The sequence below is a fragment of the Dermacoccus nishinomiyaensis genome (assembly GCF_900447535.1).
GTDB classification, from domain to species: domain Bacteria; phylum Actinomycetota; class Actinomycetes; order Actinomycetales; family Dermatophilaceae; genus Dermacoccus; species Dermacoccus nishinomiyaensis.
Map to the genome: position 1 here is coordinate 2,331,364 of NZ_UFXX01000001.1, position 114,464 is coordinate 2,445,827.

107 protein-coding genes, 4 tRNA genes and 1 pseudogene (2 of these 112 only partly in view) are annotated in these 114,464 nt (G+C 69.6%); 74 read left to right on the top strand and 38 right to left on the bottom strand.

What is annotated here, in order from left to right:
* The 4 genes from hemB to DYE07_RS10880 form a co-directional block, all read left to right on the top strand.
* Window positions 1-885, top strand: the 3' portion of a protein-coding gene (gene hemB / locus DYE07_RS10870; protein WP_006943473.1) for a porphobilinogen synthase. It extends 81 nt beyond the left edge of the window; the window shows 885 of its 966 coding nt (coding positions 82-966); its start codon lies beyond the left edge, outside the window; it ends in the stop codon at window positions 883-885.
* Between the two features lie 482 nt (window positions 886-1,367).
* Window positions 1,368-1,988, top strand: coding sequence for a superoxide dismutase (locus DYE07_RS10875; RefSeq protein ID WP_074040222.1), 621 nt, complete (start codon window positions 1,368-1,370; stop codon window positions 1,986-1,988).
* Window positions 1,989-2,200: 212 nt separating this feature from the next.
* Complete coding sequence (locus DYE07_RS14530; RefSeq protein ID WP_172462993.1) at window positions 2,201-2,365, top strand: hypothetical protein; 165 nt, start codon at window positions 2,201-2,203, stop codon at window positions 2,363-2,365.
* Window positions 2,362-2,946 carry a putative endonuclease domain-containing protein gene (locus tag DYE07_RS10880; protein WP_006943691.1) on the top strand — a complete coding sequence of 195 codons (585 nt, stop codon included), beginning with the start codon at window positions 2,362-2,364 and terminating at the stop codon, window positions 2,944-2,946. Before DYE07_RS14530 ends, DYE07_RS10880 begins: the two co-directional genes overlap by 4 nt.
* Window positions 2,947-3,294: 348 nt before the next feature.
* Here the strand turns inward: DYE07_RS10880 and DYE07_RS10885 are convergent, their stop codons facing one another.
* Window positions 3,295-3,825, bottom strand: a complete 531-nt coding sequence (locus tag DYE07_RS10885) for a YceI family protein (protein WP_006943676.1) — start codon at window positions 3,823-3,825, stop codon at window positions 3,295-3,297.
* Between the two features lie 191 nt (window positions 3,826-4,016).
* Here DYE07_RS10885 and DYE07_RS10890 point away from each other — a divergent pair, with 191 nt between their 5' ends.
* The 8 genes from DYE07_RS10890 (at window position 4,017) to DYE07_RS10925 (ending at window position 11,176) form a co-directional block, all read left to right on the top strand.
* Window positions 4,017-4,487, top strand: a complete 471-nt coding sequence (locus DYE07_RS10890; protein WP_006943685.1) for a MarR family winged helix-turn-helix transcriptional regulator — start codon at window positions 4,017-4,019, stop codon at window positions 4,485-4,487.
* A 213-nt stretch (window positions 4,488-4,700) separates the two neighbouring features.
* On the top strand, window positions 4,701-6,026 hold the full coding sequence (gene hemL, locus DYE07_RS10895; protein ID WP_115297144.1) for a glutamate-1-semialdehyde 2,1-aminomutase: 1,326 nt from the start codon (window positions 4,701-4,703) through the stop codon (window positions 6,024-6,026).
* Entirely contained in the window at window positions 6,023-6,742 is a 720-nt protein-coding gene (locus DYE07_RS10900) for a histidine phosphatase family protein (RefSeq protein ID WP_115296973.1), read from the top strand. Before hemL ends, DYE07_RS10900 begins: the two co-directional genes overlap by 4 nt.
* Window positions 6,739-7,341 carry a TlpA family protein disulfide reductase gene (locus DYE07_RS10905; protein WP_006943681.1) on the top strand — a complete coding sequence of 201 codons (603 nt, stop codon included), beginning with the start codon at window positions 6,739-6,741 and terminating at the stop codon, window positions 7,339-7,341. Before DYE07_RS10900 ends, DYE07_RS10905 begins: the two co-directional genes overlap by 4 nt.
* Window positions 7,338-8,096: a cytochrome c biogenesis CcdA family protein gene (locus DYE07_RS10910; protein WP_006943620.1), complete on the top strand. Its 759-nt coding sequence runs from the start codon at window positions 7,338-7,340 to the stop codon at window positions 8,094-8,096. Before DYE07_RS10905 ends, DYE07_RS10910 begins: the two co-directional genes overlap by 4 nt.
* On the top strand, window positions 8,096-9,841 hold the full coding sequence (gene resB / locus DYE07_RS10915) for a cytochrome c biogenesis protein ResB (RefSeq protein ID WP_115296974.1): 1,746 nt from the start codon (window positions 8,096-8,098) through the stop codon (window positions 9,839-9,841). Before DYE07_RS10910 ends, resB begins: the two co-directional genes overlap by 1 nt.
* The gene (gene ccsB / locus DYE07_RS10920) at window positions 9,838-10,920 is read left to right on the top strand and encodes a c-type cytochrome biogenesis protein CcsB (protein WP_337905404.1); all 1,083 of its coding nucleotides are present in this window, start codon (window positions 9,838-9,840) and stop codon (window positions 10,918-10,920) included. Before resB ends, ccsB begins: the two co-directional genes overlap by 4 nt.
* A 7-nt stretch (window positions 10,921-10,927) precedes the next feature.
* A complete protein-coding gene (locus tag DYE07_RS10925) occupies window positions 10,928-11,176 on the top strand; it encodes a DUF4229 domain-containing protein (RefSeq protein WP_006943689.1) in 249 nt (82 codons plus the stop codon).
* A 191-nt stretch (window positions 11,177-11,367) separates the two neighbouring features.
* Here DYE07_RS10925 and DYE07_RS10930 read toward each other — a convergent pair whose 3' ends face one another.
* A complete protein-coding gene (locus DYE07_RS10930; protein ID WP_115296975.1) occupies window positions 11,368-12,252 on the bottom strand; it encodes a 1,4-dihydroxy-2-naphthoate polyprenyltransferase in 885 nt (294 codons plus the stop codon).
* Between the two features lie 44 nt (window positions 12,253-12,296).
* Window positions 12,297-13,631 carry an AMP-binding protein gene (locus tag DYE07_RS10935; RefSeq protein ID WP_074045749.1) on the bottom strand — a complete coding sequence of 445 codons (1,335 nt, stop codon included), beginning with the start codon at window positions 13,629-13,631 and terminating at the stop codon, window positions 12,297-12,299.
* 98 nt (window positions 13,632-13,729) lie between these two features.
* On the opposite strand from DYE07_RS10935, the gene DYE07_RS10940 reads away from it, so the two are divergent.
* From DYE07_RS10940 to DYE07_RS10965, 6 genes are all read left to right on the top strand, one after another.
* A complete protein-coding gene (locus DYE07_RS10940; protein WP_115296976.1) occupies window positions 13,730-14,473 on the top strand; it encodes an SDR family NAD(P)-dependent oxidoreductase in 744 nt (247 codons plus the stop codon).
* 301 nt (window positions 14,474-14,774) lie between these two features.
* On the top strand, window positions 14,775-15,686 hold the full coding sequence (locus DYE07_RS10945) for an EamA family transporter (protein WP_237723774.1): 912 nt from the start codon (window positions 14,775-14,777) through the stop codon (window positions 15,684-15,686).
* 212 nt (window positions 15,687-15,898) lie between these two features.
* On the top strand, window positions 15,899-16,870 hold the full coding sequence (locus DYE07_RS10950) for a 1,4-dihydroxy-2-naphthoyl-CoA synthase (protein WP_006943640.1): 972 nt from the start codon (window positions 15,899-15,901) through the stop codon (window positions 16,868-16,870).
* A gap of 279 nt (window positions 16,871-17,149) precedes the next feature.
* Entirely contained in the window at window positions 17,150-17,773 is a 624-nt protein-coding gene (locus DYE07_RS10955) for a TetR/AcrR family transcriptional regulator (RefSeq protein ID WP_006943684.1), read from the top strand.
* A gap of 78 nt (window positions 17,774-17,851) precedes the next feature.
* The gene (locus DYE07_RS10960; RefSeq protein WP_006943680.1) at window positions 17,852-18,223 is read left to right on the top strand and encodes a DMT family transporter; all 372 of its coding nucleotides are present in this window, start codon (window positions 17,852-17,854) and stop codon (window positions 18,221-18,223) included.
* The gene (locus DYE07_RS10965) at window positions 18,220-18,540 is read left to right on the top strand and encodes a DMT family transporter (protein ID WP_006943678.1); all 321 of its coding nucleotides are present in this window, start codon (window positions 18,220-18,222) and stop codon (window positions 18,538-18,540) included. The genes DYE07_RS10960 and DYE07_RS10965 overlap by 4 nt, the downstream gene beginning before the upstream one ends.
* Before the next feature lie 96 nt (window positions 18,541-18,636).
* On the opposite strand, the gene DYE07_RS10970 is transcribed toward DYE07_RS10965, so the two are convergent.
* Window positions 18,637-19,458 (bottom strand): SDR family NAD(P)-dependent oxidoreductase, encoded by an 822-nt coding sequence (locus tag DYE07_RS10970; protein ID WP_006943695.1) that lies wholly within the window; start codon window positions 19,456-19,458, stop codon window positions 18,637-18,639.
* Window positions 19,459-19,712: 254 nt separating this feature from the next.
* On the opposite strand from DYE07_RS10970, the gene DYE07_RS10975 reads away from it, so the two are divergent.
* Window positions 19,713-20,741 carry an o-succinylbenzoate synthase gene (locus DYE07_RS10975; protein WP_006943687.1) on the top strand — a complete coding sequence of 343 codons (1,029 nt, stop codon included), beginning with the start codon at window positions 19,713-19,715 and terminating at the stop codon, window positions 20,739-20,741.
* Between the two features lie 267 nt (window positions 20,742-21,008).
* Here the strand turns inward: DYE07_RS10975 and DYE07_RS10980 are convergent, their stop codons facing one another.
* Entirely contained in the window at window positions 21,009-21,776 is a 768-nt protein-coding gene (locus DYE07_RS10980; RefSeq protein ID WP_115296978.1) for an inositol monophosphatase family protein, read from the bottom strand.
* Between the two features lie 137 nt (window positions 21,777-21,913).
* Complete coding sequence (locus DYE07_RS10985) at window positions 21,914-22,594, bottom strand: DedA family protein (RefSeq protein ID WP_038571631.1); 681 nt, start codon at window positions 22,592-22,594, stop codon at window positions 21,914-21,916.
* A 112-nt stretch (window positions 22,595-22,706) separates the two neighbouring features.
* Here DYE07_RS10985 and DYE07_RS10990 point away from each other — a divergent pair, with 112 nt between their 5' ends.
* Both DYE07_RS10990 and fbaA read left to right on the top strand, forming a co-directional pair.
* Entirely contained in the window at window positions 22,707-23,507 is an 801-nt protein-coding gene (locus tag DYE07_RS10990; RefSeq protein WP_243754930.1) for a TrmH family RNA methyltransferase, read from the top strand.
* 142 nt (window positions 23,508-23,649) lie between these two features.
* Window positions 23,650-24,690, top strand: coding sequence for a class II fructose-bisphosphate aldolase (gene fbaA / locus DYE07_RS10995; protein ID WP_062257354.1), 1,041 nt, complete (start codon window positions 23,650-23,652; stop codon window positions 24,688-24,690).
* 68 nt (window positions 24,691-24,758) lie between these two features.
* Here the strand turns inward: fbaA and DYE07_RS11000 are convergent, their stop codons facing one another.
* Window positions 24,759-27,251 carry a phosphoketolase family protein gene (locus DYE07_RS11000; protein ID WP_115296979.1) on the bottom strand — a complete coding sequence of 831 codons (2,493 nt, stop codon included), beginning with the start codon at window positions 27,249-27,251 and terminating at the stop codon, window positions 24,759-24,761.
* A gap of 153 nt (window positions 27,252-27,404) precedes the next feature.
* Between DYE07_RS11000 and DYE07_RS11005 the strand changes: the two genes are divergently transcribed.
* The 7 genes from DYE07_RS11005 (at window position 27,405) to DYE07_RS11035 (ending at window position 35,301) form a co-directional block, all read left to right on the top strand.
* A complete protein-coding gene (locus DYE07_RS11005; protein WP_006943618.1) occupies window positions 27,405-27,806 on the top strand; it encodes a DUF3151 domain-containing protein in 402 nt (133 codons plus the stop codon).
* Window positions 27,807-28,100: 294 nt separating this feature from the next.
* The gene (locus tag DYE07_RS11010) at window positions 28,101-29,063 is read left to right on the top strand and encodes a helix-turn-helix domain-containing protein (RefSeq protein ID WP_074045691.1); all 963 of its coding nucleotides are present in this window, start codon (window positions 28,101-28,103) and stop codon (window positions 29,061-29,063) included.
* A 212-nt stretch (window positions 29,064-29,275) separates the two neighbouring features.
* Window positions 29,276-30,565 carry an adenylosuccinate synthase gene (locus DYE07_RS11015; protein WP_074040239.1) on the top strand — a complete coding sequence of 430 codons (1,290 nt, stop codon included), beginning with the start codon at window positions 29,276-29,278 and terminating at the stop codon, window positions 30,563-30,565.
* Window positions 30,566-30,685: 120 nt separating this feature from the next.
* A complete protein-coding gene (locus DYE07_RS11020) occupies window positions 30,686-31,195 on the top strand; it encodes a DUF402 domain-containing protein (RefSeq protein ID WP_115296980.1) in 510 nt (169 codons plus the stop codon).
* Between the two features lie 117 nt (window positions 31,196-31,312).
* Window positions 31,313-33,127, top strand: a complete 1,815-nt coding sequence (gene lysS / locus DYE07_RS11025) for a lysine--tRNA ligase (protein WP_115296981.1) — start codon at window positions 31,313-31,315, stop codon at window positions 33,125-33,127.
* A 148-nt stretch (window positions 33,128-33,275) separates the two neighbouring features.
* Complete coding sequence (locus tag DYE07_RS11030) at window positions 33,276-34,283, top strand: thermonuclease family protein (RefSeq protein WP_235006302.1); 1,008 nt, start codon at window positions 33,276-33,278, stop codon at window positions 34,281-34,283.
* A gap of 166 nt (window positions 34,284-34,449) precedes the next feature.
* Window positions 34,450-35,301 carry a thioesterase family protein gene (locus tag DYE07_RS11035; RefSeq protein ID WP_074040247.1) on the top strand — a complete coding sequence of 284 codons (852 nt, stop codon included), beginning with the start codon at window positions 34,450-34,452 and terminating at the stop codon, window positions 35,299-35,301.
* 21 nt (window positions 35,302-35,322) lie between these two features.
* Here the strand turns inward: DYE07_RS11035 and DYE07_RS11040 are convergent, their stop codons facing one another.
* The 3 genes from DYE07_RS11040 to DYE07_RS11050 form a co-directional block, all read right to left on the bottom strand.
* A complete protein-coding gene (locus DYE07_RS11040; RefSeq protein WP_115296982.1) occupies window positions 35,323-35,712 on the bottom strand; it encodes a chorismate mutase in 390 nt (129 codons plus the stop codon).
* Between the two features lie 34 nt (window positions 35,713-35,746).
* Window positions 35,747-38,035: a HelD family protein gene (locus tag DYE07_RS11045; RefSeq protein WP_115297147.1), complete on the bottom strand. Its 2,289-nt coding sequence runs from the start codon at window positions 38,033-38,035 to the stop codon at window positions 35,747-35,749.
* Window positions 38,036-38,145: 110 nt separating this feature from the next.
* Window positions 38,146-39,324, bottom strand: coding sequence for a response regulator transcription factor (locus DYE07_RS11050; protein ID WP_172462994.1), 1,179 nt, complete (start codon window positions 39,322-39,324; stop codon window positions 38,146-38,148).
* Between the two features lie 270 nt (window positions 39,325-39,594).
* Between DYE07_RS11050 and purD the strand changes: the two genes are divergently transcribed.
* The 6 genes from purD to purL all read left to right on the top strand — a co-directional run bounded on the left by purD (window position 39,595) and on the right by purL (window position 45,672).
* A complete protein-coding gene (purD, locus tag DYE07_RS11055; protein WP_115296984.1) occupies window positions 39,595-40,896 on the top strand; it encodes a phosphoribosylamine--glycine ligase in 1,302 nt (433 codons plus the stop codon).
* The gene (locus DYE07_RS11060; RefSeq protein ID WP_074045687.1) at window positions 40,893-41,786 is read left to right on the top strand and encodes a phosphoribosylaminoimidazolesuccinocarboxamide synthase; all 894 of its coding nucleotides are present in this window, start codon (window positions 40,893-40,895) and stop codon (window positions 41,784-41,786) included. The genes purD and DYE07_RS11060 overlap by 4 nt, the downstream gene beginning before the upstream one ends.
* Window positions 41,783-42,262, top strand: coding sequence for a DUF429 domain-containing protein (locus DYE07_RS11065; protein WP_115296985.1), 480 nt, complete (start codon window positions 41,783-41,785; stop codon window positions 42,260-42,262). The genes DYE07_RS11060 and DYE07_RS11065 overlap by 4 nt, the downstream gene beginning before the upstream one ends.
* Before the next feature lie 125 nt (window positions 42,263-42,387).
* Window positions 42,388-42,645 (top strand): phosphoribosylformylglycinamidine synthase subunit PurS, encoded by a 258-nt coding sequence (gene purS / locus DYE07_RS11070; protein WP_006945329.1) that lies wholly within the window; start codon window positions 42,388-42,390, stop codon window positions 42,643-42,645.
* Window positions 42,642-43,313 (top strand): phosphoribosylformylglycinamidine synthase subunit PurQ, encoded by a 672-nt coding sequence (purQ, locus tag DYE07_RS11075; protein WP_006945326.1) that lies wholly within the window; start codon window positions 42,642-42,644, stop codon window positions 43,311-43,313. Before purS ends, purQ begins: the two co-directional genes overlap by 4 nt.
* 13 nt (window positions 43,314-43,326) lie before the next feature.
* Window positions 43,327-45,672, top strand: a complete 2,346-nt coding sequence (gene purL, locus DYE07_RS11080) for a phosphoribosylformylglycinamidine synthase subunit PurL (protein ID WP_115296986.1) — start codon at window positions 43,327-43,329, stop codon at window positions 45,670-45,672.
* Between the two features lie 217 nt (window positions 45,673-45,889).
* Here the strand turns inward: purL and DYE07_RS11085 are convergent, their stop codons facing one another.
* Window positions 45,890-46,759, bottom strand: coding sequence for an Fpg/Nei family DNA glycosylase (locus DYE07_RS11085; RefSeq protein ID WP_115296987.1), 870 nt, complete (start codon window positions 46,757-46,759; stop codon window positions 45,890-45,892).
* 49 nt (window positions 46,760-46,808) lie between these two features.
* Window positions 46,809-47,669, bottom strand: coding sequence for a spermidine synthase (locus DYE07_RS11090; protein ID WP_115296988.1), 861 nt, complete (start codon window positions 47,667-47,669; stop codon window positions 46,809-46,811).
* 146 nt (window positions 47,670-47,815) lie between these two features.
* Between DYE07_RS11090 and DYE07_RS11095 the strand changes: the two genes are divergently transcribed.
* Window positions 47,816-48,184: a sterol carrier family protein gene (locus tag DYE07_RS11095; RefSeq protein ID WP_115297148.1), complete on the top strand. Its 369-nt coding sequence runs from the start codon at window positions 47,816-47,818 to the stop codon at window positions 48,182-48,184.
* A gap of 265 nt (window positions 48,185-48,449) precedes the next feature.
* On the opposite strand, the gene DYE07_RS11100 is transcribed toward DYE07_RS11095, so the two are convergent.
* Complete coding sequence (locus tag DYE07_RS11100; protein WP_115296989.1) at window positions 48,450-50,717, bottom strand: sunset domain-containing protein; 2,268 nt, start codon at window positions 50,715-50,717, stop codon at window positions 48,450-48,452.
* Between the two features lie 121 nt (window positions 50,718-50,838).
* On the opposite strand from DYE07_RS11100, the gene DYE07_RS11105 reads away from it, so the two are divergent.
* The 3 genes from DYE07_RS11105 to purM all read left to right on the top strand — a co-directional run bounded on the left by DYE07_RS11105 (window position 50,839) and on the right by purM (window position 54,113).
* Window positions 50,839-51,207, top strand: coding sequence for a hypothetical protein (locus DYE07_RS11105; protein WP_115296990.1), 369 nt, complete (start codon window positions 50,839-50,841; stop codon window positions 51,205-51,207).
* An 81-nt stretch (window positions 51,208-51,288) separates the two neighbouring features.
* Complete coding sequence (purF, locus tag DYE07_RS11110; protein WP_115297149.1) at window positions 51,289-52,911, top strand: amidophosphoribosyltransferase; 1,623 nt, start codon at window positions 51,289-51,291, stop codon at window positions 52,909-52,911.
* An 86-nt stretch (window positions 52,912-52,997) separates the two neighbouring features.
* A complete protein-coding gene (gene purM, locus DYE07_RS11115; RefSeq protein ID WP_115296991.1) occupies window positions 52,998-54,113 on the top strand; it encodes a phosphoribosylformylglycinamidine cyclo-ligase in 1,116 nt (371 codons plus the stop codon).
* A gap of 141 nt (window positions 54,114-54,254) precedes the next feature.
* Here the strand turns inward: purM and DYE07_RS11120 are convergent, their stop codons facing one another.
* Entirely contained in the window at window positions 54,255-54,452 is a 198-nt protein-coding gene (locus tag DYE07_RS11120) for a DUF3073 domain-containing protein (RefSeq protein ID WP_006943260.1), read from the bottom strand.
* 187 nt (window positions 54,453-54,639) lie between these two features.
* A complete protein-coding gene (locus DYE07_RS11125) occupies window positions 54,640-55,002 on the bottom strand; it encodes a hypothetical protein (protein WP_115296992.1) in 363 nt (120 codons plus the stop codon).
* 84 nt (window positions 55,003-55,086) lie between these two features.
* On the opposite strand from DYE07_RS11125, the gene DYE07_RS11130 reads away from it, so the two are divergent.
* Complete coding sequence (locus tag DYE07_RS11130) at window positions 55,087-55,764, top strand: IMPACT family protein (RefSeq protein WP_115296993.1); 678 nt, start codon at window positions 55,087-55,089, stop codon at window positions 55,762-55,764.
* 159 nt (window positions 55,765-55,923) lie between these two features.
* Window positions 55,924-57,231: an aspartate aminotransferase family protein gene (locus DYE07_RS11135; RefSeq protein ID WP_040015021.1), complete on the top strand. Its 1,308-nt coding sequence runs from the start codon at window positions 55,924-55,926 to the stop codon at window positions 57,229-57,231.
* A gap of 189 nt (window positions 57,232-57,420) precedes the next feature.
* On the opposite strand, the gene DYE07_RS11140 is transcribed toward DYE07_RS11135, so the two are convergent.
* The 4 genes from DYE07_RS11140 to DYE07_RS11155 all read right to left on the bottom strand — a co-directional run bounded on the left by DYE07_RS11140 (window position 57,421) and on the right by DYE07_RS11155 (window position 58,895).
* Window positions 57,421-57,493 (bottom strand) — tRNA-Phe (locus DYE07_RS11140).
* A 13-nt stretch (window positions 57,494-57,506) separates the two neighbouring features.
* Window positions 57,507-57,583, bottom strand: a tRNA-Asp gene (locus DYE07_RS11145).
* A 22-nt stretch (window positions 57,584-57,605) separates the two neighbouring features.
* Window positions 57,606-57,681: transfer RNA gene (locus tag DYE07_RS11150), tRNA-Glu, on the bottom strand.
* 167 nt (window positions 57,682-57,848) lie between these two features.
* Window positions 57,849-58,895, bottom strand: a complete 1,047-nt coding sequence (locus DYE07_RS11155) for a PHP domain-containing protein (protein WP_062258224.1) — start codon at window positions 58,893-58,895, stop codon at window positions 57,849-57,851.
* 265 nt (window positions 58,896-59,160) lie between these two features.
* Between DYE07_RS11155 and DYE07_RS11160 the strand changes: the two genes are divergently transcribed.
* Both DYE07_RS11160 and DYE07_RS11165 read left to right on the top strand, forming a co-directional pair.
* A complete protein-coding gene (locus DYE07_RS11160; protein ID WP_074045678.1) occupies window positions 59,161-59,982 on the top strand; it encodes a siderophore-interacting protein in 822 nt (273 codons plus the stop codon).
* Window positions 59,983-60,164: 182 nt separating this feature from the next.
* Window positions 60,165-60,623, top strand: coding sequence for a hypothetical protein (locus DYE07_RS11165; RefSeq protein WP_115296994.1), 459 nt, complete (start codon window positions 60,165-60,167; stop codon window positions 60,621-60,623).
* Here the strand turns inward: DYE07_RS11165 and DYE07_RS11170 are convergent.
* Both DYE07_RS11170 and DYE07_RS11175 read right to left on the bottom strand, forming a co-directional pair.
* Window positions 60,561-61,187 carry a hypothetical protein gene (locus DYE07_RS11170; protein ID WP_074041014.1) on the bottom strand — a complete coding sequence of 209 codons (627 nt, stop codon included), beginning with the start codon at window positions 61,185-61,187 and terminating at the stop codon, window positions 60,561-60,563. The two genes, DYE07_RS11165 and DYE07_RS11170, sit on opposite strands and share 63 nt — an antisense overlap.
* Window positions 61,188-61,245: 58 nt before the next feature.
* Window positions 61,246-62,457, bottom strand: a complete 1,212-nt coding sequence (locus tag DYE07_RS11175) for an MFS transporter (protein ID WP_062256347.1) — start codon at window positions 62,455-62,457, stop codon at window positions 61,246-61,248.
* A 92-nt stretch (window positions 62,458-62,549) separates the two neighbouring features.
* On the opposite strand from DYE07_RS11175, the gene DYE07_RS11180 reads away from it, so the two are divergent.
* Both DYE07_RS11180 and DYE07_RS11185 read left to right on the top strand, forming a co-directional pair.
* Entirely contained in the window at window positions 62,550-64,289 is a 1,740-nt protein-coding gene (locus DYE07_RS11180; protein ID WP_115296995.1) for an ABC transporter ATP-binding protein, read from the top strand.
* 110 nt (window positions 64,290-64,399) lie between these two features.
* Window positions 64,400-66,343 carry an ABC transporter ATP-binding protein gene (locus DYE07_RS11185; protein WP_172463016.1) on the top strand — a complete coding sequence of 648 codons (1,944 nt, stop codon included), beginning with the start codon at window positions 64,400-64,402 and terminating at the stop codon, window positions 66,341-66,343.
* A 92-nt stretch (window positions 66,344-66,435) separates the two neighbouring features.
* Here the strand turns inward: DYE07_RS11185 and DYE07_RS11190 are convergent, their stop codons facing one another.
* Window positions 66,436-67,530 carry an NADH:flavin oxidoreductase/NADH oxidase gene (locus tag DYE07_RS11190; protein ID WP_115296997.1) on the bottom strand — a complete coding sequence of 365 codons (1,095 nt, stop codon included), beginning with the start codon at window positions 67,528-67,530 and terminating at the stop codon, window positions 66,436-66,438.
* A gap of 121 nt (window positions 67,531-67,651) precedes the next feature.
* Window positions 67,652-68,566: a hypothetical protein gene (locus DYE07_RS11195; RefSeq protein WP_115296998.1), complete on the bottom strand. Its 915-nt coding sequence runs from the start codon at window positions 68,564-68,566 to the stop codon at window positions 67,652-67,654.
* Between the two features lie 122 nt (window positions 68,567-68,688).
* Here DYE07_RS11195 and DYE07_RS11200 point away from each other — a divergent pair, with 122 nt between their 5' ends.
* From DYE07_RS11200 to DYE07_RS11235, 4 genes are all read left to right on the top strand, one after another.
* Entirely contained in the window at window positions 68,689-69,468 is a 780-nt protein-coding gene (locus DYE07_RS11200) for a CoA transferase subunit A (protein WP_074045673.1), read from the top strand.
* 411 nt (window positions 69,469-69,879) lie between these two features.
* A complete protein-coding gene (locus tag DYE07_RS11225) occupies window positions 69,880-70,524 on the top strand; it encodes a 3-oxoacid CoA-transferase subunit B (protein ID WP_115296999.1) in 645 nt (214 codons plus the stop codon).
* A 223-nt stretch (window positions 70,525-70,747) separates the two neighbouring features.
* Window positions 70,748-71,107, top strand: a complete 360-nt coding sequence (locus DYE07_RS11230) for a hypothetical protein (protein ID WP_074041007.1) — start codon at window positions 70,748-70,750, stop codon at window positions 71,105-71,107.
* A 203-nt stretch (window positions 71,108-71,310) separates the two neighbouring features.
* Window positions 71,311-71,386, top strand: a tRNA-Lys gene (locus tag DYE07_RS11235).
* Window positions 71,387-71,491: 105 nt separating this feature from the next.
* Here the strand turns inward: DYE07_RS11235 and DYE07_RS11240 are convergent.
* Window positions 71,492-72,154: a lytic transglycosylase domain-containing protein gene (locus DYE07_RS11240; RefSeq protein ID WP_115297000.1), complete on the bottom strand. Its 663-nt coding sequence runs from the start codon at window positions 72,152-72,154 to the stop codon at window positions 71,492-71,494.
* A 490-nt stretch (window positions 72,155-72,644) separates the two neighbouring features.
* Between DYE07_RS11240 and DYE07_RS11245 the strand changes: the two are divergent.
* The 7 genes and pseudogenes from DYE07_RS11245 to DYE07_RS11275 form a co-directional block, all read left to right on the top strand.
* Window positions 72,645-72,731 (top strand): annotated as a pseudogene (locus DYE07_RS11245) (short-chain dehydrogenase); the annotation flags it as partial.
* A 107-nt stretch (window positions 72,732-72,838) separates the two neighbouring features.
* The gene (locus DYE07_RS11250) at window positions 72,839-73,390 is read left to right on the top strand and encodes a hypothetical protein (RefSeq protein ID WP_074041005.1); all 552 of its coding nucleotides are present in this window, start codon (window positions 72,839-72,841) and stop codon (window positions 73,388-73,390) included.
* A gap of 87 nt (window positions 73,391-73,477) precedes the next feature.
* Window positions 73,478-76,225 (top strand): DEAD/DEAH box helicase, encoded by a 2,748-nt coding sequence (locus tag DYE07_RS11255; RefSeq protein WP_202775009.1) that lies wholly within the window; start codon window positions 73,478-73,480, stop codon window positions 76,223-76,225.
* 238 nt (window positions 76,226-76,463) lie between these two features.
* Window positions 76,464-77,894: an amino acid permease gene (locus DYE07_RS11260; RefSeq protein ID WP_115297151.1), complete on the top strand. Its 1,431-nt coding sequence runs from the start codon at window positions 76,464-76,466 to the stop codon at window positions 77,892-77,894.
* A 77-nt stretch (window positions 77,895-77,971) separates the two neighbouring features.
* Entirely contained in the window at window positions 77,972-80,671 is a 2,700-nt protein-coding gene (gene treY / locus DYE07_RS11265; RefSeq protein ID WP_115297001.1) for a malto-oligosyltrehalose synthase, read from the top strand.
* On the top strand, window positions 80,668-82,521 hold the full coding sequence (gene treZ, locus DYE07_RS11270; RefSeq protein WP_006946412.1) for a malto-oligosyltrehalose trehalohydrolase: 1,854 nt from the start codon (window positions 80,668-80,670) through the stop codon (window positions 82,519-82,521). Before treY ends, treZ begins: the two co-directional genes overlap by 4 nt.
* 164 nt (window positions 82,522-82,685) lie before the next feature.
* Window positions 82,686-83,312 carry a hypothetical protein gene (locus DYE07_RS11275; protein WP_006946442.1) on the top strand — a complete coding sequence of 209 codons (627 nt, stop codon included), beginning with the start codon at window positions 82,686-82,688 and terminating at the stop codon, window positions 83,310-83,312.
* A 396-nt stretch (window positions 83,313-83,708) separates the two neighbouring features.
* Here DYE07_RS11275 and DYE07_RS11280 read toward each other — a convergent pair whose 3' ends face one another.
* The 9 genes from DYE07_RS11280 to DYE07_RS11320 form a co-directional block, all read right to left on the bottom strand.
* Window positions 83,709-83,975 carry a hypothetical protein gene (locus DYE07_RS11280; protein WP_062258103.1) on the bottom strand — a complete coding sequence of 89 codons (267 nt, stop codon included), beginning with the start codon at window positions 83,973-83,975 and terminating at the stop codon, window positions 83,709-83,711.
* 448 nt (window positions 83,976-84,423) lie between these two features.
* Window positions 84,424-85,200 carry a phosphate ABC transporter ATP-binding protein PstB gene (pstB, locus tag DYE07_RS11285; protein WP_006946474.1) on the bottom strand — a complete coding sequence of 259 codons (777 nt, stop codon included), beginning with the start codon at window positions 85,198-85,200 and terminating at the stop codon, window positions 84,424-84,426.
* Between the two features lie 43 nt (window positions 85,201-85,243).
* On the bottom strand, window positions 85,244-86,176 hold the full coding sequence (gene pstA / locus DYE07_RS11290) for a phosphate ABC transporter permease PstA (RefSeq protein WP_006946437.1): 933 nt from the start codon (window positions 86,174-86,176) through the stop codon (window positions 85,244-85,246).
* Window positions 86,173-87,207 (bottom strand): phosphate ABC transporter permease subunit PstC, encoded by a 1,035-nt coding sequence (gene pstC / locus DYE07_RS11295; protein ID WP_038569351.1) that lies wholly within the window; start codon window positions 87,205-87,207, stop codon window positions 86,173-86,175. Before pstC ends, pstA begins: the two co-directional genes overlap by 4 nt.
* A 120-nt stretch (window positions 87,208-87,327) precedes the next feature.
* On the bottom strand, window positions 87,328-88,479 hold the full coding sequence (gene pstS, locus DYE07_RS11300) for a phosphate ABC transporter substrate-binding protein PstS (RefSeq protein ID WP_074041001.1): 1,152 nt from the start codon (window positions 88,477-88,479) through the stop codon (window positions 87,328-87,330).
* Between the two features lie 168 nt (window positions 88,480-88,647).
* Window positions 88,648-89,580 carry an NUDIX hydrolase gene (locus DYE07_RS11305; protein WP_337905403.1) on the bottom strand — a complete coding sequence of 311 codons (933 nt, stop codon included), beginning with the start codon at window positions 89,578-89,580 and terminating at the stop codon, window positions 88,648-88,650.
* 23 nt (window positions 89,581-89,603) lie between these two features.
* Window positions 89,604-91,916, bottom strand: a complete 2,313-nt coding sequence (locus DYE07_RS11310) for an RNA degradosome polyphosphate kinase (RefSeq protein ID WP_115297003.1) — start codon at window positions 91,914-91,916, stop codon at window positions 89,604-89,606.
* A gap of 10 nt (window positions 91,917-91,926) precedes the next feature.
* On the bottom strand, window positions 91,927-92,847 hold the full coding sequence (mshD, locus tag DYE07_RS11315; RefSeq protein WP_074045667.1) for a mycothiol synthase: 921 nt from the start codon (window positions 92,845-92,847) through the stop codon (window positions 91,927-91,929).
* Between the two features lie 103 nt (window positions 92,848-92,950).
* A complete protein-coding gene (locus tag DYE07_RS11320; RefSeq protein ID WP_006946497.1) occupies window positions 92,951-93,634 on the bottom strand; it encodes a response regulator transcription factor in 684 nt (227 codons plus the stop codon).
* Window positions 93,635-93,696: 62 nt separating this feature from the next.
* Here DYE07_RS11320 and DYE07_RS11325 point away from each other — a divergent pair, with 62 nt between their 5' ends.
* Together DYE07_RS11325 and DYE07_RS11330 are read left to right on the top strand one after the other, a co-directional pair.
* Window positions 93,697-93,987 (top strand): ubiquitin family protein, encoded by a 291-nt coding sequence (locus tag DYE07_RS11325; RefSeq protein WP_006946448.1) that lies wholly within the window; start codon window positions 93,697-93,699, stop codon window positions 93,985-93,987.
* A gap of 46 nt (window positions 93,988-94,033) precedes the next feature.
* Window positions 94,034-94,792 carry a hypothetical protein gene (locus DYE07_RS11330; RefSeq protein ID WP_006946477.1) on the top strand — a complete coding sequence of 253 codons (759 nt, stop codon included), beginning with the start codon at window positions 94,034-94,036 and terminating at the stop codon, window positions 94,790-94,792.
* Between the two features lie 132 nt (window positions 94,793-94,924).
* On the opposite strand, the gene DYE07_RS11335 is transcribed toward DYE07_RS11330, so the two are convergent.
* Window positions 94,925-95,422 carry a heme-binding beta-barrel domain-containing protein gene (locus DYE07_RS11335; RefSeq protein ID WP_062258494.1) on the bottom strand — a complete coding sequence of 166 codons (498 nt, stop codon included), beginning with the start codon at window positions 95,420-95,422 and terminating at the stop codon, window positions 94,925-94,927.
* Between the two features lie 68 nt (window positions 95,423-95,490).
* Entirely contained in the window at window positions 95,491-96,594 is a 1,104-nt protein-coding gene (locus DYE07_RS14535) for an LCP family protein (RefSeq protein ID WP_050786567.1), read from the bottom strand.
* Window positions 96,595-96,672: 78 nt separating this feature from the next.
* Between DYE07_RS14535 and ygfZ the strand changes: the two genes are divergently transcribed.
* The 7 genes from ygfZ (at window position 96,673) to manA (ending at window position 103,199) form a co-directional block, all read left to right on the top strand.
* On the top strand, window positions 96,673-97,830 hold the full coding sequence (ygfZ, locus tag DYE07_RS11345; RefSeq protein ID WP_115297152.1) for a CAF17-like 4Fe-4S cluster assembly/insertion protein YgfZ: 1,158 nt from the start codon (window positions 96,673-96,675) through the stop codon (window positions 97,828-97,830).
* Window positions 97,831-98,225: 395 nt separating this feature from the next.
* On the top strand, window positions 98,226-99,224 hold the full coding sequence (locus DYE07_RS11350; protein ID WP_115297004.1) for a DUF2382 domain-containing protein: 999 nt from the start codon (window positions 98,226-98,228) through the stop codon (window positions 99,222-99,224).
* Between the two features lie 103 nt (window positions 99,225-99,327).
* A complete protein-coding gene (locus tag DYE07_RS11355; protein ID WP_115297005.1) occupies window positions 99,328-100,347 on the top strand; it encodes an asparaginase in 1,020 nt (339 codons plus the stop codon).
* A complete protein-coding gene (gene dtd, locus DYE07_RS11360; RefSeq protein ID WP_115297006.1) occupies window positions 100,344-100,799 on the top strand; it encodes a D-aminoacyl-tRNA deacylase in 456 nt (151 codons plus the stop codon). The genes DYE07_RS11355 and dtd overlap by 4 nt, the downstream gene beginning before the upstream one ends.
* A 77-nt stretch (window positions 100,800-100,876) precedes the next feature.
* Window positions 100,877-101,191 (top strand): DUF2516 family protein, encoded by a 315-nt coding sequence (locus tag DYE07_RS11365; protein ID WP_115297007.1) that lies wholly within the window; start codon window positions 100,877-100,879, stop codon window positions 101,189-101,191.
* 6 nt (window positions 101,192-101,197) lie between these two features.
* Window positions 101,198-102,001, top strand: a complete 804-nt coding sequence (locus DYE07_RS14810) for an alpha/beta fold hydrolase (RefSeq protein ID WP_172462995.1) — start codon at window positions 101,198-101,200, stop codon at window positions 101,999-102,001.
* 34 nt (window positions 102,002-102,035) lie between these two features.
* The gene (gene manA, locus DYE07_RS11370) at window positions 102,036-103,199 is read left to right on the top strand and encodes a mannose-6-phosphate isomerase, class I (RefSeq protein WP_172462996.1); all 1,164 of its coding nucleotides are present in this window, start codon (window positions 102,036-102,038) and stop codon (window positions 103,197-103,199) included.
* Here the strand turns inward: manA and DYE07_RS11375 are convergent.
* The gene (locus tag DYE07_RS11375; RefSeq protein WP_074040779.1) at window positions 103,186-104,016 is read right to left on the bottom strand and encodes a class I SAM-dependent methyltransferase; all 831 of its coding nucleotides are present in this window, start codon (window positions 104,014-104,016) and stop codon (window positions 103,186-103,188) included. The genes manA and DYE07_RS11375 overlap by 14 nt on opposite strands.
* Before the next feature lie 26 nt (window positions 104,017-104,042).
* On the opposite strand from DYE07_RS11375, the gene mshA reads away from it, so the two are divergent.
* The 3 genes from mshA to DYE07_RS11390 all read left to right on the top strand — a co-directional run bounded on the left by mshA (window position 104,043) and on the right by DYE07_RS11390 (window position 106,929).
* Window positions 104,043-105,476, top strand: coding sequence for a D-inositol-3-phosphate glycosyltransferase (mshA, locus tag DYE07_RS11380; RefSeq protein WP_083603955.1), 1,434 nt, complete (start codon window positions 104,043-104,045; stop codon window positions 105,474-105,476).
* 99 nt (window positions 105,477-105,575) lie between these two features.
* The gene (locus DYE07_RS11385) at window positions 105,576-106,142 is read left to right on the top strand and encodes a YbjN domain-containing protein (protein ID WP_115297009.1); all 567 of its coding nucleotides are present in this window, start codon (window positions 105,576-105,578) and stop codon (window positions 106,140-106,142) included.
* 40 nt (window positions 106,143-106,182) lie between these two features.
* Window positions 106,183-106,929 carry a phosphoglyceromutase gene (locus DYE07_RS11390; protein WP_115297010.1) on the top strand — a complete coding sequence of 249 codons (747 nt, stop codon included), beginning with the start codon at window positions 106,183-106,185 and terminating at the stop codon, window positions 106,927-106,929.
* A 374-nt stretch (window positions 106,930-107,303) separates the two neighbouring features.
* Here the strand turns inward: DYE07_RS11390 and phoU are convergent, their stop codons facing one another.
* Window positions 107,304-107,975: a phosphate signaling complex protein PhoU gene (gene phoU, locus DYE07_RS11395; protein WP_115297011.1), complete on the bottom strand. Its 672-nt coding sequence runs from the start codon at window positions 107,973-107,975 to the stop codon at window positions 107,304-107,306.
* A 191-nt stretch (window positions 107,976-108,166) separates the two neighbouring features.
* Between phoU and DYE07_RS11400 the strand changes: the two genes are divergently transcribed.
* A complete protein-coding gene (locus DYE07_RS11400; protein ID WP_235006217.1) occupies window positions 108,167-109,456 on the top strand; it encodes a sensor histidine kinase in 1,290 nt (429 codons plus the stop codon).
* A complete protein-coding gene (locus tag DYE07_RS11405) occupies window positions 109,453-110,133 on the top strand; it encodes a winged helix-turn-helix domain-containing protein (protein WP_115297013.1) in 681 nt (226 codons plus the stop codon). The genes DYE07_RS11400 and DYE07_RS11405 overlap by 4 nt, the downstream gene beginning before the upstream one ends.
* A gap of 97 nt (window positions 110,134-110,230) precedes the next feature.
* On the opposite strand, the gene DYE07_RS11410 is transcribed toward DYE07_RS11405, so the two are convergent.
* Window positions 110,231-110,842, bottom strand: coding sequence for a hypothetical protein (locus tag DYE07_RS11410; protein ID WP_147286927.1), 612 nt, complete (start codon window positions 110,840-110,842; stop codon window positions 110,231-110,233).
* Window positions 110,843-111,073: 231 nt separating this feature from the next.
* Between DYE07_RS11410 and DYE07_RS11415 the strand changes: the two genes are divergently transcribed.
* From DYE07_RS11415 to DYE07_RS11435, 5 genes are all read left to right on the top strand, one after another.
* Window positions 111,074-111,556, top strand: coding sequence for a CarD family transcriptional regulator (locus DYE07_RS11415; RefSeq protein ID WP_006946459.1), 483 nt, complete (start codon window positions 111,074-111,076; stop codon window positions 111,554-111,556).
* A complete protein-coding gene (gene ispD, locus DYE07_RS11420; RefSeq protein WP_115297153.1) occupies window positions 111,553-112,281 on the top strand; it encodes a 2-C-methyl-D-erythritol 4-phosphate cytidylyltransferase in 729 nt (242 codons plus the stop codon). The genes DYE07_RS11415 and ispD overlap by 4 nt, the downstream gene beginning before the upstream one ends.
* Entirely contained in the window at window positions 112,278-112,808 is a 531-nt protein-coding gene (gene ispF, locus DYE07_RS11425; protein WP_006946445.1) for a 2-C-methyl-D-erythritol 2,4-cyclodiphosphate synthase, read from the top strand. Before ispD ends, ispF begins: the two co-directional genes overlap by 4 nt.
* Before the next feature lie 199 nt (window positions 112,809-113,007).
* Window positions 113,008-114,093 carry an S-(hydroxymethyl)mycothiol dehydrogenase gene (locus DYE07_RS11430; RefSeq protein ID WP_006946443.1) on the top strand — a complete coding sequence of 362 codons (1,086 nt, stop codon included), beginning with the start codon at window positions 113,008-113,010 and terminating at the stop codon, window positions 114,091-114,093.
* Window positions 114,090-114,464 carry the 5' portion of an MBL fold metallo-hydrolase gene (locus tag DYE07_RS11435; protein ID WP_115297015.1) on the top strand. It continues 285 nt past the right edge of the window, so the window shows 375 of its 660 coding nt (coding positions 1-375); its start codon is at window positions 114,090-114,092; its stop codon lies beyond the right edge, outside the window. Before DYE07_RS11430 ends, DYE07_RS11435 begins: the two co-directional genes overlap by 4 nt.

Consider the following 114,464-nt stretch of genomic DNA (forward strand, 5'->3'; position numbering starts at 1 on the left):
GTCTCGCCGTCCGACCTCATCCTGCCGGTGTTCGTGCGCGAGAACGCTTCGGAGAACACGCCGATCGCGTCGATGCCGGGCGTCGTGCAGCACACGCTCGACTCGCTCGTCGCGGAGGCGAAGCGCGCGCGTGACGCCGGCATCGCAGGCGTCATGCTGTTCGGCGTGCCGGAGTCGAAGGACGCCGTGGGTTCGGGTGCGCTCGATCCTGACGGCATCCTCAACGTCGGGCTGCGTGCCGTGCGTGACGCCGTGGGTGACGACCTGCTCGTCATGGGTGATCTGTGCCTCGACGAGTTCACCGACCATGGTCACTGCGGGGTTCTCGACGACGCGGGTCGGGTCGACAACGACGCGACGCTCGACGTGTACGCGCAGATGGCGGTGGCGCAGGCGCAGGCCGGTGCGCATGTGCTCGCGCCGAGCGGCATGATGGACGGCCAGATCGGTGTCATCCGTGCGGCGCTCGATCTGTCGGGGCACGACGACGTCGCCGTCATGGCGTACTCGGCGAAGTACGCGTCGGCGGCGTACGGCCCGTTCCGTGAGGCCGTGCAGAGTTCGTTGCAGGGTGATCGCGCGACGTATCAGCAGGATCCGCGCAACCGCACCGAGTCGTTGCGTGAGGCGATGCTCGACGAGGAGCAGGGCGCCGACATTCTCATGGTGAAGCCCGCGCTGCCGTACCTGGACGTGTTGTCGGACGTCGCGGCTGCCGCGACGGTGCCGGTCGCGGCGTATCAGGTGTCGGGTGAGATGGCGATGATCGAGGCGGCTGCAGCGAACGGTTGGATCGATCGTGAGCGCATGATCCGCGAGTCGTTGACGTGCATCAAGCGTGCCGGCGCGTCGATCATCTTGACGTACTACGCGCTGACGATCTAGCTCGGTGGGGCCTGAGCTTGCGAAGGTTCCAGCGAGCGTTGAGGAAGCGCGTCAAAAAAATCGTGCGATGGCGATCTGGCTCGGTGGGGCCTGAGCTTGCGAAGGTTCCAGCGAGCGTTGAGGAAGCGCGTCAAAAAAATCGTGCGATGGCGATCTGGCTCGGTGGGGCCTGAGCTTGCGAAGGTTCCAGCGAGCGTTGAGGAAGCGCGTCAAAAAAATCGTGCGCTGGCGATCTGGCTCGGTGGGGCCTGAGCTTGCGAAGGTTTTAACGAGCGTTGAGTAAGCGCGTCAAAAGATCGTGCGCTGGCGATCTGACGCGTGCTGACGACCGATCGGGCGCCCAGCCCATCGCGTCACGCATGACGAGAGGCCACGAGTTGTTGCTCGTGGCCTCTCGCGCTTCCCGTCCCAGGTGCGACTGTATCGCATCTGACGAGGTATGCCTTAGTTGCGACTTCGTCGCAGGTGGATAGCGTGGGGTCATGGCTGACTACTCGCTCCCGGAACTTCCCTACGACTACGCAGCTCTCGAGCCCTACATCTCGGGCGAGATCATGGAGTTGCACCACGACAAGCACCACGCGACGTACGTCAAGGGCATCAACACGGCCGTCGACCAGCTGTCGGAGATGCGTGACAAGGAGGAGTTCACGTTCCTCGGCACGCTGGAGAAGAACCTGGCGTTCCACCTCGGTGGCCACGTCAATCACTCGGTGTTCTGGACGAACATGTCGCCTGACGGTGGTGACAAGCCCGTTGGTGATCTCGCGGCTCGTATCGACGCCGACTTCGGTTCGCTCGACAAGTTCCGCGCGCAGTTCGAGGCCAACGCCCTCGGTGTGCAGGGTGCCGGCTGGTCGGTGCTGACGTGGGACATGGTCGCGCAGAAGCTGTACATCGTTCAGCACTTCGACCACCAGGGCAACGTGCCGATCTGCATGGTTCCGCTGCTCATGCTCGACATGTGGGAGCACTCCTACTACCTGCAGTACAAGAACGACAAGGCGACGTTCGTCAAGCAGTGGTGGAACATCGTCAACTGGGCTGACGTGCAGGCGCGTTTCGAGAAGGCGTCGAAGCAGACGCCCGGTCTCATCGTCTGACCGCTGCATCAGTCATCGACGCAAGGGTTGAGGAGGTTCGCGCTCCAGGGGGGGCGCGAACCTCCTCAACCCTTGTCGGCGTCTGCGGCTGTCATTCCCGGCGGTGACGATCGTGGGCGTCATCGTGAGGTGGGGGAGGCCCCAGGGTGGGCCGGCGTCGATGGCGCCGGGCGCGGCGCGCGCGTCAGGCTGGATCCATGACTGTGGAGCGAGTGAGTGCAACGCAGGTGGCGGCTGACCTGGCCGTGGCCTCGTGCGGCGTCGTCGGCCGCGTTCAGTTGCGCGAGCGAGGCGTCGAGCGTCACTACGTGCGTACGCTCGTGCGCCGGGATGCTGCGGGCCCGCGAAAGGCGCGGTTCGGCCTGGCGACGGCGTGAGTGAGCATCGTGTTCGCCACGTGCCGCCGCTGCACGCCCCTCCCGTTCCGCGAGCGCGCGAGGACGTCGCAGCCATTCGTGCCGCCTCTTTCGCCGCCACGGATCACGCGGCCGGGGCGCTGCTCGCGATGACGGTGCAACAGCGCCTCACCACACCTGAGTGGCTCTCTACGGCGTCGCAGATGCACCCCACGCTGCGGCGACGACGTGCCATCGCCGGGTTCATCCGCGACATCGGCGGTGGGTCGCAATCCATCGACGAACTCGCCTTCGTCGCGCACCCGCGTCGACGCCGGTCTCCACTGCCGGATCGTCAGGTCGTGCGCCAGGGCCCCGACGGGGGCTGGTACCTCGATGCACGCTGGAACGCCGACGGCCGCGTCGCCGAGATCGACGGCGCACACCACCAGGGCGGCGCCAACCCGATCACCGACGCACTGCGGCAGAACGCCGTCGCCCTCCACGGCGATCGCGTCCTGCGCGTTCCCGACATCGGCCTGCGCAGCGACCCTGATGCGTTCCTCGACCAGATCGAAGCCGCACTCATCGACGCAGGGGTTGTGGAGGTTCGTGCTCCATGAAGCACGAACCTCCACAACCCCTGTGGTTGCTTGATCGTCGTCAGGCCTTTTTCCGGGCCTGACTCCTCAACGCTCGCTTCGGCAGGATCCTCGCATGACATGCGCGTTCGTCCGCGCCGCGCTCGACGAATACGACGCTGCGGTCCTACCTACGCTCGCTTGATCGTCGTCAGGCCTTTTTCCGGGCCTGACTCCTCAACGCTCGCTTCGGCAGGATCCTCGCTTGACATGCGCGGTCGTCCGCGCCCGGCGCGGGTGAAGCCATCCTCGCTTCGCTGCCGTGACTCCACCCGCGCCGTGCTCGACGAACACGACGCTGCGGTCCTACCTACGCTCGCTTGATCGTCGTCAGGCCTTCGTGAACTCGAGGTCGAGGTTGATCTTGATCTTCTCGCTGATCAGGACGCCGCCACCGTCGAGGGGAGCGTTGAACGTCATGCCGAAGTCGTTGCGGTTGATCTCACCCGACGCCTCGAAACCGGCGCGCGTGGCGCCCCACGGGTCGGTCGCGACACCGTTGAAGTCGTACGAGAACGTGACGGGCTTCGTCACATCCTTGATCGTCAGGTCACCCGTGATCTCGTCGTCCGTGATCTGCGTGGCCTTGAACGTCATCGTCGGGTAGGTCTCGACGTCGAAGAAGTCGCCCGACTTGACGTGCGCATCACGGTCGGCGTTGCCCGTGTCGACCGACGCGGTCTGCACCGTGAACTCGACGCTCGAATCCGAGATCGGGTCGGCGGCGACGACCGTTGCCGAGTAGTCGGTGAACTTGCCGCGCACCTTCGTCACCATGAGGTGACGGGCGACGAACGAGATCTCCGTGTGCGCCGGGTCGATGTTCCAGGTGCCGGCGGGGAGGGTGTTGAGGGAGGCCATGACGAGCCCCTTTCCTTCAGATCGTTGATGGGCGATGCACTCACCGTAGCGGAGTGTTGTTGAATTTTAAACTACATGCCCGGGGGTGCGTATTCCATTCCACACCCCAACAGGGGGTTCGTGTGGAACTGACGCTGAACACCGGGAATACTGGCTCTGTTGAGGAATCGGTTGCAGGAGAGGCGAGTAGCGTGACGCGAGGTGGCGAGACGGCGTGGTTGAGCGAGTCCGAGCAGGCTGCGTGGCGCCACTACCTGCGCGGCGCGCGGGCGCTCGAGACGGCGCTCGATCGTGAACTGCTCGCCCACGGCATGTCGCTGGCCGAGTACGAGATCCTCTCGATGCTCTCCGAATCGGAGGGTCGGCGCCTGCGCATGAGTGCGCTCGCGACCATCGTCGTGCAGTCACGCAGTCGGCTGACGCACACCGCCAACCGCCTCGAACGGCGCGGCTGGGTCGAGCGTCAGCCCTGCCTCGACGACTCGCGCGGCGTCGAACTCGTCCTCACCGAGGACGGGCTGCAGGCCCTGCACGAGGCAGCCAAGGTGCACGTCGCGAGTGTGCGCGCCTTCATGGTCGACGTGATGCCCGCGCGTCAGTTCGCGAGCCTCGGGGATGCCATGCGCCGCGTCGGCGAGGCCGTCGAGGCCAGCGAGCGCTGACGACCGGAGCACGCCACCACCCCGCGCACGGTGTGTCGAGGCACCACCTGCCACGCCCGGAGCGAGGAGTATGACGGGACGTTCCCTGCGACGGCGCGCACCGGCCGTCCCCGTCGCGGGTGCGACGACGCGACGCTGCTGTGGTAAGCCTCACGGGCCGTGAGGGGGCCGGCGTGGAGGGGGTTGTCAGTGCGCGATGGAACAATGATGCGCATGAGCCAGAACACCTCGACGTCTCAGGCATTGCTCGATCACGCCCGCTCGGTCACCCCAGGCGGCGTCAACTCCCCGGTGCGGGCGTTCCGCGCCGTCGGCGGCACGCCGCGCTTCATCCGTGAGGCGAAGGGGCCGTGGCTGACGGACGTCGACGGCAACCGTTACGTCGACCTCATCTGCTCGTGGGGGCCGATGATCCTCGGCCACGCCGACCCGCGCGTCATGGACGCGGTGCAGCAGGCCGCGTCGCACGGGTTCAGCTTCGGCACGCCGAGCGAGAACGAGGTGGCGCTCGCCACCGAGATCGTCAGCCGCGTCGAGCCGGTCGAGCAGGTACGCCTCGTCTCCTCCGGCACCGAGGCCACGATGTCGGCCATCCGTCTCGCCCGCGGCGCGACGCAGCGCAGCAAGATCATCAAGTTCGCAGGGTGCTACCACGGCCACGTCGACGCGCTGCTCGCCGCCGCCGGCTCCGGCCTCGCGACGTTCGCCCTGCCCGACTCGGCCGGCGTCCCCGCCTCGAGTGCGGGAGAGACGATCGTGCTGCCGTACAACGACGTCGACGCGCTCGACGCGGCCTTCGCCGAGCACGGTGACGAGGTCGCCGCCGTCATCACCGAGGCCTCGCCGGGCAACATGGGCGTCGTGCCGCCGGCGCCCGGTTTTACGAAGGCGCTGCGCGACATCACCACGAAGCACGGCGCTCTGCTCATCTCCGACGAGGTGATGACGGGCTTCCGCTGCTCCGCGGCCGGCTGGTTCGGTCACGAGGGTCAGCAGGGTGAGACGGCGCCCGATCTGTTCACGTTCGGCAAGGTCATGGGCGGCGGCTTCCCGGCTGCCGCGTTCGGTGGGCGTCGCGACCTCATGGAGCTGCTCGCACCCGACGGCCCCGTCTACCAGGCGGGCACCCTCGCCGGTAACCCGATCGCGACGGCCGCCGGCCTCGCGACGCTGCAGGCCTGCACGCCGGAGGTCTACGCGCACCTCGACCTCGTCGCACACACGATCGCCGATGCGGCCTCGAGCGAGCTGACGAAGGCCGGCGTCCCGCACCAGGTGCAGTGGGCGAGTTCGATGTTCTCGATCTTCTTCACCGACGAGGCCGTGACGAACTACGACGGCGCCAAGAAACAGGACATCCATGCCTTCGCCCGCTTCTTCGACGCGATGCTCGCCCAGGGCGTGCACCTGCCGCCGTCGTCGTTCGAGGCCTGGTTCGTCTCCGCGAGTCACGACGACGAGGCCGTCGCGCACATCGTCGAAGCGCTGCCGACCGCGGCGCGCGCCGCGGCGTCCACAGACTCGGCTGCGACACTGTGAGCATGTCCGAGCACGCCACCTCCGATCCGTCGCGGACGCCGCAGCCGTCGCTCGCTGCCGTCAGCGAGCCGCGGGTGCCCGTCACGACGCTCGTGCACCTCGTGCGCCACGGCGAGGTCCACAACCCCGAGAAGGTGTTGTACGGGCGCCTCGATGGATACCACCTCTCTGAGCTCGGGCACGAGATGGCCGAGTTGACGAGCCAGTGGTTGGCGCCACGCGACGTCACGCACCTCGTCAGCTCGCCGCTCGAGCGAGCGCAGGAGACGATGGCGCCGATCGCCGACAAGCTCGGTCTGCCCGTCACGCTCGACGAGCGTGTCATCGAGGCAGGCAACGACTTCGAGGGCATGACGGTGGGCTCGAACCCCAAGCAGCTCATGCAGCCGCGCTTCTGGCCGAAGCTCACCAACCCGTTCCGCCCCAGCTGGGGCGAGCCGTACGACGAGATCGCCGCGCGCATGGATGCGGCGATCCGTGATGCTCGTGATGCGGCATCCGGGCACGAGGCCGTCATCGTCAGCCACCAGCTGCCGGTGTGGACGGCGCGTCGTTTCGCCGAGGGCAAGCGCCTGTGGCACGACCCGCGCTCGCGCGAGTGCACGCTCGCGTCGGTGACGACGATCGAGTTCATCGACGATGAGATCACCGACGTGCGCTACACCGAACCCGCCGGCCGGTTGCTCGCCGCCTCGACGAATGCGGTGGGAGCATGAGCAGCAGCATCACCCGGCGCGCCGCCGCCGTCATCGCTGCCGGTGCTCTGACGTTCGGTGCGACGGCGTGCGGTGACGGCAAGAACGACGAGATCAGCAAGCAGGCGCAGGACCAGAAGGGCTACGTCGGCGGCGACGGAACCGTCGAGGAGCTTCCCGCAGCCAAGCGAGACAAGCCCGTCACGTTGAGTGGCAAGCTGCTCGACGGTACCGACTGGAACGTGGAGCAGGCTCGCGGCAAGGTTGTCGTGCTCAACGTCTGGGGCGCCTGGTGCGGCCCGTGCGGGGCCGAGATGCCGCACCTGCAGAAGGCGTGGCAGTCGTACGAGAAGGCGGGCAAGAACGTCGTGTTCATGGGCATCGACCAGCGTGACTCGAACGCCGTCGCCAGTTCGACCCTGAAGAAGTGGGGCGTCACGTACCCGTCCCTGGCCAATGACGACGGCGCCAACCTGCAGGGCCTTCAGCGCAAGGTCTCCGCGACCCCGACGACGCTCGTGCTCGACGCGCAGGGCCGCATCGCCGCGCGCGTCAGTGGGGCGACGACGGAGACGACGGTGCGCAACATGGTCGACAAGGTGCTGGCGGAGAAGGCTTGATCGCGTTGCTCGCGGCGAGCGACTCGCCGAGACAGATCGTCGCGGACGGCGCGTTGCCGCTCGCGATGTTCTTCGCTGCCCTCGCGGGGCTCGTCTCGTTCGCCTCGCCGTGCGTGCTGCCACTCGTACCAGGCTTCCTCGCCTACGTGACGGGCCTGACCGACGAGAAGCGTCGCACCCGCATCATCCTCGGCGCGTGCCTGTTCGTCCTCGGCTTCTCCGTCGTGTTCGTCGGCCTGCAGGCCGCGCTGTCGTTCTTCGTCGACACCGTCGGCGCCCACGACACGCTGCTGCTGCGCGTCGGCGGGGTGTTCGTCATCGTCATGGGCCTGCTGTTCCTCGGCGTGCTCGGCCAGCGCGGATTCACCGTGCGCTGGCGCCCGGCCGCGGGGCTGCTCGGCGCTCCGCTGCTCGGCGCCGTGTTCGCGCTCGGCATGTCGCCGTGCGTCGGGCCGGTCTACGGCGCGATCCTCGCGGCCAACACCGCACTCGGATCGAGCGGTGTCAACGGGCGCGGGTTGCTGCTCACCGCCTGCTACAGCCTGGGCATCGGCATCCCCTTCATTCTCATCGCGGCCGGCTGGAGCCGCGCCGAGCGCGCCTCGAAGTGGTTGCGCGCGCGGCATCGTCCGATCCAGCTCGTCGGCGGCGGCCTCATGATCGCCATCGGCGTGCTCATGGTGACGGGTCTGTGGAACTCGCTCATCGCCGACATCCAGACCCATCTCGTCAATCAGTTCGAACCGGTGATCTAGTGGCCAAGACGTCAGACAACCCCGAACCCGGCGCGTTCCGCGTCGACGACGCTGCTCACGGCGAGGCATCCATGGGCGGTGCGGCGCGCGACGACGTGCCCCGTGACGATGCGGCCGAGGCAGACTCGACGAAGACGTCCTCGCGGGACGATCGGGCGACGGTGACGCAGCCGCGTCTCGGGTTCCTCGGCGGCCTGCGCTGGTTCTGGCGGCAGTTGACGAGCATGCGCACGGCGCTGTTCCTGTTGCTGCTCGTCGCGGTCGGGGCCGTGCCGGGCTCGATCTTCCCGCAGCACTCGATCGACGAGCAGCGTGTCACGCAGTACCGCCTCGATCATCCGGATCTGGCGCCGTGGCTCGACCGGCTCGGCATGTTCAACGTCTACAGCTCGCCGTGGTTCGCCGCCATCTACCTTCTGCTGACTGTGTCGCTCGTCGGCTGCATCATCCCGCGCGTCCGGGTGCACTACAAGGCGATGCGGCAGGGCCCGCCCGCGATGCCCCGCCGCCTCTCACGCCTTCCCGCGCACCGCGAGGTGACGCTCGAGGCGACCCCCGAGCAGGTCATCGCCGCGACGCGTACCGTCCTGCGGCGCAAGCGGTTCGCGCTGCGCAAGGGCACGGGCGAGTTCGAGGTCGCCTCCGAGGGCGGCATGCTGCGCGAGACGGGCAACCTGCTGTTCCACCTCAGCCTCATCGGCATCATCGTCTCGGTCGCGGCCGGGCACGTCTGGGGCTGGCGCGGTGACGTCATCGTCCCCGAGGGCAGCGGTTTCGCCTCGACGCCGTCGCGCTACGACACCCTGAAGCTCGGGCCGTGGGTCGATGCGGAGCAGGACATCCCCGACTGGGCGCTCAAGATGAACACGCTCAAGGTGACGTTCGAGAGCAACGTCGACCCGACGAGCAGCCAGTGGGGTCAACCGCGCGACTTCACCGCCGACGTCGACTACCGGGAGTCGGCGAACAGCGCGTGGAAGAAGGACACGATCAAGGTCAACCACCCGCTGAAGGTGGGAGGCGGCGAGGTGTACCTGCTCGGCAACGGCTACGCCCCGAAGATCACGTTCAAGGACGCGAAGGGCAACGTCCTGTATGACGAATCCACGCCGTTCCTGTCGATCGACAACAAGTACAAGTCGACCGGCGCATTCAAGATCTCGGGCGCCTCACCGAAGCAGATCGGCCTCACCGGCTTCTTCCTGCCGACGGCCTACCTCGACCCGAACCTGGGCCCGAGCTCGGCCTTCCCCGACGCCAAGGCGCCGGCGCTGTACCTCACGGCGTTCACGGGCGACCTGTACCCGAACGGTCGCCCGCAGTCGGTGTTCAGCCTCGACACCGGCACGATGACGCAGCTCAAGGACGAGAAGGGCCAGCCGGTGCGTCTGCAGCTCGCCCTCGGCCAGACGGTGCAGCTGCCGAACAACCTCGGCTCCGTGACGTTCGACGCGGCGCCACGGTGGGCGGGGCTGTCGATCCGTCACGACCCCGGCAAGGGGCCGGCCCTACTGTTCAGCGTCCTCGCACTCGCCGGCCTCGTGCTTTCCCTGACGATCCGTCGTCGGCGCGTGTTCGTCCGCGTCCGTTCCGCTACGGATGGCGACACCGACGCGCGTACAGTGGTTGAGATCGGTGGGCTCGCCAAGGGTGAGGATCCTCGTCTCGCGCTGGCGGTCGACGACATCCTCGAACGCATCAGCCGCGCGGCGGCCCCCACCACGAAGACGACAGGTAAGGCATGATGTCCGCTTTCGCATTCATCGACGAGGCGCACAGCACCCTCGCGCAGAACTCCACGCGCGCCGTGTATGCGGCCGCGCTCGTCCTCACCCTCGCGATGCTCTCGTTCTGCGTCGACCTCGCCCAGGCCCCTGGCCGTCAGGCGCGGGCCGGACGTCGAGGCGCGGCCGATGAGGCTGCTGTCGAGGCCGACGCCATGAGCGCCGAGGCCACGAGCGCCGGCGCGGCAGCGTCGTCGACGGCCAGCGTCGGTGGTGCGACGGCGGTGCTCGAACGCACCCGCGAACGTCGTGACCTCGACGGCGAGGGCACCCCCGACGTCCCGGCCGACGGTCACAAGCGTCAGTGGGCCGGCACCGGCATGGCGCTGACGTGGCTGGGTGCCGCGTTCCTCATCGCGGGCATCGTCATGCGATCGCTCGCCGTGCACCGCCCGCCGCTGGGCAACATGTACGAGTTCGACCTCGCCGGTACCGCGTTCCTGCTCGTGTGCTTCCTGCTGTGGAGCCTGCGAAAGGACGTGCGCTGGCTTGGCGCGTTCGTCACGCTGCCCGCGACGCTGTTCCTCATCCTCGCGGCGAAGGTGTACTACACCGAGGCGAGCAAGCTCATGCCGTCGCTGCAGTCGTACTGGTTGTCGATCCACGTGACGGTCGCGACGCTGTCCGTCGGCCTGTTCACGATCGGCTTCGTCATCACAGCGCTGTACCTCGCCCAGAAGACGCGCGAGGAGAGGGGCAAGAGCGGCGGTTTCCTGCGCTCGCTGCCCGATTCGGAGACCCTCGACCGCCTCGCCTACGGCGTGCACATCATCGCGTTCCCGCTGTGGATGTTCACCGTCCTGTGCGGCGCCATCTGGGCGCAGGAGGCCTGGGGTCACTACTGGAACTGGGACCCGAAGGAAGTGTGGTCGCTCGTCATCTTCATCGTCTACGCGGCCTACCTGCACAGCCGCGTGACGGTCGGGTGGAGCGGACGCAAGGCCGCCGCCGTCGTCCTCGTCGGCTTCGCGTGCATCCTCATCAACTACGGCGTCGTCAACGTGTTCTTCGTCGGCCAGCACTCCTACTCGGGGCTGTGATCGGCTGATGGCACCTGTCGCTCGTTACACCGTTCTGCGCATCCTCGTCTTCTTCGGCTGCGTGTGCCTGGGCTACCTGTGCGGGCTGCGCAGTTTCCTGCTGCTCATCGTCGCGGCGCTCGCGTCGACGGCGATCAGCTTCTTCGCGCTCAACCGCTTCCGTCAGGAGACGGTCGACGTCGTCGAAGATCGCGTCGAGAAGCGTCGTGCCCGTGCGCAGCAGATGCGTGAGGCCGAGGACGTCGAAGAGGACTGATCGACGCTCGATCCGCACCGGGCCCCTGACGGGCCGGGCGTGCTGGTCGCAGACGAATGATGACGAAGGCCGGCCGTCCCCGAGGGGCGGCCGGCCTTCGCGTGTGTTTGAAGTCTTTGTCGTCGTTGCTGCTGTCGTCGTCGGATTGGCAGCGGATGACGGCGTGGTGGGCGCTGCAGCCGTCAGGGCCGTCAGTGCATGAGGTGCGCGGCGTAGAGGCCGCCGCCGAGGAGCAGGCCGTAGAGCAGCTGGTAACGGCCGGTGCCGGCGAGGGCCGGCACGAGGTCGCGGCCCGTGGCGCCGCGCATGACGCGCAGCACCGGCGGGATCGCGGCGATGAGGGCGACGAAGCCCGCCGCAGCGGCGACGTGGAACAGCGTGCACACCGCGACGGCGGCGACGGACACGGCGATGAGCAGGACGTAGAACGTGCGGGTGGCCTTGTCGCCGAGCCGCACGGCGAGGGTGTGCTTGCCGGCTTCGACGTCCGTCGGGATGTCGCGCAGGTTGTTCGTCACGAGGATCGCGCAGGCGATCGCGCCCACGCCGATGCTGCTCGCCCACGCGGACGGCGACAGCGTGTGGGCCTGCGTGTACGCCGTGCCGAGTACCGCGACGAGGCCGAAGAAGACGAAGACGAAGACCTCACCGAGCCCCATGTAGCCGTACGGGCGCTTGCCGCCGGTGTAGAACCAGGCCGCGAGGATGGCGGCGACGCCGACGAGCAGCAGCCACGGCGTGTTCGACAGCGTGACGAGCGCGAGGCCGACGAACGCGGCGACGAAGAAGCATCCGAACGCGGCGAGCTTGACGTTGCCCGGGTTCGCAAGGCCTTGACCGACCAGGCGCACCGGGCCGACGCGGTCCTCGTCGGTGCCGCGGATGCCGTCGGAGTAGTCGTTGGCGTAGTTGACGCCGATCTGGAGGAACAGCGCGACGATGAGCGCGAGCAGCGCATAGCCGGGGTTGGCCTTCTCCATCGCGTAGGCCGCGCCCGTTCCGACGAGGACGGGGGCGATGGCGGCGGGCAGCGTGCGGGGGCGCGCGCCCTCGACCCATTGGTTCAGGGTGGCCATGTGCGGGATGTTCTCCAGGTCGTGTGGGCCGGTGCTCCGGCGATCTAGCGGGGGTCTCGTAGATTGTGCCACTCGGGCGAGCGGGCGATGAGCGCGCGATCGGGCTTGCCGACGCCCGTCAGCGGGATCGTCTCGAGCACGCGGGCCATGGCCGGGACGGCGTACGGCGGCAACGCCTTTCGGCACTCACCCATGAGACGCGCGAGCGCGTCGGCGGTTGCCTCGCTACGTTCGGTCGTGACGACAGCCACAGCGACGCACTGCCCCCAGCGCTCGTGCGGGAGGGCGACGACGACGGCGTCACGGATGCCGTCGACACCGCGGACGACCTCCTCGACGACGCGCGGACTCACCTTGTACCCGCCGGTGTTGATGACGTCGTCGATGCGCCCTTCGATGTGCAACGCGCCGTCGAAGCGTCCGAGGTCGTCGGTGAGGAACAGCGTCGCCTCGCCGGGTGTCGCCTCGCTGCGTCGGCGCTCTGACAGCCCCGTGGGGGCAGATTCGCGGGACGCGTCGCCGTCGGGAGCGGAGTCGACGGGCGATGAGTCGATCGTGGGCCTGGCGAGAGTGCGTGCGGCGACGAACGTCGCGGCCGATCGTTCGGCGTCGCCGAGGTAGCCACTCGCCAGCGTCGGGCCGGACAGGGCGATGCGACCGAGGCCTTCGTCGTCAGCGTCGAGGACGTGGACGCCGACGCCCGCGAGGGGGACGCCGTCGTAGACGCAGCCGCCGGCCGTCTCGCTCGAGCCGTACGTCGTCACGATGGAGAGCCCGGCGTCGCTGGCGCGCGACTGCAGGTCGGGGGGCGTCGCGGCGCCCCCGACGAGGATGCTGCGGTAGCGCCGAGCCGCCTCGAGAGCGCGCACGCCGACGGGGTCGTCGCGCTCGGCGGCGTCGAGGACGTCACGCAGCTGCGTCGGGACGAGGCTCGTGTGGATGGGGGAGAAGGGCGGCGCGTTGCGGGCGACGAGCGTCGTGGCCCTGGTGAACTGCTCGAGCGACCAGGCGTCCATGACGATCGGTGTCGTGCCCGCGATGAGTGAGCGCACGATGACCTGCGTGCCCGCGATGTGATGCGGCGGCAGCGGAAGCAACCACGTACCCGCGCCGATGCGCTCGTGGGTCGCGGTGGCGCTCGCGATGAGCGCGTCCTTCGTCAGCATCGCGCGCTTCGGGGTGCCGGTGGATCCGCTCGTCGAGACGACGAGCGCGAGGCGTTGGGGCGCGTCGGTGGGGTGACGCGGGACGTCGGGGGCCGGAGTGCCCGCCTCGTAGGGCGCGAGGGCCGGGCCGGTTCCGGCGAGCGCGGCATCGAGGGCCTCGTAGTAGGGCGTGATGTCGGCGCGGTCGACGGCGAACGGCACGAGCTCAGGCATGACGTTCACTGTACGACGCGCCCGGCAGAGCCAGGTGAGGTGCCTCGCGCCGGCGGACGTCAGGTGCGGGGTGCGGCCAGGACGGGCAGGATGGGGTCATGACTGAGCGCAAGGTGGCAGTGGTGACGGGTGCGAGCAGCGGGATCGGGCGGGCATCGGCTCGCGCTCTCGCGGCGAGGGGGTACGACGTGGTGTGCGCGGCGCGCCGACTCGACCGGGTGGAGGAACTCGCCCGGGAGATCGACGGGCGCGCCGTCCAGTGCAACGTGACGAACGTCGACGACGTGAAGAACCTCGCCGCTCAGGCCGGCTCGCGCGTCGACGTGCTCGTCGCGAACGCCGGTGGCGCGTTCGGTGCCGAGCCCGTCGCGACCGCGAACCTCGACGACTGGCGCCGCATGTACGACGTCAACGTCATCGGAACCGCGGCGACGATCCAGGCGTTCCTGCCGGCGCTCGAGGCGGCACACGGCGTCATCATCACGATCGGGTCGACGGCCGGCATCGTCAGCTACGAGGGCGGCGCCGGGTACTGCGGTTCGAAGCACGCCGTGCGCGCTCTCATGGGGGCGTTGCGCCTGGAGCTGTTCGACAAGCCGGTGCGCGTCTGCGAGATCGACCCCGGCATGGTGAAGAGTGACGAGTTCGCCCTCGTCCGCTTCGGCGGTGACGCCGACAAGGCCGCGGCCGTGTACCAGGGCGTCGAGGCGCCGCTGACGCAGGACGACATCGCCGACGCCGTCGCCTACATCGCCGAACTGCCGGAGCACGTCAACATCGACCAGATGGTCGTGCGTCCGCGCGCCCAGGCCGCGCAGCACAAGGTGCACCGCACCTCCTGACGCTCTCGCCCGCCGGTCCCCAGATGGGGCACGGTGGGTCGAGCGCGGCGCGTGAGGACGAGCGGTCGGGGCTGGGGATGAGCGATCGGGGCTGGGTGACGACGCTGCCAGGGCCCCGTCTGCATGCCACCGGTTCACGGGCTGAGCCCGTCTGGCGACGCGTTGCGGCGCGGCCGTATCGTGGCGCCCGTCAGCAGTGGTGACCGCGGCGCGGTCACTGTCGTGAGAACCCGGGTTTGCGGCGGCCCACAGATGTTCAGGAGCTTCGGTGGCCCCGTCACGGTTTTCCTCGTCCAGCGTCATGTCCTCCTCGACGGCCCCGGCCGTTCTCATGGTCATCGGCTCGTGCACATCCCTGCAGTTCGGGGCGAGCCTCGCGACGCAGCTGTTCGGCCCGCTCGGAGCGGCGGGCGTGACGACGCTGCGGCTCGGTCTCGCCGCCGTCATGCTGGCGCTGGTGACGCGCCCGAGGGTGCGCACCTGGACGCGTTCGCAGTGGACGGCTGTCGCCGCGTTCGGCCTCGCTCTCGCAGGTATGAACGGGATGTTCTACGAGGCGATCGCGCGCATTCCTCTCGGCCCGGCGGTCGCCATCGAGTTCCTCGGCCCGCTCGGACTGGCCGCGATCCTGTCGCGCAAGCTCAAGGACTTCGCCTGGATCGTGCTGGCGCTCGTCGGGGTCATGATCCTCGGTTTTGATGACGCAGGTGGTTCGCTCGACCTCGTCGGCGTCGCGTTCGTCCTCGGCGCGGGGTTCTTCTGGGCGCTGTACATCCTCGCGAGTGAACGCGTCGGGGGAGCGGTCGACGGCGCGGGTGGCCTCGCGATGGCGCTCGTCGTCGGCACCGTCGCACTCGTCCCGTTCGGAGCGCAGGGCGCCTGGACGGGGCTGACGGACGTCCATTACCTCGCGCTCGCCATCAGCACCGCGTTCCTCGCCTCCGTCGTCCCGTATGCGCTCGAGCTGTCGGCGCTGCGGCGGCTGCCGAAGGCCGTGTTCGGGGTGCTGCTCGCCCTCGAACCCGTCATCGCGGCGCTCGCGGGTTGGCTGCTGCTCGATCAGGGCTTCGGTGCGACGCGCACGCTTGCAGTGCTCCTCGTCGTCGTCGCCGGCGCGGGGTCGGCCATCACGGCGTCACGGCGTGACGCGACGGTCGGCGTCGCCGCCGAACATGCTCCTGACGAGCTCGCCGCGTCCATCCACGGAGGGTGACGACGCCCGCGACGGTCGGTGCCGGCGGGCATGCTCCTGCCGAGTTCGCCGCCGTCCATGACGACCGGCACTCTGCCACGGCCAGTGGCGAATGTGGACGAAATTCACGGAGGGGGACGAAAATCGCAGGGGTGCACGGGGCTGCGGGGCCGCCACCGTCGCCCTTCGAGTGGCGCGATGGGGTCGTCACCGCCGCGTCCTAGACTGACGGCATGAGTGAGACCACCCCTGACGAAGCCGTCCGGCAGCCAGAGAACCCCTTCGACCCGAGCGCGTGGACCGCCGTCGAGGGGTTCGAGGATCTCACCGACATCACGTACCACCGCAGTCGCGAACTCGGTTGTGTGCGTGTGGCGTTCGATCGTCCCGAGGTGCTCAACGCCTTTCGTCCGCACACCGTCGACGAGTTGTATCGCGTGCTCGATCACGCGCGCCGCACGCCGGACGTCGGCGTCGTCCTGCTCACCGGCAACGGCCCCGGGCCCGAGGGCACCGGCAGCGCCGGCAAGTGGGCGTTCTGCTCGGGCGGCGACCAGCGCATCCGTGGCCGCTCCGGCTACCAGTACGCGGCCGATCCAACGGGTGACGACTCCGCGAGCGGCGTCGACGAACTGCGTGTCAAGGCCGAAGGTGGGCGTCTGCACATCCTCGAGGTGCAACGGCTCATCCGTACGATGCCGAAGATCGTCATCTGCCTCGTGCCCGGCTGGGCCGCCGGTGGCGGGCACAGCCTGCACGTCGTGTGCGACATGACGATGGCCTCCCGCGAGCACGCGCGGTTCAAGCAGACCGACGCCGACGTCGGCTCGTTCGATGCAGGCTACGGCTCGGCGTACCTCGCGAAGATGGTCGGGCAGAAGTTCGCGCGGGAGATCTTCTTCCTCGGCCGCACCTACACCGCCGACGACATGCACCGGATGGGTGCGGTCAACTTCGTCTGCCCGCACGCCGAGCTCGAGAGCGAGGCCCTGCAGGTGGCGCGGGAGATCATGGCGAAGTCGCCGCAGGCACAGCGCATGCTGAAGTTCGCGTTCAACCTCACCGACGACGGCCTCATGGGCCAGCAGGTGTTCGCCGGTGAGGCCACGCGCCTCGCGTACATGACGGACGAGGCCGTCGAGGGCCGCGATCAGTTCCTCGAGAAGCGCGACCCCGACTGGTCGGGTTTCCCCTGGTACTTCTGAGAACCCCCAGGGCCGCCCGCGCCGTCTCCTGCTGAGGCCGGGGGCCGCCCTCTGCGCGCAAATGCACCCAGGTGCATTTGCGGGCAAGGTGAGGGCGCGGTCTTCGCGCATGGCGGGCCGGGCGTTCCACACGTGATCTGCGATGAGCGCGCACCCGCGGGGGTGCGCGCTCATCGCTTTGGTCCATCGTCCCCCGAGGCAGAGGCAGAGGCAGAGGCCGGCGCCCAGCCCCCGTTCGCGGCATTCGAACTTTACCAACCGAAAGGTAAAGTAAAGGCCATGAGGCAGAGTTCACGTGAGGTCATCCTCGACGCGGCGCTCGCGCTGATGCGGCGTCAGGAGCCGGTGTCGCTCGACACGGTCGCGCACGCGGCCGGGCTGACGAAGCCGGGGCTGATGTACCACTTCAAGACCAAGGAAGCGCTCATGCTCGCGGTCGTCGATCGGGTGGCTGACGACCAGAAGCGCCAACTGGAGAAGCTCCTGGCGGACGTCGACCCCGTGTCGCCGTGGCCGCGGCTGACGGCGTACGTCCGATGGATGCTCGCGGGCGAGGTCGACGAAGCAGACCTCGCGATGATGGCAGATCCGCGCCTGCGCGAGGTCCTCACGCGCCGCTGGGAAGAGCACTTCGAGCCCTGGGTGGCGCTGCCCGAAGGTCTCGACCCGCAGACGCGGGCACGCCTCGAGGGCGCCCGCTTCATGGCCGACGGCGTGTGGTTCGCCGACGCCAGCGGCGCCCTGCCCCTCGACGACGACGGCCGCTCGGGCGTGCAGGCACTCGCCGAACAGCTCCTCGCCCCTCAGACGCAGGGCGAGCGACACGCAGCGTCTTCGCACCAGGGGCATGCTGACGACGTCCTGCATGGGCGCCACATCGGAGATCGGCGCCGTCGACGATGACGCCCCTCACCACACGTCGCCACACGAACCCGACACGAAGCCCGGCAAGAAGATCAAGAACGTGAAGGAGGAGGAGGCGTGAAGAACTACCTGATGCTCGGATGCGCGGTCGTGTGCGAGGTCATCGGCTCGTCAGCGCTGAAGCGCGCGGAGCAGGACGCCGCGTGGTTTCTGCTCACGCTCATCGCCGACCTCGTCGCCTTCGTCCTGTTGGCGTTGCTGTTGCGCCGGGGCATGGCACTCAGCGTCGTCTACGGCATCTGGGGCGCGCTCGGCGTGGCGCTCACGGCATTCGTCGGGACGGTGGTGTTCGGCGAGCCCTTCACGCTGATGATGGGTTGCGGCGTCGCACTCGTCATCGGGGGCGTGATCATGGTCGAGGTCGGCTCCGACTCCCAAGCACCGGCCGAGGACGGTTCGAGCGCGACGATGAACGAGGTGCGCGCGTGAGCTACATCTTCCTCGTCAGTGCGGTCATCAGCGAGGTGATCGGCACGGCCTTCATGCGCGTCGCAGCGCAGGGGCGGGCCCGGTACTACGCCGTGGTCGGGGTCGCTTACACCCTGGCGCTGTACCTGCTCGTGCGCACTCTGAGTGAAGGCATGGGCATCGGTGTCGCGTACGGCATCTGGGCCGCCGCAGGCGTCGCGCTGACGGCACTCGTCAGCCGGTTCGTGTTCAAGGAGCCCATCACTCGCATGATGTGGTGCGGCATGGCCCTCATCGCCGTCGGCGTCGTGCTCATCGAGGGTGGCGCACACGCCTGAGGCCCTCGACGTCGCCGCTCTGGAACCGGCCTTGCCGACGACGAACGCACCGGACGATCCGTGATCGTCCGGTGCGTTCGTCTTGTCTGCGCTGCGTCAGCCCTGCGTCCAGCTCCGCGTGGCCTCGAACACCTTCGAGCCGTCGAGGTCCGCGAGCGACATCCCCGCGAACGTCGTCGCCGCGTCGCTCGTCTGCCAGCGGAAGCGGTACTCGTCCGACAGGGCCGCCCCGGCGATGGCCTCGCCCGCGCTCTCGGCGCTCTGGGCGTTGGCGAAGGCACCTTCGGTGCGCTTCATGTACGCGGCGAGCAGGTCGGCGTACGGCCCCGCGTCGTCGCGCTGGACGTTCTCGACGAAGTTCGTCGCCACGGCGGCCGGTTCGATGACGCTGACCTTGATGCCGAACGCCGCGGCGACCGTCGACAGCGACTGCATGAAACCCTCGACGGCGAACTTGGCGCCGCAGTAGGCGTCGGCGAACGGCTGGCCGACGGCGCCGCCGACCGACGTCACCGTCAGGATCATGCCGGACGTGGCCTTGCGCATGTGCGGCAGTGCGGCTTGCGTCAGCGCGACGGCCGAGAAGTAGTTCGTCTCCATCTGCTCCTTGATCGTCAGCATGTCGAGCGTCTCCGCGGTAGCGACGCACCCGCGCCCCGCGTTGTTGACGAGCACGTCGAGTCGCCCGTACTGCTCGACGACCGCATTGACGAGCTTCTCGCCCGCGCCATGATCGGTGACGTCGAGTTCACGGACGTCGAGCGTGACGCCCGCCTTGGCCGCCGCCTCGTTGAGCTCGCCCGCCTTGTCGAACGAACGAACCGTCGCGACGACCGTGGCGCCCGCCTTGGCGAGAGCGATGGCGGCGTGCAGCCCCATGCCGCTGGAGGTTCCGGTGATGAGCGCGATCTTCGTCATGACGCCATTGTGTGCCCGCCTCCTGAACACGAGCGAATCGGTCGAGTAGGAGCGGCAGGATGCGCCGATTCGACCCTGCCGCTCGTATTCGCGGGGGCGCTGCGCGCGAGTCTGGGAAGCGCCGCCCGCGCATGGCCGTCAGATGGCATGAAGGCAGTTCATGTCCCGGGCTGGACGCGCGGGCCTGCACGTGGCGTAAGGGCGGTTCGTGTCCCGGGGCCTGCATCGCGGAAGCTGCTGCGACGATAGGGGGCATGAACGCGCGGCCTCTTGAACTGCCCCTCTCGTCGCTCGATGAGCTGCTCGATGGGTTCGAGGTCGTCTCGATTCCGCTCAACACGCGCTTTCGTGGTGTGGAGCATCGCGAGTGTGCCTATCTTCAGGGGCCTTGTGGTGCAGGAGAATTCGCGCCGTTCCTCGAGTACGGGCCGGCCGAGGCGTCGCGCTGGCTCGCGGCTGCGATCGAGGCGGCGTACCTCGGGTGGCCCGAGCCGGTGCGCGCGACGGTGCCCGTCAACGCGACCGTCCCGGCCGTTCCCGCCGGCGCCGTCGCCGGGGTGCTCGCCCGGTTCGACGGGTGCCGCACCGCGAAGGTCAAGGTGGCCGAGAGGGGCCAGAACCTCGACGACGACGTCGCCCGCGTCGCCGCCGTCCGTGACGGCCTCGGCGCCGACGCGAAGGTGCGTCTCGACGCGAACGGCGGATGGGATGTCGACCAGGCCGTCGCCGCGATCACACGACTGGCTGCGTTCGACCTCGAATACGTCGAGCAGCCCGTCATGCCCGTCGAAGATCTGGCGCGCGTTCGGAAGACGCTCGCGCGCAACGGAATCGACGTTCTCATCGCCGCCGACGAGTCGATCCGCAAGGCCGACGACCCGATGCGCGTCGTCGAGCTCGAGGCCGCTGATCTAGCGATCGTCAAGGTCGCGCCGCTCGGGGGAGTGCGCGCGGCGCTGCGCATCGCAGACGAGACAGGCCTCCCGATGGTCGTCAGTTCGGCGCTCGATTCGAGCCCCGGGATGGCGGCAGGCGTGGCGCTCGCGGCTGCTCTGACCGAGCTCGATCACGCGTGCGGCCTCGGCACGATCAACCTGCTCGACGGCGACGTCATCGCCGACCCCCTCGTCCCTCGTGACGGGACGATCGACGTAGCTCGCGCCGCCGCCGCGCGCCACCTCGACCCGACGTGCGTCGAGCGTCACCGCGCGAGCCCCGAGCGCCGGCAGTGGTGGCGCGAGCGACTGATCGCGAGCTACCAGCACCTGAAGCGCGACGCCTGACCGACGCTCACCACCTGACCGACGCAGACTGCCTGACCAACGCTCGGCGCGGGTTCGTCATGCCCCGGTCAGAGCTGCGAGCCGACATGGCGGGGTTTCGGCCCTCAGGGGCGCCGCTGGGAGCTGTAATTCCGCATGGTGGGGTTGCAGCTCCCAACCGACAGCCGGCCGGCTCACACGGCCACGCCCCCACGCAGCCAGCGCCACCCACTCAATCGGCGCCACTCACTCAATCGGCGCCACTCACGCAGACAGCGCAGCGCGTCATCAGACGAACAGCCGCAACCGCTCGTGCAGCGCGGCGTCGGCCGTCACGAGCAGCGGCTTGGGTGTCAGTTCGTAGCGCGGGTCGTACGGCGAGCCGTCGGCGTAGGCGGAGACGCCGCCCGCCTCGCGGATGAAGAGCGCGCCGGGCGCGTGGTCCCACGGCTTCGTCGTGACGTACAGGATGTAATCCGCGCCGCCCGAGGCGATCTGGGGGTAGTCGACCGCGCAGCACACCCACGACAGCCCGAGCGGCGGCAGCCCGTCGAGTGATTCGCCGACGCGCGTCTGACGTGACGTCACGCCCTTCGGGGCATCACCGACGACGTGCGGCTCGATGCGCACCCCGTCGAGGAAGGCGCCATTGCCCTTCTCCGCGACGTACGCGTGCCCGAGCTGCGGCTGCCACATCCAGCTGCGGACGATGTCGCCGCCGCGCATCTCGGCGACCATGACGCCGTGGTTCGGTGAGCCGTGGACGAAGTTCTTCGTGCCGTCGACGGGGTCGACCGTGAACCAGTGGTCGGCGGATTCGATGCGGTCGAGGATGCTCGGGTCGGCTGCGACGGCTTCTTCGCCGACGATCAGCGCGTCAGGGTAGGCCTTCTGCAGTTCGGCGGTGATGAACACCTCCGCCTCGCGGTCGGCGACGGTGACGAGGTCGCCCGGGTTCTTCTCGGTCACCTCGTGCGAGGCGAGCGCCTCGAAACGGGGGTTGATGTAGGTCTCGGCGGCTTGCTGGAGCAGGGTCAGAACAGCCTGGGTATCCACGCCCTCATCCTAGGGAGTGACGCGACGTCCGACGAACCGCACGCACGAACGGCGCCGCGGCCTGGGCCGGGCGCCGTTCGTCAGCGTTTCTCGATGCGGCAGCGTTGCTCGCTTCGTCAGCGTGGTCGCGACGAGTTTCAGTTGTCAGGGTTGTGATCGACGATGTCGCCGGCTTCCTTGACGAGCGCCTTGGCGCGCTTGCGGTGCTTGACCCACTCGAAGATCATCGGCAGCACGCTGACGAGGACGACGACCATGATGGCGGCGTCGATGTTCTTGCCGAGGCTCGGGAAGGCACGGCCGAGGAAGAACCCGGCGAACGTCACGACGAGCACCCACAGCACGGCACCGATGGCCGACCAGGTGAAGAAGCGTTTGCGGTCCATGTGGCTCGCGCCCGCGACGACGGTGATGAACGTGCGGACGATGGGCACGAAGCGTCCGATGACGAGGGCCTTGCTGCCGTGCTTGTCGAAGAACGCGTTCGTCTGGTCGAAGTACTTCTTCTTCAGCACCCTGCCGTCGCGTTCGTACAGGGGGGTGCCGACGATCCGCCCGATCTCGTAGCCGACGACGTTGCCCGCGAACGCGGCGACGCACAGAGCCGGCAGCGAGACGTAGAGGGGGATGTCGAAGCCGCTCGTGGCAGACGTCGCGGTGAACATGCCGATCGCGAACAGCAGCGAGTCGCCGGGCAGGATCGGGAACAGGAGCCCGCATTCGATGAAGACGATCGCGAGCGAGATCCAGAAGAACGCGCCGCCGAAGTGGGCGAGCAGGTAGTTCGGATCCATGAACTGAGGGCCGAGGGCATGCATCACGAGGCCGAGCCTACCGGCGGGCGATAAGAAACCGCTGAGACGCGCGGGTGAGGTACGGCGCGTCACCCGGACGATGGTGAACTCGTCGCGCCCGCCTACGCTGACGGCCATGGCAGACGTGGACGGGGCGAAACAGATCGACGACGGCGACGCACAACACCGCCGTGCTGATGCTGGGGGCACGGACGAGGTCGGCGTCGGACCGTGGCAGGGCGCCTGGCCGAGCACACCCGACGGCTCGCTCGACCCGCGCTACGACCCCGAGCTGCTCGAGCACGGCGACCGCCGCAACGTCGAGGATCGTTTCCGCTACTGGCGGCACGACGCCATCGTCGAAGAGCTCGACACGGCGCGTCATGCGTTTCACGTCGCCGTCGAGAACTGGGAGCACGACTTCAACATCGGCTCCGTCATCCGCACGGCGAACGCGTTCAACGCCAAGGCTTTTCACATCGTCGGACGGCGGCGCTGGAACCGTCGCGGCGCGATGGTGACCGACCGCTACCAGCACGAGTTCCACCACCCCACGGTCGACGACCTGCTCGCCTGGGCCGCCACGGCCGGGCCCGTCGACGCCGCCGGCCACCCCACGCGCCTGCCCGTCATCGCCATCGACAACGTGGCGGGCAGCGTCCCGCTCGAGGCGTTCGACCTGCCCGAGCACTGCGTCCTGCTCTTCGGCCAGGAGGGCCCGGGTGTGAGCGCCGACGCGCTCGAACGCGCCGACGCCGTCCTCGACATCGCCCAGTTCGGTTCGACGCGCTCGATCAACGCGGGCGCCGCGGCCGCCGTCACGATGCACGCGTGGATCCGACGGCACGTGTTCGGCCAGCGTGTCGACGGCGACGCCCATGGGAGCGCAATCGGAAGCAACCACGCGGACGCCGGCGACGCCCACCCCCGCGCCTGACGCGGCCGGAACTCGGGCGAAGCAAACTCCCGCCGCCCGCCCCGTTGCGCGACGCCCCGTGCGAGGATGGAGGCAGCGGGCCAGCCGCTCACGAAGTGCGCCCGAAACGCGTCATTGTTGTGCCAACACGAGAGGTGATGACATGCCCATCGCAACCCCCGAGATCTACCGCGAGATGCTCGATCGCGCGAAGAAGGAGGGCTTCGCGTACCCGGCCATCAACGTGTCGTCGTCGCAGACGCTGAACGCCGCCATCCGTGGCTTCGCCGAGGCCGGTTCGGACGGCATCATCCAGGTCTCCACCGGTGGCGCCGAGTACTTCTCGGGCCCGACGCAGAAGAACATGGTCGCGGGCGCGCTCGCCATGGCCGCGTTCGCTCGTGAGGTCGCCAAGCAGTACGACGTCAACATCGCCCTGCACACCGACCACTGCCCGAAGGACAAGCTCGACGGTTTCGTCCGTCCGTTGCTCGAGGCGTCGATCGAGAACGTCAAGAACGGTGGCGAGCCGTTCTTCCAGTCGCACATGTGGGACGGTTCGGCCGTGCCGCTCGAAGAGAACCTCGAGATCGCCCAGGAGCTTCTCGCCAAGTGCAAAGAGGCGAACATCATCCTCGAGATCGAGGTCGGTGTCGTCGGCGGTGAAGAGGACGGCGTCGCCAACGAGATCAACGAGCAGTTGTACTCGACGCCGGAGGACGCCATCGCGACCGCCCAGGCGCTCGGCGCGGGCACTGACGTGTACTACATGACGGCCCTGACGTTCGGCAACGTGCACGGCGTCTACAAGCCGGGCAACGTCAAGCTGCGCCCGTCCGTCCTCAAGGACGCGCAGGACGCTGTCAAGGCGAAGTTCTCCGAGGCGGAGGACAAGCCGTTCCACCTCGTCTTCCACGGCGGTTCGGGCAGCTCGCCCGAGGAGATCGCCGAGGCCGTCTCGTACGGCGTCGTCAAGATGAACGTCGACACCGACACGCAGTACGCATTCACGCGTCCCGTCGCCGGTTGGATGCTCGGCAACTACGAGGGCGTCCTCAAGATCGACGGTGAGGTCGGCAACAAGAAGCTGTACGACCCGCGTGCCTGGGGCAAGGCCGCCGAGGAGGGCATGGCGAAGCGTGTCGTCCAGGCCTGCAACGAGCTCGGTTCGGCCGGCAAGAGCAAGGCCGCCAAGAAGGCCTGATCGCCTGACCCGCCGCTGAGGAACGGCCCGCCCCGAATGATCGGGGTGGGCCGTTCGCGTGTCAGGTATCAGACGTTGTCGCCGCCCGTGTCCTGCTGCGGGCCACCGGTTTCGGTGCCGGTGTCGCCGGCGTCGGACCACACCCACGACGCGACGGCGGGGAGGTCCTCACCGTTCTCGTAGGCGTAGGCGCGTGCCTCGAGGCGCAGATCCTGCATCTCCTGACGCAGCCCCGCGCAGCGTGCACCGAGGCCGGGTACACGGTCGAGGACGTCGATGACGAGGTGGAAGCGGTCGAGGTCGTTGCGCATCACCATGTCGAACGGCGTCGTCGTCGTGCCCTCCTCGATGAACCCGCGCACGTGCAGGTTGCTGTGGCCGCTCCGGCCGTAGGTGAGGCGGTGGATGAGCCACGGGTAGCCGTGGTAGGCGAACACGATGGGCTTGTCGGGTGTGAAGATCGTGTCGAACTCGCGGTCGCTCAGGCCGTGCGGGTGCTCCTTCTCGGCCTGCAGGCGCATGAGGTCGACGACGTTGACGACGCGCACCTTCAGCCCCGGCACGCGTTCGCGCAGGATCTTCGCCGCGGCGAGCACCTCGATCGTCGGGATGTCGCCCGCGCAGGCGAGCACGACGTCGGGCTCCTCGCCGGCGACCTCGGTGCCGGCCCATTCCCAGATGCCCAGGCCGCGCGCGCAGTGCCGGACGGCCTCGTCCATCGTGAGCCAGACGGGGTTGGGCTGCTTGCCTGCGACGACGACGTTGACGTATTGCTCGGTGCGCAGGACGTGGTCGAACGTCGACAGCAGCGTGTTCGCGTCGGCCGGCAGGTAGACGCGGATGACGTCGCTCTTCTTGTTGACGACGTGGTCGATGAAACCGGGGTCCTGGTGGCTGAATCCGTTGTGATCCTGACGCCACACGTGCGAGCTCAGCAGGTAGTTGAGCGACGAGATGGGTCGACGCCAGCCGATCTCGTTCGTCACCTTGAGCCACTTGGCGTGCTGGTTGAACATCGAGTCGACGATGTGGATGAACGCCTCGTAGCTCGACATGAGCCCGTGGCGGCCGGTGAGCAGGTATCCCTCGAGCCAGCCCTGGCACTGGTGTTCCGACAGCATCTCCATGACCTGCCCGACGCGGCCCATCGGGTCTTCGGCGTCGTTGGGCTCGTACGCGCCCATCCACTGCTTGTTCGTCGTCTCGTAGACGGCCTGCAGCCGGTTCGACGCGGTCTCGTCCGGACCGAAGATGCGGAAGTTCTCAGGGTTCGCGGCTGCGACGGCGCGCAACCACTCGCCGAGCACCCGCGTCGACTCGGCGACCGAGGTGCCGCGCTCGTCGTCGCGGCCCGCGTCGACGGCGAAGTCGCGGAAGTCGGGCAGTTCGAGGGCGATGCGCAGTTCGCCACCGTTGGCGTAGGGCGTCGCGCCCATGCGCAGCTCGCCGTCGGGGGCGAGGGCCATGATGTCGTCGGCTGGGCGGCCGGCCTCGTCGAACAGCTCGTCGGGGCGGTAGCTGCGCAGCCACGCGTCGAGGTCGTGGAGGTGTTCGTCGGTGTCGCGGGCGTTGGCGAGCGGCACCTGGTGGCTGCGCCAGTGACCCTCGGCGACCTTGCCGTCGATCGTCTTCGGGCCCGTCCAACCCTTCGGCGTGCGGAAGACGATCATCGGCCAGTGCGGACGCTCGGCGTTCTCGGCACCCGCTTCGGCGGCCTCGGCCTTGATGCGGGCGATGTGGTCGAACACCTCGTCGAGCAGCGTCGCGAAACGGCGGTGGATCGAGATCGGATCCTCGTCGTCGAAGCCCGCCTCGAACACGTACGGCGTGTGGCCATAGCCGCGCATGAGGGCATCGAGCTCCTCGTCGCTGATGCGGGCGAGCACCGTCGGATTCGCGATCTTGTAGCCGTTGAGGTGCAGCACGGGCAGGACGACGCCGTCGGTGACAGGGTTGACGAACTTGTTCGAGTGCCACGACGTCGCGAGCGGCCCCGTCTCCGCCTCGCCGTCACCGATGACGGTGAACGCGAGCAGTTCGGGGTTGTCGAAGACGGCCCCGTAGGCGTGGCTGAGGGCGTAACCCAGCTCTCCGCCCTCGTGGATCGAGCCGGGCGTCTCGGGTGCCGCGTGCGACGGGATGCCGCCGGGGAAGCTGAACTGCTTCACGAGCCGGCGCAGGCCCGCCTCGTCGAGCCCGACGTTCGGGTAGATCTGCGAGTACGTGCCCTCGAGGTAGGTGTTGGCGACCATGCCGGGGCCGCCGTGGCCGGGGCCGGTGACGTAGATCGTCGGCTGAGAGCGCTCGGCGATGACGCGGTTGAGGTGGGCGTAGAGGAAGTTGAGCCCGGGCGTGGTACCCCAGTGCCCGAGCAGGCGATGCTTGACGTTGTCGCGCGTCAGCGGCTCGCGCAGCAGGGGGTTGTCGAGCAGGTAGATCTGCCCGACCGACAGGTAGTTGGCGGCGCGCCACCAGCGGTGGATCGTCTCGAGAGTCGCGTCGGTGAGCTCGGTTCCGGGGGAGGGCTGCCAGAGGGTCGCGGTGCTGACGTGGAAGGTCATGCCTCCATTCTCGTCGTGCGGCACGAGCGATGAAAGGGGCTGGGACGTTGGTCCTGACGCTCGGTGGAGTCGGTCGGCGGCGTGAGGGGTGTGACGTGGGTGTTGCCGGCCCGCCGCGGCGGGGTTGTCGGGTGTCGATGCTTGAATGGCGGCATGGACAACCTTCTTGCCATTCCGGAGACCAAGCTCGACGTCGACCCCGCAGCCGAGAAGCTCGACCTCGGCGTCCACGCCCGCGACGTGGCCCGCATGTACCCGGCGAGTTCGCTCGTGTGGGCGACGCTCGCCGAGGACGCGCTGGGTGACGGCGAGGCTGTCGAGGCGTACGCCTACGCGCGCACCGGCTACCACCGCGGCCTCGATTCCCTGCGCCGCGCCGGGTGGAAGGGCCAGGGGCCCGTTCCGTGGGAGCACGAGCCGAACCGCGGTTTCCTGCGAGCACTCGCCGCGCTGAGCAAGGCCGCCGGCGAGATCGGTGAGGTCGACGAGCAGCGACGCTGCGCCGACTTCCTGCGCGACTCCTCGGCCACCGCGGCGCGTGAGTTGGGCGTCTGAGACGCGCTCGAGCGCCGCGTCCGAAAATGATGTCGGCGTGAGGGAACCGATCTCCTGATCGCGGCGTCTCAGATGTGACGATGCCCGGTCAGGGAGCGCTCGCACTCGGTGCGTCGAATCGTCGTACCTCTCGGGGCGCGGCTGTCGGCGCCCGGTATCTCTGGGGGGATGAGCGAACGGGAGTCGGGCGTCGTCCGCCGCCTGCAACAGGGCGGGCGCGACGGGGGTGTGGCCGGGAGGGGCCACACCCCCGTCGCATGTCATCTGGCGGCCACGGCGCGCTAGCCTGACGGCGTGAATCCTCTCGCCGTCCTCGGCATCGACGACCTCGCCGAACAGCTCTACCGCCAGGTGCTGCGTGACCAGGCGCGACCGTTCGGTGTGTACGCCTCGCGGCTCAACACGCCCGTCGGTGACGTCGAGGCAGCGGCTGAACAGTTGCGCGCGCTGCGTCTCGTGCGCATCACCGAGGACGGTCGTCCCTCCGCCGATCATCCGCGCGCCGGGCTCGAACGCGTCCTGTCGGCCGAGGAGGCGCGTCTCGCCGAGCGACGCCGCGACCTCGCCCGCCTGCGCGACGCCATCGATGGTTTCGCAGGCGACCACCGTGCGGGCCAGGAGCAGGCCGACCCCGCCGAGGCGGGTCGCGAGTACGTCGAGATCGACGGGCTCGGTGACGTCATGGAGCACCTGGCGGCATCGACCTCGGGCCCGATCCGGTTCACGCACACCGACGCGCTCGCCGTCAGCGCCGGGGAGCAGCCGGTGCTCGCGCGCCTCGTCGCCGACGGGCGCCTGCTGCGTGGCCTGCACGAGTTCGACGCCGCGAGCACGCGCAGCCTCGACGTCGTCGAGTGGGCGAACCTGGGCGAGGAGCAGCGCCTCGCGACGCACATCCCGAACGAGTTCGTCTGCTATGGAACGGATGCCGTCATCGCCAACACCGATTGGGGCGGCGAGGGTGGGCGGTACGTCGTGCTGCGTGACGCCGTCGTCGTGCGTGCGTTCGTCGAATTGTTCGACCGGATGTGGGCGGCCGCCTCCGGCGTCGACGACGGCGCGGAACCGACGTCGGAGCGTCTCGTCGAACTCATGCAGGCCGGGTTGAAGGACGAGGCGATCGCGCGGGCGCTCGGTGTCAGCCTGCGGACGGTGCGACGCCGCGTCGCGGCGCTCATGGAGGAGTGCGGTGTCGAGACGCGCTTCCAGCTCGCGGTGAAGCTCACCGAACGTGGCCTCACCGGCTTCGAGGGCTGACCAGGCACTCGATGAGGGGCGTCCGGTGGTGCTCGGCGGGCGGCGCGTCGGCTCGCCTGCTGACGACGACCGCGACGGATGCGTGCCAGCGGGTAACCTTGGGCGGTAAGAGTTGACGCCCGGTTCGTCGCTCGAGGCCACCGCGCGCCGGGGGTCGAGCGTGGCGGGGGAGCGGCGTCAGCCCACCAGCTACGCAAAGGCAGTTGATACCGATGCCGGCAATCGTTCTCGTCGGCGCCCAGTGGGGCGACGAAGGCAAGGGCAAGGCCACCGACCTTCTCGGAAGCCGAATCGACTACGTCGTGAAGTTCAACGGCGGCAACAACGCCGGGCACACGGTCGTGATCGACGGTGAGAAGTACGCGCTGCACCTGCTGCCGTCGGGCATCCTGACCCCGGGTGTCACGCCCGTCATCGCGAACGGTGTCGTCGTGGACCTCGGCGTGCTGTTCGAGGAGATCGATGCCCTCGAGGCGCGTGGTCTCGACACGAGCAAGCTCGTCATCTCCTCGAACGCGCACCTCATCCCGCGCTACAACAAGGTGATCGACCAGGTCTCCGAGCGCTTCCTCGGCAATCGCAAGATCGGCACGACCGGGCGCGGCATCGGCCCGACGTACGCCGACAAGATGAACCGCATCGGCATCCGCGTGCAGGACCTCTTCGACGAGTCGATCCTGCGGCAGAAGGTCGAGGCGGCGCTCGAGACGAAGAACCAGCTGCTCGTGAAGACGTACAACCGTCGCGCGATCGAGGTCGACGAGGTCGTCGAGGATCTGCTGCAGTACGTCGAGCGGCTGCGCCCGATGGTGAAGGACACGTCGCTGCTGCTGAGCAAGGCGCTCGACGCCGACGAGGTCGTGCTGTGCGAGGCCGGCCAGGCGACGCTGCTCGACGTCGACCACGGCACCTACCCGTACGTGACGAGTTCGAACGCGATCTCGGCGGGCGCCTGCACCGGTGCGGGCATCCCGCCGACGCGCATCGACCGCGTCATCGCCATCCTCAAGGCGTTCACGACGCGTGTCGGTGAGGGCCCGTTCCCGACGGAGTTGCACGACGAGGTCGGCGACCGCCTGCGCGAGATCGGCGGCGAGTTCGGCACCACGACGGGGCGCCCTCGCCGCATCGGTTGGCTCGACACCGTCATCGGGCGTTATGCGACGCGCGTCAACGGCGTCACCGACTTCGTCGTCACCAAGCTCGACAACCTCGACACCTTCGACGAGATCCCCGTCTGCGTCGCGTACGACATCGACGGCGAGCGCGTCGAGGAGATGCCGGAGAACCAGACCGACTTCCACCACGCGAAGCCGATCTACGAGATGCTGCCGGGTTGGAACGCCGACATCACCGGTTGCCGCACGTTCGAGGACCTGCCCGAGAACGCGCAGCGCTACATCGAGTTCGTCGAGAAGCAGATCGGCGCGCGTGTCTCCGTCATCGGCGTCGGCCCGGGTCGTGACGAAGTCATCGTGCGTCACGATCTCCTGAACGACTGACGCTCTCATCCCTCGCCGCAGGGGTCGACTCGCTGACGAGTCGGCCCCTGCGGCCCCTGCGGCCCCTGCGGCGCGTTCGTGTGCGTCCTGGCGTCGGCGGGCCGCCGGTAGGCTGAGTGTGTGGCGAGGGAAGCGATCCGACTGCAGTTCGGCAAGTACAACGGTGACGAGCACTGGGGGTTCGACGCCGTCGTGCTGGGTCGTGATGCGCAGGGGCTGTGGCTCGGGGTGACGGGTGGCACTCGTGTGGCACGACCCGGGCTCGAGTTCGCAGCGCACGGCGACTTCGTCGTCCTCGTTCCCGACGACGCCTGGTGGGTGGCCACCTTCAACACCGCTCCGGGCGGCAAGGACCATGACATCGACGTCTACGTCGACATCACGACGCCGACGACCGTCAACCAGGGTGAGGCGTTCACGCTCGACCTCGACCTCGACGTCGTCAAGCGCACGAACGGCGACCTCGACCTCGACGACGAGGACGAGTTCGAGCGGCACGCCCGCGAGATGAGCTACCCGCCGCGGCTCGTGACGGCGGCGCGTGACGCTGCCGACACTGTCATGGCGATGGTGCGTGACGGCGCCGCACCGTTCGACGGTTCGCACGAGACGTGGCTCGCGAAGCTCTGACGAGGCGCCGTCTGTTTCGGTTCACGGCCAGCTCGTCCGCCATCCTGCCGATGTCAGCGCGAAGAGCCCCCTGCGGGCGCGTCAGAACCACCCTGACCGGGCGCCTAAAATGAACCCATGACGACTGTGTTGCCTCCTGACGCCGACTGGGTTTCGCGACTTGCCGACGAGACGATCGCCGAAGCCGAGAAGCGTGGCACGAAGGTCGTCGTCGCCTCCGGCATCAGCCCCTCGGGCCCGGTGCACCTGGGCAACCTGCGCGAGGTCATGACGCCGCACCTCGTCGCCGACGAGATCCGTCGCCGCGGCATCGAGTGCGAGCACATCATCAGCTGGGACGACTTCGACCGCTACCGCAAGGTGCCGAACGTCGAGGGCGTCGACGCTTCGTACGAGCAGTACATCGGCATGCCGCTGACGCGCGTGCCCGCGCCGAAGGGCAGCTCGGCGAGCAGCTGGGCCGAGCACTTCCGCGCCCAGTTCGAGGAGGGCCTCGCGGCGCTCGGCGTCGTCTACCGAGGCATCAGCCAGAGCGAACAGTACGGCGCGGGCGCCTACACGGATCAGATCCTCTTCGCGATGAGCAAGCGCGACGAGCTCGACGCCATCCTCGCGCGCTACCGCACCCTGCCGAAGCCTGACGGCGACGCCGCCGGCAGCGGCAAGCCCGTCAAGGGCGGCAAGAAGGCGCCCGTGTTGTCCGAGGAGGAGCAGGCGGCAGCCGCCGAGGCGGAGGCCGGTTCCGGGGCGGCAGCCGAGGACGACGGCGGCAGCGCGTCCGGTTACTACCCGTACAAGCCGTACTGCTCGGCGTGCGGCACCGACTTCACCACCGTCACCGCCTATGACGACGCCACGCACGACCTCACGTACACGTGCCGCTGCGGGCACACCGAGACCGTCGACCTGCGTGAGCACCGCAACGGCAAGCTCGTGTGGAAGATCGACTGGCCGATGCGCTGGTCGGTCGAGAAGGTCGTCTTCGAGCCGTCGGGCGTCGATCACCAGAGCCCCGGTTCGAGCTTCGTCGTCGGCAAGGACGTCGCTCCGATCTTCGGGTGGGAGCGCCCGCTCGGCCCGATGTATGCGTTCGTCGGCATCAAGGGCATGGCGAAGATGAGCTCGAGCAAGGGTGGCGTGCCGACCCCGAAGGACGCGCTCGGCATCATGGAACCGGCCCTGCTGCGCTGGCTTTACGCGCGCAAGAAGCCTAACCAGAGCTTCACCGTCGCGTTCGACTCCGACGTGCAGCGCATGTACGACGAGTGGGACGCGCTCGTCGTGAAGGTCGCCGCCCACAAGGGCCAGCCCGGTGACGTCGCCGCCTACGTGCGCGCGTCGACGACGGCTGAGAAGGTGCTGCCCGCGACCGAGTACCCGGTCGCCTACCGCACCCTTGCGAGCATCATCGACATCACGACGGGTGACGAGACGCAGACGCTGCGCATCGTCGGCACGCTCGACCCGGCGAACCCCCCGTCGAGCCTCGACGCGCTGCGCCCGCGCCTGACGAACGTCGAGAACTGGGTCGCGCGCTACATGCCCGACGACGAACGCACGGTCGTGCGGGAGACGAAGAACACCGACGCCCTCGCGGCCGCCAGCGATGAGCAGAAGGCCGCCCTACGCATCCTGCTCGACGGCCTCGACGTGCCGGGCGAGCAGGGGCTGCCGCGCATCGAGGACGCGTGGTCGCTCGACGGGCTGACGACGCAGGTCTACGGCGTGCCGAAGGTGCAGATCGGCAAGGGTGCCGACTTCCGACCCGACCGCAAGGCCGACCCCGAGACGGCCGCCGCCCTCGGCGCGAGCCAGCGCGAGTTCTTCAAGCTGCTCTACATGCTGCTCATCGACAAGGAGACCGGCCCGCGTCTTCCGACGCTGCTGCTCGCCGTCGGCCCGCAGCGTCTGCGCGAACTCGTCACCCCCTGACGGTCGGCTCCGTACCCATCGGCGATTTTCGTCCACATTCGTCGTGCCGGGCGGGGCCGGTGATCGGGTCAGCCAACGCCGGAGTGACGGGCTTCTGCGCCCCGATCGGGCCGCGTTGTCGGTGTCGACGTCTACGCTGACGCGCGTGATGACGATGACGACGATCCGCGGAGCCGTGACGAGCCTGGGCGCGGCTGCGCTCCTCGCGGGCACCGCGGCCTGCGGCACCTCGTCGGACGCATCGCACTCGGCGACGAGCGCGTCGCCCACGGCGTCCTCGTCGAACGGCACGCAGCCGGCGCCCTCGGCGTCGGGCTCGTCGCGCGCGTCAGCGTCAGGGCCCACGCCTGCCGACAGTGGCTCGACATCGACGAAGCCGGCGTCCGACGCCACGTCGAGCTCCGCGAAGGGCGGCGACACGCACGGGCAGGGCGCCGGGACGGGTCCGGGAGCGGCGTACGACGTCGTCAGCGTCATCGACGGCGACACCATCGCCGTCCGTATCGACGGAAAGCGCGAGAAGATCCGCATCATCGGCCTCGACACCCCCGAGACGCGCAAGCCGAACACGCCCGTGCAGTGCTTCGGCAAGGAGGCGAGCAGTCACATGCAGTCGCTCGTGCAGAGCAAGCAGGTGCAGCTCGCGGCGGACTCGTCGCAGGGCGATCGCGACAAGTACGGCCGCCTGCTGCGTCACGTCTTCGTCGGCGGGACGACGAACGTCGCGCTCGCGCAGATCGAGGGTGGCTATGGGCGCGAGTACACGTACGACGGGCCGTACCAGCACCGCCTCGAATATCTCGCGGCGCAGAACCAGGCGAAGAACGCCCACCGCGGAACGTGGGGCCCGCCGTGCAACGGTTTTCACCAGGATGACGCAGGCTCGAGCGCTGCTGCGTCGACGTCAGCTGCGCCGGCACCCTCGACGCCCGTCGCGTCGGCGGTGCCAGCCGCTCCATCGTCGCCGGCCGGTGCCGGCTCGAGCGGCGGAGCGTGCGCGATCAAGGGCAACATCAACTCGAAGGGCGCCAAGATCGCGCACGCGCCCGGTTCGGCGACGTACGACAAGACCGTCATCACGCCGAGCAAGGGGGAGCGCATGTTCTGCTCCGCGGCCGAGGCCATCGCCGCAGGGTGGCGCATGGCGAACGACTGACCTGACCGCAGCGCACCACGTCGGCCTGGTGGCCGCCCTGCTCGACGCCGGCCGATGCAGGCGCGCGCCATGGGTGGGAAGGGCCCGGCCACGCCCCGCCACCCCCTGGATTACTCGCCGGTATGACTCAGCCCACACAAGGCCGATCGACTCCTACGATGGCGTCATGAGCGACACCACCACCTCGAACACGCCGGGCGAACAGAACCAGCACGACATCGACGTCTTACTCACCGCCGCCGCGCGGCAGGGCGCCGTCACGATTCCGGCGGGCTGGGGGCAGGGTCGGGCGACGTTCGGTGGCGTCGTCGCAGGCGCCCTCGTCGCCCGCGTGCTCGGTGAGCTGGCCGCGGATCCGACGTCGCTGCGTTCGCTCACCGTCAACTTCGTCGCACCGGCCTCCGCCGGCACGGCCGAGGTGCGCGTCGAGGTGCTGCGTCAGGGCAAGTCGGCGACGCAGGTCGAGGCGCGCCTCGTGCAGCCGGACGATTCCGGCGAGAGCACCGTCCGCGCCATCGCCCTGCTGACGTTCGGTGCGCAACGCGACTCGAAGGTGGCGCTCGATCCGACCTTCGACGCAGTCACGCGCCCGGCGTTCGAGATGCTCGAGGCCATTCCGTACATCGAGCCGTTCACGCCCGAGTTCATCGCACGCGTCGACCTGCGCCCGGCCAGCGGGGTGCTGCCGTTCTCCGCAGCGACTGACGGTGACCTCACCGGCTACATGCGATTCCGCGAGCTGACGGACGACTTCAGCGTCGCGCACCTCGTCACGCTCATCGACGCGTGGCCGCCGGCAGCGGGGCAGATGCTGCACTCGCCGGCCCCGATGTCGACGATGACGTGGACACTCGAGTTCACCGCGCCCGTCTCGTCCGACCCGGTGACGACGTGGTGGTACGACGTCACGACGGACGCCGCCCACGACGGCTACGCCCACTCGGGGGCGCGCATCTACGACCCCGCGAGCGGCGCCCTCGTCGCCATCAGTCGTCAGACGGTGGCGTTGTTCGGCTGACGTACACGCGAACCAACGACGTCAGGACGCGTCGGACGCCGCCTGCAGGTGGTGGTGGATGACCTCGTCGATGACGAATCGGAGGAACTTCTCGCTGAACTCGGGGTCGAGGCCCGATTCGGCGGCGAGGCCGCGCAAGCGGGCGACCTGACGCTCCTCGCGCGACGGGTCGGCGGGCGGCAGCTCGTGCGTCGCCTTGTACTCGCCGACGGCCTGCGTGATGCGGAAGCGTTCGGCGAGCATGTGGATGATCGCCGCGTCGATGTTGTCGATGCTGCGTCGGTACGCGCCCAGCACCGCGTCGGACGTGCCCGCGACCGAGCCGTGCAGACCGCCGTCGCCCGCGGTCGCGCTCGCGCCGCCGTCGGGGCCGTCGCTCGCCGGCAGCGCGGCGTCAGGGGTGTGGGTCATGTCGTCCTCGCTCCGTCGTCACTCGTGTCTCGCGTCAGCGCACGTCGAGCACAGTCATGCGGTGCGCCGCACGAGTCAGCACAACATAGAGAACGCGCGCGCCGCCAGGTGACTCGGCGGTGATCTCATCGGGGTCGACGACGAGCGTCGCGTCGTACTCGAGGCCCTTCGTCGACATCGGGTCGATGACGACGACGCGGCCCGCTGCGCCGTCGAGCTCAGCCAGCGCCTGCCGCCACGCCGCGGGCGCGATGACGGCGACGCTGCCGTCGACCTGCTCGAGCAGGTCGCTGACGGCTTCGCGGGCGCGGGCGATGACGTCGTCTCGGCTCACGTCGATCGAGACGGGGTGAATGCCGGTCTCGCGCACGGCTTCGGGGATGTCGGCGTCGGGCACGTAGCGTCGGATGAGGTCGGCCGCGAAGTCGAAGATCTCGCGCGCGTTGCGGTAGTTCGTCGTCATGTGGAAGCTCTGACGCTTCTTCGTCCCGAAGGCCTCCTCGCGTGCCTCGGCGGCTTCGTCGAGGTCGGGCCACGACGCCTGCGCGAGGTCGCCGACGACGGTCCACGACGCGAACTTTCCGCGCCGACCGACGGCGCGCCACTGCATCGGCGACAGGTCCTGCGCCTCGTCGACGAGGACGTGACTGTATTCCTCGGCGCGCGTGAGGCGCCCGGCGAGCAGGCGCTCGCGGGCGTCGGCGGGCGTCACCTCGAAGCCGACCTCGCCGCCCTGACGGCGCGATCCGGTCACCTCGACCTCGTGGACGCCGTACTCGGTGAGGTTGTCGAACTCCTCGATCTCGTAGAAACCACGCTCCTCGCGGGCGGCCTCGGGCACCTCGGCGAGGCGGGCGAGCAGGTCGTCGACGAGCGCAACGTCGGCCACGGACCACTCGCCGCGCTCGACCGCGACGGCGATCGACGCGACGAGTTCCGCCTGCTCACCAATGCTCAGCACGCCGCGTGCATAGCGCGCGAGCCGGTCGGCGTCACCGAGCCACAGCAGCACGTGACGCGGGTCGATCGGGCGCCACCAGTCGGCGACGAACGCCTCGACGTCGCGCGAATCCTCGAAGCGGTCGACGAACTCGGGGCGCTCCAGGTTCGTGTGCTCGCGCACCTGCAGCCACGCCGCGGCCGCGAGGGCCTCGACGACGTCGGCGGGGTTGCCGGCGAGCTTGTTGTGCTGGTGGTGGCTGAGCAGGCTCGCGCGGATGCGGCGCAGCTCGCGCTCATCGAGGTGGACGGCGAGGCCCGCGACCATCGTGCGCAGGCTCGTCGCCGCGTCGGGCGCGACGTCCTTCGCGGCGCGCGAGAGCACCTTTCGGATGCGCAGCCCACCCTTGACGGCGGCCGCGGCCGGCGCGTCGAGGCGCGTCGCCGTCAGCCCGCCGACGAGGTCGCCGAGCGCGCGCAGCGCCACCGAATCCTCGCCGAGCGACGGCAGGACGCGCTCGATGTACGCGGTGTAGGCGGCCGACGGGCCGACGACGAGGATGCCGCCCGACTCGAATCGGCGCCGATCCGAGTAGAGCAGGTAGGCCGCGCGGTGCAGCGCGACGACGGTCTTGCCCGTGCCCGGCCCACCCGTGATGAGGGTGACGCCGCGCGCGTCGGCGCGGATCGCCTCGTCCTGGTGGCGCTGGATCGTCGCCACGATGTCGCGCATCCGCGCCCCGCGCGAGCGCGTCAGGGCGGCCATGAGCGCGCCGTCACCGACGACCGTCATGCCCTCCGGCGCCTCCACCGTCATGAGGTCGTCCTCGACGCCGAGGACGCGAGCGTCACGGCAGCGCAGCACGCGGCGGCGCACGACCTTCTCCGGGGCGACGGGCGTCGCGCGGTAGAACGGTGACGCCGCCGGCGCGCGCCAGTCGATGACGAGCGGTTCGTACTCGTCGTCACGCACGCCGAGGCGGCCGATGTAACGCACCTCTAGGTCGTCACCCGAGCCGGTGGAGACGAACCCGCCGGGGGCGTCGTTCGCGTCCGCACCCGCCGTCATCGCGTGGTCGAGGTCGAGGCGCCCGAAGACGAGGCCCTCGAACTGCTGCTCGAGTGTCGCGCGTCGCTTGCCGGCGGAGAACATGAGCGCGTCGCGCTCGAACAGGCCGGCCTTCTCCTCGTCGCGCATGTCGCCGGAGCGGCTCGCGCGCCCGCGCGCGAGGCCTTCGGATTCGACGATGCCGACGCGCTCGCCGGCCTTCGCCAGTTCGGCGTAGACGCGCTCGACGTGCGCCTGTTCGATCGCGATCTCGCGGGTGACCTCGTCGGGTAGTTCGTCGACCTGGCCGGCCGGACGTCCCTCAACCGTGCTCACGCAGTGCTTCCCCTCGCCGTGCTGGCTCACCGCGCCGCCCGCGGATGACCCTCTACCTTAGAGCGTTCGTCGGCCCGCACGGCGCGTCGGGGTTCATGTCGCGACAGGGCTCACAACCAGCCGCGTCGGGCGGCCAGCACCCCGGCCTGAAACCGTGTCTGGGCGTTGAGGCGATCCATGACGCTGCGGACGCGCCGATCGAACGTGCGCTGGCTGACGCCGACGCGACGCGCCACGGTGGCGTCGGGCACTCCTGCGGCGAGCAGCGTCAGGATGAGGCGCTCCTGGTCGCTCAACGCATCCGACGTGGCAGCCTGCACACCGTCCGTGCGCTGGCGCGCCATGGACTGCGTCGACGCACGCGGATGGGTCGCGGCGAGGGGAGCGGCGAGGCGCAGCATGAGGTCGATCGTCGACGACACCGCCGCGACGAGTCCGGCGTCGTGCACGACGAGCCCCGCCACACCGCCACCGCTGACGGTCTCGATGACGGCCATCCCGTCGTCGTTGACGGCGGCGGTGAACGGAACGCCCGTCGCAAGGGTGACGCGGACGTTCGGCGTGGGTTGCAGAGAGGCGAAGTCGTCGGCGTCGAAGTCGGCGACCAGGCTCGAGTCGATGACGGTGTCGACCGTCACGAGACGTTGCGAGGCGCCGACGCGCCCGTCGCGTGAACCGGGCAGCGCGTCGAGGATGGGCGAGCGCGTCGCGATGGATCGCGTGCGCATGGCTCGCACCTCATGACGAGCGTTCGCGACGCACTGGGCGAACGCGAACGCGACCTCGCGCTCGCCGTCGAGCGCGTCGGTGCCTTCTAAAAGTCGGTTCGCGCCCGTGGCCTTCGCGGCGTTGCGGTGGGCGGCGACGAGGCCCGGCAACGCGGCGCGGATACTCGTCGCGCGTGACTCGAGCTGCCCCGCGAGGGTGGGCAGCGCTTGCTCCGGGGGCGTGACCCGCCACCCCGACGAATCCCGCTCGACCATGGCACGCGCGGTGAGGATGCGCAGGGCGACGGCGGTAGCCTCAACGGCGAATCCGGCTGCGGCGAGATCGGCCTCGTCGCACGCGCCGTGCATGAGCAGGTGGAGGTAGAGCTCGGTCGGACGGTGCTCGCCGATGAGGTCGGCGAGCGCGTTCGTCGTCGCAGCGCCCTCGGGCATCATCGCGGCGAGGTCGGCGATCGCGTCGGCGGGCGTGCCGCTGCCGGGGGCGTCGGAAGGCGCGCCGAGAGCGTCGGCGGGTGTGCCGGGCGCCCCGGAAGGTACATCGGTGGATGACTCATGGGGCATGACGGCCGCCTGTCGACGAGGGAGAAAGAAGTGGCGCTCTTGGCGAATGTTCGCCAATGACGTCATTCTGCCAAACCGTGAGCGAGCGGGTGCCCGTGGTCGTGCCATAGTGGGTCGTGCCGGCCCGTCCGGTGCGCGAAGGAGCGTGTCACCACCTCCCCCCGATGGTTCGACCCACTTCGCGCCAGGTGCGCGCCGCCCCGGGAGCATTTCCTCCCCCTGGGTTCCCGGGGCCGCGCGCGCCGCCTCTTCGCCGGTAGGGTTGCAGCCATGAAGGCTTTGGTCGTCGGAACGGGCGCGCGCGAGCACGCCATCGTCAAGGGGCTCGCAGCGGATCCGCAGGTCGACAGCATCGTCGCCGCCCCCGGAAATCCAGGCATGGCCGCCGACGCCCAGGTGCGTGACGTCGACATCCTCGACGGTGACGCCGTCGCCGAACTGGCGCAGGAGATCAGGGCCGACCTCGTCGTCATCGGGCCCGAGGCGCCGCTCGTCGCCGGGGTGGCGGACGCGGTGCGCGCAGCCGGAATCGACACGTTCGGCCCGTCCGCCGAAGCCGCCCGACTCGAGGGGTCGAAAGCGTTCGCGAAGGACGTCATGGCGGCCGCCGGCGTCCCGACCGCCGGCGCGCACGCGTGCACGAACATGACGCAGGTCGCCGCGGCCCTCGATGCGACCGGCGCCCCGTACGTCGTCAAGGACGACGGGCTCGCGGCCGGCAAGGGTGTCGTCGTGACGAACGACCGCCACGAGGCGCTCGCGCACGCCCGGGCCTGTCTCGACGCCGGGTCGAGCCTCGTCATCGAAGAATTTCTCGACGGCCCCGAGGTGTCGCTGTTCTGCATCAGCGACGGTGCGACGGTCGTTCCGCTCGAGCCGGCGCAGGATTTCAAGCGCGCGCATGATGACGATGCGGGTCCGAACACCGGTGGCATGGGCGCGTACTCGCCGCTCGACTGGGCGCCGGCGGGGCTCGTCGACGATGTCGTGAAGCGAGTCGCGCAGCCGACGATCGACGAGATGGCGCGCCGCGGCACGCCGTTCGCGGGCGTGCTGTACGTCGGGCTGGCGCTGACGTCGGAGGGCCCGAAGGTCGTCGAGTTCAACGCGCGCTTCGGCGACCCGGAGACGCAGGTCGTCCTCGCGCGTCTGCGCACGCCGCTCGGCGGTCTGCTGCGCGCTGCCGCACGGGGTGAGCTCGCTGACTTCGGGCCGCTCGAATGGAGCGATGACGCAGCCGTCACCGTCGTCGTCGCGAGCGAGGGTTACCCCGCAAAGCCGGTGACGGGTGCGCGCATCGACGGCCTCGACGAGGTGAACGGCGACGGCACCGCGGCGGGTGACGGTGCGTACGTCCTGCATGCGGGGACGAAGCTGGGCAGCGGCGGCGGAATCGTCTCGTCCGGTGGGCGTGTGCTGTCGGTCGTCGGGCGGGGTGCGGATCTCGCCGCCGCCCGTGAGGTGGCGTACGCGGGCGTCGAGCGCATCACGTTGCCCGGCAGTCATCACCGCACCGACATCGCGCTCAAGGCACTCGAGGGTGAGATCACCGTCGAAGGAGAGCAGGCATGAGCGAGACACTCGACCTTCCTGGGTACGCGCACGTCTACTCCGGCAAGGTGCGCGACCTGTACGCGCCGCTCGACGCGGACGGCAAGGCTCGCGACGACCAGGTGCTGCTCGTCGCGAGCGACCGCATCTCGGCGTTCGACTTCATCCTCTCGACACCCATCCCCGACAAGGGCAAGGTGCTGACGCAGCTGTCGCTGTGGTGGTTCGAGCAGATGGCAGACCTCGTGCCCAACCACGTCGTCTCGACGGACGTGCCCGACGCCGTCGCGGGCCGTGCGGTGCTCGTCGAACGGCTCGACATGGTGCCGCTCGAAGCCATCGCCCGCGCATACCTGACTGGCGGCGGGCTCGCCGAGTACCGTGCCACCGGTGCGGTGTGTGGGGTGGCCCTGCCGGACGGCTTGGTCGATGCCTCGAAGCTCGAGACGCCGATCTTCACGCCGACGTCGAAGGCGGAGATCGGGGATCACGACGAGTCGATGACGTTCGACGAGGCCGTCGTGCTCGTCGGGCGGGAGCGCGCGGATGAGATCCGTGACCTCACCGTGCGAATCCTCGCGCGTGGCAACGAGATCGCCGCCGAGCGGGGCATCCTCATCGCCGACACGAAGGTCGAGTTCGGCGTGCGCGCCGACGGCACGCTCGTGCTCGCCGACGAGCTGCTGACGCCCGACTCGTCGCGTTTCTGGCCGGCCGCGTCGTGGCAGCCGGGGCGCGCACAGGATTCGTACGACAAGCAGTTCGTGCGCGACTGGCTGACGTCCCCGGCCTCTGGTTGGGACAAGTCGTCGGGCGAGCAGCCGCCGGCATTGCCCGACGACATCGTCGCCGCCACGCGCGCCAAGTACATCGAGGCCTACGAAGCACTGACGGGCCGCACGTTCGCGTGACGGGTCGCAGGGCGGCAGGCGAGCCCGAGGTTCAGCGACCGGCCCACGGCATCAGTATCGGTGTCGATCTGGCTGCCGCCCCGGTCAACACCGCTGCGGTGGAGTTGGGTTGGGAGGGGGACCGCGCGACGATCGTCGACGTCTGGGGCGAGGGTCGTGAGTGCGTCAGCGACGCGGTGCTCGTCAGCCTCCTCGATCGCAGTGACGCCGAGATCGGCGTCGACTGCCCGTTCGGCTGGCCTCAGGAGTTCGTCGAACTCGTGGGTGATCAGGGTGGTGGGGAACCGGGCGGGTCCGAGGTGCGGGAAGCGTCCTACGCGACGCCGGACGAGCGCCAGCGCTTGGTCTATCGGGCGACGGATCTCGACGTCATCGAGGTGACGAAGCGCCACGGCTCGAGCGCTGATCCGGCGCGGCCGGCCGTCAGGCCGCTCAGTGTCTCGGCCGATCGCATCGCCCACGTGTGCGCACCGTGACGCGGCCCGTCCAGAGGGCTGGATCCACCTGCCGCTGCGCACGACGTGAGCGGGAATGGGGCGTTGTCGGTGGCGCCCGCCTAGACTCAGGGTGCTGGACACACCGCCTCTCACAGGGAGAACCCATGGGCCACGTCGTCGTCGACGTCATGCTGAAGTCCGAGATCCTCGACCCGCAGGGTCAGGCCGTCGCCGGTGCGCTGCCGCGCCTCGGTTTCGAGCAGTTCACCGACGTGCGTCAGGGCAAGCGTTTCGTCCTCACCGTCGACGGTGATGTGACGGACGCGCACCTCGCTGCGGCGCGTGAGGCGGCCGACAAGCTGCTGAGCAACCCCGTGATCGAGGACGTCGTCAGCGTGCACGACCTGAAGGACGAGCAGTGAAGATCGGCGTCATCACCTTCCCCGGTTCGCTCGACGATCACGACGCGAAGCGCGCCGTCCGCCTCGCCGGGGGAGACCCCGTCGACCTGTGGCACGGTGACGCCGACCTCAAGGGCGTCGACGCCGTCGTCGTGCCGGGCGGTTTCAGCTACGGCGACTACCTGCGCTGCGGCGCCATCGCGCGGTTCGCGCCTGTCATGGACGAGCTGATCCCTGCGGCGCAGGGCGGCATGCCCGTGCTCGGCATCTGCAACGGCTTCCAGATCCTGTGCGAATCGCATCTGTTGCCCGGCGCGCTCATTCGCAACGACCACCAGAAGTTCCTGTGCAAGGACCAGGTGCTGCGTGTCGAGAACACCTCCACCGCGTGGACGAACGCTTTCACGGCCGATCAGGAGATCACCATCGCGCTGAAGAACGGGGAGGGCTGCTTCGTCGCAGATGACGCGACGCTCGACCGCCTCGAGGGCGAGGGCCAGGTCGTCTTCCGCTACCTGCAGGGCAACCCGAACGGCTCGTACCGCGACATCGCCGGCGTCACGAACGAACGCGGCAACGTCGTCGGCCTCATGCCGCACCCCGAGCACTGCGTCGAGGAGGGCTTCGGCCCCTCGACCGACGGGCTCGCCTTCTTCACGTCCGCCATCACGGCGCTCGCGAGCGTCTGAGGAGACAGCACTGATGACTGAGATGAACACGAGCCCGGAGCCGGGCCAGCTCGCCGCTGCCGAAGAGGGCTTCAGCGCCGAAAGCCAGATCATCGCCGCGCCGAAGACGGACGGTCTCGACACGGTGAGCAAGGCCGAGGCGACGCCCGACGTCGAGCAGCCGTGGGCCGAACTCGGCCTCAAGGACGACGAGTACGCGCGCATCCGCGAGATCCTCGGGCGCCGCCCGACGAGCGCCGAACTCGCGATGTACTCCGTCATGTGGAGCGAGCACTGCTCGTACAAGTCGTCGAAGACGCACCTGCGCCGCTTCGGCGACCTGCCGAGCGAGACGCCGCGCGGCAAGCAGCTCGCCGGCATCGGCGAGAACGCCGGCGTCATCGACATCGGTCAGGGCTGGGCCGTCACCTTCAAGGTCGAGAGCCACAACCACCCGAGCTACATCGAGCCCTACCAGGGCGCCGCGACCGGCGTCGGCGGCATCGTCCGCGACATCATGGCGATGGGTGCGCGCCCGATCGCCGTCATGGATCCGCTGCGCTTCGGCGCGCTCGACCACCCCGACACCGCGCGTGTCCTGCCCGGCGTCGTCGCCGGCATCGGCGGCTACGGCAACTGCCTCGGCCTGCCGAACATCGGTGGCGAGGTCGTGTTCGACGACTGCTACCAGGGCAACCCGCTCGTCAACGCGCTGTGCGTCGGCAAGCTGCGCCACGAGGATCTGCACCTCGCCAAGGCCGCAGGCCAGGGCAACAAGGTCGTGCTGTTCGGCGCCAAGACGGGTGGCGACGGCATCGGCGGTGTCTCCGTGCTCGCCTCCGAGACGTTCGACTCCGAAGGGCCGACGAAGCGACCGGCCGTCCAGGTCGGCGACCCCTTCGCCGAGAAGGTCCTCATCGAGTGCTGCCTCGACCTGTACGCCGCGGGCGTCGTCGAGGGCATCCAGGATCTCGGGGGCGCCGGATTGTCCTGCGCGACATCCGAACTCGCCTCCGCCGGTGACGGCGGCATGCACATCGAACTCGACCGCGTGCCGCTGCGCGACAGCTCGCTGCGCGCCGAGGAGATCCTCATGTCCGAGTCGCAGGAGCGCATGATGGCCGTCGTCACGCCCGACAAGCTCGACGCGTTCATGGCGATCGCCGAGAAGTGGGACGTCGAGGCCGTCGTCCTCGGCGAGGTCACCGACGGTGAGAACCTCGTCATCACCTGGCATGGCGACGTCGTCGTCGACGTGCCGCCGCGCTCCGTCGCGCACGACGGGCCGGTCTACGAGCGCCCGCTCGCGCGACCCGAGTACCTCGACGCGATGCAGGACGACGTGTCGTCGCTGCTGCGCCGACCGGCGTCGGGCCACGAGCTGCGCGCGCAGCTGCTGCAGGTGCTGGGTTCGCCGAACATCGCCGACAAGTCGTGGATCACCGACCAGTACGACCGCTACGTCATGGGCAACACGGCGCTCGCCATGCCTGACGACGCGGGCGTCGTGCGCGTCGACGAGGGCACCGGGCTCGGCGTCGCGCTCTCGACGGACTGCAACGGCCGTTTCGCGAAGCTCGACCCGTTCATCGGCGCGCAGCACGCCGTCGCGGAGGCGTACCGCAACGTCGCGGCCGCCGGCGCGACGCCGCTCGCCGTCTCCGACTGCCTCAACTTCGGCTCGCCCGAGGACGCGGGCGTCATGTGGCAGTTCAGCCAGGCCGTCGACGGCATCATCGAGGCGTGCCGCGCGTTCGGCACTCCCGTGACGGGCGGCAACGTGTCGTTCTACAACCAGACGGGTGACGTCGCGATCCACCCGACGCCCGTCGTCGCCGTCCTCGGCGTGCTCGACGACGTCAGCAAGCGCACGCCGTCGGCGTGGAAGGATGCGGGCCTCGCGCTCTACGTGCTCGGCGAGACGCGGGACGAGCTCGACGGCTCCGAATGGGCCGGCGTCGTGCACAGCCACCTCGGGGGCCTGCCGCCGATGGTGCACCTCGAGAACGAGAAGGCGCTCGCGTCGGTGCTCATCGACGGTGCCCGTGACGGCCTGCTCGCCGCGGCTCACGACCTGTCGTCCGGCGGTCTCGCGGTCGCGTTGGCTGAAGGCGTCATGCGTCATGGTGTCGGTGCGTCGGTGTCGTTCACCGACAACGCGTTCGTGTCGCTGTTCTCCGAGTCGGCCGGTCGCGCCCTCGTCGCGGTGGCACCGGAGCACGTCGAGGCGTTCGAGGCGCTCGCGTCGAAGGCCGGTGTAGCCGCAGCGAAGATCGGCGAGACGGGTGGCGGCGCGCTCGCCGTCGGCGACCTGTTCTCGATCCCGGTCGCCGAGCTCTCCGAGACGCACCAGGTGCCGCTGCGAAAGATCTTCGGCTGACGGCCTGCGCATCGCTGACGGTTGGTGCGCGCTCGTTCGAGAGGCCCATTCCTGGAACCAGGAATGGGCCTCTCGACGTGTTCACGAGGTGCGGGTCCAGGCGTGTGCCCCATCTCGGCTCGGCTGCTCGGATTGGGGCTGAAACTCTGCCATGCCAGATTGCGGCTCTCAACCGGCGAGTCGGGGTCCGAAACTCTGCCATGCGGGATTGCGGCCCTCACGGGTTGGGCGTGCGACGGCGGTGACGCGGCTGGCAGCGCGGGCACCAGAACAGGTTGCGGCCCGCGAACTCCTCGTGTGCCACGGGCGTGCCGCAGACGAGGCACGGTTGCCCCGCGCGTCGATAGACGTAGACCTCGCCGCCGTGCTTGTCGACGCGCGGATCACGCCCCATGGTCTCGGGCGAGTGTTCGTCGCGGACGGTGTCGATGCGGCCGTCGCGTACCCCGAGCGGCATGAGCGCGACGAGGTCCGCCCAGATCGCGTCGAACTCGGTGCGGCGCAAGAACTTCCCCGGCATCTTCGGGTCGAGGCCGTGGCGGAAGAGCACCTCGGCTCGGTAGATGTTGCCGACGCCGTTGAACACCTTCTGGTCCATGAGCAGCGCAGCGATCGGCGTCGACGTGTGGCGGATCCGCACCCACGCGACGTCAGGGTCGGCGTCCACGCGCAACGGGTCGGGCCCGAGCTTGCCGACGATCGCCGCCACCTCGTCCGGCGTCTTGAGCGCGCAGACGTTGGGGCCACGCAGATCCATGACCACACTGCCGCGCGCATCACCGTCGTCGGACGATGCTCCGAGACGCCACCGGATGGCGCCGGTGATCGGCGCCTCGCCGGGCTCGACACCGTACGTCCAGAAGAACTTTCCGAGCAGACCGAGGTGGATGTTGACGCGCTCGTCGAGCCCTTCGAACGCGACGAGCATGTGCTTGCCGTAGGCCTCGGCGTGATCGAAGGCACGGCCGTCGATGCGCGCTGAGCTTTCGGCGAATCGGCCCTGGGGAGAGGACGATTTGATGATTCGCCCAGCGAAGTTGTCGTTCATCATCCCCGCGATGCGGTGCGTGACGTGGCCCTCGGGCATCGTTCTCCTTCGTCGTGGCGGTGCAGCCGATCGTGTCACGCTCGCAGCGTCAGCGCACTCGCCACGCACCGAGCTGCGGCGGGACGGGGGAGCGTGCCGCGTCGTTGTCGGTGAAAGGGGCGGCCGCCCGCAACATCCGTGCCAGCTCGGCGCCGCGCCGGACGCCCGTCGGCAGGGGCGCACGAGCGGCGGCGCGGGTGACGGCGTCGAGGTCGAGGGCGCTGGAGTCGGCCGACGCGGCCAGCACGACGTTGCCGAAGCGCTTGCCCTTGAGCACCTCGTGCGCCCCGACGATGACGGCGTGTGGCAGCACGGCGGTGAACGTCGCGGCGGCGCGTGAGTTCCACGCGAACCCTGGCTCGTCGGCGAGATTGGCGATGAACACGCCACCCGGCTTGAGCACACGCGCGACGTCGGCCGCGAACGTCGGGCTGACGAGCTCGGCCGGCACGCGTCCGTCGGCGAATGCGTCGAGGACGATGACGTCGGCCGAGTCGTCCTTGAGAGCTACGACGCCCGAGGCGCCGTCAGCCGGCCGTACCCGGATGCGATGCGCGCGGGGCAGCGGCAGTTCGCGACGGACGGCGTCGGTGAGGCGGACGTCGGGCTCGAGGACGATCTGCGGCGAACCGGGGCGGGTCGCCTCGACGTAGCGTGCCAGCGTCAGCCCTGCGCCGCCGACGTGCGTGACGCCGAGCAGGGACGGCGCGGGCGGCGTCAGCGCGTCGAGCACGAGCGCGAAGTGCTGGACGTACTCGAACTCCAGCAGCGTCGGATCGTCCGGGTGGACGTGCGACTGTGGGTGCCCGTCGCGCATGACGGTGACGCCGCCGCGCTCGTCGGTGATGAACTCGAATGGGTCGCCGGCGGCGGTCTCAGGGGCAGTCGTGGGGATGCGTCGGCGAGCCATGCGACCAATGTAGGCGGTGCGAATGTGGACGAAGATCGCCGATGGGGACAGGAATCGCGAAGGTGGACAGGAATCGCCGATGTGTCCGTGGTTCGCCGATGGGAACGAGAATCGCGGAAGGAGAAGGCGCCCCTAGGATGGGGCGCATGCCACCTCGTCGCCGCATCGCGCCAGAAGCGGGTCGCGCCGCCGTCCTCGACTGGGCCGCGAACCCCGCTGACACGGCACGACCCACCACCGCCCTCGCCGTGCGCTACACGCTCGAAGAGCTCGGTATCCAGGTGCCCGGCCGCACCGTCGAGGTGCGCGTGCCGCCGTTCGGCGCCGTCCAGTGCATCGAGGGCCCGGTCCACACGCGCGGCACGCCCCCGAACGTCATCGAGACCGACGCCGTCACCTGGCTCGAACTCGCCACCGGCCGCCTGACGTGGGACGCCGCCCGCGCCGAGGGGCGCCTGCGCACGTCGGGGCAGCGCGCCGACGTCTCGGCCCAACTGCCGCTCGTCCCAGCCTGACGGGACTCGCAACGTTGCCGGGCCGGCCAGCAGCGCCGGCCGCGGAGGTGGCCGGGGCCCCGCCCCGCCCGGGAGACAAAACGGAGCCTGGAGGATGGCGGGTAACTCACAGGTCGGCGGGCAGTTACCTGCCGACGTGTGAGCTACTCGCCATCGGGAGCGTGTGCGGACGCGCGGAGGGTGCCGAAGGGCTCGGTCAGGCGGCCGAGGACGGCGATGGCCGCCCACCTTCGAGGTGAGCGGCCATCGTCAGGAGCTGAGTCGATCAGCGCTGGGCGGGGTCCCAGTGGCGGAACATCGCGGCCTTGGCGGCGTCCACGCTCGTGAACCACACCTCGGCCTCGGTCTGCTCGTAGCTCGGGCTGTCGGGCGTGTGGAACAGCATCGTGTCCGCGTTGCCCTTGATCGTGTACGCCGGCGACGGCGCCGAACCATCCTCGTTCGGCTCGGCCGAGCCAGGACCGAACGGACCGTCAGCCACCTCGGCAGCCGAGACCTCAGCCGCCGTGGGAGCAGCCTGCAACGGCGAACCGGCGCCCTGCGGCGACTGCCCCGACTCGCTCGATGAAGCCGTGTCGTGAGCCAGCTCGTCGGACGTGAAGTCCTGCAGTGGCTGAGCGGCGTCGTCGGTGCGGACGTCGGCCTCGACCGCCGTCTGCGAGGCGCTCGCGGCATCTTCGGACGCCGGCGGCTGCGCCAGCGTCGTCGTGGCGGCGTTCGACGCAGCGCCCGTCGTCGACGTGGACGGGTCGGCGACGGGCTCGCTCACACCGACACCGGCCGACTCCGCAGGCGCTGCGGCCGCGTCGGTCGTCGACGTGGACGGGTCGGCGACGGGCTCGCTCACACCGACACCGGCCGACTCCGCAGGCGCTGCGGCCGCGCCGGTCGTCGCCGGAGCGAACTGGTCAAGCTGGTCCAGCGGAAGCGGCTCGGTGCCCCAGTCGTCGCCGCCCGAGGGCTTCGGCGCAGCAGGGGTCGTGGCGGGTGCCGACGCGGCGGCGTCCTGCGCTCCCGAGCCCGCGTGCTTGGACTGCGTCTGCGTCGCGGTCGAGTCGGCTTCCGCGGAACGGTCCGACGCGTCGGTCGCCGTGTCGTCCGACGAGCGGCCCGACGCCATCGCGGCAGCGGCGGCCGCCCCTCCCGCGACACCGGCCGCAACCGCAGCACCGGACGTGCCGTGGTCGGTGGTGTCAGCGGCCTGTTCGGACGGGCGTGTGGCGGCGTCAGTCGTCGTGTCGTTCGTGCTCGTCGACGCGGCCTGAGTCGACGTCGAGTCCGCCGCCGGGGTGGATGCTGCTTCGGCAGCGGCCTTCTCGCCGTCAGCTTCGGGAGCAGCCGGGGTGCTCGGGGTCGAGTCAGCAGCGGTGGACGCGGCCGCAGGGGCAGCCTTCTCGTCCGTCGCTGCGGGCGCTGCCGGGGCGAGCGAGTCGAGCTGGTCGAGCGGCAGCGGCTCCGTTCCCCAGTCATCGCCACCCGACGACGCCGGTGCGGGTGTCGGGGCCGCGGCAGGTTGGCTCGTCGCCGTGTCCTGGGCCGGCGCGGGGGTCTCGGCCTGGGCCGGATCGCTTGCCGGGGCAGCTGCCTGCGGCTGCGCAGCGGGGGCGGGAGCGGAGTCGTCGAGAGCCGGGGGAGCAGCGTCCCAGTCGTCGCCACCGGAGGCGGCGGGTGCGGCTTGCGGTGCCTGGGTGGCTTCGGGTGTCTGTTGCGGCTGCGCGGCCGGAGCCGAGTCGTCGAGTGCGGGCGGCGGGGCGTCCCAGTCGTCGCCGCCGGAGGTGGCGGGTGCGGCTTGCGGTGCCTGTGTGGCTTCGGGGGTCTGCTGCGGCTGGGCGGCCGGAGCCGAGTCGTCGAGTGCGGGCGGCGGGGCGTCCCAGTCGTCACCACCGGACGCGGCAGGCGCAGCGGCGGCAGGGGCGGAGTCGTCCAGAGCGGGGGCGGGGGCGTCCCAGTCGTCGCTGCCGGATGCGGCGGGCGCGGCGGGCGCAGCCTGAGCCGGCGCGGCCGGGGCAGCGGTCGCGTCGAGAGCCGGAGCGGGGGCATCCCAGTCGTCGCCACTCGATGCGGCGGGCGCGGCGGGCGTCTCAGGAGCAGGAGCCGGGGCGGCATCCCAGTCGTCGGCCGCTGCCGCCGCAGCGCCACCGGCAGACGCCGCAGCACCGGCCGCGGCAGCCTTCTGGCCGTTGGACGGCGCGTTCTTCGGCGCGGGAGCCTCCGCCTTCGCGGGCGCGTCCTGGGCGGCCGGCTGCTGCTTGGCCGTCTCGTTCTTCGGTGCGCCGGTCTTCACCTCGTCGGCCGTCTTCGCGGCACCCTTCGCAGGCTTCTCCTCGAGTTCGGAGGTGGCCGCGGCCTTCGCGTCAGGCGTCTCGACGCTCTCGTCGACGGAGTCGTCACGGCCGATCTTGTTCTTGCCGTTCACTCCGTGGATGCCGACCGAACCCGGGCGCTTCGGCGCGCCCTTCTTCGGGTCGCGCATGAGCAGGTAGGCGATCAGAGCCAACAGCAGGATGACGTTTTCGAGGATGAACCACTTCACGGTCGCGTCCCATCAGTCGTACGAGCACACATTTCTGTGGCCACCCTACCGCCGAGTCACTTGCGCCGGGCCGGGATTTACCGCGTCGTGATGCGCCCGCGGGCGTTGCTACCGTGGTGGGGTGAGCACGCCTGAACCCCGCACCGAAACCGCCGAGCGCGACGAGAGCCGCCACGACACCCGTGACGACGCCCGCCCGGCGTCCGAGGCCCCACGCCCGGCACATGACGAGGCGCGCGCCGACGAACGTCCGGCCATGAACCGCGACGGCGTGCCCCTCGCTCGCGTGCGTCGTGCCCCCCGCGTCATGCCGTTCCTGCTGACGGGCGCCGTCATCGGAGCCCTCGCGGGCCTCTTCGTCTCCCTCGACGGCGGTGACGGCGGCAACTACACGGCGTCGTCGTCGACCGGTTATCTCGTCGTCCTGTTCGGTGCCCTCGGCACGCTGCTCGGCGGCCTCGCGTTCGTCGTCGCCGACCGTCGTTCCTGACGCCCGTACGTGTCCTGCGCCCCGGCGCCCGGCTGCTCGCACGATGCACGCTGCGGCTCAGGTCGTGAAAGACTGATGTCTGTGGCACGCGGCGACGGTAAACTCTCACACGACATCCTTCCCGGCGAGAAGGGCCCCCAGGACGCATGTGGCGTCTTCGGGGTCTGGGCGCCGGGTGAAGAGGTCGCGAAACTCACCTACTACGGCCTGTACGCGCTGCAGCACCGCGGCCAGGAGTCGGCAGGTATCGCGACGAGCGACGGCAAGAGCCTGCTCGTCTACAAGGACATGGGCCTCGTCTCCCAGGTGTTCGACGAGACAAGCCTCGCCTCCCTGCGCGGCCACCTCGCGATCGGCCACTGCCGGTACTCGACGACGGGTGGTTCCACCTGGGAGAACGCGCAACCGACGCTCGGTGACACCGAGGCGGGCACGGTGGCGCTCGCGCACAACGGCAACCTCATCAACTCCGCCGAGCTGCGCGAGAAGCTCGAGGAGATCCACGGCGAGCTCGGCAACACGCTCGGCGAGCTGCGTCGCGGCAACACCACCGACACCGCGCTCGTGACGGCGCTGCTCGGCGCTCAGTTCGACACGAGCCTCGAGAAGACGGCCCTCGCCCTGCTGCCTCACCTGCGGGGCGCGTTCTGCTTCGTCTTCATGGACGAGAACACGCTCTACGCCGCGCGTGACCCGCAGGGCATCCGCCCGCTCGTCATCGGCCGCCTGGAGCGCGGTTGGGTCGTGGCGAGCGAGACGGCGGCGCTCGACATCGTCGGCGCCAGCTACGTGCGCGAGGTCGCGCCGGGCGAGATGATCGCCATCGACGCGGACGGTCTGCGCTCGACGACGTTCGCCGAGCCCGAGCCGAAGGGCTGCGTCTTTGAGTACGTCTACCTCGCCCGTCCCGACACGACGATCGCCGGCCGCGAGGTCTACGAGAGCCGCGTCGAGATGGGCCGTCAGCTCGCGCGTGAGTTCCCCGTCGACGCTGACATGGTCATGCCGACGCCGGAATCCGGGACGCCCGCCGCGATCGGGTACGCCGAGGAGTCCGGGATTCCGTACGGCATGGGCCTGGTGAAAAACGCCTACGTCGGGCGGACGTTCATCGCGCCGAGCCAGACGATCCGCCAGCTCGGCATCCGCCTCAAGCTCAATCCGCTCAAGCCCGTCATCAAGGGCAAGCGCCTCGTCGTCATCGACGACTCGATCGTGCGCGGCAACACCCAGCGCGCCCTCGTGCGGATGCTGCGCGAGGCCGGCGCGGCCGAGGTGCACGTGCGCATCTCGAGCCCGCCCGTGCGCTGGCCGTGCTTCTACGGCATCGACTTCGCGACGCGCGCCGAACTCATCGCCAACGGCCTTGTCGTCGACGAGATCGCAACGTCTCTCGGTGCCGACTCGCTCGGTTACATCAGCGAGGACGGCATGATCGCCGCCACCGGGCAGCCGCGCGAGAACGTGTGCACCGCATGCTTCACGGGCCGTTACCCCGTCGAGCTGCCCGCTGAGGATCGCCTCGGCAAGGGCCTGCTCGAGCTGCAGCTGCCTGTCGAGTTCGGCGGCGTCGATCCGACGACGGTCGGCACGGCCGACCTCGGCCAGGACGAGTCGATCGACCTCGCCCGCACCAACCCCGACGGCGTCTCGCCCGCCGGGGGCGCCGCCGTCAGCCCGGCCCGTCGCCACACGTCGAACTGACCGACGCCTCTCGATCCTCCCGCGCCGCCGCAGCCCTGACGGCGGCGCCGCGCCCGCACCGTGACCTCGCACCTCGAAGGACGACGATGACCCAGCACAACGAACCCATCACCTACGCAGGCGCCGGCGTCGACGTCGAGGCCGGCGACAAGGCCGTCGAACTGATGAAGGCCTCCGTCAAACAGGCCCAGCGCCCCGAGGTGCTCGGCGGCCTCGGCGGGTTCGCGGGGCTGTTCGACGCCTCCGTCCTCGCGCGCATGGAGCACCCGATCCTCGCGACGTCGACGGACGGCGTCGGCACGAAGGTCGCGATCGCGCAGGCGCTCGACACGCACGACACGATCGGATTCGACCTCGTCGGCATGGTCGTCGACGACATCGTCGTGTGCGGCGCGGAGCCGCTCTACATGACCGACTACATCGCGACCGGCAAGGTCGTGCCCGAGCGCATCGCGGCCATCGTCAAGGGCATCGCCGCCGCGTGCGGTCAGGCGAACGTCGCCCTCATCGGTGGGGAGACGGCCGAGCACCCGGGCCTGCTCGCCGCGGACGAGTACGACGTCGCGGGCGCCGCGACGGGCGTCGTCGACAAGGCCGATCTCATCCTTCCCGAGTCGGTGCGCGAAGGTGACGTCGTCCTCGGCCTCGCCGCGAGCGGCCTGCACAGCAACGGCTACTCGCTCGTGCGCAAGGTCTACGCGAGCGCCGGGTGGGGCTACGACAAGCACGTCGAGGAGTTCGGCCGCACGCTGGGGGAGGAGCTGCTCGAACCGACGCGGGTCTACGCTGCTGACCTGCTGCGCCTCATCCGCACCGACGGCGTCGACATCCACGCGCTGTCCCACGTCACCGGCGGGGGCCTGGCGGCGAACGTCGCCCGCGTCCTGCCCAAGGGCATGGGCGCGCGCATCGAGCGTTCGACGTGGACGCCGCCGGCCGTCTTCGACGTCACCCAGCGCGTCGGCAACGTGCCCCAGGACGACATCGAACGCACCCTCAACATGGGCGTCGGCTTCGTCGCCGTGCTGCCCGCCGAGCAGGCCGCGACGGCCATCGAGGTGTGCGCCGAACTCGACCTGCCCGCATGGCGCATGGGCGATATCGCACGCACCGAGAATCTCGACGCCGCGGAGGCAGAGATCATCTCCGGCGCCAAGGGCGTCGACGCCGGCGCCTGCCAGATCGTGGGCAGCTACGCCTGACGCGTGAGCACGGGCGCTCGAGCCCCTCGAGCTCGGCGGCGGCCCACGCAGAAGTCAGCACGACGAGAGCCTCCGTCCCGATGGGATGGAGGCTCTCGTTCACGTCAACTCAAGAAAAAGCGGGTTGCGCGCTCGTCGTGGTCAGTCGTCGTCCGAGGCCCACTTGGAGTAGCGGTCATACTCGTCGCCCTCGTCGTCGGCTTGCGCCTGACGCGTTTCGTTCGCGCTGCGCGAGGCACGGAGCTCTCGCTCCAACGCGCTGAGGTCGGTGTCCGGCGAGAAGTACTTGAGCTCGCGTGCAACCTTGGTCTGCTTGGCTTTGGCCCGGCCGCGCCCCATGGCGAGACCCCCTCTGTCGTGTTGCCAGGGCGGCCATCATCACCCCGCACGCGGGCGTGCGGACGTCAGGCGGAGGGCCCTGGGGATCCTAAGTTTCTGTCGTGGGGGTAACGCTACCTCAGGTGCGTTGATTTCCGCCCATCGACGCGGATCACCGGGCACCTCGCGCGGCCATGAGTGACCGGTCTCACTCCGTGTGGGTGGTGGCCAAGCCTGGATCGTCGACGACACGCCGTCGGGCGACGACGAACGCCCCCGCGAGGGCGAGCGCGCCGAGGCCGAAACCACCCAGGACGAGGGCAGGTTCGTTGTCGCCGGGCTCGTCGACCGTCGGCGTCGTCGGCCCCTTGACGGTGCTCGGGGAGGCCGTGGCGGTCTGCACGGTCAACTCCTGAGCTCCCTCGGACGCCCCGGCGGTGCTGCTCGAGCTCACACCCGGGCTGCGCGTGATGGCGGCGGCGGGTGAGGACGACCCCGCGGCGACGGCGAGCACGCAGGCACCACCGACGACGAGGGTGCGAGCGGATGCGGGCAGATGGCGCGACGTCATGCCCCCATTCTGACGCCCGCGCGACGGGGGCGCCACGTTCCGCGTCGTCGTTTCGCATCATCGCGCCCGGTATCGTCGCCGGACATGACGACGTCTCGGTTCACCACCCTCGCAGGCCCGGCCATCGCCGAGATCGAGGTGAAGCGCTCGCGGTTCCTGTGTGAACTGACGCCGGTGGGCGCGGGTGACGACGAAGCGTCGGAGGTGGCCGCACGGGCCGTCGTCGAGGTCGCTCGTAAGCAGCACTGGGACGCGCGTCATCACTGCAGCGCGTTCGTGCTCGGCCCCCAGCGTCAGGTGCGGCGCAGCAACGACGACGGCGAGCCGTCGGGCACGGCGGGCGCGCCGATGCTGGAGGCGCTCGTCGCCTCGGGTCTGAGCGACGTCGTCGCCGTCGTGACGCGCTGGTTCGGCGGCACGCTGCTCGGCGCCGGAGGGCTCGTGCGGGCCTACGGCGACGTCGTGCGCGCCGCGCTGGCCGAGGCCCGCGTCGTCACGTACGAGTGTCGCCTCGTCATGGCGGCCGACGTCGGCATCGCCGACGTCGGCCGCGTCGAGAACGCCCTGCGAGCCGCCGGGCGGCACGTCGAGGGCGTCGACTACGCCCAAGGCGCGGCCTCAGGAACGGCGCGCCTGGTGCTCGCCGTCACGGAGGCCGACCGCGCAGCGCTCGAGAGCGAGCTCGCGAGCCTGACGGGCGGTTCGGCCGACCTCGACGAGTGTGGGCAGCGCTGGGTCTCACTCGCCGACCAGCCTGGGTGAGGCGTCAGCCGGCCGGACCTTCGCGCGTCTTCGGGGCGCACCGGCCGCCACCCATCAGCGACACCACACCTGCCCCGGTACTTCTGCCGCGCCACGGCGCGTCTCCCGCGCCCTGAGACGGGGTTGGCGCGTGGGCGTGCGAACCCCCAGAGTGGCTCCATGAGTGAACCGAAGACCTTGACCCCCGACGAAACATACGCACTCGACCGGGCCCACGTCTTCCATTCGTGGTCGGCGCAGGCCGCGCTGAAGCCGATGGTCGTGACGAAGACGTCCGGCTCCCGCCTGTGGGACGGCGACGGCAACGAGTACCTCGACTTCACCGGCCAGCTCGTCTACACGAACGTCGGCCACCAGCACCCGCGCGTCGTCGAGGCGATCAAGACGCAGGCCGAGACGCTGTGCACGATCGGGCCGAGCAACGCCAACGACCAGCGTTCGCAGCTGGCGAAGATGATCAGCGACCTGCTGCCCGACACGCTCAACAAGGTGTTCTTCACCAACGGTGGTACCGAGGCGAACGAGCACGCCGTCCGCATGGCGCGCGAGGTGACGGGCCGTCGCAAGCTGCTCGCCGCCTACCGCAGCTACCACGGCGCGACGGCGCAGTCGATCCACCTCACCGGTGAGGCGCGCCGCTTCGCCAACGACAAGGGCGCGAGCGAGGTCGTCCACTTCTTCGGTCCGTTCCTCTACCGCAGCGAGTTCTGGGCGACGAGCGAGGACGAGGAGTGCGAGCGTGCGCTGACGCACCTCGAGCACACCATCACCTCCGAGGGCGCCGACGCGTTCGCCGCTCTCATCCTCGAGCCCGTCATCGGTTCGGCCGGCATCATCCCGCCGCCGCCGGGCTACCTCGAGGGCGTCCGCGAGATCTGCACGAAGTACGGCATCATCTTCATCGCCGACGAGGTCATGGCCGGCTTCGGCCGCACCGGTGCCTGGTTCGCGCACCAGCACGCGAATGTCGTGCCCGACCTCATCACGTTCGCCAAGGGCGTCAACTCGGGGTACGTGCCGCTCGGCGGTGTCGTGCTGAGCGACGAGATCGCTCACCACTTCGACGAGCGCGCCTACCCCGGCGGCCTCACCTACTCCGGCCACCCGCTCGCGTGCGCGGCGGGCGTCGCGACGATCGCCGCGATGCAGGACGAGGGCATCGTCGAGAACGCCGCCCGCATCGGTTCCGACGTGCTCGGCCCCGGCCTGCAGGCGCTCGCCGAGAAGCACGACGCGGTCGGCCAGGCGCGTGGCGTCGGGGTGTTCTGGGCGCTCGAACTCGTCGAGGACGCCGCGCGCACGCCCGACGTCGAGCGCGCCGCCGCCGTCGCGGCCGCGTGCAAGAAGACCGGCCTGCTCGTCATCGCCGCCGCGAACCGGCTGCACGTCGTGCCGCCGTGCAACGTCAGCGACGACGACGTCCGTGCGGCCCTGACGATCCTCGACGAGGCGCTCTCCGCGAGCTGACGACGACGCGCCGTCGGTGGGTGGTCGGCCGTTGCGACGCTGCCGAACGAGGCAGCGTCGCACCCGGTGCAACGTCGGGGGTGCCGCGGCGTGGAACGCGCCTCGAACCGGGAGGCATATCGAACCGGGAGGCATGCAGAACACGAGAAAGCCCCCGAGACGAATCTCGGGGGCTTTCTCGGTGGAGCGTGGCCAGAGACGGGGTCGAACCGCCGACCTAGCGATTTTCAGTCGCTCGCTCTACCAACTGAGCTATCTGGCCCTTGGGAAAGGGATGGCGACCCCGACGGGACTCGAACCCGCGACCTCCGCCGTGACAAGGCGGCGCGCTAACCAACTGCGCTACGGGGCCTCGTGAAAGGCCGATCTGTGCGTGGTATCCCCAACGGGATTCGAACCCGTGCCGCTGCCGTGAAAGGGCAGTGTCCTAGGCCGCTAGACGATGGGGACTACACAAATCATTCCCGCGAGCCGCTCACCTTCCGGTGTTTGCCCCGCTGGAACTTGCGTAACTTTAGTACACGTTCGCCGGGCAACGCAAAACGCCCGGAATGACGGGGATTCCGGCGGCATGGCGTGCGGTGCGCTGCCCGGCCCGGACGGCGTCGAGGCGCTTCTCAGGCGATCTCCTTGCGCGCGAACGTACGCACCCGCTCGACGTCCCACGTCGTGATGACGCGCTCGAGCGGCACGCCGAGCTCCTCGATGCGCGCGGCGCCGTACTGGAGGAAGTCGAGCTGGCCGGGCGCGTGCGCGTCGGAGTCGAGGGAGAAGTAGCAGCCGGCGTCGATCGCCTCGCGGATGAGATCGTCGGGCGGGTCGCAGCGTTCGGGGCGCGCGTTGATCTCGACGGCGACGCGGTGCTCGGCGCATGCAGCGAACACGGCCTTGGAATCGAACGTCGACGGTGGGCGGACGCCGCGTTCGCCGTCGACGAGGCGGCCGGTGCAGTGCCCGAGGATCGTCGTGTGGGGGTTCTCGATGGCGCCGAGCATGCGTTTCGTCATGGCAGCCGGGCCCGAACGCAGCTTGGAGTGAACCGACGCGACCCGCACGTCGAGGCGGTCGAGCATGTCGGCGCGCTGGTCGAGGGAGCCGTCCTCCTTGATGTCTACCTCGATACCCTTGAGCAGGACGAACGGGGTGCCCGTCGCCCCGAGGGCCGAGTTCATCGCGTCGATGACGCCGAGCTGCTTCGTCAGCCGCTCGGCACTCAGCCCGTTGGCGACGCGCAGCGAGGGGGAGTGGTCGGTCTGCACGATGTACTCGCGCCCGAGGGAGATCGCTGCCATGACCATCTCGTCGATCGGTGAGCCGCCGTCGCTCCAGTCCGAGTGGGTGTGGCAGTCGCCCTTGACGGCGGCCATGACGCGCTGCGCGCCCTCGACGAGGTGCTCGGGGCTCGATTCCTCCAGCTGGTCGAGGTAGCTCGGGACGCGGCCGTCGAGTGCCTCGGTGATGACGGCGAGCGTCGTCTTGCCGATGCCGGAGACGTCCGCGAGGGAGCCGTCGGCGGCCTTCGCGCGCAACGTCTCCTCGTCGAGCGCGGCAATCGCGCGCGAGGCGCCACGGAACGCCTTGACGCGGTATGTACCCGCACGGCGACGTTCGAGCAGGAAGGCGATGCGGTCGAGCGCTTCGCGAGGCGTGGGAGCACCGGTCATGTGGTCACTGTACGAACATCGCCCGGACTTGCCCAGGGCCTCCCCTTGCCCAAGTGCCCTGATTTGCCCAGAGGTTAGGTAAGCCTTAGTTTGGGGTTGGCTCGACTGCGTCGCCTCGGTGTCGTTCCTTCGTGGGTGCCACTGGAGATGGCCGATCAGGATTGCAGCGAGGTGCCCCTGCGGCGCCGAGGAGCCCCGACGAGACGAGGACATCGTGACGAGCACCGAAGCAGCGCCGGCCCGCCCGCGTCGAACGCCCACCCACGTGAGAGTCGAGCGGACCGAGCGGCTGACCCGCGACCTCGTGCGCGTCCACTTCAGCGGGGACGGGCTGCGCGCCCTCGAGCCGAAACCGGTGACGGACGCCTACGTCAAGCTCCTCTTCCCGCCGCGCGGGGCCGACTACGCAGCGCCGTTCGACCCCGAACAGATCCGCGCCGAGCGCCCTCGTGAGGAGTGGCCGGTGACGCGCACCTACACGATCCGGGCGATCGACCACGCGGCCGGAACTTTGGCGATCGACTTCGTCGTGCACGGTGACACCGGCCTCGCAGGGCCGTGGGCGGCTGCGGCGCGAGCGGGCGACGTCATCGGCTTCCTCGGCCCCGGCGGCGCGTGGGCGCCCGAGTCGGAGGCCGCTCATCACCTCTTCGTCGGCGACGAATCGGCCTACCCCGCGATCGCCGCGGCGCTCGACGCGCTGCCGCAGGACGCCGCGTGCACCGTCGTGCTCGAGGTGGCCGACGCGAGCGTGTACCCTCCGGTGCGCGCACTGCCGCACATGAACCTCGTCTGGGTGCACCGGGACGAGACACGCAGCCACGGCGGCGGGCTCGTCGACGTCGTCGCCGCAGCCGACGTGCCGGGCCTGCGCGACGGTGATGCCCCCAACGGGCTGCGCGTGTTCGTGCACGGCAACGCCGAGATGATCAAGGAGATGCGCCGGTTGCTCATCGTCGAGAAGAGCGTCGCTCGCGCGCACGCGTCGATCTCCGGATATTGGCGCCCCGGCCACGACGAGGACGCGTGGCAGTCGAGCAAGCGCGAGTTCGTGCAGCAGATGGAGCAGGAACAAGACCGCGCCTGACCCCCGCGCCTCGCCCGCTGCACCAATCGGCGATTTTCGTCCACATTCGTCGAGGCCACGCTGATGGCCGGTCGCTCGCCCCCGCATCACTGATCGCCTCGGCGCGATCGACGCCGAGGTCCGCGACGACAACGACGTCGAACGCGGCGCGCGGTCGCGGCGAAACGCGAGACAATGCCGCGGTGAAGTCCTGGTTGCTCCTGCTGCTCGTCGTCGCTGCTGCGGCCCTCGTCCTGCTGACGCGTCGTTCGGTGCGGACGTCCGTCGTCACGTGGATGGCGGCGCGGGTCGGCCCCGACGCGCGCAGCGGCCGGCGGGCCGCGCTGCTGTGGTACGGTTCGGCGTTCCTCGCCGCCGTCGCAACACTGACGGGCGCCTGGTTCGGTGTGCGCGCCGGGGGAGCGGCGCGCTGGGTCGGGGATGCGGCGGCGATCGCGGTCGTCCTCGGCTACCTGCCGTTCACGTCGCTGGGCGCGCCGAAGATGACGCGGTGGCAGAAGAGCTTCGGGCAGCACCTCGCCGAAGCGGGTGCCGCCCGAAGTGCCGCGACGGCCTGTGCCGACGTCGCGCGTGTGTTCTCAGTGGTCGGTGTGCTCGTCGCTCTCGCGGCGCTCGTCGTCGTCGCCGGCCGCGGGGCGTGAGGTGTTCGCGGACTCGATCTGACCGGCCGGCGCAGACGCCTTCTGCTTCGTGCCGAGCGGGTCGCTGAGCGTCGACTCGAGCGTCTCCTTCGGCAGCGCCTTCTCCTGCAGACGGGCCGTGGACGCCTGGATCTGCTTCGTCACGTACGGCCCGACGAGGCTGATCGCCGCAGCTCCGACAGCCATCCACAGACGCGGGTGGCGCACGCCGCGCTTGAGCAGCATTTTCTCGACGTTCTTGTCGATGCGCAGCGCGAGCCCGGACGTCACGAGGCCCATGCCGGCCGTCGCGGCGGCGGCCAGGTCGCTCATCGACGACGACGTGGCGCGCCCGTCGACGACGTTGATCGCCTTGTTCGAGTCGGCCAGGCGCGAGCTCGCGGGGCGGCGCTCGCCCGCCATCGCCATGCCGACGCTCGTCAGCGTCGACGACATCGCGACGCCGCGTCGCACCCAGCGCGGGAAGCGCGCGGGACGCACCAGCGTCGTGGCGGCCGCCGTCGCGGCGGAGATGGCGGCCTGCGCGGCCGGGGAGTCGAGAGCGGGAAGCGTGAAACGAGGCATGACCTCAGCCTAACGAGAGGCGCTGGCGCGGCACCACCACGTCAGCGACGTCGGCTGGTCACACCTGCGCAGCGCGCGCTTGCGCGCGCCGCAACAAACCGCGCGCCGCGACGGCGAGGACGAGGGCGACGCTCGTCGCCGTGAGCGTGACGGCGAACGCGGCCGTCGCGCCGTGGGCGTCGACGAGGCGTCCGGCGATGCCCGCTCCGCTGGCGTAGCCGAGGCCTGTCGCGCCGGCGAGGAACGTCATGGCCGTCGCGAGGCGCCCGCGATCGGTGATGAGTTCGCCGAGCGTGAACGTCGTGATCATGTACGGCGCGATCGCGAAGCCGAGGATGACGAGCTCACCTGCGAGCCCCCACAGCCCGTCGACGGCGAGCAACGGCAGCGACAGCACCCACATGGCCGTCGCGAAGAGGAGCAGCCGGCGCGCGTGATCCGGGGTGCGGCGCACGCGGCCCAACGCGAGGCCGGCGCTGACGGAACCGATGCCGAGCAGCGCGTGGAACAACCCGGCGCTCTCGGCGTGGCCGGCGGCGCGCGTCATCATCGTCGTACCGGTCTGGATCGAGCCGAACAGGTTGCCGATGAGGAACTGCGCGACGAACAGGACGGTGAACGCGGCGCTCCACACAGGTATACGCGACGAGCCCGTCGGGGCCGGCGTGACCAGTGAGGCGCTGGGGTGACGTGCGAACTGCAGACCGAACCACAGCAGCAGCGCCGAGGCGGCGAGCAGCGGCGCCCACGTCCCGAACAAGGCCGCGAACGCGCCGACGAGCATCGGGCCGACGACGAACGACGCCTCGTCCGCGGCTCCCTCGTAGGAGAATGCGGTCGTGACGAGCCGCCCATCGGCGCCGTGCGATCCGATGATAGGACGCCAGCGCACGCGGGCGAGCTGACCGATCTGCGGCAGCGCGAACCCGGCGAGCGCCGCGACGATGGCCGTCAGCCACCAGGGCGTATCGAAGTAGCGGGTGGCGACGACACCGACGAGGCCCGCCGCGCCGCCGAGGCACTGCACGAGAAGGATGCGCGTCTGGCCGAGCCGGTCGGTGAGGGAACCGAACCAGGGCGAACCGATGGCGTTGCACACCGCCAGCGCTCCCGCGCAGATGCCGGCGTAGGTGTAGGAGTCGGTCGTCGTCGCGACGAGCAGCAGCGTGCCGAGTTGCGACATGGCCAGTGGCAGGCGCGCGATGAACGCGACGACGACGTACCAACGGCCCGTGAGCCCGAACAACCCTGAATACCCGACGTGACTCACCCGCCCATGCTACCGGCGCCGTGAGGGCGCCGAAACCGCCGACAACCGCGACCTGACGGGGTTGTCGGTCCTGGCGCACCTAGGCTGAGCACGTGCTCGTCTCACTCGTGCGTCAGTCGCTGGCGCCCCATGGTCGGTTGCTGCTCGGGCTCGTCGCCGCGCAACTCGTCAGCGTCGCCGCGTCGCTGTATCTGCCGAACCTCAACGCCGACATCGTCGACCACGGCGTCGTACGCGCCGACACCGGTTACATCTGGCGCACCGGCGGCTGGATGCTGCTCGTCAGCGTTGTCCAGGTGTGCGCCGCGATCTGCGCGGCCTGGTTCTCGGCCCGCATCGCGATGAACGCCGGACGCGACATGCGGGCCCGCGTCTTCGGCGCCGTCCAGCGCTTCAGCTCGCGCGAGGTCGCCGAGTTCGGCGCGCCGTCGCTCATCACGCGCTCGACGAACGACGTGCAGCAGGTGCAGATGCTCGTTCTCATGGGCGCCAACCTCATGGTGACGGCGCCGATCATGATGGTGGGCGGCGTCGTGATGGCGCTGCATCAGGACGTCGGGTTGTCGTGGCTCATGGTCGTCGCCGTGCCGGTGCTGGCCGTCGCGATCGGCCTCATCGTCTCGCGCATGGTGCCCGGGTTCCGCACGGTTCAGGAGCGGCTCGACGGCGTCAACCGGGTCATGCGCGAGCACCTGTCGGGCATCCGCGTCGTGCGTGCGTTCGTCCGGGAACCGCACGAGTTGCAGCGTTTCGGCGCCGCCAACTCGGCGCTCGCGAACGCGCAGATCCGCGTCGGCAACCTCATGGCCTTCATGTTCCCGACGGTGTTCCTCGTCATGAACCTCTCGACGGTCGCCGTCTGGTGGTTCGGCGGCCACCGCGTCGGTGACGGCGACCTGCAGATCGGCGCGCTGTCGGCGTATATGAGCTATCTCATGCAGATCCTCATGGCCATCATGATGGCCACGTTCATGCTCGTCATGATCCCGCGCGCCGCAGTGGCTGCCGAGCGCATCACGGCGGTACTGGACACGCGCTCGAGCGTGGTCGAGCCTCCGTCACCGATCTTGCCCGACGGTGGGGTGCGCGGCGTCGTCGAACTCGAGCACGCCGAGATGCGCTATCCGGGCGCCGACGAACCTGTCGTGCGCGACCTGTCGTTCACCGCCCGCCCCGGCCAACGCGTCGCGCTCATCGGCTCGACCGGTTCGGGCAAGTCGACGGTGCTCGGCCTCGTCGCGCGACTGTTCGACGTGTCGGCCGGCGCGGTGCGCATCGACGGCGTCGACGTGCGCGAACTCGACCCGCAGGCGCTGTGGGGCAGCATCGGCCTCGTCCCGCAGCACGCCTATCTGTTCTCCGGCACCGTCGCGTCGAACCTTCGCTACGGCAAACCCGACGCCACCGACGACGAGCTGTGGTCCGCGCTCGAGACGGCACAGGCGCGTGACTTCGTCGAGAGAATGGACGGCGGCCTCGACGCCGTCATCGAGCAGGGCGGTAGCAACGTCTCCGGTGGCCAACGGCAGCGATTGTGCATCGCTCGGGCGCTCGTCGCGAAGCCCCGCATCTACCTGTTCGACGACTCGTTCAGCGCACTCGACCTCGCGACCGACAGGCGGCTGCGTGGCGCGCTCGCGCCGCAGGTGAAGGACGCGACGGTGCTCATCGTCGCCCAGCGCGTCTCGACGATCACCGACGCCGACCTCATCATCGTCCTCGAGGACGGCGCGGCCGTCGGCATGGGCACGCACGAGGAACTGCTCGCCACGTGCGCGCCGTACCGCGAGGTGGTCGATTCGCAGCTCGGACGTCAGGAGGGAGCGGCGTGAGCCGCCGTCAGCCGTCGGGGCCCGCCGCATCGGCCGCATCGCCCGGCTCGGGCACTCGCCCGCCGGGCCCGCCGGCCGGAGGGCCGCGTCGCGGGGGTCATGGCGCGGCGATGGCGCCCGCGGAGAAGTCGCTGAACTTCGGCGCATCCGCGCGCCGCCTCATCGGGCTGCTGAAACCGCATCGGCTGCGCGTCATCGCGGTACTGGCGCTCAGCGTCACGGCCGTCGTCATGAACGTCGTCGCGCCGAAGGTGCTCGGCAAGGCCGTCGACGCAGTGTTCGCGGGCTCGGTGAGCATGCATCTGCCCCTGGGCTCGACGAAGGCACAGGCCGTGGCGGCGCTGCGCGCGTCGGGGCAGTCGAAGATGGCCGACATGGTCGCGGCGATGGACCTCGTACCGGGCGCGGGCATCGACTTCGACCGTGTCGCGACGATCCTGCTCACCGTCGTCGCGCTCTACGTCGTTGCATCGCTGCTGCAGGTCGTGCAGGCGCGTCTGCTCAACACCGTCGTACAACGGACGGTGGAGAAACTGCGCGCCGACGTCGACGCCAAGCTGCAGCGCGTGCCGCTGTCCTATGTCGACTCGCGCCCGCGCGGCGAGCTGCTCTCGCGCGTGACGAACGACATAGACAACGTCGGGCAGTCGATGCAGCAGTCGGCGGGGCAGCTGCTCGTGTCGATCTGCACGGTGCTCGGCGTCGTCGTCATGATGCTGACGGTCTCGTGGCAGCTGACGATCGTCGCACTGCTGACCATTCCCCTCGTCATGCTCGTCGCCGGGCAGATCATGAAGCGTTCGCAGGGGCAGTACGTGGCCCAGTGGGCGCACACGGGCACGCTCAACGGGCAGATCGAGGAGGCGTTCACGGCGCACGAGCTCGTCAAGGTCTTCGGGCGCGGGCCGCAGGTGGAGGCGGCGTTCGCGTCGACGAACGCCTCCTTGACGGAGGTCTCGCGCCGCGCGCAGTTCCTGTCGGGGCTGATGATGCCGATCATGATGTTCGTCGGCAACCTGCAGTACGTCGCGATCTGCGTCATCGGCGGCGTGCGCGTCGCGTCGGGGCAGATGACGCTCGGTGACGTCACCGCGTTCATCCAGTACTCGCGCCAGTTCACGCAGCCCGTCACGCAGATCGCGTCGATGATCAACCTGCTGCAGTCCGGCGTCGCGAGCGCCGAGCGCGTGTTCGAGGTGCTCGACGCGCCGGAGGAGTCGCGCGACGCCCGCGGGCGCGGTGCCGGCGAGAACGCGCACCTGCCGACGCCGCTGCGCGGAGAGGTCGTCTTCGATGACGTGCGCTTCGGTTACGACCCTGACGCGTCGCTCATCACGGGCCTCGACCTGCGGATCGAGCCCGGCCAGACGGTCGCCATCGTCGGGCCGACGGGTGCGGGCAAGACGACGCTCGTCAACCTCGTCATGCGCTTCTACGACGTCGATGCGGGTCGCATCCTCGTCGACGGGGTCGACGTGCGTGACGTGCCACGCGAGGAGTTGCGCTGCCACTTCGGGATGGTGCTGCAGGACAGTTGGCTGTTCCGCGGCACGATCGCCGACAACCTGCGCTACGGGCGGCTCGACGCGAGCGACGACGAACTGCTCGAAGCCGCTCGCGCGACGTTCGTCGACCGGTTCGTGCACTCACTGCCCGACGGCTATGACACGATCATCGACGACGAGGGCGGCTCCATCTCGACGGGTGAGCGTCAGCTCATCACCATCGCGCGCGCCTTCCTCGCGCGGCCCGACATCCTCATCCTCGACGAGGCGACGTCATCGGTCGACACGCGCACGGAGGCGACGCTCCAGCAGGCAATGGCGGCGCTGCGTCAGGATCGCACGAGCTTCGTCATCGCCCACCGACTGTCGACGATCCGTGACGCCGACATCATTCTCGTCATGGAGAACGGCGGCATCGTCGAACAGGGCTCGCACGACGATCTGCTCGCCGCGCGCGGCGCCTACTGGCGGTTGTACGAGGCACAGTTCGCCGGGGCGGCGCAGACCGACACGGACGAGGGGAAGGCAGCGGACGTACGACCGGCCTGACGGGAGCCGGATGATTCCGGCGTCGTCGTCCGCATTCTTCGGCCGGGAAGACCGCCCCGACGTTCTCGAGGGCCGGGGCGGTCGACGGCATCTCAGCCCCGGGCGTGCTCCCACGCGCCGCGCGTGTACTGCGCCGGATACGGCGTCTCGCGCCATGTCAGACCCAGTTCGGCGGCGGCGCGCAGCGGCCAATACGGCTCGCGCAGGCCTGCTCGTCCGATGAGGACGACGTCGGCGTCGCCCTCGGTGAGGATCGCCTCGGCCTGCGCGGGCTCCGTGATGAGTCCCACGGCTCCGGTCGCAATATCGGCCCCGCGCCGGATCTCGGACGCGAAACGCACCTGGTAGTTGGGCCCTACGGGGATGTCGGCGGGCACGTTGCCGCCGGTGCTCGTGTCGACGAGGTCGACGCCGACGGACTTCAGCTCGCGAGCGAGGCGGACGGTCTCGTCGATGTTCCAGCCCGTCTCGGCCCAATCGGTGGCCGAGACCCGCACGAAGAGCGGCTTCGCCTCCGGCCAGGCCCCGCGCACCTCGGTCGCGATGCGTAGCAGCAGACGGGCGCGGTTCTCGAAGGAGCCGCCGTACTCGTCGTCACGGCGGTTGGAGGCAGGGGAGAGGAACTCGTGCAGCAGGTAGCCGTGCGCTGCGTGGAGCTCGACGACGTCGAAACCGGCCTCGTCCGCGCGTCGGGCGGCGTCGACGAAGGCGTCCACGACGTCGTCGATGTCGGCGAGCGTCATGGCGCGGGGCGTTGCGTAACCGTCGAAGGCGACCGCGGACGGGCCGAGAGCCTCCCAACCGCCTGCGTCGACGGGCACGCTGCCGGAGGGCTCACCCGCGAAGGGGCGGTAGGTCGACGCCTTGCGTCCGGCGTGCGCGAGCTGGACTCCGATCTTCGCGCCGTTCGCGTGGACGGCGTCGACGACGCGGCGCCATGCGGCCACCTGGTCGTGGTTCCACAGGCCGGCGTCCTGGGGGCTGATGCGCCCCTCGGGCGCGACGGCGGTGGCCTCCGTCAGCACGAGCCCGAAACCACCGACGGCGCGCGTCGCGTAGTGGACGAAGTGCCACGCGGTCGGGATACCGTCGCACGCCTCGCAGCTGTACTGACACATCGGCGTGAGCCAGATGCGGTTGCGGAACTCGACGTCGCGCAGGGTGAGGGGTTCGAACAGCTGGGGCATGCGGGGGCCTTTCGTCAGGATCGGGCGCGGCCACGGACCGCGCCTCGTGGGGCCCATGCGACAACGGTGGTTAGGGACGCGATATTTCCTCGGCCCGTTGTTCTGGCCGCGAACCGCTCCGTCAGAACGCCGCCGATGCCTCGCCGCGCTTGACGTCGGCGCGCCATCGCGTGAGGAACGCGGCACCGGCGGCGTCGTTCGTCAGCGCCGGATCGGGCGTGACCTCGACGGGGTAGGTGCGCTCGAGCAGGCCGTCGGCGGGGCGAACGTCGCCGTGGCGCACGACGAATCCACGCTCGTGCAGACGATCAGCCATCGCGTAGTCGCTGCGTGAATCGCCGAGGGTGCGCCACTCGCGCGGGGTGATGCCGCGCGTGGCGAGCAGTTCGATCGCCTTGTCGGCACCGACGTTCTTGCCGACCCCAACGTGCTCGATGTCGGTCGAGATGATCGTCGGATCGATGCGGACGGCGATGTCTTCACTGCCGTTGAGCGCTTCTCGCTCACCCCAGACGACGCCGATCTCCTGCTCGGCGAGGTAATCCCAAACCCGCTGATCGAACGCGTGCTGACGTTCGCGGTAGACGTCGAGGTCGATGCCATGGTGCGCCTCGAGGCTCACCATGGCCTTCTTCGTGTCGTCGAAGAACATGGCGTCGTCGAAATCGGGGGCGATACTGCGGCAGTACTCGACGAGCCCCGTCGGAACGCGCAGGGCGTCGTCGACGCGCAGGTCGACGCCCGCGTTGCGCAGGTGCGCGCGCGTCGGGGTGAACCACGTCGCGCCCTTCTCACAGACGGCGATGACGGGCGCGTCGTCGGGTAGTCCGGCGTCGAGCAGGGCGGGCATGACGGTGGCTGCGACGAAGTCGTCGGAGCGACCCGTGTTGAACACGATGGGGACGCCCGCCCGCGCCATCGCGACGAGATCCGTGGCGATCGACGGGATCGCGACGGTGCGCGTCACCGGGCTCGCGATGGGTCCGTCGACGTCGAGGAGGAGGCCGTACAGGGGTTCGCGCAGCTGGCTCGTCATGCTCGAAGTGTCGTCGCGCGCGGGGCCGGTCGCAAGCCGCACCCCCACGCCTCGGTTAAGGATGATTAACTGAAGTCGGCATGGTGTGAGGTGCATCTCACGAAGCGCGATCTGGAGGGTTCATGGACAAGGTGGTGGCCTCGGCTGCGGAAGCGGTCGCCGACATCGGTGACGGTTCGTCGCTCGCCGTCGGAGGGTTCGGGCTGTGCGGCATCCCGAGCGTCCTCATCGCGGCGCTGCACGAGCACGGCGCGAAGGATCTTGACGTCGTCTCCAACAACTGTGGGGTCGACGACTGGGGTCTCGGCGTGCTGCTGCGCGACGGGCGCCTGCGCACCGTCATCGCGTCGTACGTGGGCGAGAACAAGGAATTCGCGCGCCAGTACCTCGAGGGCGAGCTGGAGGTGCACCTGACGCCGCAGGGCACCCTCGCGGAGAAGTTGCGCGCCGGTGGCGCAGGCATCCCCGCGTTCTACACGGCGACGGGTGTGGGTACGCAGGTCGCCGACGGCGGCATGCCGTGGAAGTACGCGGCCGACGGCTCGGTAGAGAAGGCCTCACCGGCGAAGGAGACGCGCGTCTACGGTGACGGCGACGACGCGAAGCCGTACGTGCTCGAGGAGGCCATCACGACGGACTTCGCACTCGTGCGTGCGGCGAAGGGTGATCGTCACGGCAACCTGGTGTTCAACCTGTCGGCGCGCAACTTCAACCCGCTGTGTGCGATGGCGGGCCGCGTCGTCGTCGCGGAGGTGGAGCAGCTCGTCGAGCCGGGCGACATCCACCCCGACGACGTCCACCTGCCCGGCATCTACGTGCAGCGAGTCGTGGAATTGACGTCCGAACAGGCTGACGACAAGCGGATCGAGAAGCGCACGACCCGCGAGACGGAGGGTGACTGAGATGGATGGGCGACTGTTCGGGGGGCGTGCGTTCGACCGAGAGTGCGAGAAGCGCACGACCCGCGAGACGGAGGGTGACTGAGATGGATGGGCGACTGTTCGGGGGGCGTGCGTTCGACCGAGAGTGCGAGAAGCGCACGACCCGCGAGACGGAGGGTGACTGAGATGGATGGGCGACTGTTCGGGGGGCGTGCGTTCGACCGAGAGTGCGAGAAGCGCACGACCCGCGAGACGGAGGGTGACTGAGATGGATGGGCGACTGTTCGGGGGGCGTGCGTTCGACCGAGAGTGCGAGAAGCGCACGACCCGCGAGACGGAGGGTGACTGAGATGGATGGGCGACTGTTCGGGGGGCGTGCGTTCGACCGAGAGTGCGAGAAGCGCACGACCCGCGAGACGGAGGGTGACTGACATGGCCTGGACGCGAGAGCAGATGGCGGCGCGTGCTGCGGCGGAGCTGCAGGACGGCGATTACGTCAACCTGGGCATCGGGTTGCCGACGCTCGTGCCGAACTACGTGGCGGACGACGTCGAACTCGTCCTGCAGTCGGAGAACGGGCTGCTGGGGGTAGGCGCGTATCCGAGCGATGGCGCCGTCGATCCCGACCTCATCAATGCGGGCAAGGAGACGGTGACGCTGCGGCGCGGCGCCTCGACGTTCGACTCGGCGATGTCGTTCGGCATGATCCGGGGCGGCAAGGTCGATGCGGCCATCCTCGGTGCCATGCAGGTGTCGGCGGACGGTGACATCGCGAACTGGATGATCCCGGGCAAGATGGTCAAGGGCATGGGTGGCGCGATGGATCTCGTGCACGGCGCGAAGAAGGTCATCGTCCTCATGGAGCACTGCGCGAAGGACGGATCGCCCAAGATCCTGCCCGCGTGCACCCTGCCGATCACGGGGCTCGGTGTCGTCGAGCGCACCATCACCGACCTCGCCGTCATCGACGTGACGCCCGACGGTCTCGTCGTCACCGAACTCGCACCGGACGTGACGTTCGCCGAGCTCGAGTCGAGGACGGGCGTGCCGCTGACGGCGGCGGCATCGGTGGGCTGAGGCAGCCATTCGGCCGCCGTGGGTGATCGACGGCGATCCGGGCGCGCGGCGTGAGCTCGGGGCGTCGTCGGAGACCGATGACACCCCGAGCTCCAGCGCGGCCTCGGGACGACGCGGCGATCGATGGCGACGCGGGGGATGCCCAGTGTGACCTCGGGCGGCCCTGGGGGTGTTCCATAGTGCGACAACGCAGTAGCGTGGCAGTGAGGAAAGGTGGTGCGTCATGGGGACGTGGAACTACGTGGTGAACGAGAAGTTCACCGAGGAGTACGGCGAGGGTTCGCTCAGCCGGTTCGCGGACATGCTCGGCGACGTCGCCGGGCGAGTGCGGCCGGGCGATCGTGACGGCGCGATGGAACTGCTCGACGCAGGCTTCGAGCGTCTGGGCATGAACATGCCGAAGCTCACGCGTGACCAGCTCGCCGAGAACCTGACGATGGCGGAGCACAGCACTATCGTCATCAGCGATGACTCCGGTCGCATCATCGCCGAGCACGCGCTGCCGGGTGCGGTGACCAGCACCGACGAGGAGCGGCGCACGCACGTCGAGCCCGAGGACGGCGACCGCCCGGCCTACAGCTGAGCAGCCGCTCGCCCCGTTCGTCGGCACCCGCTCGCAAGGCTCGCCCCGCCCGGTTCGTCGTGGCGCGTCGGGCGGGGCTAGGCTGTCTCGCGCTGCACGGTGGCCGTGCGAGTCGACGATCGTGAGTCGGACGACTCGTCACGATTCTCTTCTGGCGCATCGAGCCCGATGCAAGGATCTGGGTGCCAGGAGCCGAGCAGCAAGGGCCTTTAGCTCAATTGGCAGAGCTGCGGACTTTTAATCCGTAGGTTGTGGGTTCGAGCCCCACAGGGCCCACCACTCGTCGGCGCGACGAATGTGGACGAAAACCGCCGTTGTGCCAGGTCCCGACCTGCCCGTCCCTTCTGCGATTTGCAACGACATTCGGTCCAGCAGACACGCGGGTCACGACGCAGGTCGCGTCGCTCCACTCCTCGCGGCCCCGCCCATCGACGCACCACTCGTCGGCGGCAGGGGCTTGGCGTACTTGCGCATCGTGCGGGCGATGGCGGCGACGTAGTGTTCCGTCTCCGCGAACGGCGGGACGCCCTGGTACTTCGTCACGTTGCCGAAGCCTGCGTTGTAGCCGGCGAGCGCGAGGCGCATGGGGTTGTCGGCGATGCCTGAACGTTCGGCCCGCTGCTTCAGCTCACGCATCAAACGCCCCTGTGCGGCGATGGCGTCGGCGGGGTCGAACGGGTCGCCCTTGCCGTGGCTGGCCCACGCGTCGGGCGTGAACTGGGCGAGCCCCTTGGCGTTCGCGTGCGAGACGGCCTTCGGGTTCCACTTCGACTCGACCTCGAGCTGCGCAGCGAGCACAGCGCCGGGCACGCCCGATTCGCGCGACGCCGCCGCGACGAGCGGCCCCCAGCCGTTCGGCACCTTCGACTCGTCCAGCGCGCCGAGGGGCGCGTCGAACGACGGGACGAGCTGCGGGTCCGAGCGTGTCGACGTCATGAGCAGCAGCAATCCCGCGCACAGCGCGACGACGAGGCACGTCACGACGATGCGCCCACGCCGCGTCAGACGGATGGGCGCGGACGATGACGCGGCGCGTCGTGGGGTCATGATCTTCTCGTTCGCTCTCGTCTCGCGCGTCTTGAGGTCCGACTCTCGGCCGAACCCGGCTGCTTGCCCGCTGCTGCCTCACACGCTGCCAAACGATCAGGGGGCGTAGAACCCTGTCGATGTACGCATCCCCTCCGCAAGGCCGGGGTAGCGGGCCGCTCCAGTCTGACAGGCTGCCGGCGCCCGTCTCGGCTGCCACGCTCCGAGGGCCTGACGACGACGCGTCGCTGCAACGTCGCACAACACGTCGACAGATGGTCGCAGCCCCCCGACGACGGGCAGCCCTGATAAATCGACGAACACATGAACGTCCGCCCAGACCTCATCCACGCGCCTCGTCGAGGTGAAGGGATCGAAGGGGGCGATGAGTAGCCCTTGCTGTTCGATCGACACCGCACCCTCGGGCGCCGTGGGCGCCTCAGATCTGGAGAAGACGATGACGAACACCCCGATCACCGCCGGCAACACGATCGGCGAATGGCTGGAGCACGCCTCGACCACCTTCCTGTTGAGCGACGACTCGACCAACATCAACGGCGCGGTGCTCACCTCGGACGGCGGGTGGTCGGCGGCCTGAGCCTCAGGGGCTCGGATTCGGCGGAATTCCGGGGTTGTCGGCATGATGTGGTTGGGTTGTTCTCGACGAGGAGAACCCGACCACACCGACGCCGAGGAGGCGCACCGATGGTGAACGACACCCCCGCAGCATCCGACGACCGCTCGAACGGCACGTGGCGCGACGTCGCGTCACCGCAGGCGCAGGCCGACCTCGACGAACTGCTCTCCGCAGCGCTCGGCGCGGCGATGGAGCACCTCGAGAAGAACGGCGAGTTCTACCCGTTCGCGATGTCGGTCGACGGCGAACCGACGATCGACTCCACGGGTGAGCCGACGGCCGCGAGCAACCAGGCCGTCGCGCCGGACGTCGACATCGTCTTCGCCGACCCCGCCGCGCTGGGCGAGCAGCCCGAGCCCGAAGCGGTGCTGGCCGAGCTGCGCCGCGTCCTCGCGGTGCGCGCCGAGAACGAGAACCGCACGGTCGCGCAGCGCGCGACGGCCATCGTCCTGTACGTCGTCGTGCCCGAGTTCGGTGACGCGGTGCGCGTCGACCTCGAGCACGCCGAGGGTGTGCAGCTCATGGTGCTCGCGCCCGTCAAGGGCAAGGGCAAATCGCGCAAGCGCACCTTCGAGTACGGCGACCTGCGGCTGTTGCCGGGCCAGCGCCACATCTGGTGAGCCGCGCCCTCGACCTCGTCCGCGATCCCGCACGACGACTTCGCGCAGCGGGATGCCCCGTCGACCACACCGAGCAGCAAGGCTGACATGACGAACGAATCGCCCGACGACGCCGCGGCCGGCGCCGTCGAGACCGTCCACTCCGGCGCGCAGGACGTCGCGGGCGACTTCGCCGCGTCCGCGGATGCCGCTGCGCGGGAGGCGAACCCGCGCGTCAAGACGCTGACGCAGCGGTTGCCGAAGACGTTTGACGCCGACCGCATCTACGAGGAGTTCACCGCCTGGGCGGGCGATCGTGGCCTCAGCCTCTATCCGCACCAGGAAGAGGCCATCATCGAGGTGCTCGACGGCAAGAACGTCATCCTCGCGACGCCCACAGGCTCGGGCAAGTCGATGGTCGCGACGGCGGCGCACTTCGCGGCGCTCGCAGGCGACCGGGTGAGCTTCTACACCGCGCCGATCAAGGCTCTCGTGAGTGAGAAGTTCTTCGCGCTGTGCGAGATCTTCGGTGCCGAGCACGTCGGCATGCTGACGGGCGATGCCTCGGTCAACGCCGACGCGCCCATCATCTGCTGCACCGCGGAGATCCTCGCCAACATCGCCTTGCGCGAGGGCAAGGACGCCGACGTCGGCCTCGTCATCATGGACGAGTTCCACTTCTACTCCGAGGGCGATCGCGGCTGGGCGTGGCAGGTGCCGCTGCTCGAACTGCCGCAGGCGCAGTTCCTGCTCATGTCCGCGACGCTCGGTGACGTGCGCCGTTTCGAGGAGGACATGACGCGTCGCACAGGCCGCGCCTCCGTCACCGTCGCGGGGGCCGAGCGTCCCGTGCCGCTCAGCTATCACTGGTCGACGACACCACTCAACGAGACGATCGAGGAACTGCTCGAGACACGTCAGGCGCCCGTCTACGTCGTGTTCTTCACGCAGGCCCAGGCGCTGGAGAACGCGCAGGCGCTCATGTCGCTCAAGGTCGCCTCCCGTGAGGATCGCGACAGGATCGCCGAGATGATCGGCGACTTCCGCTTCTCCACCGGCTTCGGCAAGACGCTCTCACGACTCATCCGTCACGGCATCGGTGTGCACCACGCCGGCATGTTGCCGAAGTACCGCCGTCTCGTCGAGACGCTCGCGCAGGCCGGTCTGCTCAAGGTGATCTGCGGCACCGACACGCTCGGCGTCGGCATCAACGTGCCGATCCGCACCGTCGTGCTCTCCGGCCTGACGAAGTTCGACGGCACCCGCCAGCGCATGCTCAAGTCGCGCGAGTTCCACCAGATCGCCGGGCGGGCCGGCCGTGCGGGGTTCGACACGAGCGGCACCGTCGTCGTCCAGGCGCCCGAGCACGTCATCGAGAACACGCGCAACATCGCGAAGGCCGGTGACGACCCGAAGAAGCTCAAGAAGGTGCAGCGCAAGAAGCCGCCGGAGGGTTTCATCAACTGGAGTGAGGAGAGCTTCGAGCGCATCGTCGCGAGCGAGCCCGAAGCGCTCGTCAGTCGCATGCGCATCACGCACTCGATGCTGCTCAACCTCATCGCCCGCGACGGCGACCCGTTCGTCGCCGTGCGCGATCTCGTGCGCGACAACCACGAGGATCGCAAGGGGCAGGCGAAGCTCGCTCGCCGCGCGATCGGCCTCTACCGCGAGATGCTGGCCGCCGGCGTCGTCCGGCGACTCGACGAACCGCAGGCCGACGGGCGCCAGGTCGACCTCACGGTCGACCTGCAGGACAACTTCGCGCTCAACCAGCCGCTCGCACCGTTCGCCCTCGCCGTCCTCGACATGCTGAGTCCCGACGACGCCGCCCCCGCCCGCGGTGACGCGCCGAAGGTCGACACCTCGACGAACGAGGGCGCACGCGCTGCGGCGCGTTCGAACGCACAGGATTACGCGGTCGACGTCGTCAGTGTCATCGAGTCGATCCTCGACGACCCTCGCCCGGTGCTCATGGCGCAACAGCACAAGGCGCGCGGCGTGGCGATCGCCGAGATGAAGGCCGACGGCATCGAGTACGACGAGCGCATGGAGCGCCTCGAGGACGTGACGTGGCCGAAGCCGCTCTCCGACCTGCTCGACGCGGCGTTCGAGACGTACGCGCAGAGCCAGCCGATGGTGCGCATGTACGAACTGTCACCCAAGTCCGTCGTGCGCGAGATGTACGAGAATGCCTGGGGCTTCGGCGATCTCATCCGCTTCTACGACCTCGCGCGCAGCGAGGGCGTCGTCCTGCGCTACCTCACCGACGCGTACCGCACCCTGCGTCAGAGCGTGCCCGAGTCGAAGAAGAACGAGGAACTCGCCGACCTCATCGAGTGGCTCGGGGAGGTCATCCGTCAGACCGACTCGAGCCTGCTCGACGAGTGGGAGGCCCTGACGCACCCGGGTGACGCGCCGGTGCAGCAGGAGACGGTGCTGAAGCAGCGTCCCCTCACGGCCAACCCGCGCGCGATGAAGGTCGCCATCCGCAAGGCGATGTTCAAGCGCGTCGAGCTCGCAGCGCGCGACGACGTCGACGGCCTCGCCGCGCTCGACGCCGCCGTCGCGGCGACGACCGACCCGCCGACCGAGATCGTCATGGATGCCGACGCGTGGGATGCCGACCTCGGCGCCTACTACGACGAGCATGACGAGATCCTCCTCGACGCGGACGCCCGCGGGCCGAGGATGCTGCGCATCACCGAGCAGCCCGACAAATGGGAGATCCGCCAGGTCATCCACGACCCCGATGACGACAACGACTGGGGGATCGACGCGGAGGTCGACCTCGCCGCCTCCGACGAGGCGGGCGTCCCGCTCGTCGTCGTGGTCGGCCTCAACCGCCTCGGGGACTGACGCGCGTCCGCGACGAGCGGCGGTCATCGAGAGCCGCATACCGGCCAAGGACGAAAAGCAACCGAGCCAATCTTGTGAGCACGGGGAGCCCCTGACGACGAACACCGAACGCACGGGCTCGGGTCGAGCACGTACCCTGACCCGGTTGTCGGCCGGCGCGGTGTCGCACGAGCGTGCCCAGCGCGACGCTTTCAATGAGACAGCCACGCCTCACCCCAGCTCGTCGAAGGAGAACACGGTGGATCAGCAGGTCGGCGCCCACGCGGTCAAGGGCTCGGCGAGCACGGACGCCCCGGCGAGCTCAGAGGGTTCGAGTGGCCTGACGCGCAGCCTCGGGCATCGCACCATGCTGATGATCGGTCTCGGTTCGGCGCTCGGCACGGGCCTGTTCTTCGGTTCCGGCGCGGCGATCGGGGTGGCCGGCCCGGCGGCCGTCGTCAGCTATGCGCTGGGCGCGCTGCTCATCGCCGTCATCGGCCTCGCCATGGCGGAGATGGCAACCGCCCGCCCCGAGCCGGGCAGCTTCGGCGCCGCCGCGGGGCGTTACCTCGGGGAGTGGGCCGGCTACGTCTCTCGCTGGTGCTACTGGGCGGCGAGTGTCATCGCGCTCGGCGGCGAGGTCGTCGCGGCCGGCGCATATCTGCAGTACTGGTGGCCGCAGACGTCGCTCGCCGTGTTCGTCGCCCTCGTGGCGCTCGCGATCATCGTCATCAACCTGCTCTCCGTGCGCGCGTTCGGCCGCGCCGAGGTCGTCTTCTCCACGCTCAAGGTGACGGCTCTCGTCGCGTTCATCCTCGTCGCGCTCGTCCTCGTGCTGTTCGGCGTGCCCGGCCATCCCGCCACCGGGTTCGCTCACCTCACCGACCACGGCGGGTTCATGCCCGGTGGTATGGAGTCGATCTGGTTGTCGATGTCGATCGTGATGTTCGCCTTCGTCGGCGTCGAGGTCGTGCCGATCACCGCGGCCGAGGCCGACGACCCGCGCCGCAGCGTCCGCACCGCGATGCGCGCCCTCGTCGCCCGGCTGGGGTTGTTCTACGTCATCGCGGTGGGTCTCATCGTCACGCTCAACGCCTGGACCGACGTCGCGTCCGCGAAGGGCCTGACGGCGAGCCCGTTCGTCAAGGCGTTCGACGCCGTCGGGCTCCCGGCCGCCGCGGGCATCATGAACGCCGTCATCCTCGTCGCCGCGCTGTCCACGGGCAACGCGCAGCTGTACGGCGCCGGTCGGCTCGTGCACTCGCTCGCCGTCGATCGTCTCGCACCACGATTCCTCGCCCGCACGACGTTGCGGGGAGTGCCGCTCGCGGCCACGCTCGTCTCGACGTTCGGCCTCGTCCTCGCGATCTACCTCGCACAGACGGGGGTTGCCGACATCTTCACCAAGCTCGCCTCCATCGCGATCTTCTCCGTCATGGTGACGTGGCTGCTCGCCCTCGCCAGCTTCATCGCGTTCAAGCGCCGCGGCGACGTCGATGGCAGCGTCCACCTGCCCGGCGGCAGTGTGACGGCGGCGCTCGGCGTCGTCGGCGTGCTCGCCGTGATGGCCACCGCGTTCGAGGTCGACGACATGCGTCAGGCGGCGCTCATCGGCAGTGGCTGGGTCCTCGTGCTGCTCGTCGCGTACCTCCTCACGCGGGCCGGGCGAGCCCGGGCCCGTACCTACTGACGCCCCACCTCACCCCTGCGGTGGGATGCTGCGGCCCCGACTCGATTTTCCGCGCGAATGGTGGTGGGGTTGGAGGCATGAGCGCGCCCGTGACGTCCACCTATCGCTTCCAGCTGCACGCCGACTTCCCGTTCGACGCTGCCCGCGCGCAGTTGCCGTACCTGAAGAAGCTCGGCATCTCGCACGCCTACTGCTCGCCGATCCTCACCGCCGTCCCCGGTTCGGTCCACGGCTATGACGTGCTCGACCACACCCGTGTCAACCCGGAGCTGGGCGGACGCGAAGCGTTCGAGCGGTTCGCCGACGCCGCGCACGAGCTGGGGCTCGGTGTCGTCGTCGACGTCGTGCCGAACCACATGGCGTTCGTCGCGCCCGAGTCGAGCAACGCGCCGCTGTGGGCGCTGCTGGCAGGGGGGAAGGACGCCTCGACGGCGCATTGGTTCGACGTCGACTGGGACGCGCTCGACGGCGCGCTCGGCGTCCCGATTCTCGGCAAGCCGCTCGACGAGGAGATCGCGGACGGCTCGATCACGCTCGACCGCAGCGGTGACGAACCCGTGATCCGCTACTACGAACACGTCTTCCCCGTCGCCGACGGTTCCCTCGACGGCATCGGCGAGGCGCCGCAGGGCGACGAACTCGCCCGGCTTCTCGAGCGTCAGCACTACCGGCTCGCGTTCTGGCGCGATCGTGACGCGGTGCTCAACTATCGTCGCTTCTTCGAGGTCAACGAGCTCATCGCCGTGCGCGTCGAGACCGACGACGTCTTCGACGCGACGCACGCGCTGCTGCTCGAACTGCATCACGCCGGCCACATCGACGGCTTCCGCATCGACCACCCGGACGGACTGGCCGACCCGGCCGGATACCTCGCGCGACTGACGCAGGAGTGCCGCAGGGGCACGCCGATCTGGGTCGAGAAGATCCTCGAACCGGGCGAGCAACTACCGAGCGACTGGGCCTGCGCGGGCACGACGGGTTACGACGCGATGGCCGCCATCACCGCCGCGCTGGCCGATGACGCCGCCGCCCCGACGATCGAGGCATGCTGGCAGCGTGCGCTCGGTGACGGCGACGCCCGCGACGTCGAGGTCGCGACGCGCGAGGCGAAGCGCTTCGTCGTCGAGAACGGTCTCGTGCCGGAGGTCGAGCGGCTGACGCGTCGCGCCGCCGAGGTGCGCCCCGACCTGCAGCGCGAAGCACTGCGTGCCGCGATCGTCGAGCTGCTCGTCGCGGCGCCCGTCTACCGCGCCTACCTCGTCCCGGGCGCCCGCATGGCACCGGAGTCGAAGCACCACCTCGACGAGGCGCTCGAGGCCGCGCGCGAGGCCCGCCCCGATCTGGCCGACGAGCTCGATGCTCTCAAGCGCATCGCGCTCGTGCGTCCGCACGCCGGGGCCGACGAGTTCGACGACATCGAGCCGGCCGCGTCCGACTTCGCGGTGCGTCTGCAGCAGACGTGGGGCCCGGTCATGGCGAAGTCGATCGAGGACACCCTCTTCTACCGGTGGCACGCGTTGACCGCCCTCAACGAGGTCGGCGGCGACGTCGACGTCCTCGTGGACGCCGGCGCGCACCGTCTGAACGCCTGGGCGCAGCACAACGCCGAATACTGGCCGCGCACGATGACGACGCTGTCGACGCACGACACGAAGCGCAGCGAGGACGTTCGCGCGGCGTTGCTCGCGATCGCCGGTGACGACGAGGCGTGGACGGCGTGCAGCGACGCCGCGTTCGCGCTCGCCGACGCGATGGGCGTCGACCGGCCCGCGGCGGCGCTGGCGTGGCAGACCATCGCTGGATTCTCCACCGCCTACGGCCCGTTCGACACCACCGATGCTGACGGCGCCGCACCCGACGCCGTCCACGGGCGGCGCGATCTCGGCATCGACGCGGATCGCCTGAGCGAGTACCTGACGAAGGCGCTGCGCGAGGCGAAGGTCTACACGGCCTGGACCGACGGCGACGAGGCGTACGAGAAGCAGGTGCTCGCCTTCGCCACCGCTGTCCTCGAGGCTGACGACGCCGCCGCCCCTCGAACGGGGGAGAGCGCTGCATCGGCGCCGGCCGCCGAGACGCTCGCCGCGGATCTACGCCGCAGCCTCCTCGACGCGCGTCGACGGAACGCCGAGGCGATCACGCTGACCGGGCACACTCAGAAGGTGCTCGAGCTGTTCCTTCCGGGCATCCCCGACACCTACCAGGGCTCGGAACGTCCGACGCTCAGCCTCGTCGACCCCGACAACCGTCGCCCGGTCGACTACGGCGAACTCGAGCAGCTCCTCGACGTCGGGGGCTCGCGTCCGCGCCTCGTGCAGCGTTGCCTCGCCGCGGACGTCCATGCGCCGGCGAACCCGGGGTCGGGTTACGAACCGCTCGAATCCGACAGCGAGTTCCTCGTCGCGTTCGAGAGGACGGTGCCGGCAGCGTCCGTGGTGCGCCGTCAGATCGCCGAGGCCGGGCGTCTCGTCGAGGCCGCGGGGCGTCAGGTGAGCAAGTTGGTCAAGCGCGCCCAGGGCGGCGAGCAGACTGACGCACCGACGCCCGCCGAGGCGGACGCGACTCCGCTCGCCGTCGCCGTCATCGGGGTGCGCGCTGCATCCCGGGCACTGCGCACGGGCGCGCTGGCCGATGCCCACGTCAGCCTGCCTGCCGGAGAGTGGCGGCACGCCTTCACCGGCGAACGCCTCACCATCACCGACGCGCCGGTCGCGTTCGGCGATCTCGGTGACCACGAGTTCGGCCACGTCCACGTCCTCGTTCAGGAGAAGCGATGAACACCTACTCCTCGCCCGGTTTTCACGGCGCGACCCAGACGATCTCGGTGTGGGCGCCGGCCGCCGAGCGCATGGTGCACCTCGTCGCGGACGGCGTGAAGGCGCCCATGAAGGCCGGCGAGAACGGCTGGTGGCATTCGCCCGAGCCGGTGCGCGTCGGCAGCGAGTACGCCTTCAGCATCGACGGCGGCGACCCGCGCCCCGACCCGCGTTCGCTGCTGCAGCCCGAGGGCATCCACGGCCCCAGCGAGGTCGTCGACCTCGCGGCCCACGACTGGCAGGACGACGGTTGGCGCGGCCACCACGCGGACGCGGCCTCGCACGACGACGCGATGCGCGGCGCGGTCTTCTACGAGCTACACATCGGCACGTTCACCGAATCCGGGACGTTCGACTCGGCCATCGAACGGCTCGATCACCTCGTGACGCTCGGGGTGACACACGTCGAGATCCTGCCGGTGAACGGCGTTCCGGGAGAGCGAAACTGGGGCTATGACGGTGTCAACTGGTACGCGACGAGCGCCGCCTACGGCGGCCCGGCCGCCTTCCAGCGCTTCGTCGATGCGTGCCACGCGCGCGGCCTCGCCGTCTGCCTCGACGTCGTCTACAATCACCTCGGCCCGAGCGGCAACTACTTGCCCGAGTTCGGCCCCTACTTCAATGCGCTGCACCACACGCCGTGGGGCCCCGCCGTCAACCTCGACGGCCCGCAGAGTGACGAGGTGCGCCGCTTCATCATCGAGAACGCGCTCATGTGGTTCACCGAGTTCCACGTCGACGCGTTCCGCCTTGACGCCGTCCACGCGCTCGCCGACGACACGGCCGTCCACATCCTCGAAGAGCTCACGGCCGCACTGGAACTCGCCGCCGAGCAGACGGGGCGCAACGTGGTCGTCGTCGCCGAGTCCGACCGCAACGACCCGGCCACCGTCACGCCGCGTGCGCGCGAACCGCGCTCGGGTCAGCGCGGACTCGCAGTCGCCGACGGTGGCAGCGCCGGCCTCGGGCTGAGCGGGCAGTGGGCCGACGACATCCACCACACCCTGCACGTGCTGCTCACCGGCGAGACGCAGGGCTACTACGAGGACTTCGCGGCCCCCGCGGCCCTCGCCAAGATGTACGCGACGCCGTTCTTCCACGACGGCACGTACTCGAGCTTCCGCGAGCGCCGCCACGGCCGCCCCGTCGATCCCGAAGCGACGCCGGGTTGGCGCTTTGTCGCGTCTCTGCAGACGCACGATCAGGTCGGCAACCGCGCGACGGGCGAGCGCCTGTCGCAGCTCGTCGGCGTCGACCGGCTGGCCTGCGCGGCAGCGCTGCTGCTGACGTCGCCGTACACGCCGATGCTCTTCATGGGTGAGGAGTACGGTGCGCAGACCCCCTGGCAGTTCTTCACCGACCACGTCGACCCCGAGATCGCCGAGGGCACCTCACGCGGGCGCGCGGCCGAGTTCGCAGCCCACGGCTGGGGTGACGCGGTGCCCGACCCCCAGGAGGAGTCGACCTTCCGCAACTCGGTGCTGCGCTGGAGCGAGATCGACGACCCCGACGGCGAGCAGTCGCTCCTGCTCGACTGGTACCGCACCCTCATCAGGCTGCGCCGCGAGGTGCCCGACCTGTCCGACCCGACCCTCGGCACGAGCCGGGTCGAGGGTGACGGCCAGGGCCCGACGAGCGTCGTGACGGTGCACCGCGGCGACTGCCGCGTCGTCGTCAACCTCTCGGGCGAGGCGACGACGATCGACGCCGACCGTGTCATCGCCGCATGGCACATCGTCGACGAGCGCCCCGCCGACGGCGGGGGAGTGCGCGTCGTCATCCCGGCCGACGGGGTGGCCATCGTCCGCTGACCCGTAGCAGGGTCGTGCCGCCCGGTGCGACCCTGTGGAGTTCGCGGCGACGGCGTCCGGCGGATGTCTCGACGGCGCCCGGCGGAATGCCGCCCGCCCGCGCGTCGTTGACCCGATGACGCACTCGACGCCTCGTCGAGGCACCGAAGGAGCCAGCCGTACCCGTGACGCGTTCCCACCACAAGCCGTTGTTCTTCACCGACCGCGAGTTCCAGGCGTTCGAGGGAGCACCCGACCCCGCCGATGTCACCGCCATCGCGCACGAGAGCGCCGCCATCCTCGTCGGCGCCGGGCGCACCAACGCGGACCCGGAGGTGACGGCCCGGCTCATCGCGCTGACGGACGAGATCGGCTTGTCGACGCTCGCGCAGCTGTGGGCCGGGCGCCCCGCCGTCAGCCTGCCCGGCGTGCTGTGGCGCCTCTACACGCTGCGCGAATGGGTGCGCCGCGACGCTGTAGGCGCCGCGGGCGACTACAACGCCGGTATCCGGCACGCTCACGTCTCCCACGCCGTCGCGGGATCGGCCGACCCGAGCGGACCTGCCGAGATCAAGGCGCTCGCCGACCGCATCCTCGAGGGCGCCTACACCGGCGACTTCGCCGTCGCGCTCGAACGCGCCGCAGCCTTCTGTCGCGTCGTCGCCTCCGGCCGGGCCGAACGCGCCGAGCGTCACGACGGCCATGACGATGCCCTGGCCGCGCGCGAGGCGCTCAGCGCCGCACGGCTCGGCGACACAGCCCGTGACCTGACGAAGGCCGCCTCCGCCTGGCGCATCGGCAACCTCGACTGATCCGACCCGACTGACTCGACTCAGGTCATTCGACCCGGGCGGCCCGTCTCGAGCGGTGCATCTCGACCGGTTCATGGGTTGCGCTGTCTGGTCTCGACCGGTGGTGACGCCTCGCCAGGCGTCGCCGGCTCCGGGACGACACTGCACTGCGTGACGTTTCTCGCAGCCGCCGGGAATGCGAGGGCCGGTGATGTTCGTTAAGGTGGATGAGCACGCTGGGCCGCGGCAGCCCCGGGTCCCAAATTCAGCCGCTACGAGCGGCCTAGTGCCGAGAGGCGCTCCCGGTCCAGCGTGTCTCACATCTCTCGCGGCGCGGCCATCCCCTGCGCCGCTACCGCACCTCATCGCGAGCGGCGAAGCGCCGGGATGTATTGGCATTCGACCGTGCCGTGGTGGTCAGTGCGCCAGGAGGTAGTGCTCCGCCGCGTCGCGGCGGGCCTTCTCGCGGGCGCGACGCCCACCGCCCTTCCAGTCGCAGACGTGGCAGACGCCGTAGCTGAAGTTGCCGTCGTCGACGATTCCCGGGGTGTCCGAGAAGACGATCTCGTCAGGGGTCGGGTGAGCGCCGCGCGCGATCGCCTGCTTCTTGCGGTTCTTGAGCAGCGACTTGCGCGACCACGTTCCAATACGAGTTGCATCCTTCGGCACAAGCACAGTGTGCATGAAATCGGGATGAACGGCCCCTGAAGCATTGAGTCGATTTGCCCGACCCCGGGCACGATGTTCAGCGCCGGCTCGCGCTATGCCGAAGAGGGTTGCGCCCCAGGGAAACTCGATCGGCACACGGTCATAGCCCCCGCTCATATGTGATGTGAGTCATTCTGCATCCCGACGTGCAGCGACGCCTGCAGCGCCTCCCAGCGTGAAGTCAGGTTGACGCCGCAGGAACGCTGCCCGGCAACGCAGGCGCCCCCACCGTCACGACGGTGGGGGGCGCACAACGCACGATGGATCAGCAGTGCTTCTCGGGCTGAGCTCGGGGGCGCCTGCGGACCTCGCTTCGTTCGTGTCCTCGGCACCCTTTCGCTTTCACCTGACGGGCTCGGAGGGCCGCGCCGGGCCGGTGCTCGCTTCGCTGCGCCCCGGTCCTCACGGCCCTTTCGCCCGGCTGTCAGCCGAAGCGACCGGAGATGTAGTCCTCGGTCGCCCGCTGATCCGGGTTGCTGAACATCTTCTGCGTGTCGTTCATCTCGACGAGCATGCCGGGCTTGCCCGTCGCCTCGAGGTTGAAGAACGCCGTCCGGTCAGCCACACGCGCCGCCTGCTGCATGTTGTGCGTGACGATGACGATCGTGTAGTCCTTCTTCAGCTCCAGCATCAGATCCTCGATGGCGAGCGTCGAGATCGGGTCGAGAGCCGAGCACGGCTCGTCCATGAGGAGCACGTCCGGCGACACCGCGATGGCACGCGCGATGCACAGACGCTGCTGCTGACCGCCCGACAGGCCGGCACCCGGCTTGTCGAGGCGATCCTTGACCTCGTTCCACAGGTTCGCGCCACGCAGCGACTGCTCCGTCTTCTCGGCGAGCACCTTCTTGTCCTTCACGCCGTTGAGGCGCAGACCCGCGACGACGTTGTCACCGATCGACATCGTCGGGAACGGGTTGGGGCGCTGGAACACCATGCCGACGGTGCGGCGCACCGCCACCGGGTCGACGCCCGGCGCGTACAGGTCCTCGTCGTCGAGGAGCACCTGACCCTCGACGCGGCCGCCGGGGATGACCTCGTGCATGCGGTTGAGGGTGCGCAGGAACGTGGACTTGCCGCAGCCCGACGGGCCGATGAAGGCCGTGATCGAGCGGGGCTCGATCGTCATGGAGACATCGTTCACGGCGAGGAAGTCGCCGTAGTAGACGTTGAGGTTGTGAACGTCGATCCGCTTGCTCATTGAACTCGGGTTCCTTTACGAGTCGTATCCGCGCGAGCGGATGTCAGTTCTTGACCTTGCTGAAGCGGCTGATGAAGCGGCCCAGCAGGTTGAGAAGAAGGATGAGGAGGATGAGGGTGCACGCCGCCGCCCACACGCGCTGCGCGGAGGCGTCGACGGCCATGTTGTCCTTGCCGTTGTAGATCATCGTCGGCAGCGTGCCCATGAGGCCGCCGAACAGGTTCGTCGACAGCGACTTGAAGTACGGCGCGAGGATGATGAGCGGTGCCGTCTCGCCCATGACGCGGGCGAGGCCGAGCAGCACACCGGTGACGATGCCGGAGAACGCCGTCGGGAGAACGATCTTGAGGATCGTCTTCCACTTCGGCACGCCGAGGGCGTACGCGGCCTCGCGCAGCTCGTTCGGCACGAGCTTCAACATCTCCTCCGTGGAGCGCACGACGACGGGAACCATGAGCAGCACGAGCGCCAGGCACACGGCGAACGGGATGCGGTCGAAGCCGAACGTCGTCACCCAGACGGCGTAGACGAACAACGCGGCGACGATGGAGGGGACACCGGTGAGGATGTCGACCATGAAGCTGACGATCTTCGCGGCACGGCCGCGCCCGTACTCGACGAGGTAGACGGCGGTCATCACGCCGATCGGCACGGCGATGAGAGCCGTGACGAAGGCCTGGATGAGGGTGCCCTGGATGGCGTGGGCGGCGCCGCCGGCGACCTCGCGGCGGCCGACGCCGCGCTGGCTCTTCGTCCACCAGTCGACGTGCAGGAGCAGCTCGCCGCCCTTCATGATGACGGTGGCGATGATCCACACCAGCGGTACGAGGGCGACGAGGAACGCGGCCCACATGACGACGGTGGCGATCGTGTTCTTCGTCGCGCGGCCGCCGGACTGGCCCTTGCCGGAGAGCGAGTTCTTCGACCGGGGCTCGGGAGCGGGGTTCTTCTCGAGGGAGTGGGCTGCGGTGCTCATTCGGTGAACGCCTTCCTGCGCTCGATGACGACACGGGCGATCGCGTTGACGACGAACGTCAGGATGAACAGGACGAGGCCCGCCGCGATGAAGGCCCCCGTCTTCGAGGGGTTGTCGAACTCGCCGGCGTTGTTGGCGATCTTCGAGGCGAAGGTCTCACCGCCCTTGAAGATCGAGAAGTTCCAACCCTCGCTGCCGTTGAGGGCGGAGACGATCATCATGACGGCGACGGTCTCACCGAGCGCGCGCCCGAGGCCGAGCATGGACGCGCTGATGATGCCGGGCTTGCCGAAGGGGAGCACCGCGGTGCGGATGACCTCCCACTTCGTCGCGCCGAGCGCCGTCGCCGCATCCTTGTGGGCCTGCGGCGTCTGCGCGAAGACCTCACGCGTCAGGGCCGTGATGATCGGCAGGATCATGATGGCGAGGATGATCGAGACGAAGGCGATGGTGCTCGCGGGGGAGGTGTCCGTCTTGGCGAACAGGGGGCACCAGCCCAGCACGTCCTGGATGACCTTGGCCACCGGGTCGAAGTACTGACCGACGGTGAACACGCCCCACAGGCCGTAGACGATGGACGGCACGGCCGCCAGCAGGTCGATGAGCGCAGCGCCCGGCTTCGCCAGCCACTTCGGCGCGTACTGCGTGAGGAACAGCGCGATGCACACGGCGAGCGGCACGGCGATGAGCATGGCGAGCACCGAGGAGGTGACCGTCACCCACAGCAGGCGGGCGATGCCGAAGTGCATCGGGCTCGAGTCGACGTCCCAGTCCTGGGAGGTGAGGAAGTTCGAGTGGTCGTCCATGATGGCGGGAACCGCCTGGATGACGAGGAAGGCTCCGACGAGCGCGACGAGGACGACGACGAGGAGGCCCGCGCCGCGCGCGAGGCCACCGAAGATCATGTCGCCCCTGCGGCCCGTCGCTGCGCGGTCACCGGAGGGGGCGCGTTCGCCGGGGCCCTCCCCGGGGGTGTGACCGTCGTCGGGGCCGGGTGCGTCGGCCACCGAGACGCCGGTGATTGAACTCATGAGGTTTCCTGCCTCTGCTCGAGCTGGTACGGGTGGAACGCGAGACTATGGACTCGCTCTGACGCGCAGACGGGGTGCTCGGGCGCCGAAGCGCCCGAGCACCCCGTCAGGCGCTGTGCGTCACTGGATGGCGTTGACGGCCGTCTTGACCTTGCCCTGGATGTCGGCCGGCAGCGGCGCGTAACCCTGGGATTCGAGGTTCTTCTGGATGTCGTCGCCGGCGAAGTAGGTGAGGAACGACTTCACGGACTTGCCGATCTCGGCGTCCTTGTACTTCGAGCAGACGACCTCGTACGTGACGAGGACGATCGGGTAGGCGCCCGCTTCCTTCGTCGCGTAGTCGAGCTTGAGGCGCAGGTCGTTGCCCGTGCCGTCGATCTTCGCGGCAGAGATGGCCTTGGACGCCGAGGCGCCGGTCAGCTCGACGGCGCCCGCGCCGTTGTCGATCTTCGCGACCTGCAGCTCGTTGTCCTTCGCGGCCGACCACTCGGCGTACGTGATGCCACCGTCGGTCGACTTCACGGACGAGGTCACGCCGGCCGTCTTGGCCTTGCCTTCGCCCTTGCCCGTCCACTTCTTGCCGGGCTCGGCCGTCCACTTGTCCTTCGCGGAGGCGGCGAGGTACTTCGTGAAGTTCTCCGTCGTGCCCGACTCGTCCGAGCGGAAGAAGACCTTGATGTCCTTGGCCGGCAGGGTGACGCCCTTGTTGACCGCGGCGATCGCCGGGTCGTTCCACTTCGTGATCTTGCCGTTGAAGATGTCGGCGAGGACGGCCGGCGTCAGCGTGATCGGGTCCTTGACGTCCTTCAGGTTGTACGAGACGGCGATCGGGCCGGTCACCATCGGGATGTTCCAGGCCTCGGAACCGCAGGCCGTCTTGGCCTCGTCGGTCTCGATCTTGCCGTCCTTCGGCTTCGTCTTGAGCGCGGAGTCAGAGCCGGCGAAGTTGACCTGGCCGGCGATGAACTGCTTGATGCCGTTGCCGGAACCGGTCGCGTTGTAAGTGACGTTGTTGTCGCAGGTCTTGCCGTACTTCTCGATGGCGTCCTGGATCGCGTTGTCCTGGGCGGAGGAACCCTCGGCCTTCAGGTCCTTCTTGCCGCAGTCGGCCGAACCCGAGTCGCCGCCGGACTTGGCGGCGTCCGTCGCGCTGGAGCCTGCGGACTTGGCGCCGTCGGTGGCGGAGTCGGACGACTCGCTGCCACAGGCGGACAGGGCAAGGGCGCCGGCCAGCGCGACGCCGGAGATGCGGGCGATGCTCGTGATCTTCACGGGATACAGACCTCTCGTCACAAAGTATTTCCGGGCACGTGCCTGGACGCTTGGAACCTAGGTCGTTCACGTGTCGCGAATCCCCCTTCGAGGTAAACGTTGAGTGAACGCAGTCTGAGGGGTGTGAGAGGCCTTGGGCAGTGGGAGATTGCCGGTCGGAATCGGTGCTCAGCGTTCCCGGGGTGGGGTGCGCAACCGCTCCACCGAGACGATCCGCGCCTCCTGGCCGCCACCGAGGACCTGGCAGACGAGCACCTCGCCCTTGTCCATCCCGTGCGCCTTGATGTGGTCGAGGCAGCGACGCGTCGCCGACCCGGTCGACGCGAGTGCGGACAACCCCGCCACGAGATCGGGGATGAGGGGGCGGTGAGTGCACAACGCCGTCGCATCGGCGCGCTCGAGGGCGCGCGTCAACTGGCGGGCGGCCTTCTCAGGACGAGCGGCGAAGGTCTCCTCCGACAGCGCGCTCCTCGTCTGCAACCGCGTCCCGCTCGCGGACGTGAACGGCTTGACCGTCTGCACGCACCGCGTCGACGACGACGACACGACGCGCTCAGGAGCCCACGCCCCGAGGACGGGGACGAGCGCAGCGGCCCGTGCGCGGCCGCGCTCGCTCAGCGGGCGGCGGGCGTCGTCGTCACCCCGATACGCGGCGCGCGCCTGGGCGTGGGCGTGACGCACGAGCAGCAGCGGCCACGTCTCGAGGCGGCCGTCACGCTCGGCTTCGAGCAGGGCGTCGAGGGGGATGCGGTCGCGTGCGTAGGTGAGCGTTCGTCGAGCCGTCTCGACGTCGAGCCAGCGCACCTCGTCGACCTCGTGCTCGAGCACTCCGCTGCCGCCGACGACCTGGGCGGCCCAGTACCGGACGAGCTTCGTCGCGCCGTTGTCGAGGCCGTAGACGAGCTCGGGCAGGGGGATGCCGAGACGCACCTGCAGCCCCGTCTCCTCGAGCACCTCACGCGCAGCGGCCTGAGCGAACGTCTCACCGGGGTCGAGCTTGCCCTTCGGCCACGACCAGTCGTCATAGCGCGAACGATGAACGAGCGCCACCTCGATGCGGCTGCGGCGGCGGCGCCACACGAGCGCCCCGGCAGCAGGCACCAGCTCGGGGTTCCTGCCGCGCGTCACCGCCGGCGGGCCTTGCGACGACGCTTCGAGTACGCCTCGATCAGATCGGCCTGGTAGTCGTTCTTCGGCGCGCCGTCGGGCGTGAGGTTCTCCCGGATCCAGCGGCCCTCGGCGTCGAGACGCCACGACGAGGTCTGCGGGCTCATGCCGGTGGCGACGAGGTCGACGACCGTCGCGACCTGGCGCTCGTCCGTAAGCCGCACGAGCGCTTCGACGCGGCGGTCGAGGTTGCGGTGCATCATGTCGGCGCTGCCGATGTAGGCGATCGGCTCCTGGCCCTCGACGTCGAAGACGAACACACGGCTGTGCTCGAGGAAGCGCCCGAGGATCGAGCGCACCTCGATGTTCTCGCTCAGTCCGGGTACGCCCGGACGCAGCGCGGAGATGCCGCGCACGAGAACGTTGACCTTCACCCCGGCCTGCGAGGCGCGGTAGCAGGCGTCGATGATCTGCTCGTCGACGATAGAGTTGACCTTGAATGACACGCTCGAGGCCTTGCCGGCCCTGGCCGCCTCGATGCACCGGTCGATCTGCTCGATCAAGCCGGAACGCACCGAACGCGGCGCCACGAGAAGGCGCTTGAACTTGGCGCGCGGCGCCATGCCCGACAGCTGGTTGAACAGCCGGCCCAGGTCCTCGCCCACATCGGGGTCAGTCGTGAGCAGCCCGAGGTCCTCGTAGAGACGAGCCGTCTTGGGGTTGTAGTTGCCGGTGCCGACGTGGCAGTAGCGGCGGATGCCGTCGCCCTCATGCCGCACGACGAGGCACAGCTTCGCATGCGTCTTGAGCCCGACCATGCCGTAGACGACGTGCACGCCCGCGCGCTCGAGCTTGCGCGCCCACGTGATGTTGTTCTCCTCGTCGAAGCGCGCCTTGATCTCGACGACGGCGAGCACCTGCTTGCCGGCCTGCGCTGCGTCGATGAGTGCCGAGATGATCGGCGAGTTGCCGCTCGTGCGGTACAGCGTCTGCTTGATGGCGAGCACGTCTGGGTCGGCTGCGGCCTGCTCGACGAACGCCTGCACCGACGTCGAGAACGAGTCGTAGGGGTGGTGCAGCAGGATGTCGCTCGAACGCATCGCGCCGAGGACGTCGGGGGCCTCGGAGCGCTCGACCGGCGCGAGCAGCGGGTGGGTCTTCGGCATGAACCGTGGCCACTGCAGCTCGCTGCGGTCGAGATCGGCGATGTCACCGAGGCCGCGCAGGTCGAGCGGCTCGGGCAGGCGGAAGACCTCGTCGTCGCTGACGCCCAGCTCACGCGTCAGCAGGTCGAGGACGTGATCGTCCATGTCGTCGGCGACCTCGAGACGCACCGCCGCGCCGAAACGGCGTCGCGTCAGCTCCTTCTCGAGGGCGGTGAGCAGGTTCTCGGCGTCGTCCTCCTCGACCTCGAGATCCTCGTTGCGCGTGACGCGGAAGGTGAATTGCTCGTGCACCTCCATGCCGGGGAACAGCACGTCGAGATGCTCGGCGATGACGTCCTCGAGGGTGACGAAGCGCGCGTCGTACAGCGGGTCCTCGCCTTCGCCCGTCGGCAGCTTGACCATGCGTGGCAGCAACGGCGGCACCTTCACGCGAGCGAAGTGCTCGCGGCCCGTCTTGGGGTCGATGAGCAGCACCGCGAGGTTGACCGACAGGCCCGAGATGTACGGGAAAGGATGCGCCGGGTCGACGGCCAGCGGGGTGAGGACGGGGTAGACCTGCGCCTCGAAGTAGGTGCCCAGGTAGTCACGGTCCGCGTCCGTCAGCTGCGAGAGCTTGAGCAGGCGGATGCCCTCATCCTCCAGGGCCGGGCGGACCTGGCGCTGGAAGATGCCGGCGTGCAGATCCATGAGGTCGTGCGAGGCGCGCGTCAGGTCGTCGAGCAGCTCGCGCGGTTCGAGACCGGACGCCGAGCGCACCGCGAGGCCGGCGGCGATGCGGCGCTTGAGGCCCGCCACACGCACCATGAAGAACTCGTCGAGGTTCGACGAGAAGATCGACAGGAAGCGGGCGCGCTCGAGCAGCGGCACGTTCGGGTCGGTCGACAGCTGCAGGACACGCTCGTTGAACTGCAGCCACGACATCTCGCGGTCGAGGAAACGGTCTGCGGGCAGCTCCGGCTCGTCAGCAGAGGCGGTCTTCGTCGACTTCGCCTTCTCCGTCGTGGCCGCCGAGCGCGCGACGTTGCGTGGACGAGAGGCCGCGCGTGGCTTGAACCGGGCGACGGCCGTCGACGGAGACGAGGGAGTAGTCTCGGGCGGCGAGTCGTCGGCGCGGCCCGCATCCTGCGGTTCCTTGGAGGCGGCGGTCTTGGGCGCAGTGCTCATGGCTCTATCTTCACATCGCCCGGGCAGGCGTGTGGACGTACATCACGTCGTGAGCAGCACGGACGAACCCACGCCGCGTGTAGGTGGCCTTGGCCGGTTCGTTGTCGCCCTCGACGTAGAGCTCGACGCTGCTCGCCCCCGCGTCACGCAGGTGAGCCAGGCCGAGGGCAGTGAGCGGCCCGGCGATGCCTCGTCCTTGCCACTCGGGTGCGACCGCGACGACGTACACCTCGCCGGCCTCGTCGCCCGGCTCGTGCTTCGTCCAGTGCGAGGCGACGAGCTCTCCGCTCGCCTCGTCCCGCACGAGGATCAGACCCGCCGGGTCGAACCACTCCTGCGCCTCGCGCTCGCGGAAGTCGGCGAGCGTCATACGCCCCTGTTCGGGGTGATGCGCGAAGGCGCGCGCGTTGAGATCGACCCAGGCCTGCGCCTCGCGCTCGCTGCCGTCGTAACCGCGCGCGACCAGACCCGCGGGGAGTGCGACGTCGAACGTCTCGTCGGCGGTGAGCGGACGCGTCATGCGCCACAGCTCGCGCGCCTTGCGCGCACCGAGGCTCGCAGCGAACGCCTGGGCAGCGGGCAGATCGCCGTGGGCCCAAAGGCGTACGGGCGTCGCAGTATCGCTCCTGGACTCGTCCAGGGCCACGAGCAGAGCCCGTGCGACACCCGCGCGGCGGGCGTCGGGCGCCGTCACGAGATCGCATCCGCTTGCATCTGACTGCGCGTCGACGAGCACGCCGACCGGTGAGCCCTCCCGGGAGGCGACGAGGACGCGGGCCGGTGGCGCGAGGCGCTCCAGCGCGAACAGCGACTCCTCGTTGAGGGCAGCCACACCGTCGCTCTTCGCCGCGGAGCGCGCGAGCGCCAGCACGGCGTCGACCTCGTCGGGGCGGGCCGGGTGGACGTCGAGGTTCTGTGCGTCGATCTTCATGGCGTTCACGCTAGCGCGCACGGGTGACAACCGCGGAACGACGGGAGATGCAGAAGCCAAGATCGCGCCGGGAGCGCTGCTCGCGTCGGCCCGCACGGAAGCGTCACGCGCCGTTCACGCCACCATCGACGAAGCGGTACCCGACGTTGCGGACCGTGCCGATCGACGTCTCGTGCTCGGCTCCGAGCTTGGCCCGCAACCGTCGCACGTGGACGTCGACGGTACGCGTGCCGCCGTAGTAGTCGTAGCCCCAGACCTCTTGCAGCAGCTGCGCGCGGGTGAAGACCCGCCCCGGGTGCTGCGCGAGGTGCTTGAGCAGCTCGAACTCCTTGTAGGTGAGGTCGAGCGACCGCCCACGCACCCGCGCCGAGTACGACTCCTCGTCGATGACGAGGTCGCCGGCGGTGATCTGCGTGTTCGCCTCGTCGGGCTGCGAACCGGCGCGGGCCAGAGCCAGACGGATGCGGGCGTCGACCTCGGCGGGGCCCGCGACATCGAGGACCACGTCGCTGATCAACCACTCGGGGGTCAGTGCGACGAGGCCGCCCTCGGTGAAGATGGCGAGGACGGGCGTACCCGGCCACGCGGCCTCGACCATGCGGGTGACGCCGCGCATCGCGACGAGGTCGGTGCGCGCGTCGACGATGACGACGTCGGCGTCGAGCGGAGCGGCGAGCCGCTCCGGGTCGGGCGTGCTCACGCGCACCCGGTGGCTCAGCAGCCCCAGAGCAGGAAGCACCTCGACGCTCGCGCCGCGAGCCGTCGTCAGAAGCAGGAGGTGCGCCACGCGTCAAGACTACGGTTAGCGTGGAGAGGCTGCCGGAGCATGGTCGAAGGATGGAACATCGGATGACGACAGACGTAGACGCTCGCCCGAATGTGCGGGTGCGCTACTGGGCGGGTGCGGCGCAGGCCGCCGGGTGCGACGAGGAGAACCTGCCGCTCGCGGTGGGTGAGGCGCGCCAGAACCCCGAGCTCACCGGCCGCGACGTACGCGCGCTCATCATGCGGGCCCACCCCGACATCGAGGCCGTGCTCGCACGCTGCAGCCTGCTGCACGGCGGCCGTCGCCTCGCCGATGACGCCTCGTTCGAGCCGTCAGACGTCGTCGAGGTGCTGCCCCCGTTCGTCGGGGGATGAGCCGTCAGGGGATGAGCACCGGCGCGCGGGATGCGAGGATGGGCGCGTGACCTCCGCCAAACCACCGACGCCGTCGATGCGCGCCTCCGGCGCGTGCGCCGGAGCTGTTGCGTCCGCCGCGATCTGCGCGGCGTCCTTCGCGCCGGTGACGCTGATCGCGCTCGTCTTCGTGGTACTCGGGTGTGGGCTCGCTTGTGGGTGGCCACGCCTCGTCGATCTGCCGAGCCCGCGCGGTACCTCGTCGGTGCTCGTGGGCACCGCCGCCGCCCTGGCCGTCACGATGCTCGCCAGCGATGTCGGAGACCGCACGCGGTGGGCCGGTGCCGTCCTGTGTGTCGGTCTCATCGCGAGCTTCCTGCACCAACTGCTGCGCCAGGACGGGCGTCCGCGCCTCGTCATGACGCTCGCCGGGACGGCGCTCGGCCTCGGCGTGCTCGGGGCCGGCGCCTACTTCATCGATGCCGCCGACTCGTCGCAGACGCGTCACCTCATGCTCGCCACAGGCCTCGCGACGCTCGTCGGCAGCGTCCTCGACGGCGTGGCGGGGGCGACGTCACGGCGCCTCGAACTGGGTGCGGCGCAGTGCGTGCTCGGCGCGATCGCCGGGTGCGGCGCCGTCATCGCGGGCGCATCGGTCGCGTCGGCCGCCCTGGCTGGTGGCGCGGCGGGCCTGTTGTCGTGGGCGTGCCTGCGTACGACGGTGACGCTTGCGACGTCCGCCCACACGCGGGCGCAGCTCGCCGCGGGGTGTGCGTGCGTCCTCGTCTGTGGCCTCGTGCCCGTCGCGGTGGCGCGTCTCGTCTGAGCGCCCGCAAGCCCGGTTGTCCGCACCAGGTCGTCGGCACGATTGCCGCTCGAACCACCACGGACGCCGATGGGCGCCGCACCCGGTGAGGGAGGCGGCGCCCACCGGCGCGTCAGGCAGGAGCGCAGAACGTCAGTCGACGCGCTTGAGCTCGGCCGAGGCGTAGCTCTGCAGCGGTTTGCCGTTGAGCGCCGCGTCGTAGGCCCACATGAGGTTGGAGTTGACGTAGCCGAGCATGCGCGCGCCGGCCGTGTACTCGGGCGCCTGCGGCGAGCGGATGACGCCGTCGGTGCGCAGTTCGATCTTCGCGGGGGAGGTGTTGCCGTAGTACATCTCCACGATGCCGCTCGGGTGCGTCACCATGAACTCGACCTCGTTGTTCTCCAGCGGGCGCCAGTAGCCGAACTCCGTGTCGATGGTGTCCGTCTTGTTGCCCTGCTCGTCGAGCTTCCACATGCGCGAGTGCCACTCGAGGAAGGGGCGCTCGTCGTGGCTGACGACGAGTTCCTGGCCGAAGTTGGCCGACTCCATGCCGGGGTAGCCGATGACACCGGCGCCCTCCCAGCGGCCGACGAGCCAGGCGAGGGGGGCGAGTTCGATGGGCATGTTGACATCAAGTTCGAAAGGCACGGCACCAGGTTATCCGGTGACGTGCCTCTCGATCGAGCCGCGCGCAGGGGCTTTCCGCGTCCTGGGCCTCAGCTCGCAGCGCCCACGCGCCCGTTCGGGACGCCGGACATGTCGTCCTTGCGCAGGCCGTCGCTCAGCTTCTCGAGGCCTGCCTCATCGACGTAGTCGACCGATCCTGCGGCGCCCTCGTTGCCGAAACCGGTGTACGGCGCCGTGTAGAAGGTGATGTTCTGCGTGTCGAGGTCGCGCAGGCTGTAGGCGAGGCTCGTCATGTACCCAGAGGTGAATCCGTCGTCGACGGCCAGGTTGTCGGAGATGTCGCCGACGAGCTTGGTGATGGTCACCGGGTTGGTCAGGACGCCCTGGGTCTTGGCCTTCTTGAACATGGCAAGAATCCAGGCCTGCTGGTTCTTGCCACGGTCGATGTCGCCGTTCTTGAGCTGGTGACGCTCCTGGACGTAGTGGCGCGCCTGGGTGCCGTTCATGTGGTTCATGCCCTTGGACCAGCTGCCGTATCCCTTCTCGTCGAAGGCCTGCGGCACGTAGATGTCGACGCCGCCCATGTCGTCGGTGAGCTTCTCGAAGCCCTTGAACCCGATCTGCGCGACGTGATCGATGTGGACGTTCGTCGCCTTCTCGATCGTCTGGATGAGCAGGGTCGGGCCGCCGTACGCGTAGGCGGCGTTGATCTTGTTCTTGCCGTGGCCCGGGATGTCGACGTAGTAGTCGCGCGGGAAGTGCACGACGGAGACCTGCTTGCGGTCGTTGCTGATGTGGACGAGCTGGATGACGTCGGAACGGCTTCCGTCACGCAGGCTCGTGTTACGGCTGTCCGAGCCGAGCAACAGGATGTTCTGGGCGTCCCCGGCCGCGGCGTCTCGCGTCACGTTCGAGCTCGGCAGGAGCTTCTCGCGCGAGACGTTCGAGTCGAACACGTACTTGAGGTACAGGAAGAACCCGCCGATGACGAGGGCGACGATGAGCAGCAGCGCGAGCAGCGTGTAGAGCAGGACACGCAGCTTGCTACGCCTCCGTCGCCGGCCGGGGGCCTTCGTCGCGCGGGAGCTGGCACCGTCGCTCGTCTCGCCCGTCGCGCTCGTGCCGTCGTGGGGCGAAGGGCCCGGGGTGCCGGGCGCGTCGTCGGCGTGCGGCATCGAGGTCTCGTCTGACATGGCCCCAGCATAGGTGGGCCGACCGAGGCTCACCTGGGAGCCGCGCGGACCCGCGCGTACGGTGGTGCGGTGAATGATATGCAGCCCCTGCCCCCTGAGGTCTCGGACGCGGACCGGGCCACGAATCCGGACACCGTCGACGCCGCCCATGCCGGCGCGACGACGAACGCCCCCGCGTCGCAGCATGAGGCGGCCCACGCGGGCGACTGCTCGCCGTCCCTCGACCTGCCCGGCGCCGTGGCGGCCGACGGCGTCTGGGCGTCGGTGCCCGCCCACTACGGCAACCCGGTCGCCGAGCAGCGTGCGCTCGAGCAGGGCCGGGCTCACGTCGACCTGTCGGCCCGCGGCGTCGTGCGGGTCGCCGGCCCCGACCGCCTCTCCTGGCTGCACTCGATGACGACGCAGCACCTCGCCGACCTGGCGCCGTTCACCTCGACGGAGACGCTCGTGCTCAGCCCGCACGGGCACGTCGAGTTCGCCCTGCACGTCGTCGACGACGGCGAGGCGACGTGGCTGACGACCGATCCCGGTCGCAGCGCCGAATTGGCCGCATGGCTGCGACGCATGCAGTTCATGCTGCGCGTCGAGGTGGCAGACGTCTCCGACGAACACGCAGTCATCGGTGAGGTGAACGACGAGGAGTCGACCCCCGAGCAGGTGCGTGAGACCGGCGTCATCGCCTGGCGTGACCCGTGGCCGGCGCTCGGCCCCGTGAGCGCGGCGTACGGTCCGAGCGCGCAGCACCCTGGTTCGGAGCGTCGGTGGCGCGAACTCATCGTGCCGCGCGAGCGGTTCGAGGCGGTCTTCGCCGAGGCTCAGCCGGCGGGCCTGTGGGCCGCGGAGGCGCTGCGCGTCGCGGCCTGGCGACCCGACGGGCTGCTCGAGGTCGACCACCGGACCATTCCGCACGAGCTCGACTGGCTGCGCAGCGCCGTGCATCTGCAGAAGGGGTGCTACCGGGGGCAGGAGACCGTCGCCCGCGTCCACAACCTGGGTCGCCCGCCGCGGCGGTTGGCGTTCGTCCATCTCGACGGCAGCGACCACACGCTGCCCGAGGTCGGCGCCGAGGTCATGGTGCCCGGAGCCCCCCGTGCTGCGGGTCGGCTGACGTCAGTGGCGCGTCACCACATCGACGGGCCGATCGGCCTCGTCGTGCTCAAGCGTTCAACCCCAGCCGACGCGCCGCTGCTGATCGGCGGGGTGGCCGCCGCGCAGACCGTCATCGTCGCGCCCTGAGTGTTCGCGGCCTGATGCTCGGGGCGGGGTCAAGGGGTCCTGACCGTGCAGGGTCTCAGATGAGTCTACCGGGACGGGATGCAAAAAATGTGATTCATGTCACAAAACCGATGGGTAGCGGTTGTCTGTATTGGCCATAGGGGTGGAGCTGTCACCCCTATGAGGCCGCAAAACGGCCCTGAAGCGTGTCGGGGTCCACTCCCACGGGTGAGATCCGAGGGGCGGGTGACGCGGAGGAGACCCCCAGGTTGCATCCTGTCCAGACCCCTTTCGCGGCCGGGGGTGGTGACAGCGGCCAGGAAAAATGATCGGCTGATGCCAAGCCGCACGGCGACCTGGACGGATGCGAATCCGGTCGGATCGGCGTGCATCCGCCATCACGAAGGAGAACGAAAATGCTTTCCGTTGACGACGTTCTGGCCACCCGATCCGGCAAGGCCTACGACAGCGACGGCGACAAGATCGGTTCGGTCGGCGAGGTCTACCTGGACGACCAGACGAGCCAGCCCGCCTGGGTCACGGTCAACACGGGCCTGTTCGGTACCTCCGAGTCCTTCGTCCCGCTCGAGGGCGCCCGCGTGGAGGGTGAGGACCTGCACCTCCCCTACACGAAGGCCAAGATCAAGGACGCCCCGCGTCAGGACGCTGACAAGCACCTCGACGTCGAGCAGGAAGAGGCGCTCTACCGCTACTACGGCCTATCGAACGGTGGCACGACGCACGACGGTGACCGTCGTGACTTCGACGGCCGCGACGCCGCTGCCGCCGGCACGGCCGGAACCGCCGGTTACGCCGCCGGTCACCACGACCACGACGCCAAGGACCGTGTGGAGGGTCGCGTCGACGAGGCTCGCGCCGACCACGAGTTCCGCAAGGAAGAGCACGACGAGCGTCGCGTCGAGCGTGACGAGCGCAACCTTGAGCGCGACGAGAACGGCGTCGTTCTTCACGAGGAGCGCCTCAACGTCGCCAAGGAGCGTCGCGAGGCCGGCAAGGCTCGCCTGCGCAAGTACGTCGTCACCGAGCAGCAGCAGGTCGACGTCCCCGTCACCCGCGAAGAGGTTCACGTGACCCGTGAGCCCGTCAACGAGCGCGTCGACGGCAACGTCCAGCTCGGCGAGGAGACGCAGACGGTGACGCTGCACGAGGAGCGCCCGGTCGTCGACAAGGAGACCGTCGCCACCGAGCGCGTCGGCCTCGACGTCGACCAGGTCCAGGAGACGCAGCGCGTCCAGGCGGAGGTCGGTCACGAAGAGGTCCGCGTCGAGAACGGCGTCGAGGGCACGCGTGGCACCGACGATGTGCGTGGCACCGACGGCGTCCGCGACGGTGACGACCGCTCCTTCGCCGACAAGGCCAAGGACAAGGTTCGCGACGTCAAGGACAACCACTGAGGTTGACCGCATCTAGCCTCGGCTAGTCGCAGACGAAGGCCCGCCGCTCCCTGGGGGAGTGACGGGCCTTCGTCATGTCCGCGCCAGCCCGTAAGGTCGGAGCATGAGTTCGCCCACCGCTGATCAGATCACCGCGATGCTCGCCGGGGCGCCGGTCATGGCCCGCGTCGACCGCTCGGGTTTCGTCGAGTCCGTCCACCGTGCGCTCGCGTGCGTCACCACTGCCGAGGGGGCCGTTCAGGCCGCGTGGGGCGAGCCGGACGCCGTCATCTATCCTCGCTCGTCGAACAAACCGTTGCAGGCGCTCGCGATGGTGCGTGCCGGCCTCGATCTGCCGCCGCAGCTGCTTGCGCTCGTGTGCTCGAGCCACTCGGGTGAGCGCTTCCACCTCGAGGGGGTGCGCAGCATCCTCGAACGGCACGGCCTGAGCGTCGAGGACCTGCAGAACACCCCCGACCTGCCGTACGACGACGTCGATCGTCGCCAATGGCTGCGTGAGGGCCGCGAGCCCGAGTCGCTGGCCCAGAACTGCTCCGGCAAGCACGCCGGCATGCTCGCGACGTGCGTCGTCAACGGCTGGAACACGACGACGTACCGCGACGTCGACCACCCGCTGCAGCGACTCATGGCCACCACGCTCGAGCAGATCGCCGACGACACCGTCGAGGCGACTGGCGTGGACGGTTGTGGTGCTCCCGTCATGACGCTGAGCATGGCCGGGTTGGCGCGTGCCTTCGGGCGACTTGCCGCGGCGGCGCCCGGCAGCGCAGAGGCGCGGGTGGCCGACGCGATGCGCGCCGCGCCGCGCTACCTCGGGGGCACACGCCGCGACGTCACGAAACTCGTCGAGGGCGTCGACGGCCTCATCGCGAAGGACGGGGCGGAGGCCGTCTACGCGATCGGCCTCGCCGACGGACGCGGCGTCAGCGTCAAGATCGCCGACGGCTCCCAGCGCGTGCGCCCCGTCGTGGCTGCGGCGATCCTGCGGGCGATGGGGGTGGACGCGCCGGTGCTGGACGATCTCGCGTCGGCACCGATCCTCGGCCACGGTGAGCCCGTGGGCGCTGTCACGGCCGTGCTGCCGGAGCCCACGACGGGTTCGCTCGCGGCGACGCACGGATGAGGGCCGTCCTGCAGCGAGCGCTCGAGGGGAGCGTCAGCGTCGCGGGCGAGGTCGTCGGCCGACTCGACGCGCCGGGCGTCGTCGTCCTGCTCGGCGCCACCCATGACGACGGCGGCGCCCAGGTCGCGGCGATGGCGCGCAAGATTGCCGGGTTGCGCATCATGCCCGGGGAGGTCAGCGTCAGCGACCTGCACGCCGGCGACCTCGAGACGGGTGAGGCGTGCACCCGCCTGCTCGTCGTCAGCCAGTTCACCGTGTACGGCGACACGCGCAAGGGTCGGCGCCCGTCGTGGGGAGCGGCTGCGCCGGGTGAGGTCGCGGAACCGCTCGTCGACGCCGTCGTGGCGGCGCTGCGCGGCGAGGGGTTGCGCGTGGCGACGGGCCGCTTCGGCGCTGACATGCGTGTGAGCCTCGTCAACGACGGGCCGTTCACCGTCGTCGTCGACGTATGAGGGCGACGTCCCCGGCCGCCACCTCGAGAACGCCCCGTCCGGCGCGGGTTGTCGGACCTCTCGCCTAGGCTGGAGGCATGGAGGTCATCTCTCAGATCCAGGCGTACGCGATGGTGGCGCTGGGCGTCATCGTGCTCGGCGTCGAGATCTTCGCGCTCATCGAGGCCGCGCGCGGTTCGGCGATCATGTATCAGGCGCACGGCAAGCTCTCGAAGCCCGCCTGGTTGGCGATCACGGCGGTCGCCGTCCTGCTCGGTTTCATCTCGCTGCTGCGGCCCGTCAGCCTGCCGGGCATCATCGGCATCGTCGCCGCCGGGGTGTTCCTCGCCGACGTCCGACCCATCGTCCGACCGAACAAGCCGAATTCCAACGGCCCGTACGGCCCCTGGTGATCCGCGGTGGCTGCTGAGTTCGTCGACGGCCCGAGCGGCCCGCTCGAGGTGGTGCGCTCCGGTCGCGGGGAGCCGGTGACGGTGTTCGCGCACGGCATGGGCGCCTCCATCCCCTCGACGCGTCCGTACGCCTCGGGCGTCTCGGGCACGCGCGTCTTCTTCCACTTCCGTTCGCACGGCCGCTCGGCGCCGGCGTTCGACGGGTGGGACTACGACCACACCGCCGACGAACTCCTGGCCGTCAGCGACCATGTCGCGGCGACGCGGGCGCTGGGTGTTTCGATGGGTGCCGGTTCGATCCTGCGCGTCCTGCTGCGCGACCCACGACGCTTCGAGCGGGTCGTCCTCGTGATCCCCGCCGTCGTCGACTCGCCGCGCAACAGCGCGGGCCTCGTGCGCTACGAGGCGATGGCGCAGGCCTCGCGTGACGGCGACGCCGCCACGATCCGTGTCCAGCTGGAGCGCGAGCTGCCGGCGTCGGCGCATGGAAGTGACGCGGCGCAGGCCTGGGTCGATCAGCAGACCGAGGTGTTCCTGCGCCCCGGCATGGCCGAGGCGTTGCGCGACATGCCGCACGCCGTCCCGGTCGCCGACGTCGAGGCGCTGCGCGGCCTCGAGCTGCCCGTGCTCATCCTCGCCCAGCGCGGCGACGAGGTGCACCCGGTGAGCTCGGCTGAGCGTCTCGCACAGCATCTGCCGAACGCGCGTCTCGAGGTCTTCGACGAGCACGGGCTGCTGTGGGGGCACCGCGGGCGGGTGCGGGAGGTCGTGGGGGAGTTCTTCGACGACCCCGCCGACGACATACGATGACGCCCGTCATGGGTGCAGTGGGGGAGGGGGCGCCGTGCTGAAGTTCGAGCCGTTCATCAAGGATTACGCGTGGGGTTCGCGTGAGGCGTTGGCAAGCCTCGCCGGGCGCGCGCCGAGCGAGGAACCCGAGGCCGAGCTGTGGGTGGGGGCTCACGAAGCGGGGCCGGGCACGTTCGATCATGGGGGACGTCGCTGCGGCCTCGACGAGCACATCGCGAGCGACCACGCCCACCATCTCGGTGCCCGCTCGCGTGAGCGTTTCGGCGACCGTCTGCCGTTCCTGCTCAAGATCCTCGCGGCCGACAAGGCGCTGTCGATCCAGGCGCACCCGGACGCGAGTCGCGCGGCGTCGGCGCCGGAGGGCACCTACTCCGATGCGTGGCCGAAGCCGGAGGCGTGGATCCCCCTCGTCGAGAGCGAGGCGTTCGCCGGCTCGTTGCCCTTCGCGCAGGTGCAGGAGCGCCTCCGCGCGCTCGGCCTCGTGAGCCTCGAGGCGATGATCGACGCCGCGCGCGGCACCGAGCGTCCCGAGCACGCGCTGCTCAGCATGATCCTCACGCTCGAGACGGAGCGTCAGGGCCCGTTCGTGCAGGAGGTCGTCGCGGCGCTCGAGAGCGTCGTCAAGACGATCGAGGACGACGCCGAGGCGCGCGCCCTGCGCACGGTCCTCACCGTGCACGAGCAGTTTCCGGGCGACATCGGCGTCGTCGTCCTGCTCACGATGCAGCACCACCTCATGACGCCCGGGCGCAGCTACTTCATCGGCGCTGGCGTCCTGCATTCCTTCGTCCGCGGCACGAGCGTCGAGATCCTCGCGAACTCGGACAACGTCGTCCGCGGCGGGTTGACGCCGAAGAAGGTCGACGTCGCCGAACTGCTCGCCATCGTCGACGTGTCGACGCCCGTGACGGCGGACGAACCCCGGCGCCCGCAGCCCGGGATGGCGCGGTACCACTCCGAGGTGCCGCACTTCGCGCTGTGGGAGCTTCGACCTCAGAGTGAGCCCCTTGACGTGCCCGCCCACGGCGCGCCCGGTCTCCTGCTCGCGCTCGATGCGCCCGTCAGCGTCGAGTGCGCCGACGAGCGTCTCGTGCTCGGGCCCCTGGAGTGCGCATGGTGGCCGGCGGGCGACCCACCGGCGCGCGTCACCGGTGAGCGGGGCGCGAGGTTGTTCGTCGCGACGCTCAACGACGAGTGATGCGGGCGCCGTCGTCCGCGGGTGCCACGGCTGCCCAGGCGACGGTGATCTCGCCGAGGCGCCAGCGGTGGACGTCGTCGAGCAGCGGCCAGCCCGACGCCCGCATCGCGCGGGCCGTCGCGATGAACCGCTGACGAGCCCCGTGCGGCGCCAGCGGCGCACTGAGCGTCCAGTGGTGTGACAGTGCAGCGAGGTAGTCGTGGATGCGCTCGCCGGGCACGTTGCGGTGGATGAGGGCCTTGACGAGCCTCGGGGCGATGTCCGCGGGGTCGGCGAGGCCCGCGAGGCGGTAGGAGAGCGTGAGGCTGACGGGCCCGCTCGCCTCGAGCGCCACCCACGTCGAACGGCGCCCCAGCTCGTCACACGTGCCGTCGAGCAGCAGCCCGCCCGGCGCCAACCGCTCGAGCACGTGCGCCCAGGCGCCGGCCACCTCGCTCTCGTCGTACTGACGCAGCACGTTCGCGGCCCGCACGATGACAGGGCGCTCGCCGCCCGGTAGCGGCACCTCGAAACCGCCACGGGCGAAGCTCAATCCCTCCAACGGCGTGCGCGCGATCAGTCGCCGGCCCATCTCGACGCGGCTCGGTTCGATCTCGATGCCGACGGTGCGCACGTCACGGCGCACCGCGCGCAGCCGCGTGTGCAGTTCGACGGCGGTGGTGGGGGAGGCGCCGTACCCGAGATCGACGACGACGGGCGAGCCCTCCGAGCGGCGCAGCCGCCAGGCCTGCGGCCCCGCCAGCCACCGGTCTTGACGGCGCAGCCGGTTGGCGTTGGTCGTGCCGCGGGTGACGGCGCCGACGGGTCGGGAATGCACGTGGCGAATCTACCGTTGCCGATGTCGTGGACGAATCCGACGTGAACGATGCCGCTGCCCGCGCGTGGCCACCGAGCGCCTCCGCCGCACCGTCGGACGGGCGCGGAGGAACGAGTCCGGCCACCTCGGCGTCCGGTGAGGCTTCTGAGCGCGAGGTCAAGCACGTCGCCATGGTGAGCGTCCACACCTCACCGCTGTCGCAGCCGGGGACGGGTGACGCGGGCGGCCTCAACGTCTACGTCGTCGAGACGGCGAAGCGGCTCGCGCAACGCGGCGTCGCCGTCGACATCTTCACGCGGCGCACGAGCGCGTCCGTGGGTGAGCAGGTCGAACTGGCGCCCGGCGTGACCGTGCACCACATCGCCGCCGGGCCGTACGAGGGGCTCGGCAAGGACGATCTGCCGGGCCAGCTGTGTGCGTTCGCGGCCGGCATGATGCGGGTCGGCGCGTCGAAGCCGGAGGGGTACTACGACCTCGTGCATTCCCACTACTGGCTCTCGGGCCAGGTCGGGTGGCTCGCGGCCGACCGGTGGCGGGTGCCTCTCATCCACACGATGCACACGATGGCGCGGGTCAAGAACAGTCAGCTCGCCGCGGGTGACACTCCCGAGCCGGCGGGGCGCGAGATCGGTGAGGAGCAGGTCGTCGACGCGGCCACGACGCTCGTCGCCAACACCCCCGGCGAGGCCCGGGAACTCATCGACCTCTACGGAGCCGACCCGGCGAGGGTCACCGTCGTCACCCCCGGCGTCGACCTCGACGTGTTCAGCGCGGGCGACGACATCGTCGCCGAACGTCATGCTGCGCGAGCGGAACTCGGCTTCGAGGAGGACGCTGACGTCGTCCTCTTCGTCGGCCGCATCCAGCCGCTCAAGGCGCCCGACGTCCTCGTGCGTGCCGTCGCTCGCATGATCGAGGACGCCCCGTGGCGCCGCGAAAAGCTGCGACTCGTCATCGTCGGCGGGCCGTCGGGCTCAGGCCTCGACAAGCCTCTCGCGCTGCAGGCGCTCGCGCGCGAGCTGGGCGTCAAGGACGTCGTCGACTTCGTGCCGCCCGTCTCGCGGCGCGAACTCGTCACCTGGTTCCATGCGACGGATGTCGTCGCGGTGCCGTCGCACAGCGAGTCGTTCGGGCTCGTCGCGATCGAGGCGTCCGCCTCCGGCACGCCCGTCGTGGCCGCAGCGGTCGGTGGGCTGCCTACGGCCGTCGGAGACGGCGGCGTCCTCGTCGACGGCCACGACCCGGCGACGTGGGCGCAGGAGCTCGCTGCATTGCTCGACGACCCGCCACGCATCGATGAACTGGGCCGTCGCGCCGCCCGCCACGCTCAGGACCACAGCTGGGACGCGAGCGTCGACAAGCTCCTCGCCGTCTACGAGGACGCGTGCCGGCGGGAGACGAGCTCCGACATCGACGCCTCCCGTGCGCTCGCCGGTGTACCCAGCGCCATCGTGCCGTGACGGTCTGACGGTCTGACGGTCTGAGCGTGCGACGGCCTGACGGTGCGAAGGCCTGACCGGGTGATGCCGCGAGCGGCGACGGCCGCGTAGGTTGGTGTCATGTCTGACGCTGACCTGGTCGAAGCCGCCACCACCCTCGTGCGCGAATGGTTGGAGGCATCCGGCCTCGAATGGGATCTCGGGGCGCGCGAGCGCGAGTTCGTCGTCACGCTGCCGGGGGAGAAGAAGCTCAAGACGGTCGTCTCGCTCGTCGTCGGGGATCGCACGCTCAAGGCGATGGCGTTCGTCGTGCGCAACCCCGACGAGAACCACGAGGACGTCTACCGGCTGCTCCTGCAGCGCAACCTGCGCCTGCCGGGCGTCGCGTACGGCATCGACTCCTCCGGCGACGTCTACCTCACCGGCCGACTGCCGCTGGCGGGGCTCGACACGGCGGGCCTCGACGTCCTGCTCGGCGCGATGCTCGAGGCGAGCGACGGCATCTTCAACGACGTCCTCGCGCGTGGCTTCCTGTCGTCGATGAAGAAAGAATGGCACTGGCGCGTCACGCATGACGAGTCGACGCGCAACCTCGACGCCTTCCGCCACCTCCTCGAGAACGGCCGCGACGACGAGGCGAGGGCGGACGATGAGGCGACGGCGAAAGATCCGACCACCGAGCAGTGACGCCCCACCCTCACACGGGCGTCGGCGATAGGCTGGAGGCATGACGCACACGCTGATCCTGCTCCGTCACGGAGAGTCCGACTGGAACGCCAAGAACCTGTTCACCGGGTGGGTCGACGTGCCCCTCACCGACAAGGGCCGGGCCGAGGCCACGCACGGCGGTGAACTGCTCGTCGAGAACGGCATCCTGCCCGACGTCGTCCACACGTCGCTGCTGCGCCGCGCCATCATGACGGCCAACCTCGCACTCGACGCAGCCGACCGTCACTGGATCCCGGTCAAGCGCAGCTGGCGCCTCAACGAGCGGCACTACGGCGCCCTCCAGGGCAAGAACAAGGCCGAGACGCTCGCCACGTACGGCGAAGAGCAGTTCATGACGTGGCGCCGCTCTTTCGACACGCCCCCGCCGCCCATCGAGAAAGGCAGCGAGTGGAGCCAGGACGCCGACCCGCGCTACGCCGACCTCGGTGACGACGCGCCGCTGACGGAATGCCTCAAGGACGTCATCGAGCGCTTCCTGCCCTACTGGCACGACGAGGTCGTCCCCGACCTGCAGGACGGCAAGACGGTGCTGCTCGCCGCGCACGGCAACTCGCTGCGCGCCGTCGTAAAGCACCTCGACGGCATCAGTGACGACGACATCGTCGGCGTCAACATCCCCACCGGCATGCCCCTCGTCTACGAAATCGACGACAACTTCGAGCCCGTCACCAAGGGTGGACGCTACCTCGACCCCGAAGCCGCCGCCGCAGCCGCTGCCGCCGTCGCCAATCAGGGCAAGAAGTAAGCACCCGCATCTGATGAAGCCCGCCACACCGATCGGTGTGGCGGGCTTCATCAGATCTGGTGCCCAGCGCGCGCGTTTTGTTTTGCGCGCTTCGTCAACGCTCGCCGACGCTGGAGCTGGCTGGCCTCGCAAGCTCGGACCCCAGCCCCGCGACGACGAGCTTGATCCTCAGCGCGCGGTTTCTCTTGCGCGCTTCGTCAACGCTCGCCGACGCTGGAGCTGGCTGGCCTCGCAAGCTCGGGCCCCAGCCCCGCGGCGACGAGCTTGATCCTCAGTGCGCGTTTCCTCTTGCGCGCTTCGTCAACGCTCGCCGACGCTGGAGCTGGCTGGCCTCGCAAGCTCGGGCCCCAGCCCCGCGACGACGAGCTTGATCCTCAGCGCGCGTCGCGCGAGAGGCCCTCGTCCGGGTTGCCGTAGCGACCCGTCACGAGGTACACGATGCGGTCGGCGACGGCCACGGCGTGGTCACCGAAGCGCTCGTAGTAGCGCGACAGCAGCGTCGCGTTGACGCCGGCCTCCATGCCGTGCTGCCAGTTGTCGAGCAGCGTCGTGAAGACCTTCTTGTGCAGCTCGTCCATCGCGTCGTCGATACGGCCGATCTCGACGGCCGCGTAGACGTCCTTGGACGAGATCGCATCACCGGTCGCCTTGACGAGACGCTGACCGACGGCCGCCATCTCGGCGATGATCGGGCGCATGTCGTCGGGGATGGCGAGGTTCGGGGCCGCCATGCGGGCGACCTTCGCGATGTGACGGGCGAGGTCGCCCATGCGCTCGATGTCGGAGCTCATGTGCATCGCCGTGACGACCATGCGCAGGTCGGTTGCGACGGGCTGCTGGCGAGCGAGCAGGTCGACGGCGAGGTCGTCGATCTCCCGGCGCAGCGTGTCGATGTCGTCGTCGGCGGCGATGACGCTCTCGGCGACGGTGCGATCGCCCTCGAGCAGGGCGGTGGTGGCGCGCTCGAGAGCGGTGGCCACCATCGTCGTCATCGTGACGAGCTGGTCGGAGATCTTGTCGAGATCCTCGTGGAATGCGTCGCGCATTCGCGTCCTCCTCAGGCTGGCTCCGTGGAGCGCGTGCAGGCATGGCGGATGACCACCCTGCGGTGGTTCCCAACAGACGTTTCCATGACCTCATGAACGAAGACAAGCGCGAAGGTGAACATCCGGCGACATGTGCGAAGCGCCCGCGCTCAGGGCGCCGCCCGCGGTCATGGTGTGCGTACCCTTGCCCTGTGTCAGACCTCCTCGCCCTCGCCGCCGGTGCAGCCGTCGCCGCCCCGTTGGCCCTGGGCGGGGGATACGCGCTCGGTCGGCGTCCCGAACGACCGCCGCAAGGGGAGACGAGGGGCGCGGCGACAGCCGTGGCCGCGCCGAGCCTGATCGACACCCCTGCCGCGTCGACGACCGACCTCGTGCCGCGCATGCTGTCGCAGGACGCCGCGCGCCTGCTGCGCCTGCTGCGCTCGGGTTGGCTCCTCGTCGACCGTTCTGACCGCGTCGTCGCCTCGAGCGAGGACGCCTCCGCCCTCGGACTCGTGCGCGACGTCGACCTGCGGCACGAGGAGATGAAGCAGGTCGTGCGCCTCGCACGTCGCGAACGCCGCACCGTCGAAGGCGACCTCGACCTGCCGCGCGGCCCGATCGACGACGCCCGCGTCGACCTCGGCGTCCGCGTCACCCCCCTCAACGACGACCTCGTCGTCGTGCTCGTCGAGGACAGGACGCAGGCGCGTCGCATCGAGGAGACGCGCCGCGACTTCGTCGTCAACGTCTCGCACGAGCTGAAGACGCCCGTCGGCGGGTTGCGGTTGCTCGCCGAGGCCGTCGAGGACGCCGCGGACGACGCGGAGGCCGTCGCGCGCTTCGCCGGCCGCATGAAGACGGAGACGGTGCGCCTCGCGAACCTCGTGCAGGAGATCGTCGACCTGTCGCGCCTGCAGGGCGCCGACACCGTCGCCGCGGCCAAGCCCGTCGACCTCGGCGAGTGCGCCGTCCGCGCGACGGAGGAGACACGGCTGCTCGCCGAGAGCCGCAACATCGAGGTCCTGCTGCGCGCCGACGAAGAATCGCACGTCGTCCTCGGCGACGAGAACCTGCTGACGACGGCCATCCGCAACCTCGTGAGCAACGCCGTCAACTACTCGCCGGCGGACACGCGGATCTCCGTGGTCGTCAGGACCGACGACGACGATGTGGCCGTGCAGGTCACCGACCAGGGAATCGGATTGTCCGCGGCCGACGTGGAGCGCATCTTCGAACGCTTCTACCGTGTCGACCCCGCACGCTCGCGTCAGACCGGCGGAACCGGGCTCGGGCTCGCCATCGTCAAGCACGTGTGCGCCAACCACGGCGGCCGCATCCGCGTCTGGAGCGAACCGGGCGTCGGTTCGACGTTCGAGATGCAGTTCCCCTGCTGGAGCGCCGAGCGCGAGCACCACCTCGCCGACCCCGACGCGCCCCTCACCCCCTCAGCCCGCCCGGTGCTCGCGACGAGCGGCGCCCCGACGAAGGAAGTCCAGTGACCCGCATTCTCATCGTGGAGGACGAGGAGTCCTACTCGGAACCGCTCGCGTACATGCTGAAGAAGGAGGGCTACGAGGCCGTCGTCGCAGCCACCGGCCCCGAGGGCATCGACACCTTCGAGCGCGGCGGCGCGGACCTCGTCCTGCTCGACGTCATGCTGCCCGGCATGTCGGGCGTCGACGTGTGCCGCGAGCTGCGCAGCCGCTCGGGCGTGCCCATCATCATGCTGACGGCGAAGGACAGCGAGATCGACAAGGTCGTCGGTCTCGAGATGGGCGCCGACGACTACGTGACGAAGCCGTACTCCGGGCGCGAGTTGCTCGCGCGCATCAAGGCCGTTCTGCGCCGCCGCGGCGAGGCGGAGGCGGGCGAGAGCGACGAGCTCGTCGTCGGGCCCGTGGCGATGGACGTCGAACGTCACGTCGTCACTGTGGGGGGCAAGGGCGTCGCGATGCCGCTCAAGGAGTTCGAACTGCTCGAGATGCTCATGCGCAACGAGGGGCGCGTCCTCACTCGCATGCAGCTCATCGACCGCGTCTGGGGCAGCGACTACGTCGGTGACACCAAGACCCTCGACGTCCACATCAAGCGCCTGCGCGCCAAGATCGAGCCCGACCCCGGCTCGCCACAGCACATCCTGACGGTGCGTGGGCTCGGCTACAAGCTCGAGGCCTGACGCGGCGGACCCTGCGTACCACCCGCAGCCCCGGCGCACGACGAAGGCCGGCATCCCGCGCAGGATGCCGGCCTTCGTCAGGCGTGGGACGCGAACACTAGTGGCTCGTGACGGACGTGCCCTTCTCCTCCTCGCCCGTGGGGGCGGGGGTCGATTCGCTGATGCCGACGTCGTGGCCCTCCTTCGGCTCGACGTCCTCGGCGTGCTCGACCGAGGCTGAGCCGTACGGGTACTGGTCGAGCACGACCGGGACGGCGACCTGCGTCGAGCCGCCGGGCGTGGCCTTGAGCGTCATGTCGATCTGGTCGCCCGGCTTCGAGTCGCCGATCGAGGCGACCTCGACGGGGCTGATCTTGGCGGAGCCGTTGCCGTTCGCCTTGCCGTCGAGGCGCACGCTCTGGCCTGCGGGAACGGTGACCTGCGTGTCGTTGCCCGCGACGGAGAGCGTCAGTTGACGATCTTCGTTCGCCTTGTTGTAGACGAGGCCCTCGAGAGCACCCTTGTGCGTCTTGTCGTCGTTGACGATGAGCAGGTTGACGGCCTTGAGGTCGCCCACCGTGGCAGAGACACCGTCAGCGGGGTCGTACTGCAGCTCCGTCGTGTACGGGTTGATGACCTGGCCGCAGCCGGTCAGGGTGGCGCCGAGCGTCACGGCGGCAAGAAGCACGCCTGCGCGGCGGCGCTGGGGGTTCATGATTCGTCGCGTCACGTGCCCAAGAGTATCGCCACCGCCGCGCGCATGCGCGCACCGGGTGCAGAGGTGACCGAATCGACACACAACTTTCTCGCCGTTCGCCGCGTGTCGCGCACCGCACGCACCTGCGAGGGGGCCTCATCAGGGTGTGCTATGGGCCGGTGGCGAGGTTGGAGACGCCGTCGTTTTGCCCGGAATGGCGCGGCTGCGTGGTATTCTTGGGGTCGCGAAAGGGGCTATTACCACATGGAATTCAAAGTCGGCGAGACCGTCGTTTACCCGCACCATGGAGCCGCCACGATCGAAGAGATCAAGGTGCGCAAGATCAAGGGCGAGGACAAGCAGTACCTCGTGCTCAACGTGGCTCAGGGCGACCTGACCATCGAAGTCCCTGCAGAGAACTGCGACCTCGTCGGCGTGCGTGACGTGGTCGACAAGGCCGGCCTCGAGAAGGTGTTCGAGGTGCTGCGCGCCGAGCACACCGAGGAGCCGACCAACTGGTCGCGCCGGTACAAGGCAAATCTCGAGAAGCTCGCCTCCGGTGACGTCATCAAGGTCGCCGAGGTCGTGCGCGACCTGTGGCGCCGCGACCAGGATCGCGGCCTGTCCGCCGGCGAGAAGCGCATGCTCGCCAAGGCCCGCCAGATCCTCGTCTCCGAGCTGGCGCTCGCCGAGCACACGAACGAGGACAAGGCCGAAGCCACGCTCGACGAGGTCCTCGCGTCCTGAACGCCGGAGCCGTCGTCGTCGCCGCCGGGCTCGGCACCCGTCTCAAGGCGGGCCGACCCAAGGCGCTCGTGACGCTGAGGGGGGCTCCCCTCGTGACGCACGCCGTCCGCCGCATCCTCGCGGGGGGCGGCGTGTCGCACGTCGTCGTCGTCACTCCGGCGACGCACGAGAGCGACTTCGACGAGGCTCTCGCCGAGTTCGACCCCACCCTCGTCACGCGCGTCGGCGGCGGCGCGGAGCGCAGCGACTCGGTGCGGGCGGGCCTTGCCGCGCTCGATGCGTCGTGCGACGCCGTTCTCGTCCACGACGCAGCGCGGTGCCTTGCGCCGCCGTCGCTCGTGGCTCGGGTGCTGGCGGCCCTCGACGACGGCGCTGACGCGGTCGTGCCGGGCGTCGCCGTCGTCGACACGATCAAGCTCGTCGAGGCGCGGGAGGCACAGACGGTCGTCGCCTCGACTCCCGCACGCGCCGCGTTGCGCGCGATCCAGACACCGCAGGGCTTTCGGCGCTCGGCGCTGCTCGCGGCCCACGCCTGCGGCGCCGACGCCACCGACGACGCCGCGCTCGTCGAGCTCGCAGGAGCGGACGTCGTCGTCGTCGCCGGTGACGATCTCGCCCTCAAGGTGACGACGCCGCTCGACATGGTGCTGGCCGAGCACCTGCTCGCCGCGGACGATGCCGTCGCCGGCGAGGTCACCGACACCCACCCGAGAGGTCAGTCATGACGCACCCCGTCTCATCGTCCGGTCGGCCTGAGTCGCCGGTGTCGATGTCGTTGCCGCGCACCGGGATCGGTGTCGACATCCACCCGCTCGCCGACGACGAGCGGGAGCTGTCCCTCGCAGGTCTGACATGGCCGGGGGAGCGTGGCATCGAAGGTCACTCGGACGGCGACGTCGCCTCGCACGCCCTGTGCGACGCGCTCTTCTCGGCTGCCGGGCTGGGCGACCTGGGGCAGCACTTCGGCGTCGACCGCCCCGAACTCGCCGGCGCCCGCGGCGTGACGCTGCTCGCCGAGACGGCGCGCCTCGTGCGCGAGGCCGGGTACGAGATCGGCAACGTCGCCGTGCAGATCGTCGGAAACCGCCCCAAGATCGGATCGCGTCGCGACGAGGCCCAGGCCGCGCTCTCGGATGCGCTCGGCGGCGCGGTCGTCTCGGTCAGCGGCACGACGAGCGACGGGCTCGGCTTGACGGGCCGAGGCGAGGGAATCGCGGCCATCGCGACCGCGCTCATCGTGCCGCGCGCCTGAGGCGTCACCCGTTCGAGCTGTGTCACGCCGTGACGGCGGCTTCCTGATTCCCCGCCTCGGGGCGTCGAAACCCTTGTGATGACGGGGTTGTCAGCGCCGGGGACTACATTGGAACCAAAGTCGGGCACATGCGCCGAGGCCACCTCGAAGCGGTGCACCGACCCGTCGAGCCACCTTCCACACGAGGAGATCTTTCGATATGTCCCAGACGGTCAAGGGCGTCATCGCCCGCAGCAAGAACGCCCCGGTCGAACTCGTCGACATCGTCGTGCCCGACCCCGGCCCCGGTGAGGTGGTCGTCGACGTCGAGGCGTGCGGCGTCTGCCACACCGACCTGTCGTACCGCGACGGCGGCATCAACGACGAGTTCCCGTTCCTGCTCGGCCACGAGGCGGCCGGGCGCGTCGAGAAGATCGGCGAGGGCGTGACGAACGTCGAGGTCGGCGACTTCGTCGTGCTCAACTGGCGCGCCGTGTGCGGCGAGTGCCGTGCGTGCAAGAAGGGTCAGCCCTGGTACTGCTTCGACACGGCCAACGCGACGCAGAAGATGACGCTGGCCGAGGACGGCACGGAGCTGACGCCCGCTCTCGGGATCGGCGCGTTCATCGACAAGACTCTCGTCGCCGCCGGCCAGTGCACGAAGGTCGAGGAGTCCGACGCAGCCGCGGTCGGCCTGCTCGGCTGTGGCGTCATGGCCGGGTTCGGTGCGGCCGCCAACACCGGCCAGGTCGAACGCGGTGAGTCCGTCGCCGTCATCGGCTGCGGTGGGGTGGGGTGCGCGGCCATCGCCGGTGCCGAGATCGCCGGTGCGGCGCGCATCATCGCCGTCGACATCGACGACGCGAAGCTCGAGACGGCGAAGAAGTTCGGCGCGACCCACACGATCAACTCGAAGAACGTCGACGCCGTCGAGAAGATCCGCGAACTCACCGGCGGGTTCGGCGCCGACGTCGTCATCGACGCCGTCGCACGCCCCGAGACGTACGAGCAGGCGTTCTACGCCCGTGACCTCGCCGGCCGCGTCGTCATGGTCGGCGTGCCGACGCCCGATCTGAAGATCGAACTGCCGATGATCGAGATCTTCGGTCGCGGTGGCGCGCTCAAGTCGAGCTGGTACGGCGACTGCCTGCCCGAGCGCGACTTCCCGGCGCTCGTGGCCCTCTACAAGCAGGGCCGCTTCGACCTCGACGCCTTCGTCACCGAGCGCATCGGCATCGACGCCGTCGAGTCGGCGTTCGAGAAGCTGCACGAGGGTTCGGTGCTGCGTTCGGTGGTGGAACTGTGAGCGCCCCCGCGGGCCCGGAAGTCGTCGTCGCCGACGGCGGTCTGCGCATCGAACGCGTCGTCACCTCCGGCACCTTCGAGCTCGACGGCGGTAAGTGGGACGTCGACAACAACGTCTGGCTCATCGGCGACGACGAGCAGGTGATCGTCGTCGACCCGGCTCACGAGGCGGCGCCCATCCTCGACGCCGTCGCGGGCCGCGAGGTCGTTGCCATCGTGTGCACGCACGCCCACAATGACCACATCACGGCCGCCGCCGACGTGCGCGCCGCGACAGGTGCGCCCGTCCACCTGCACCCGGGCGACCGCGTGCTGTGGGACATGACGTACGACTGGGCGCCCGACGAGTCGCTGAGCGACGGGGACGAGCTG

Coding starts and splice junctions, on each gene's coding strand:
- fbaA (WP_062257354.1), top strand. CDS start 23,650: ATGCCCATCGCAACCCCCGAGATCTACCGCGAGATGCTCGATCGCGCG.
- phoU (WP_115297011.1), bottom strand. CDS start 107,975: ATGCGCGACGCATTCCACGAGGATCTCGACAAGATCTCCGACCAGCTC.
- purM (WP_115296991.1), top strand. CDS start 52,998: ATGACCCAGCACAACGAACCCATCACCTACGCAGGCGCCGGCGTCGAC.
- DYE07_RS10875 (WP_074040222.1), top strand. CDS start 1,368: ATGGCTGACTACTCGCTCCCGGAACTTCCCTACGACTACGCAGCTCTC.
- ccsB (WP_337905404.1), top strand. CDS start 9,838: ATGATGTCCGCTTTCGCATTCATCGACGAGGCGCACAGCACCCTCGCG.
- hemL (WP_115297144.1), top strand. CDS start 4,701: ATGAGCCAGAACACCTCGACGTCTCAGGCATTGCTCGATCACGCCCGC.
- DYE07_RS11310 (WP_115297003.1), bottom strand. CDS start 91,916: ATGAGCACTGCGCCCAAGACCGCCGCCTCCAAGGAACCGCAGGATGCG.
- DYE07_RS10905 (WP_006943681.1), top strand. CDS start 6,739: ATGAGCAGCAGCATCACCCGGCGCGCCGCCGCCGTCATCGCTGCCGGT.
- treZ (WP_006946412.1), top strand. CDS start 80,668: ATGAACACCTACTCCTCGCCCGGTTTTCACGGCGCGACCCAGACGATC.
- DYE07_RS11325 (WP_006946448.1), top strand. CDS start 93,697: ATGACGACAGACGTAGACGCTCGCCCGAATGTGCGGGTGCGCTACTGG.
- lysS (WP_115296981.1), top strand. CDS start 31,313: ATGACGACTGTGTTGCCTCCTGACGCCGACTGGGTTTCGCGACTTGCC.
- DYE07_RS11170 (WP_074041014.1), bottom strand. CDS start 61,187: ATGCCTCGTTTCACGCTTCCCGCTCTCGACTCCCCGGCCGCGCAGGCC.
- DYE07_RS10985 (WP_038571631.1), bottom strand. CDS start 22,594: ATGCATGCCCTCGGCCCTCAGTTCATGGATCCGAACTACCTGCTCGCC.
- DYE07_RS11155 (WP_062258224.1), bottom strand. CDS start 58,895: ATGACCGGTGCTCCCACGCCTCGCGAAGCGCTCGACCGCATCGCCTTC.
- DYE07_RS11385 (WP_115297009.1), top strand. CDS start 105,576: ATGTCTGACGCTGACCTGGTCGAAGCCGCCACCACCCTCGTGCGCGAA.
- DYE07_RS11095 (WP_115297148.1), top strand. CDS start 47,816: ATGCCACCTCGTCGCCGCATCGCGCCAGAAGCGGGTCGCGCCGCCGTC.
- ispF (WP_006946445.1), top strand. CDS start 112,278: ATGACGCACCCCGTCTCATCGTCCGGTCGGCCTGAGTCGCCGGTGTCG.
- DYE07_RS11200 (WP_074045673.1), top strand. CDS start 68,689: ATGGACAAGGTGGTGGCCTCGGCTGCGGAAGCGGTCGCCGACATCGGT.
- purD (WP_115296984.1), top strand. CDS start 39,595: ATGAAGGCTTTGGTCGTCGGAACGGGCGCGCGCGAGCACGCCATCGTC.
- treY (WP_115297001.1), top strand. CDS start 77,972: ATGAGCGCGCCCGTGACGTCCACCTATCGCTTCCAGCTGCACGCCGAC.
- DYE07_RS10925 (WP_006943689.1), top strand. CDS start 10,928: ATGGCACCTGTCGCTCGTTACACCGTTCTGCGCATCCTCGTCTTCTTC.
- pstB (WP_006946474.1), bottom strand. CDS start 85,200: ATGAGCAAGCGGATCGACGTTCACAACCTCAACGTCTACTACGGCGAC.
- DYE07_RS11125 (WP_115296992.1), bottom strand. CDS start 55,002: ATGACGTCGCGCCATCTGCCCGCATCCGCTCGCACCCTCGTCGTCGGT.
- DYE07_RS10935 (WP_074045749.1), bottom strand. CDS start 13,631: ATGCCTGAGCTCGTGCCGTTCGCCGTCGACCGCGCCGACATCACGCCC.
- DYE07_RS11120 (WP_006943260.1), bottom strand. CDS start 54,452: ATGGGGCGCGGCCGGGCCAAAGCCAAGCAGACCAAGGTTGCACGCGAG.
- DYE07_RS11415 (WP_006946459.1), top strand. CDS start 111,074: ATGGAATTCAAAGTCGGCGAGACCGTCGTTTACCCGCACCATGGAGCC.
- DYE07_RS10975 (WP_006943687.1), top strand. CDS start 19,713: ATGAACGCGCGGCCTCTTGAACTGCCCCTCTCGTCGCTCGATGAGCTG.
- DYE07_RS11005 (WP_006943618.1), top strand. CDS start 27,405: ATGGACAACCTTCTTGCCATTCCGGAGACCAAGCTCGACGTCGACCCC.
- DYE07_RS11365 (WP_115297007.1), top strand. CDS start 100,877: ATGGAGGTCATCTCTCAGATCCAGGCGTACGCGATGGTGGCGCTGGGC.
- DYE07_RS11030 (WP_235006302.1), top strand. CDS start 33,276: ATGACGATGACGACGATCCGCGGAGCCGTGACGAGCCTGGGCGCGGCT.
- DYE07_RS11135 (WP_040015021.1), top strand. CDS start 55,924: ATGAGTGAACCGAAGACCTTGACCCCCGACGAAACATACGCACTCGAC.
- DYE07_RS11190 (WP_115296997.1), bottom strand. CDS start 67,530: ATGCCCCAGCTGTTCGAACCCCTCACCCTGCGCGACGTCGAGTTCCGC.
- DYE07_RS11195 (WP_115296998.1), bottom strand. CDS start 68,566: ATGACGAGCCAGCTGCGCGAACCCCTGTACGGCCTCCTCCTCGACGTC.
- DYE07_RS10950 (WP_006943640.1), top strand. CDS start 15,899: ATGAGTGAGACCACCCCTGACGAAGCCGTCCGGCAGCCAGAGAACCCC.
- DYE07_RS11060 (WP_074045687.1), top strand. CDS start 40,893: ATGAGCGAGACACTCGACCTTCCTGGGTACGCGCACGTCTACTCCGGC.
- DYE07_RS11430 (WP_006946443.1), top strand. CDS start 113,008: ATGTCCCAGACGGTCAAGGGCGTCATCGCCCGCAGCAAGAACGCCCCG.
- DYE07_RS11390 (WP_115297010.1), top strand. CDS start 106,183: ATGACGCACACGCTGATCCTGCTCCGTCACGGAGAGTCCGACTGGAAC.
- DYE07_RS14535 (WP_050786567.1), bottom strand. CDS start 96,594: ATGTCAGACGAGACCTCGATGCCGCACGCCGACGACGCGCCCGGCACC.
- DYE07_RS10990 (WP_243754930.1), top strand. CDS start 22,707: ATGGCAGACGTGGACGGGGCGAAACAGATCGACGACGGCGACGCACAA.
- pstC (WP_038569351.1), bottom strand. CDS start 87,207: ATGAGTTCAATCACCGGCGTCTCGGTGGCCGACGCACCCGGCCCCGAC.
- DYE07_RS11130 (WP_115296993.1), top strand. CDS start 55,087: ATGACGACGTCTCGGTTCACCACCCTCGCAGGCCCGGCCATCGCCGAG.
- DYE07_RS11185 (WP_172463016.1), top strand. CDS start 64,400: ATGGCGCCCGCGGAGAAGTCGCTGAACTTCGGCGCATCCGCGCGCCGC.
- DYE07_RS11050 (WP_172462994.1), bottom strand. CDS start 39,324: ATGCCCCATGAGTCATCCACCGATGTACCTTCCGGGGCGCCCGGCACA.
- DYE07_RS10955 (WP_006943684.1), top strand. CDS start 17,150: ATGAGGCAGAGTTCACGTGAGGTCATCCTCGACGCGGCGCTCGCGCTG.
- DYE07_RS11000 (WP_115296979.1), bottom strand. CDS start 27,251: ATGACCTTCCACGTCAGCACCGCGACCCTCTGGCAGCCCTCCCCCGGA.
- DYE07_RS11035 (WP_074040247.1), top strand. CDS start 34,450: ATGAGCGACACCACCACCTCGAACACGCCGGGCGAACAGAACCAGCAC.
- DYE07_RS10930 (WP_115296975.1), bottom strand. CDS start 12,252: ATGGCCACCCTGAACCAATGGGTCGAGGGCGCGCGCCCCCGCACGCTG.
- mshD (WP_074045667.1), bottom strand. CDS start 92,847: ATGAAGATCGACGCACAGAACCTCGACGTCCACCCGGCCCGCCCCGAC.
- DYE07_RS11230 (WP_074041007.1), top strand. CDS start 70,748: ATGGGGACGTGGAACTACGTGGTGAACGAGAAGTTCACCGAGGAGTAC.
- DYE07_RS11250 (WP_074041005.1), top strand. CDS start 72,839: ATGGTGAACGACACCCCCGCAGCATCCGACGACCGCTCGAACGGCACG.
- DYE07_RS11240 (WP_115297000.1), bottom strand. CDS start 72,154: ATGACCCCACGACGCGCCGCGTCATCGTCCGCGCCCATCCGTCTGACG.
- DYE07_RS11040 (WP_115296982.1), bottom strand. CDS start 35,712: ATGACCCACACCCCTGACGCCGCGCTGCCGGCGAGCGACGGCCCCGAC.
- DYE07_RS10885 (WP_006943676.1), bottom strand. CDS start 3,825: ATGGCCTCCCTCAACACCCTCCCCGCCGGCACCTGGAACATCGACCCG.
- DYE07_RS11255 (WP_202775009.1), top strand. CDS start 73,478: ATGACGAACGAATCGCCCGACGACGCCGCGGCCGGCGCCGTCGAGACC.
- purL (WP_115296986.1), top strand. CDS start 43,327: ATGACTGAGATGAACACGAGCCCGGAGCCGGGCCAGCTCGCCGCTGCC.
- dtd (WP_115297006.1), top strand. CDS start 100,344: ATGAGGGCCGTCCTGCAGCGAGCGCTCGAGGGGAGCGTCAGCGTCGCG.
- DYE07_RS11090 (WP_115296988.1), bottom strand. CDS start 47,669: ATGGCTCGCCGACGCATCCCCACGACTGCCCCTGAGACCGCCGCCGGC.
- ygfZ (WP_115297152.1), top strand. CDS start 96,673: ATGCAGCCCCTGCCCCCTGAGGTCTCGGACGCGGACCGGGCCACGAAT.
- DYE07_RS10970 (WP_006943695.1), bottom strand. CDS start 19,458: ATGACGAAGATCGCGCTCATCACCGGAACCTCCAGCGGCATGGGGCTG.
- DYE07_RS11015 (WP_074040239.1), top strand. CDS start 29,276: ATGCCGGCAATCGTTCTCGTCGGCGCCCAGTGGGGCGACGAAGGCAAG.
- DYE07_RS11350 (WP_115297004.1), top strand. CDS start 98,226: ATGCTTTCCGTTGACGACGTTCTGGCCACCCGATCCGGCAAGGCCTAC.
- DYE07_RS10945 (WP_237723774.1), top strand. CDS start 14,775: ATGTCCTCCTCGACGGCCCCGGCCGTTCTCATGGTCATCGGCTCGTGC.
- DYE07_RS11085 (WP_115296987.1), bottom strand. CDS start 46,759: ATGCCCGAGGGCCACGTCACGCACCGCATCGCGGGGATGATGAACGAC.
- purS (WP_006945329.1), top strand. CDS start 42,388: ATGGGCCACGTCGTCGTCGACGTCATGCTGAAGTCCGAGATCCTCGAC.
- DYE07_RS10940 (WP_115296976.1), top strand. CDS start 13,730: ATGACTGAGCGCAAGGTGGCAGTGGTGACGGGTGCGAGCAGCGGGATC.
- pstA (WP_006946437.1), bottom strand. CDS start 86,176: ATGAGCACCGCAGCCCACTCCCTCGAGAAGAACCCCGCTCCCGAGCCC.
- DYE07_RS11355 (WP_115297005.1), top strand. CDS start 99,328: ATGAGTTCGCCCACCGCTGATCAGATCACCGCGATGCTCGCCGGGGCG.
- DYE07_RS11225 (WP_115296999.1), top strand. CDS start 69,880: ATGGCCTGGACGCGAGAGCAGATGGCGGCGCGTGCTGCGGCGGAGCTG.
- DYE07_RS11280 (WP_062258103.1), bottom strand. CDS start 83,975: ATGCACACTGTGCTTGTGCCGAAGGATGCAACTCGTATTGGAACGTGG.